The sequence below is a fragment of the Polynucleobacter sp. IMCC30063 genome (assembly GCF_021395235.1).
GTDB lineage: Bacteria > Pseudomonadota > Gammaproteobacteria > Burkholderiales > Burkholderiaceae > Polynucleobacter.
This window is the reverse complement of sequence record NZ_JAJVCQ010000003.1, coordinates 173,015-285,845: the sequence shown is the minus strand read 5'-3', so window position 1 is coordinate 285,845 and position 112,831 is coordinate 173,015. Positions and strand designations below refer to the sequence as shown.

At 44.6% G+C, this 112,831-nt stretch carries 129 protein-coding genes and 2 riboswitches (2 of these 131 cut by a window edge); of the genes, 17 read left to right on the top strand and 112 right to left on the bottom strand.

Going from position 1 to position 112,831, the window contains the following annotated elements; genetic code table 11:
* On the top strand, positions 1-491 hold the final stretch of the coding sequence (locus LZG75_RS07930; RefSeq protein ID WP_233937131.1) for an electron transfer flavoprotein-ubiquinone oxidoreductase. Its footprint begins 1,180 nt before the window's first position; 491 of the gene's 1,671 nt are visible here — the last part of the coding sequence; the start codon falls outside the window, past its left edge; its stop codon occupies positions 489-491.
* An 18-nt stretch (positions 492-509) separates the two neighbouring features.
* On the opposite strand, the gene LZG75_RS07925 is transcribed toward LZG75_RS07930, so the two are convergent.
* The 4 genes from LZG75_RS07925 to LZG75_RS07910 are packed head-to-tail and all read right to left on the bottom strand — an operon-like array spanning position 510 to position 4,238.
* Positions 510-1,676: an MFS transporter gene (locus tag LZG75_RS07925; RefSeq protein ID WP_233937129.1), complete on the bottom strand. Its 1,167-nt coding sequence runs from the start codon at positions 1,674-1,676 to the stop codon at positions 510-512.
* Between the two features lie 11 nt (positions 1,677-1,687).
* On the bottom strand, positions 1,688-2,806 hold the full coding sequence (aroC, locus tag LZG75_RS07920) for a chorismate synthase (protein WP_233937126.1): 1,119 nt from the start codon (positions 2,804-2,806) through the stop codon (positions 1,688-1,690).
* A gap of 17 nt (positions 2,807-2,823) precedes the next feature.
* Complete coding sequence (locus LZG75_RS07915; protein WP_233937117.1) at positions 2,824-3,291, bottom strand: CBS domain-containing protein; 468 nt, start codon at positions 3,289-3,291, stop codon at positions 2,824-2,826.
* Between the two features lie 56 nt (positions 3,292-3,347).
* Entirely contained in the window at positions 3,348-4,238 is an 891-nt protein-coding gene (locus LZG75_RS07910; RefSeq protein WP_233937109.1) for a YihY family inner membrane protein, read from the bottom strand.
* A gap of 43 nt (positions 4,239-4,281) precedes the next feature.
* Between LZG75_RS07910 and wrbA the strand changes: the two genes are divergently transcribed.
* Genes wrbA through LZG75_RS07895 form a run of 3 tightly spaced genes read left to right on the top strand, consistent with a single transcriptional unit; the run spans position 4,282 to position 6,768 of the window.
* Positions 4,282-4,884, top strand: a complete 603-nt coding sequence (wrbA, locus tag LZG75_RS07905; RefSeq protein WP_233923523.1) for an NAD(P)H:quinone oxidoreductase — start codon at positions 4,282-4,284, stop codon at positions 4,882-4,884.
* Between the two features lie 12 nt (positions 4,885-4,896).
* Positions 4,897-5,292 (top strand): DUF2069 domain-containing protein, encoded by a 396-nt coding sequence (locus LZG75_RS07900; RefSeq protein WP_233937099.1) that lies wholly within the window; start codon positions 4,897-4,899, stop codon positions 5,290-5,292.
* 45 nt (positions 5,293-5,337) lie between these two features.
* Complete coding sequence (locus LZG75_RS07895; protein ID WP_233937090.1) at positions 5,338-6,768, top strand: FAD-binding oxidoreductase; 1,431 nt, start codon at positions 5,338-5,340, stop codon at positions 6,766-6,768.
* Between the two features lie 41 nt (positions 6,769-6,809).
* Here the strand turns inward: LZG75_RS07895 and LZG75_RS07890 are convergent, their stop codons facing one another.
* Genes LZG75_RS07890 through LZG75_RS07875 form a run of 4 tightly spaced genes read right to left on the bottom strand, consistent with a single transcriptional unit; the run spans position 6,810 to position 9,339 of the window.
* Positions 6,810-7,346, bottom strand: a complete 537-nt coding sequence (locus LZG75_RS07890) for a chromate transporter (protein WP_233937081.1) — start codon at positions 7,344-7,346, stop codon at positions 6,810-6,812.
* Positions 7,347-7,943 (bottom strand): chromate transporter, encoded by a 597-nt coding sequence (locus LZG75_RS07885; protein ID WP_233923527.1) that lies wholly within the window; start codon positions 7,941-7,943, stop codon positions 7,347-7,349.
* Positions 7,940-8,992: a hypothetical protein gene (locus tag LZG75_RS07880; protein WP_233937079.1), complete on the bottom strand. Its 1,053-nt coding sequence runs from the start codon at positions 8,990-8,992 to the stop codon at positions 7,940-7,942. Before LZG75_RS07880 ends, LZG75_RS07885 begins: the two co-directional genes overlap by 4 nt.
* A gap of 32 nt (positions 8,993-9,024) precedes the next feature.
* Positions 9,025-9,339, bottom strand: a complete 315-nt coding sequence (locus LZG75_RS07875; RefSeq protein WP_233937077.1) for a hypothetical protein — start codon at positions 9,337-9,339, stop codon at positions 9,025-9,027.
* A 202-nt stretch (positions 9,340-9,541) separates the two neighbouring features.
* Between LZG75_RS07875 and LZG75_RS07870 the strand changes: the two genes are divergently transcribed.
* The gene (locus LZG75_RS07870) at positions 9,542-10,291 is read left to right on the top strand and encodes a TerC family protein (protein ID WP_233923530.1); all 750 of its coding nucleotides are present in this window, start codon (positions 9,542-9,544) and stop codon (positions 10,289-10,291) included.
* Here LZG75_RS07870 and LZG75_RS07865 read toward each other — a convergent pair.
* The 25 genes from LZG75_RS07865 to LZG75_RS07745 form a co-directional block, all read right to left on the bottom strand.
* Positions 10,288-11,907: a methyl-accepting chemotaxis protein gene (locus LZG75_RS07865; RefSeq protein ID WP_233937074.1), complete on the bottom strand. Its 1,620-nt coding sequence runs from the start codon at positions 11,905-11,907 to the stop codon at positions 10,288-10,290. The genes LZG75_RS07870 and LZG75_RS07865 overlap by 4 nt on opposite strands.
* Before the next feature lie 64 nt (positions 11,908-11,971).
* Complete coding sequence (locus LZG75_RS07860; RefSeq protein ID WP_233937205.1) at positions 11,972-12,760, bottom strand: class II aldolase/adducin family protein; 789 nt, start codon at positions 12,758-12,760, stop codon at positions 11,972-11,974.
* A 45-nt stretch (positions 12,761-12,805) separates the two neighbouring features.
* The gene (locus LZG75_RS07855) at positions 12,806-13,786 is read right to left on the bottom strand and encodes a D-2-hydroxyacid dehydrogenase (protein WP_233923532.1); all 981 of its coding nucleotides are present in this window, start codon (positions 13,784-13,786) and stop codon (positions 12,806-12,808) included.
* 2 nt (positions 13,787-13,788) lie between these two features.
* Positions 13,789-14,796, bottom strand: coding sequence for a Bug family tripartite tricarboxylate transporter substrate binding protein (locus LZG75_RS07850; protein ID WP_370635399.1), 1,008 nt, complete (start codon positions 14,794-14,796; stop codon positions 13,789-13,791).
* Between the two features lie 9 nt (positions 14,797-14,805).
* A complete protein-coding gene (locus tag LZG75_RS07845; RefSeq protein WP_233923533.1) occupies positions 14,806-15,777 on the bottom strand; it encodes a tripartite tricarboxylate transporter substrate binding protein in 972 nt (323 codons plus the stop codon).
* A 17-nt stretch (positions 15,778-15,794) separates the two neighbouring features.
* The gene (locus LZG75_RS07840; protein WP_233923534.1) at positions 15,795-16,628 is read right to left on the bottom strand and encodes a substrate-binding domain-containing protein; all 834 of its coding nucleotides are present in this window, start codon (positions 16,626-16,628) and stop codon (positions 15,795-15,797) included.
* On the bottom strand, positions 16,603-17,058 hold the full coding sequence (locus LZG75_RS07835) for a hypothetical protein (RefSeq protein ID WP_233937063.1): 456 nt from the start codon (positions 17,056-17,058) through the stop codon (positions 16,603-16,605). The genes LZG75_RS07840 and LZG75_RS07835 overlap by 26 nt, the downstream gene beginning before the upstream one ends.
* On the bottom strand, positions 17,055-18,395 hold the full coding sequence (locus LZG75_RS07830; RefSeq protein WP_233923536.1) for a TAXI family TRAP transporter solute-binding subunit: 1,341 nt from the start codon (positions 18,393-18,395) through the stop codon (positions 17,055-17,057). Before LZG75_RS07830 ends, LZG75_RS07835 begins: the two co-directional genes overlap by 4 nt.
* Positions 18,396-18,421: 26 nt before the next feature.
* Positions 18,422-19,192, bottom strand: coding sequence for a carbonic anhydrase (locus LZG75_RS07825; RefSeq protein ID WP_233923537.1), 771 nt, complete (start codon positions 19,190-19,192; stop codon positions 18,422-18,424).
* A gap of 122 nt (positions 19,193-19,314) precedes the next feature.
* Entirely contained in the window at positions 19,315-20,307 is a 993-nt protein-coding gene (locus tag LZG75_RS07820; RefSeq protein ID WP_233923538.1) for a tripartite tricarboxylate transporter substrate binding protein, read from the bottom strand.
* Between the two features lie 65 nt (positions 20,308-20,372).
* Positions 20,373-21,083: an RraA family protein gene (locus LZG75_RS07815; protein ID WP_233923539.1), complete on the bottom strand. Its 711-nt coding sequence runs from the start codon at positions 21,081-21,083 to the stop codon at positions 20,373-20,375.
* Between the two features lie 66 nt (positions 21,084-21,149).
* Positions 21,150-21,479, bottom strand: a complete 330-nt coding sequence (locus LZG75_RS07810) for a metalloregulator ArsR/SmtB family transcription factor (protein ID WP_233937061.1) — start codon at positions 21,477-21,479, stop codon at positions 21,150-21,152.
* 30 nt (positions 21,480-21,509) lie between these two features.
* A complete protein-coding gene (locus tag LZG75_RS07805) occupies positions 21,510-22,487 on the bottom strand; it encodes a sulfurtransferase (protein ID WP_233937052.1) in 978 nt (325 codons plus the stop codon).
* A 13-nt stretch (positions 22,488-22,500) separates the two neighbouring features.
* Positions 22,501-23,127 carry a hypothetical protein gene (locus LZG75_RS07800; protein WP_233923542.1) on the bottom strand — a complete coding sequence of 209 codons (627 nt, stop codon included), beginning with the start codon at positions 23,125-23,127 and terminating at the stop codon, positions 22,501-22,503.
* A gap of 52 nt (positions 23,128-23,179) precedes the next feature.
* Entirely contained in the window at positions 23,180-23,419 is a 240-nt protein-coding gene (locus LZG75_RS07795; RefSeq protein ID WP_233923543.1) for a hypothetical protein, read from the bottom strand.
* 36 nt (positions 23,420-23,455) lie between these two features.
* Positions 23,456-24,052 carry a YeeE/YedE thiosulfate transporter family protein gene (locus LZG75_RS07790; RefSeq protein WP_233937042.1) on the bottom strand — a complete coding sequence of 199 codons (597 nt, stop codon included), beginning with the start codon at positions 24,050-24,052 and terminating at the stop codon, positions 23,456-23,458.
* Positions 24,053-24,054: 2 nt separating this feature from the next.
* Positions 24,055-24,582 carry a YeeE/YedE thiosulfate transporter family protein gene (locus LZG75_RS07785; RefSeq protein ID WP_233923545.1) on the bottom strand — a complete coding sequence of 176 codons (528 nt, stop codon included), beginning with the start codon at positions 24,580-24,582 and terminating at the stop codon, positions 24,055-24,057.
* A 127-nt stretch (positions 24,583-24,709) separates the two neighbouring features.
* Positions 24,710-25,597 (bottom strand): 3-keto-5-aminohexanoate cleavage protein, encoded by an 888-nt coding sequence (locus LZG75_RS07780; RefSeq protein WP_233923735.1) that lies wholly within the window; start codon positions 25,595-25,597, stop codon positions 24,710-24,712.
* A gap of 51 nt (positions 25,598-25,648) precedes the next feature.
* Positions 25,649-26,653, bottom strand: a complete 1,005-nt coding sequence (locus LZG75_RS07775; protein WP_233923546.1) for an ABC transporter substrate-binding protein — start codon at positions 26,651-26,653, stop codon at positions 25,649-25,651.
* 56 nt (positions 26,654-26,709) lie between these two features.
* A complete protein-coding gene (locus tag LZG75_RS07770) occupies positions 26,710-27,453 on the bottom strand; it encodes an ABC transporter ATP-binding protein (RefSeq protein ID WP_233923547.1) in 744 nt (247 codons plus the stop codon).
* A gap of 19 nt (positions 27,454-27,472) precedes the next feature.
* Positions 27,473-28,249, bottom strand: a complete 777-nt coding sequence (locus LZG75_RS07765; RefSeq protein WP_233923548.1) for an ABC transporter permease — start codon at positions 28,247-28,249, stop codon at positions 27,473-27,475.
* A 37-nt stretch (positions 28,250-28,286) separates the two neighbouring features.
* Positions 28,287-29,654, bottom strand: coding sequence for an acetyl-CoA carboxylase biotin carboxylase subunit (accC, locus tag LZG75_RS07760; RefSeq protein WP_233937033.1), 1,368 nt, complete (start codon positions 29,652-29,654; stop codon positions 28,287-28,289).
* Positions 29,647-30,159: an acetyl-CoA carboxylase biotin carboxyl carrier protein gene (gene accB, locus LZG75_RS07755; RefSeq protein ID WP_233937031.1), complete on the bottom strand. Its 513-nt coding sequence runs from the start codon at positions 30,157-30,159 to the stop codon at positions 29,647-29,649. The genes accC and accB overlap by 8 nt, the downstream gene beginning before the upstream one ends.
* A 30-nt stretch (positions 30,160-30,189) precedes the next feature.
* Positions 30,190-31,647, bottom strand: a complete 1,458-nt coding sequence (locus tag LZG75_RS07750) for a pyruvate carboxylase subunit B (RefSeq protein WP_233937023.1) — start codon at positions 31,645-31,647, stop codon at positions 30,190-30,192.
* A gap of 30 nt (positions 31,648-31,677) precedes the next feature.
* On the bottom strand, positions 31,678-33,093 hold the full coding sequence (locus tag LZG75_RS07745; protein ID WP_233923552.1) for a gamma-glutamyltransferase: 1,416 nt from the start codon (positions 33,091-33,093) through the stop codon (positions 31,678-31,680).
* A gap of 232 nt (positions 33,094-33,325) precedes the next feature.
* Here LZG75_RS07745 and LZG75_RS07740 point away from each other — a divergent pair, with 232 nt between their 5' ends.
* Positions 33,326-34,042, top strand: a complete 717-nt coding sequence (locus tag LZG75_RS07740; RefSeq protein WP_233923553.1) for a GntR family transcriptional regulator — start codon at positions 33,326-33,328, stop codon at positions 34,040-34,042.
* 7 nt (positions 34,043-34,049) lie between these two features.
* On the opposite strand, the gene LZG75_RS07735 is transcribed toward LZG75_RS07740, so the two are convergent.
* The 12 genes from LZG75_RS07735 to LZG75_RS07680 all read right to left on the bottom strand — a co-directional run bounded on the left by LZG75_RS07735 (position 34,050) and on the right by LZG75_RS07680 (position 46,063).
* On the bottom strand, positions 34,050-34,943 hold the full coding sequence (locus LZG75_RS07735; protein ID WP_233937020.1) for a fumarylacetoacetate hydrolase family protein: 894 nt from the start codon (positions 34,941-34,943) through the stop codon (positions 34,050-34,052).
* Positions 34,944-34,964: 21 nt separating this feature from the next.
* A complete protein-coding gene (locus LZG75_RS07730) occupies positions 34,965-35,360 on the bottom strand; it encodes a RidA family protein (protein WP_233937017.1) in 396 nt (131 codons plus the stop codon).
* Positions 35,361-35,387: 27 nt separating this feature from the next.
* A complete protein-coding gene (locus LZG75_RS07725; RefSeq protein ID WP_233937016.1) occupies positions 35,388-36,314 on the bottom strand; it encodes a tripartite tricarboxylate transporter substrate binding protein in 927 nt (308 codons plus the stop codon).
* Positions 36,315-36,395: 81 nt separating this feature from the next.
* Positions 36,396-37,994: a GMC family oxidoreductase gene (locus LZG75_RS07720; protein ID WP_233937014.1), complete on the bottom strand. Its 1,599-nt coding sequence runs from the start codon at positions 37,992-37,994 to the stop codon at positions 36,396-36,398.
* A complete protein-coding gene (locus tag LZG75_RS07715) occupies positions 37,981-39,000 on the bottom strand; it encodes an ABC transporter substrate-binding protein (RefSeq protein ID WP_233923565.1) in 1,020 nt (339 codons plus the stop codon). Before LZG75_RS07715 ends, LZG75_RS07720 begins: the two co-directional genes overlap by 14 nt.
* A 30-nt stretch (positions 39,001-39,030) precedes the next feature.
* On the bottom strand, positions 39,031-39,828 hold the full coding sequence (locus tag LZG75_RS07710) for an ABC transporter ATP-binding protein (RefSeq protein ID WP_233923566.1): 798 nt from the start codon (positions 39,826-39,828) through the stop codon (positions 39,031-39,033).
* Positions 39,825-40,583 (bottom strand): ABC transporter permease, encoded by a 759-nt coding sequence (locus LZG75_RS07705; protein WP_233937011.1) that lies wholly within the window; start codon positions 40,581-40,583, stop codon positions 39,825-39,827. The genes LZG75_RS07710 and LZG75_RS07705 overlap by 4 nt, the downstream gene beginning before the upstream one ends.
* A 141-nt stretch (positions 40,584-40,724) precedes the next feature.
* A complete protein-coding gene (locus LZG75_RS07700) occupies positions 40,725-41,276 on the bottom strand; it encodes a superoxide dismutase family protein (RefSeq protein WP_233937009.1) in 552 nt (183 codons plus the stop codon).
* Positions 41,277-41,362: 86 nt separating this feature from the next.
* The gene (locus LZG75_RS07695; protein WP_233937007.1) at positions 41,363-42,961 is read right to left on the bottom strand and encodes a gamma-glutamyltransferase family protein; all 1,599 of its coding nucleotides are present in this window, start codon (positions 42,959-42,961) and stop codon (positions 41,363-41,365) included.
* Positions 42,962-42,980: 19 nt separating this feature from the next.
* Positions 42,981-44,426 carry a TRAP transporter large permease subunit gene (locus LZG75_RS07690; protein ID WP_233937005.1) on the bottom strand — a complete coding sequence of 482 codons (1,446 nt, stop codon included), beginning with the start codon at positions 44,424-44,426 and terminating at the stop codon, positions 42,981-42,983.
* Entirely contained in the window at positions 44,423-44,965 is a 543-nt protein-coding gene (locus LZG75_RS07685) for a TRAP transporter small permease subunit (protein ID WP_233937002.1), read from the bottom strand. The genes LZG75_RS07690 and LZG75_RS07685 overlap by 4 nt, the downstream gene beginning before the upstream one ends.
* Positions 44,966-44,977: 12 nt before the next feature.
* On the bottom strand, positions 44,978-46,063 hold the full coding sequence (locus LZG75_RS07680; protein ID WP_233936999.1) for a TRAP transporter substrate-binding protein: 1,086 nt from the start codon (positions 46,061-46,063) through the stop codon (positions 44,978-44,980).
* Positions 46,064-46,368: 305 nt separating this feature from the next.
* On the opposite strand from LZG75_RS07680, the gene LZG75_RS07675 reads away from it, so the two are divergent.
* Positions 46,369-46,620 (top strand): hypothetical protein, encoded by a 252-nt coding sequence (locus tag LZG75_RS07675; RefSeq protein WP_233936995.1) that lies wholly within the window; start codon positions 46,369-46,371, stop codon positions 46,618-46,620.
* Positions 46,621-46,638: 18 nt separating this feature from the next.
* Here LZG75_RS07675 and LZG75_RS07670 read toward each other — a convergent pair whose 3' ends face one another.
* From LZG75_RS07670 to LZG75_RS07620, 11 genes are all read right to left on the bottom strand, one after another.
* Positions 46,639-47,787, bottom strand: a complete 1,149-nt coding sequence (locus LZG75_RS07670; RefSeq protein ID WP_233936992.1) for a hypothetical protein — start codon at positions 47,785-47,787, stop codon at positions 46,639-46,641.
* 8 nt (positions 47,788-47,795) lie between these two features.
* Positions 47,796-47,902, bottom strand: a riboswitch (glycine riboswitch).
* A gap of 4 nt (positions 47,903-47,906) precedes the next feature.
* Positions 47,907-48,000: riboswitch (glycine riboswitch) on the bottom strand.
* Between the two features lie 79 nt (positions 48,001-48,079).
* Positions 48,080-49,024 carry a ketopantoate reductase family protein gene (locus LZG75_RS07665; RefSeq protein WP_233936988.1) on the bottom strand — a complete coding sequence of 315 codons (945 nt, stop codon included), beginning with the start codon at positions 49,022-49,024 and terminating at the stop codon, positions 48,080-48,082.
* Between the two features lie 24 nt (positions 49,025-49,048).
* Entirely contained in the window at positions 49,049-49,930 is an 882-nt protein-coding gene (gene panB / locus LZG75_RS07660) for a 3-methyl-2-oxobutanoate hydroxymethyltransferase (RefSeq protein ID WP_233923576.1), read from the bottom strand.
* Between the two features lie 20 nt (positions 49,931-49,950).
* Positions 49,951-50,652 carry an ABC transporter ATP-binding protein gene (locus tag LZG75_RS07655; protein ID WP_233923577.1) on the bottom strand — a complete coding sequence of 234 codons (702 nt, stop codon included), beginning with the start codon at positions 50,650-50,652 and terminating at the stop codon, positions 49,951-49,953.
* Entirely contained in the window at positions 50,645-51,406 is a 762-nt protein-coding gene (locus LZG75_RS07650) for an ABC transporter ATP-binding protein (RefSeq protein WP_233936984.1), read from the bottom strand. The genes LZG75_RS07655 and LZG75_RS07650 overlap by 8 nt, the downstream gene beginning before the upstream one ends.
* The gene (locus LZG75_RS07645) at positions 51,406-52,374 is read right to left on the bottom strand and encodes a branched-chain amino acid ABC transporter permease (protein ID WP_233923579.1); all 969 of its coding nucleotides are present in this window, start codon (positions 52,372-52,374) and stop codon (positions 51,406-51,408) included. Before LZG75_RS07645 ends, LZG75_RS07650 begins: the two co-directional genes overlap by 1 nt.
* The gene (locus LZG75_RS07640; protein WP_233923580.1) at positions 52,371-53,252 is read right to left on the bottom strand and encodes a branched-chain amino acid ABC transporter permease; all 882 of its coding nucleotides are present in this window, start codon (positions 53,250-53,252) and stop codon (positions 52,371-52,373) included. Before LZG75_RS07640 ends, LZG75_RS07645 begins: the two co-directional genes overlap by 4 nt.
* 54 nt (positions 53,253-53,306) lie before the next feature.
* On the bottom strand, positions 53,307-54,602 hold the full coding sequence (locus tag LZG75_RS07635; protein WP_233923581.1) for an ABC transporter substrate-binding protein: 1,296 nt from the start codon (positions 54,600-54,602) through the stop codon (positions 53,307-53,309).
* A 57-nt stretch (positions 54,603-54,659) separates the two neighbouring features.
* The gene (locus LZG75_RS07630; protein WP_233923582.1) at positions 54,660-55,343 is read right to left on the bottom strand and encodes a GntR family transcriptional regulator; all 684 of its coding nucleotides are present in this window, start codon (positions 55,341-55,343) and stop codon (positions 54,660-54,662) included.
* A gap of 17 nt (positions 55,344-55,360) precedes the next feature.
* The gene (locus LZG75_RS07625) at positions 55,361-55,930 is read right to left on the bottom strand and encodes an antibiotic biosynthesis monooxygenase (protein WP_233936974.1); all 570 of its coding nucleotides are present in this window, start codon (positions 55,928-55,930) and stop codon (positions 55,361-55,363) included.
* 4 nt (positions 55,931-55,934) lie between these two features.
* Positions 55,935-56,774, bottom strand: coding sequence for a sterol desaturase family protein (locus LZG75_RS07620; RefSeq protein WP_233923584.1), 840 nt, complete (start codon positions 56,772-56,774; stop codon positions 55,935-55,937).
* Positions 56,775-56,917: 143 nt separating this feature from the next.
* Here LZG75_RS07620 and LZG75_RS07615 point away from each other — a divergent pair, with 143 nt between their 5' ends.
* Positions 56,918-57,529: a cysteine dioxygenase gene (locus tag LZG75_RS07615; RefSeq protein ID WP_233923585.1), complete on the top strand. Its 612-nt coding sequence runs from the start codon at positions 56,918-56,920 to the stop codon at positions 57,527-57,529.
* A 71-nt stretch (positions 57,530-57,600) separates the two neighbouring features.
* Here LZG75_RS07615 and LZG75_RS07610 read toward each other — a convergent pair whose 3' ends face one another.
* The 5 genes from LZG75_RS07610 to LZG75_RS07590 all read right to left on the bottom strand — a co-directional run bounded on the left by LZG75_RS07610 (position 57,601) and on the right by LZG75_RS07590 (position 61,227).
* Positions 57,601-58,461 (bottom strand): phytanoyl-CoA dioxygenase family protein, encoded by an 861-nt coding sequence (locus LZG75_RS07610; protein WP_233923586.1) that lies wholly within the window; start codon positions 58,459-58,461, stop codon positions 57,601-57,603.
* 59 nt (positions 58,462-58,520) lie between these two features.
* Entirely contained in the window at positions 58,521-59,948 is a 1,428-nt protein-coding gene (locus LZG75_RS07605; protein WP_233923587.1) for a sodium:solute symporter family protein, read from the bottom strand.
* 68 nt (positions 59,949-60,016) lie between these two features.
* Entirely contained in the window at positions 60,017-60,475 is a 459-nt protein-coding gene (locus LZG75_RS07600) for an ion channel (protein WP_233923588.1), read from the bottom strand.
* A gap of 36 nt (positions 60,476-60,511) precedes the next feature.
* Positions 60,512-60,862: a DUF1622 domain-containing protein gene (locus LZG75_RS07595; protein ID WP_233923589.1), complete on the bottom strand. Its 351-nt coding sequence runs from the start codon at positions 60,860-60,862 to the stop codon at positions 60,512-60,514.
* 26 nt (positions 60,863-60,888) lie between these two features.
* Complete coding sequence (locus tag LZG75_RS07590) at positions 60,889-61,227, bottom strand: hypothetical protein (protein WP_233936972.1); 339 nt, start codon at positions 61,225-61,227, stop codon at positions 60,889-60,891.
* Between the two features lie 63 nt (positions 61,228-61,290).
* Here LZG75_RS07590 and LZG75_RS07585 point away from each other — a divergent pair, with 63 nt between their 5' ends.
* A complete protein-coding gene (locus tag LZG75_RS07585) occupies positions 61,291-62,175 on the top strand; it encodes a transporter (RefSeq protein ID WP_233936970.1) in 885 nt (294 codons plus the stop codon).
* 40 nt (positions 62,176-62,215) lie between these two features.
* Here the strand turns inward: LZG75_RS07585 and LZG75_RS07580 are convergent, their stop codons facing one another.
* From LZG75_RS07580 to LZG75_RS07570, 3 genes are read right to left on the bottom strand one after another with little or no spacing between them, the layout of a single operon-like run.
* Positions 62,216-62,698 carry a hypothetical protein gene (locus LZG75_RS07580; protein WP_233923592.1) on the bottom strand — a complete coding sequence of 161 codons (483 nt, stop codon included), beginning with the start codon at positions 62,696-62,698 and terminating at the stop codon, positions 62,216-62,218.
* 46 nt (positions 62,699-62,744) lie between these two features.
* Complete coding sequence (locus LZG75_RS07575) at positions 62,745-63,527, bottom strand: enoyl-CoA hydratase (RefSeq protein ID WP_233936964.1); 783 nt, start codon at positions 63,525-63,527, stop codon at positions 62,745-62,747.
* Between the two features lie 24 nt (positions 63,528-63,551).
* Positions 63,552-63,779 carry a DUF3820 family protein gene (locus tag LZG75_RS07570; protein ID WP_233923736.1) on the bottom strand — a complete coding sequence of 76 codons (228 nt, stop codon included), beginning with the start codon at positions 63,777-63,779 and terminating at the stop codon, positions 63,552-63,554.
* Between the two features lie 53 nt (positions 63,780-63,832).
* Between LZG75_RS07570 and LZG75_RS07565 the strand changes: the two genes are divergently transcribed.
* Positions 63,833-64,543: a DNA/RNA non-specific endonuclease gene (locus LZG75_RS07565; RefSeq protein ID WP_233923594.1), complete on the top strand. Its 711-nt coding sequence runs from the start codon at positions 63,833-63,835 to the stop codon at positions 64,541-64,543.
* Between the two features lie 2 nt (positions 64,544-64,545).
* Positions 64,546-65,082 carry a hypothetical protein gene (locus tag LZG75_RS07560; RefSeq protein WP_233936961.1) on the top strand — a complete coding sequence of 179 codons (537 nt, stop codon included), beginning with the start codon at positions 64,546-64,548 and terminating at the stop codon, positions 65,080-65,082.
* A 25-nt stretch (positions 65,083-65,107) separates the two neighbouring features.
* Here LZG75_RS07560 and LZG75_RS07555 read toward each other — a convergent pair whose 3' ends face one another.
* Positions 65,108-65,773 carry a DUF3313 family protein gene (locus tag LZG75_RS07555; RefSeq protein ID WP_233923596.1) on the bottom strand — a complete coding sequence of 222 codons (666 nt, stop codon included), beginning with the start codon at positions 65,771-65,773 and terminating at the stop codon, positions 65,108-65,110.
* 106 nt (positions 65,774-65,879) lie between these two features.
* Here LZG75_RS07555 and LZG75_RS07550 point away from each other — a divergent pair, with 106 nt between their 5' ends.
* From LZG75_RS07550 to LZG75_RS07540, 3 genes are read left to right on the top strand one after another with little or no spacing between them, the layout of a single operon-like run.
* A complete protein-coding gene (locus LZG75_RS07550) occupies positions 65,880-67,508 on the top strand; it encodes an FMN-binding glutamate synthase family protein (RefSeq protein ID WP_233923597.1) in 1,629 nt (542 codons plus the stop codon).
* 42 nt (positions 67,509-67,550) lie between these two features.
* A complete protein-coding gene (locus LZG75_RS07545; RefSeq protein WP_233923598.1) occupies positions 67,551-68,717 on the top strand; it encodes a GNAT family N-acetyltransferase in 1,167 nt (388 codons plus the stop codon).
* A gap of 9 nt (positions 68,718-68,726) precedes the next feature.
* A complete protein-coding gene (locus tag LZG75_RS07540; protein ID WP_233923599.1) occupies positions 68,727-68,945 on the top strand; it encodes a DUF1289 domain-containing protein in 219 nt (72 codons plus the stop codon).
* Positions 68,946-68,954: 9 nt separating this feature from the next.
* On the opposite strand, the gene LZG75_RS07535 is transcribed toward LZG75_RS07540, so the two are convergent.
* The 7 genes from LZG75_RS07535 to LZG75_RS07505 form a co-directional block, all read right to left on the bottom strand.
* Positions 68,955-69,944 (bottom strand): tripartite tricarboxylate transporter substrate-binding protein, encoded by a 990-nt coding sequence (locus tag LZG75_RS07535; RefSeq protein ID WP_233923600.1) that lies wholly within the window; start codon positions 69,942-69,944, stop codon positions 68,955-68,957.
* A gap of 30 nt (positions 69,945-69,974) precedes the next feature.
* Positions 69,975-71,582, bottom strand: a complete 1,608-nt coding sequence (locus LZG75_RS07530; RefSeq protein ID WP_233936959.1) for an ABC-F family ATPase — start codon at positions 71,580-71,582, stop codon at positions 69,975-69,977.
* 90 nt (positions 71,583-71,672) lie between these two features.
* Complete coding sequence (locus LZG75_RS07525; RefSeq protein WP_233936957.1) at positions 71,673-73,322, bottom strand: gamma-glutamyltransferase family protein; 1,650 nt, start codon at positions 73,320-73,322, stop codon at positions 71,673-71,675.
* Positions 73,323-73,340: 18 nt separating this feature from the next.
* On the bottom strand, positions 73,341-74,276 hold the full coding sequence (locus LZG75_RS07520) for a tripartite tricarboxylate transporter substrate binding protein (protein WP_233923603.1): 936 nt from the start codon (positions 74,274-74,276) through the stop codon (positions 73,341-73,343).
* An 88-nt stretch (positions 74,277-74,364) separates the two neighbouring features.
* Positions 74,365-75,024: a protein-methionine-sulfoxide reductase heme-binding subunit MsrQ gene (gene msrQ / locus LZG75_RS07515; protein ID WP_233923604.1), complete on the bottom strand. Its 660-nt coding sequence runs from the start codon at positions 75,022-75,024 to the stop codon at positions 74,365-74,367.
* Positions 74,993-75,979: a protein-methionine-sulfoxide reductase catalytic subunit MsrP gene (gene msrP / locus LZG75_RS07510; RefSeq protein WP_233923605.1), complete on the bottom strand. Its 987-nt coding sequence runs from the start codon at positions 75,977-75,979 to the stop codon at positions 74,993-74,995. Before msrP ends, msrQ begins: the two co-directional genes overlap by 32 nt.
* 8 nt (positions 75,980-75,987) lie before the next feature.
* On the bottom strand, positions 75,988-76,713 hold the full coding sequence (locus LZG75_RS07505) for a queuosine precursor transporter (RefSeq protein ID WP_233923606.1): 726 nt from the start codon (positions 76,711-76,713) through the stop codon (positions 75,988-75,990).
* A 105-nt stretch (positions 76,714-76,818) separates the two neighbouring features.
* Between LZG75_RS07505 and LZG75_RS07500 the strand changes: the two genes are divergently transcribed.
* Positions 76,819-77,997 carry an acyl-CoA dehydrogenase gene (locus tag LZG75_RS07500; RefSeq protein ID WP_233936954.1) on the top strand — a complete coding sequence of 393 codons (1,179 nt, stop codon included), beginning with the start codon at positions 76,819-76,821 and terminating at the stop codon, positions 77,995-77,997.
* Here LZG75_RS07500 and mnmH read toward each other — a convergent pair.
* From mnmH to LZG75_RS07400, 20 genes are all read right to left on the bottom strand, one after another.
* Positions 77,994-79,049 (bottom strand): tRNA 2-selenouridine(34) synthase MnmH, encoded by a 1,056-nt coding sequence (mnmH, locus tag LZG75_RS07495; protein ID WP_233923608.1) that lies wholly within the window; start codon positions 79,047-79,049, stop codon positions 77,994-77,996. The genes LZG75_RS07500 and mnmH overlap by 4 nt on opposite strands.
* Before the next feature lie 15 nt (positions 79,050-79,064).
* On the bottom strand, positions 79,065-79,484 hold the full coding sequence (locus tag LZG75_RS07490; RefSeq protein ID WP_233936952.1) for a thioesterase family protein: 420 nt from the start codon (positions 79,482-79,484) through the stop codon (positions 79,065-79,067).
* A gap of 23 nt (positions 79,485-79,507) precedes the next feature.
* A complete protein-coding gene (locus tag LZG75_RS07485) occupies positions 79,508-79,936 on the bottom strand; it encodes a DUF2244 domain-containing protein (RefSeq protein ID WP_233936950.1) in 429 nt (142 codons plus the stop codon).
* Position 79,937: 1 nt separating this feature from the next.
* Entirely contained in the window at positions 79,938-80,255 is a 318-nt protein-coding gene (locus LZG75_RS07480; RefSeq protein ID WP_233923611.1) for a 4a-hydroxytetrahydrobiopterin dehydratase, read from the bottom strand.
* Entirely contained in the window at positions 80,256-80,612 is a 357-nt protein-coding gene (locus LZG75_RS07475; protein WP_233923612.1) for a TIGR01244 family sulfur transferase, read from the bottom strand.
* 29 nt (positions 80,613-80,641) lie between these two features.
* On the bottom strand, positions 80,642-81,085 hold the full coding sequence (locus LZG75_RS07470) for a DUF6691 family protein (protein ID WP_370635398.1): 444 nt from the start codon (positions 81,083-81,085) through the stop codon (positions 80,642-80,644).
* A gap of 18 nt (positions 81,086-81,103) precedes the next feature.
* The gene (locus LZG75_RS07465) at positions 81,104-81,535 is read right to left on the bottom strand and encodes a YeeE/YedE family protein (protein WP_233936947.1); all 432 of its coding nucleotides are present in this window, start codon (positions 81,533-81,535) and stop codon (positions 81,104-81,106) included.
* Positions 81,536-81,548: 13 nt separating this feature from the next.
* Positions 81,549-82,670, bottom strand: coding sequence for a YeeE/YedE family protein (locus LZG75_RS07460; protein ID WP_233936945.1), 1,122 nt, complete (start codon positions 82,668-82,670; stop codon positions 81,549-81,551).
* 18 nt (positions 82,671-82,688) lie between these two features.
* Positions 82,689-83,036 (bottom strand): hypothetical protein, encoded by a 348-nt coding sequence (locus LZG75_RS07455; RefSeq protein ID WP_233923615.1) that lies wholly within the window; start codon positions 83,034-83,036, stop codon positions 82,689-82,691.
* 19 nt (positions 83,037-83,055) lie between these two features.
* Positions 83,056-84,024: an MBL fold metallo-hydrolase gene (locus LZG75_RS07450; RefSeq protein WP_233923616.1), complete on the bottom strand. Its 969-nt coding sequence runs from the start codon at positions 84,022-84,024 to the stop codon at positions 83,056-83,058.
* A complete protein-coding gene (locus LZG75_RS07445) occupies positions 84,005-84,457 on the bottom strand; it encodes a DsrE family protein (protein WP_233923617.1) in 453 nt (150 codons plus the stop codon). Before LZG75_RS07445 ends, LZG75_RS07450 begins: the two co-directional genes overlap by 20 nt.
* 50 nt (positions 84,458-84,507) lie before the next feature.
* Entirely contained in the window at positions 84,508-86,241 is a 1,734-nt protein-coding gene (gene soxB, locus LZG75_RS07440; protein WP_233936942.1) for a thiosulfohydrolase SoxB, read from the bottom strand.
* Between the two features lie 6 nt (positions 86,242-86,247).
* Positions 86,248-86,913: a sulfur oxidation c-type cytochrome SoxX gene (gene soxX / locus LZG75_RS07435; RefSeq protein WP_233923619.1), complete on the bottom strand. Its 666-nt coding sequence runs from the start codon at positions 86,911-86,913 to the stop codon at positions 86,248-86,250.
* 14 nt (positions 86,914-86,927) lie between these two features.
* On the bottom strand, positions 86,928-87,755 hold the full coding sequence (gene soxA, locus LZG75_RS07430) for a sulfur oxidation c-type cytochrome SoxA (RefSeq protein ID WP_233936932.1): 828 nt from the start codon (positions 87,753-87,755) through the stop codon (positions 86,928-86,930).
* Between the two features lie 40 nt (positions 87,756-87,795).
* A complete protein-coding gene (gene soxZ / locus LZG75_RS07425) occupies positions 87,796-88,104 on the bottom strand; it encodes a thiosulfate oxidation carrier complex protein SoxZ (protein WP_233923621.1) in 309 nt (102 codons plus the stop codon).
* 74 nt (positions 88,105-88,178) lie between these two features.
* Complete coding sequence (gene soxY / locus LZG75_RS07420; protein WP_233923622.1) at positions 88,179-88,628, bottom strand: thiosulfate oxidation carrier protein SoxY; 450 nt, start codon at positions 88,626-88,628, stop codon at positions 88,179-88,181.
* A 71-nt stretch (positions 88,629-88,699) separates the two neighbouring features.
* Entirely contained in the window at positions 88,700-89,743 is a 1,044-nt protein-coding gene (locus tag LZG75_RS07415) for a c-type cytochrome (protein ID WP_233936930.1), read from the bottom strand.
* 61 nt (positions 89,744-89,804) lie between these two features.
* Positions 89,805-91,169 (bottom strand): sulfite dehydrogenase, encoded by a 1,365-nt coding sequence (gene soxC / locus LZG75_RS07410; protein WP_233936928.1) that lies wholly within the window; start codon positions 91,167-91,169, stop codon positions 89,805-89,807.
* Positions 91,170-91,209: 40 nt separating this feature from the next.
* On the bottom strand, positions 91,210-91,401 hold the full coding sequence (locus LZG75_RS07405; protein WP_233923625.1) for a DUF2892 domain-containing protein: 192 nt from the start codon (positions 91,399-91,401) through the stop codon (positions 91,210-91,212).
* A 12-nt stretch (positions 91,402-91,413) separates the two neighbouring features.
* Positions 91,414-91,731, bottom strand: coding sequence for a helix-turn-helix transcriptional regulator (locus tag LZG75_RS07400; protein WP_233936922.1), 318 nt, complete (start codon positions 91,729-91,731; stop codon positions 91,414-91,416).
* Positions 91,732-91,958: 227 nt separating this feature from the next.
* On the opposite strand from LZG75_RS07400, the gene modB reads away from it, so the two are divergent.
* A complete protein-coding gene (gene modB / locus LZG75_RS07395; RefSeq protein ID WP_255696446.1) occupies positions 91,959-92,621 on the top strand; it encodes a molybdate ABC transporter permease subunit in 663 nt (220 codons plus the stop codon).
* Positions 92,615-93,748, top strand: a complete 1,134-nt coding sequence (locus LZG75_RS07390) for an ABC transporter ATP-binding protein (RefSeq protein WP_233936916.1) — start codon at positions 92,615-92,617, stop codon at positions 93,746-93,748. Before modB ends, LZG75_RS07390 begins: the two co-directional genes overlap by 7 nt.
* A gap of 15 nt (positions 93,749-93,763) precedes the next feature.
* Here the strand turns inward: LZG75_RS07390 and LZG75_RS07385 are convergent, their stop codons facing one another.
* The 20 genes in view from LZG75_RS07385 to sdhA are tightly spaced (at most 51 nt apart) and all read right to left on the bottom strand, a layout consistent with a single transcriptional unit that may run on beyond the window.
* Positions 93,764-94,981, bottom strand: a complete 1,218-nt coding sequence (locus tag LZG75_RS07385; protein WP_233936914.1) for an O-succinylhomoserine sulfhydrylase — start codon at positions 94,979-94,981, stop codon at positions 93,764-93,766.
* A 5-nt stretch (positions 94,982-94,986) separates the two neighbouring features.
* Entirely contained in the window at positions 94,987-96,522 is a 1,536-nt protein-coding gene (gene purF, locus LZG75_RS07380; RefSeq protein WP_233936912.1) for an amidophosphoribosyltransferase, read from the bottom strand.
* A gap of 4 nt (positions 96,523-96,526) precedes the next feature.
* A complete protein-coding gene (locus LZG75_RS07375) occupies positions 96,527-97,093 on the bottom strand; it encodes a CvpA family protein (protein WP_233936910.1) in 567 nt (188 codons plus the stop codon).
* The gene (locus LZG75_RS07370) at positions 97,093-97,914 is read right to left on the bottom strand and encodes an SPOR domain-containing protein (protein ID WP_233936908.1); all 822 of its coding nucleotides are present in this window, start codon (positions 97,912-97,914) and stop codon (positions 97,093-97,095) included. The genes LZG75_RS07375 and LZG75_RS07370 overlap by 1 nt, the downstream gene beginning before the upstream one ends.
* Before the next feature lie 3 nt (positions 97,915-97,917).
* Entirely contained in the window at positions 97,918-99,243 is a 1,326-nt protein-coding gene (gene folC / locus LZG75_RS07365; RefSeq protein ID WP_233936900.1) for a bifunctional tetrahydrofolate synthase/dihydrofolate synthase, read from the bottom strand.
* The gene (gene accD / locus LZG75_RS07360; protein WP_233923633.1) at positions 99,244-100,137 is read right to left on the bottom strand and encodes an acetyl-CoA carboxylase, carboxyltransferase subunit beta; all 894 of its coding nucleotides are present in this window, start codon (positions 100,135-100,137) and stop codon (positions 99,244-99,246) included.
* A 21-nt stretch (positions 100,138-100,158) separates the two neighbouring features.
* Positions 100,159-100,971, bottom strand: coding sequence for a tryptophan synthase subunit alpha (gene trpA, locus LZG75_RS07355; protein ID WP_233923634.1), 813 nt, complete (start codon positions 100,969-100,971; stop codon positions 100,159-100,161).
* 3 nt (positions 100,972-100,974) lie between these two features.
* Positions 100,975-102,168: a tryptophan synthase subunit beta gene (trpB, locus tag LZG75_RS07350; protein ID WP_233923635.1), complete on the bottom strand. Its 1,194-nt coding sequence runs from the start codon at positions 102,166-102,168 to the stop codon at positions 100,975-100,977.
* A gap of 39 nt (positions 102,169-102,207) precedes the next feature.
* A complete protein-coding gene (locus LZG75_RS07345) occupies positions 102,208-102,876 on the bottom strand; it encodes a phosphoribosylanthranilate isomerase (RefSeq protein WP_233923636.1) in 669 nt (222 codons plus the stop codon).
* Between the two features lie 3 nt (positions 102,877-102,879).
* Positions 102,880-103,761 carry a tRNA pseudouridine(38-40) synthase TruA gene (truA, locus tag LZG75_RS07340; RefSeq protein ID WP_233936898.1) on the bottom strand — a complete coding sequence of 294 codons (882 nt, stop codon included), beginning with the start codon at positions 103,759-103,761 and terminating at the stop codon, positions 102,880-102,882.
* Between the two features lie 23 nt (positions 103,762-103,784).
* Positions 103,785-105,299, bottom strand: coding sequence for a FimV family protein (locus LZG75_RS07335; protein WP_233936890.1), 1,515 nt, complete (start codon positions 105,297-105,299; stop codon positions 103,785-103,787).
* Positions 105,286-106,470, bottom strand: a complete 1,185-nt coding sequence (asd, locus tag LZG75_RS07330) for an aspartate-semialdehyde dehydrogenase (protein WP_233923639.1) — start codon at positions 106,468-106,470, stop codon at positions 105,286-105,288. Before asd ends, LZG75_RS07335 begins: the two co-directional genes overlap by 14 nt.
* 32 nt (positions 106,471-106,502) lie before the next feature.
* Complete coding sequence (gene leuB, locus LZG75_RS07325; RefSeq protein ID WP_233923640.1) at positions 106,503-107,573, bottom strand: 3-isopropylmalate dehydrogenase; 1,071 nt, start codon at positions 107,571-107,573, stop codon at positions 106,503-106,505.
* A gap of 18 nt (positions 107,574-107,591) precedes the next feature.
* Positions 107,592-108,239 carry a 3-isopropylmalate dehydratase small subunit gene (gene leuD / locus LZG75_RS07320; RefSeq protein ID WP_233923641.1) on the bottom strand — a complete coding sequence of 216 codons (648 nt, stop codon included), beginning with the start codon at positions 108,237-108,239 and terminating at the stop codon, positions 107,592-107,594.
* Positions 108,240-108,270: 31 nt separating this feature from the next.
* Positions 108,271-108,534: a hypothetical protein gene (locus LZG75_RS07315; RefSeq protein ID WP_233923642.1), complete on the bottom strand. Its 264-nt coding sequence runs from the start codon at positions 108,532-108,534 to the stop codon at positions 108,271-108,273.
* A gap of 39 nt (positions 108,535-108,573) precedes the next feature.
* A complete protein-coding gene (leuC, locus tag LZG75_RS07310; RefSeq protein ID WP_233923643.1) occupies positions 108,574-109,983 on the bottom strand; it encodes a 3-isopropylmalate dehydratase large subunit in 1,410 nt (469 codons plus the stop codon).
* A 19-nt stretch (positions 109,984-110,002) separates the two neighbouring features.
* A complete protein-coding gene (gltA, locus tag LZG75_RS07305) occupies positions 110,003-111,316 on the bottom strand; it encodes a citrate synthase (protein ID WP_233936888.1) in 1,314 nt (437 codons plus the stop codon).
* A 51-nt stretch (positions 111,317-111,367) separates the two neighbouring features.
* The gene (locus LZG75_RS07300) at positions 111,368-111,637 is read right to left on the bottom strand and encodes a succinate dehydrogenase assembly factor 2 (RefSeq protein WP_233936885.1); all 270 of its coding nucleotides are present in this window, start codon (positions 111,635-111,637) and stop codon (positions 111,368-111,370) included.
* A gap of 10 nt (positions 111,638-111,647) precedes the next feature.
* Complete coding sequence (locus LZG75_RS07295) at positions 111,648-112,352, bottom strand: succinate dehydrogenase iron-sulfur subunit (protein WP_233923646.1); 705 nt, start codon at positions 112,350-112,352, stop codon at positions 111,648-111,650.
* Between the two features lie 27 nt (positions 112,353-112,379).
* Positions 112,380-112,831, bottom strand: partial view of a succinate dehydrogenase flavoprotein subunit gene (gene sdhA, locus LZG75_RS07290; protein ID WP_233936876.1) — the end only. The gene runs 1,327 nt beyond the window's last position; the window shows 452 of its 1,779 coding nt (coding positions 1,328-1,779); its start codon lies beyond the right edge, outside the window; it ends in the stop codon at positions 112,380-112,382.

Here is a 112,831-nt window from a genome sequence, read left to right as displayed (position 1 = left end):
CGCGTAACTTTAAACCCTGGATGTCAAAAGGACTGTATTTAGGCACTGTGATGGTTGGCTTAGAGCAAAAAATCATGGGTGGGCATGTGCCTTGGACGATCCACAATCGATATGCTGACCATGAGTGTCTCGATCCGGCAGCACAGCATCACCCTATTAAATATCCCAAGCCTGATGGTAGCTTAACCTTTGATCGCCTATCGTCGGTATTTGTTTCCAACGCAAATCATACTGAAAATCAACCAAGCCATTTAACCTTGCTTGATCAGACTATTCCAGTGGCGCTTAATTACAAAACCTATGCTGGACCAGAACAATACTATTGCCCAGCTGGCGTTTATGAATATCTCGAAAGAGACGGCCAAGTGCAGCTACAAATAAATGCACAAAATTGTGTGCATTGCAAAACCTGTGACATCAAAGACCCAAGCCAAAATATTATCTGGCTAACGCCTGAAGGCGGTGGTGGTCCGAATTATGGCGCAATGTAACGCGTCTAGCAAAACGTCTTAGCTTTTCTGCTCTAATGTACGCGCGTCATTTGGCACAAAATAAATCGCTATAAAAGCTAAGAGGCAAGCCAGTGCTGCCATAGCAAATACTTGATTTGGTCCCAATGATTCCCAAATCCAACCAGCACACAACCCGCCTAAAGATCCGCCAAAGCCGTACGCAATCATAATAATTAAAGCCTGCCCGCGAGCCTGTAATGGGCCCCTAAACCAACGTTGAGATAATTTCGTAGTGGCGCTATGATGCGCACCGAAAGTGGCACCATGCAGCAACTGGGCAAAAATCAACACGGGTGTAACCACCACATAGGCGATCAATAAAAAACGCACGACGCCAAGCGCAAAACTCCATTGCAAAATGCGTTTTGACTCAAAGCGACTCATAAACTGACTTTGATAATAAAAAAATACAACTTCGGCAGCTACTCCTAGCGTCCAAAATAAACCGATCTGAAATTTGTTATAACCTAAATCAAATAGATATAAGGAGTAAAAAACATATAAGGCTGCATGGCCAAAAATCATCCAAAAAGCTGCTGCTAAAAACCACTGTACAGGACCTTGCTTTAAGACCTGTAAAAGCTCACCCTTTTGCATTTGATGGCGCTCTAATTTGGGCTCATATAAGAACCAGGTATTGCACGCTAAGGCAAACAACACGGTGGCACCTACCCATGGAAATAATTCAATGCCGCGTTGTTGAAATAATTCTCCCGCAAATAAGCCCATAGCAATAAAACCAATTGAGCCCCATAGGCGCAAACGACCATAGCGCTGATCAAACGAATTATCGCGATGCAATGCATGAATCGTCGCTGATTCACCTAAAGGCATGAGCGCACTCAGAATCGTATGCACCACAAACATCCATACTAAAAATGCGAAGTAATTAGGTAGAAAAAAAATAAATAAAAAGATCAGCGCGGCTAAAGCTGCACAGAAGCGCATGATGCCGATCCGTTCACCAAAAAAATCGGCCAGCCAACCCCAAGAAAATGGTCCTAAGATGCGGGTGATTTGCATCATCGACATTAAGCTAGCAATTTCCAGAGCACTAAACCCCAGCTTTGCAAAATATAAACTGGCAAACGGGGTAACTAAACCAATATACGCAAAATATAAAAAGAACAGGGCCCCGAAGGCCCTGCGTACAAAAGGTGTCATCGACAAACCATTTAGTTGGTTTTGCTTGAGCCTGGCCGTGCGGCAGCAATCGGCGCTACGTCAAGCACCACATCGCCGCATTGAGCGCGATGACGTAAAGCATGATCCATTAAAACTAAGGCCATCATGGCTTCAGCAATGGGAGTTGCGCGAATCCCTACGCAAGGATCATGGCGCCCCTTAGTTTGTAAGGTAATTGGCTTGCCTTCAATATCAATTGAATGCTTTGCGCTCAAAATACTTGAAGTGGGCTTAATGGCAATCGATACTCGAAGCTCTTGGCCGGACGCAATACCCCCTAAAACACCGCCAGCATGATTGCTAGCAAAACCATCGGGATACATTTCATCACCGTGTTCACTACCGTGTTGCGTAACTACCCCAAAACCATCGCCAATTTCCACGCCCTTAACTGCATTAATGCCCATCATGGCATAGGCAAGATCTGCATCTAATTTATCAAATACGGGCTCGCCTAAACCCACGGGAATATTTTTTGCCCGCACCTCAATTCGCGCACCACACGAGTCACCTGCTTTGCGTAATGCATCCATGCGCTCTTCAAGCTGCGAAATAATGGCTGCGTTCGGCGCAAAAAAAGGATTCAATTCAATTTGCGATCCATCAATATAGGGAATGGCAATATCGCCAAGCTGGCTCATGTAGCCCGTAATCTCCGTACCATATTGCTGGCGCAACCATTTTTTGGCAATGCCCGCGGCAGCCACAATGGGCGCAGTTAAACGCGCTGAAGAACGCCCGCCACCACGAGGGTCACGGAAACCATATTTATGGTGGTATACATAATCGGCATGTCCAGGTCGAAAGGTATGCAAAATTTCGCTGTAATCTTGGCTACGGTGGTCGGCATTACGAATGAGTAAACAAATCGGTGTGCCGGTGGTTTTGCCTTCAAAAACGCCGGCTATAATTTCAACCTGATCTTCTTCCTTACGCTGCGTTACATGCCTTGAAGTACCGGGCTTACGTCGATCTAAATCGATTTGTAAATCGGCAACTGATAAGGGCATACCTGGCGGACATCCATCAACCACTGCGCCAATGGCAGGGCCATGAGATTCGCCAAAGGTGGTTACGCAAAAGAGAAGGCCTAAGGTATTTCCTGACATACTTCTATTATGGCATTCTAAGCTGGCGAACTTGGCGCTACCCCAGAATCTTCTTGCGGCCAGTCGCGAATATATGCCTTCAGCATGGTATTTTCAAAATCTTGTGATTCGACAATGGCTTTAGCCACGTCATAAAAGGAAATGACCCCCATTAGTACCGCTTGATCGATAACGGGTAAGTAACGTGCATGTTGTCCCAACATCATCCGCCGCACCTCATCTAACTCGGTATCCATCGTGCACGTTAAGGGCTCGGCATTCATCACAGAACGGACGTGTAAGTCGGCAGTAGCGCCATGATTTTTTGCTAAAGCTTGAATGACTTCGCGAAAAGTGAGGATGCCAGCGAGTTCTTCATACTCCATCACCACTAAAGAGCCAATATCGTGCTCATCCATTACTAAGATCGCAGTCTGCAAAGGCAAATCAGGTGAAACGGTATAAAGTGCGCTGCCCTTAACCCGCAAAATATCGCGTACTTTCATCTTATCTCCTCTTGATGGTACCAATATAGCTCGAAGGCTGACTTCACGCAATACGGCTAATGCATAGTAGGTTGCCGAGGTTCATCTGGTTTGACTAATTTAATCCCTCTACCCACATCAAGACCAGCCCGAATGATGGGTAAATTAGCCACTAAAACAGCCCCCGCTAAAGTAACCCACCAAGTGACATAAATCCAAATTAAGGCAAGCGGCAGAATGGCAAAAGCGCCGTAAACGGTTTTATAAAAGGGAGTTTTCGTAATGAAGAAGCCAAAGCCAAATTTAGTTAGCTCAAAAACCAGCGCTGCACAAAATCCACCAATTAAGGCATCCCGCCAACTGACAGGGGCATATGGCAAGACCCGATATACCACGGTATAGACCGCTAGCGCCAAAAAAATCGGTAAAACCGTGGCCAATAGTTGCAAGCCTGTACTGAGGGTTTCAGTCCAACCCTCGGCAGCACTTAACAGCAAGGAGCTAAAGTAAATGCCAACGCCGAGCAAAATGGGCCCCAAAAAGGTTGCAGCCGAATAGATGGCCACCCTGCGCAGCATGGGCCGACGAGCCTTTACCCGCCAAATTTGATTGAAAGCCTGTTCAACAACCGCAATCGCCAAAATAGTGGTGATTAACAGCCCCAAAGAGCCGATAAAAGTGAGGCCCTTGGCCTTACTGGTGAATTGATCTAAATACAGTAATACCTGTTTATTCATCCCGCCAGGCATATAGGTCTGCAAGATGAAGTCCTGAGTAGCATGGCGCAAGCGCACCATCATCGGCAAATACCCCAACAATAATGATCCCACGGTAATAACGGGTACCAAAGCCAAGGTGGTGGTGAAAGCTAAACTGGCAGCAATTTGGGGTAAATGATGGTCGCGATTACGCAGCCATAATTCCCGACCTAAAGCGAGCCATAATTGGGGGTTACGAACTATCTGCATCGCCGTATCATAAGGCCAAGCCCGTTTACACTAGAAAATGATGATGACTGAAATAACCATATTGGTACTCTATTACTCGCGCTATGGCGCCACCCGCGATTTGGCGCGGCTGATAGCTGAGGGCATTGAATCTGTCCCAGGGGTAAAAGCTCGACTGCGAACAGTGCCGGCAATTTCAGCAGTTTGTGAAGCCACTGAACCCAGCATTCCAAGTGATGGTGCACCTTACGCTGAATATAGCGACCTGCAGGAATGCAGTGGTTTAGCGCTCGGTTCGCCTACGCGGTTTGGCCAAATGGCAGCCGCCTTAAAATACTTTTTAGATGGCACATCTACCCATTGGATCAATGGCAGTCTTACCAATAAACCCGCATGTGTTTTTACCAGTACTGGTAGCTTACATGGCGGTCAAGAGTCAACCCTGCTCACCATGATGATTCCCCTATTGCACCATGGCATGCTGGTCATGGGTCTGCCCTATAGCGAAACAGATTTAATGAGTACTACCAGTGGGGGTAGCCCCTACGGTGCTAGTCACGTAGCTCATGCCGATGGCAAAGCACCAATTAGCGCTGCCGAAAAACGCCTTGCCATTGCCCAAGGCAAGCGCCTTGCCCATACCGCTCTTCAATTGGTGCGGGCCTAATGAGTTTGAACAATGCACTTTAGCGTACTTGACCGCCTCGAAAAAAAAAATCTGTATCAGCTTATTGCTGCTGCCGCTGTAGCCGATTTAATTATTTTATGCATCGCTTGGGAATGGTTTCTTGCGCCCTTGCGCCCTGGTGGTTCGTGGCTGGTTCTCAAAGCTTTGCCCTTAATACTCGTCTTGCCTGGTATTTGGCAAGGTAAAAACTACATCATGCAGTGCGCTTCAATGTTAATTTTAATTTACCTAGCCGAGGCATTAGTGCGCATTGCAGAAACAGGTGCAAATCGCTACTTCGCAATTTTAGAATTGATTTTAGCCACCACAACTTTTATAGCGCTATTACTTTATCTGAAGCCGCTAAAAGATGCTGCGAAGAAAAAGCGCCGCGCTAACCCGTATTAATATCAAGTAATATAAATTAACAGTCCGCCAGAAGCCACTTAAAACATGAATCCCAGCGCCGCACTTAGTGCATTTCAAGCCCGCTTAAAATCTACCCAAATACTTTGTACAACTGACGATATGGCGCCTTTTTTATGCGATTGGCGTAAGCGCTACTTTGGCAATGCATTGGCCGTATTACTGCCTAGCAATACTCCTGAATTGGCTGAAATTGTGCAGATCTGCACTGAGTTTGGTATAGCCCTAGTGCCACAGGGTGGGAATACTGGCCTATGCGGCGGGGCTACACCAGACCAAAGTGGCACGCAAGTGGTAGTAAGCCTGAAACGGATGAATCAAATTCGCGGACTTGATATCGATAATCAAACTATTACGGTTGAGGCAGGATGTGTCTTGCAAACCATTCAGGAAGCTGCTGCCGCACAGGATTTACTTTTTCCACTCAGTCTGGGCGCCGAAGGCAGCTGCTGTATTGGCGGCAATTTAGCTACCAATGCAGGCGGTACTAATGTATTGCGCTATGGCAATGCCCGCGACTTATGCCTCGGGCTTGAAGTTGTAACTGCTCAAGGAAAAATATGGAATGGCCTACGAGGCTTACGTAAAGACAATACGGGCTATGACTTGCGTGACTTATTTATTGGCTCAGAAGGCACTCTTGGCATAATTACAGCCGCCGTTTTAAAGCTATACCCCATGCCAGTTTGCCAATGGACCTCACTGGTTGCAACACCCAGCATTCCCGCAACAATTCAATTGCTGAATTTATTTAAACAAAAGGCCACCACTCTCTTAACTGGCTTTGAAATGATGACGGCTGAGTCACTTGCTTTAACTGAAAAACAATTCCCCCAAATGCGTAACCCCTTAGGCGAGAATCCACCCTTCACGGTCTTAATTGAGTTTTCCGATCATGAAAGTGAAGCGCATGCCCGAAATTTAGTCGAGTCTATTTTGGCTGAGGCCTTAGAGCTCGGTATAGCTAGTAACGCAATTATTGCTAGCTCCATTGCGCAGGCCAATACTTTTTGGCAAATGCGTGAACACATTACCTTAGCCCAAGCTCAAGAAGGCGCCAATCTAAAACATGACATTACTATTCCACTTTCTGCCTTAGATAATTTTATTAGCGCTACCGATGCGGTACTACGAGCAAAATATCCGCAAGTTCGCATCATTAACTTTGGCCACCTTGGTGATGGAAATTTGCATTACAACGTAGCCGCCCCAGTGGGGACAGATAGTGCCATCTTTAATCAGGCAAATGAAACTAGCGTGCACGATATCATTTATGGCATGGTAGAAAAATTTGGTGGCTCTATTTCTGCAGAGCACGGCATCGGGCAACTGAAGTTGCACGATTTGCGCGCCCATAAGGGCGCCATTGCGCATGATCTCATGGCGACTATTAAAACTGCTCTAGATCCGCTAAATATTCTCAATCCCAATAAAGTCTTACCCACTAATGCCAATTAATTCAAGCTACTTAGTAAATACTAAGTATGCTTTTTCCCTGTTTAGGTAAACCTTGTAAAGTACATTAGGGCGCCCCCAACTAAGCCAGACCCTAAAATTAAATAGACTGGGTTAGTGCGAGAAAAAAGTAAAATTACAAGCACAGCTATCGCAAGCCCAATGCTCACTGGCCCATTAATCGCTGCCTTGGCAACTGCGAATACTCCCGCGCACATTAAACCAATTGATATCGGTTCTAACGCATTTTGTACAGCACGACGCCATGGGCTTTCACCGATGCGTACCCAAATTCGCCCTACCGTCAAACATAAAATACTCGAAGGCAAAAAGAATGACAGCAGCACCGTCAAGGCACCCGCTAAACCAGCTAGCTGAAAGCCAAATACAATGACCATCATCATGTTTGGGCCGGGGGCTAACTGACCAATGCTATATACCTCCACAAATTTCATATGATCAACTTGAAATTGTTCATTTAAAACAATCTGCATTTCGGGCAGCACCGCTGTACCACCACCCACTGCCAATAAAGATAGTAGACCAAAGGTCATGAACAGCTGAATTAAGATACTAATCATTTAACGAGGCCGATAAATAAACAACGCAATTGGGGCCATTATTAGCAAAACAATAATTAATGGCAACTTAAAAAAACTCATTAAAACAAAGGTAGTAATAATAATTAAACAGGAAATAATATGGCGTAAATGGCCTTGCCCAATCTTGTAGGTAATGGCCGCCAATAAACCCGTTGCGCCAGCAGCAATCCCAGCCAATATTAAGTTCGCAATGGGGTGATCCGGCTTTGCCATGTAGGCAATACCCACTATTAAAACAAATGCCGCGCCTGGTACGATTAAGCCCAAGCCCGCCGCTATTGCCCCCAATACGCCCCTGAGGCGATCACCCGTTAACACTGCCATGTTGACAGAATTTAAACCTGGCATTGTCTGGCTAATTGCTAGAGTGGCCATAAAATCATCCAAATTCAACCACTTCTTTTTTTCAACCAGTAATATTTGTTCGTAGGCAATAATGCCGCCGCCAAAGCTCACTGCGCCAATCACCATAAACTGCCAAAAAAGCTCAAACAGCGTGGGTCGCGGTGGCGACTCACCTACCCCAACTGCTGCCGCTTGCAGGCTTTGCGTCTGTTCTTCGGTTGAGCTACTCACTCAGGTTTACCATAAACCAATGCTGTTTTCGTTGAGCCCACTTCAATCCAATTGGCGAACTCAATTTGCAGCGCATTGAAGAACTTATCAGCCCGTTTATGTGCCTTGGCTTCTTTACGATTATGATCGTTTACATGGTAAGAGAAAGCCAGTTCACCAACAATAGGTTCGCCAACACTGCGCATCCAAATGGCAATTTCGCAATGCGCCTGAACCCCAGCGCCAAATACTAAGTTACCCAATGGTAAGCAAGCTTCTAAAATTTTATTTTTTAGTCCGCCCACCACATCAATCGGGGTACTTTTTGGCAAACCAAGCTTACCTAAGGTTGGAAACATCGCAATGGCGCTAGCCAAACTGTGCGCAAAAATTTCATCCACCGGTACTGCATCTAAAATTGCATTGTTTGAATAAATTTGCCGTTGGGTCCCAATCGCGTCGCCCTTTAAAATTTCTTCTTTGAAGCGTGCCCGCGATTTAGTTTTATCGGACGGCATTGGGTTAAATACTAAAGAGGCTCCGAGGTCACGGGCGCGGCATTTAAAGGTGACCTCGCACCAGTCATCGATCCATACATCCTCGCGTGATTCGCGTACCCGCAAAATTAAATTATGATTACGTAAATCTTCATTGGGTGTATCAAAGAAATACACTGTACGTAAGCCTGTTGTCGCATTATCCAGATGAGTAAAGTGAATGCCCTGTTTTTTACAGAAAATCATCAGCTTAGTACTTAACTCATCAATCCGATTACGTCGATCGAGGCCAGATGGTTTAATCAAAATCTTAAATTCACGATTCGTTACCGACTTATGTACTTTTCCAGCCCGCTTCTTTTTATCTTTTTTACTTAATTCTGGGGCCAGCGGTTGAACTACAAATTTTGGCGCCGGATTAGTGCTGCGCGTTGACTTTTTAATGCCCACCTTCTTCGCAGTGGATTTCCGCACTGGGGTTTTTTTTGTCGCTACTTTTTTTAAGGCGGACTTTCTCATTGGGGCTTTTTTCACTGCCGCCTTAGTCGATTTAGATATAGTTTTTTGAATCATGAGGTAATCCTTTGTAGTTGCATTCAATCAATTTAATTAAAAGGGATATTCAGAATATTAGTCTCTCCCGATGCATCTGAGGGTTGTAACCGAATTGGTTTTTCTGAACCTGGACCAGAAAGAGGTCGCCCTAATACGGTTATTGCATTTGGGTCTGTTGCCGACTCTCGGTTCATTTGACGCGAGCTCGGGCCATACGCATTGCCTGGCTCTGGTACTGGGTTCACCAAGGGCTGATTATTAATCTGGTTCAATTGCTGAGAGCTTAAGGCTGGCATCGCTTGATTTTGCGCCACACTTAAGCTGGACAAACCAAAAGAGAGCGTTACCCCGGTATATGTCGCCATTACTCGTCTGCCCCATTTATTTATACTCCGCCCCCCATGTGTCATTGCTACCCTTTACTTTGATCTGAAAATATACCTATTAACGCCTTTTTTTGTTACATGGGAAAACCCTACTAACTATATGCAATAAGCCAACTTCAGTCAATATAGTAAAAAGGGCTTAGTATCAGCTTTTGCCACAGTTAGCCCTGCACCTAAATTCATGCTCGAACTCTTTTTAGATCCCAATGCCTGGATCGCCTTTTTAACCCTTTCGGCCCTTGAAATAGTGCTTGGCATCGATAACATTATCTTTATTAGCGTCCTCGCCAATCGCCTACCGCTGGAAATGCAAAGCCGGGTGCGCCAATTTGGGCTTTTATTTGCCCTCCTCACGCGGGTTTTATTATTGCTCAGCCTATCTTGGGTGATGGGGCTGACTGAGCCTATTTTTACGGCTATGGGTCACGCTATAAGTGGACGTGATTTTATTTTGTTGGCTGGTGGCTTTTTCCTGCTCTGGAAAGCCTCAAAAGAAATCTATTTAGAGGTCGAAGACAAAGAAACGGCCGACGCAGACGCCCACAACAAAACTCAAGCGCCAATTACTGAAGAGCAAAAACAAAAGGTTTTTTGGGGTGCGGTTCTCCAAATTGGTATTCTTGATATCGTTTTTTCGCTTGATAGCGTTATTACCGCGGTTGGCCTAGTTGATGAAGTGGCCATCATGATTGCAGCGGTTTTAGTATCCATTGCCGTTATGCTCATCGCTGCCAAGCCAATTGGTGATTTTGTACAGCATCACCCCTCCATCAAAGTACTAGCCTTATCATTTCTCACCGTCGTTGGTGTCGTCCTTATCTCTGAAGGCATGGGCGTCCATATTCCCAAGGGTTATGTTTATGTAGCTATTAGCTTTTCTTTGGGAGTTGAACTTTTAAATATTCGCTCCCGCAAGAAAAAGCGGCGCTAAAAAACAAAACGGGCCAATAAATTCTTTAATTGTGCGGCAACTTGGGCTAGTTCAACTGACGATTTCTGCACATCAGCTGAACCAATTGTTGTATTTTTTGATGCTTCAGCTACAGATTTAATGGTTTCCGCAATAACCGAAACACCAGATGCTGAATTAGAGACATTGCGCACAATTTCATTGGTCACCGTAGCCTGTTCTTCTACCGCGCTTGCAATCGTATTTAAAATATCATCAATTTTTGCAATGATGTCTGAAATATCATTAATTGATGCTTGAGTTTCTTGGGTGTCACCCTGAATAGCATCAATATAAGTTGAAATTTCGTTGGTGGCCTTAGTTGTTTGTTTGGCTAACTCTTTCACTTCGTTGGCTACCACCGCAAAACCTTTACCCCATTCACCCGCCCTAGCAGCCTCAATTGTCGCATTCAAGGCTAATAAATTGGTTTGCTCTGCAATACCTGAAATAACTTTAAGCACTTGACCAATCTCAACGCTACTTTCGCTAAGCTTGTTCATTTTCACGCTGGTATTTTTAGCGGTATCAACCGCCTGATGCGCTACCTTAGAAGCCTCAGCAGTGTTAATCGAAATTTCGCGAATACTCGAACTAAATTCCTCCATTGCAGTGGCAACCGTTTGGGTATTTTCACTTACCTGGGCAGACGACTTCGAAACTTCAGACGCTTGCGCTGCCGTTTCCTCAGCAGCTGCACTCATTTGGGTGCTCACAGCTGCTAGCTCTTCAGCAGAACTGCTCACTACCAAGGTGTTTTCATTGATGTCTTGCAAAGCCTTTTTTAAATTCGCCTGCAAAGTTTGGGTCGATAAAGCAATCCGACCAATGACGCCAGAATGATCTAAGTTCCCAATAAGGTTATTGAACTTTGATTCTGCCAAATTACTAATCGCATTTTTTAATTCATTAAGGGGACTAATAATAGATCGACGCAATAAGTAACCAACAAAAATACTGATGCAAATGGTTAGTAAAATAATCGCAATCGTGGTGTAAATCACATTACTTTTAATCGCTTGGGCCTCTTCATATCTACCTTTGGCGCTTACTAACTTGAGATTAATAAATTCATCTAAGGCCCCTAATGCTTTATTTTCTAGCGCCATATATTCAGGACCAAAAATAATTTTCGTCGCACTAGCGGGTGACTGAGTGTAAGCAGCTAAAATGCTATCTACTTGCTTTAAATACAAATCCATATATAAATTAACTTCGTCAAACTTTTTTTGCACTATAGGGCGTGAAATAGTTTTACTGGCCTCTGTAAGCGTTTTTTTAATTAGATCTTTTTGCTTAGCAAGCTTCGCTGTGATTTCACTTTGATGCTTAGCAAGGTCTTCTTTATTGAGCACAGTAGGCGCTAATAAATATTGGCTCACATCTTGACCAATAATAAGCACTTCTACCTTAACCTCTTTAGCGGAACTAACGCCTAAGGTACTTTGTAAATACAGCCACTCAGTATCTTGGCCCAAAATGCCATAGTTATAAATCGATAAGCCGCCTAATATCGCGGTCATAATAATAATGAGCGAAAAGCTAATAGTAAGCTTCGCCTTGAGGGTCAGTTTTTCAAATTTGGTATAGATCGACATGGTTAATTTTGCGCCACAATTCTGTAAATTAGCTAAAGGATAGCGTACTTTGCCCCAAGCCCCCCTATTCCCTAAAGCTGGGGTCCTGCCGCTCGAGCATTCGTAATAAGGCAGGCCACTCCATTAATCCATAGGGCCGGCGGGTGGTTGGCTGATAATTTTGATAAGTCTCCTCGATGATCGTTTCAGGCACAGGGCTGAAAGGCGTATTACAGGCCATGGCAGCCAATTGGGAGCGGCAGGATAACTCGAGACGATGCATCCAATTGAAAGCTTCGCCAATCGTTTTGCCTGCTGTTAATAAGCCATGATTGCGCAAAATCATCGCTTCGGCCGAGCCTAAATCAGCTACCAAGCTAGCCTGTTCGGCTAGATCTAATACCACTCCCCAATAGTCATGGTAAGCAATATGATGAAACCGCATCGCTGTTTGTGTCAGGGGTAATAAACCGCATTGCAATGCAGCGACCGCCATACCAGCAGGCGTATGAGTATGAATCACGCAATCAATTTCAGGTCGTGCGACATGAACTGCGCTATGCAAAATATATCCCGGCTTATTAAAGCCATAATTAAGCTCGCCAAAATCGGGGGTATACAAAACTGTACCGGCATGATTAATTTTTAACATACATGAGGCCGTCATTTCTTCATACATCATGCCATAAGGGTTTGTTAAAAAGGCATCGGCTTCGCCCGGTACGCGTAAGGTTACATGATTAGCCATCATGTCAGACATACCGTAATGCGCCAATAAACGGTAACAGGCTGCAATATCAATGCGTGCTTGCCACTCTTCGCTAGAAACTTGATCTCGAATAGAGACCAGCGGCAAACGCCCAGAATTTGTCAGCTGTTTCACCAACTGCCACGCTTAAGGTCTATTAGTAAACACATTTCATTGCACTAAATTGATAAGGGGTTGTCGCTGAATAAAATGGCTTAAATTAGTCAAAAAAAGGTCCTCGACCCGTTGCGCATTCCCCTGTGAATGACCAGCTGAATGGGGGGTGATTATCACATTATCACTATTCCATAAAGGCGAATCAAGTCCTAATGGCTCATACTCAAAAACATCCAAGTAAGCGCCGCCCAAGCGGCCGGTCTGCAGTGCAGTCAGCAAATCTGCCTCAACAATTATTTCGCCCCGCGCTATATTAATAATATACGCACCATGGGGCAAACAGCTTAAAGCTGCCGCATCAATTAAGCGCTCGGTTTCAACGCTTAATGGGCAAGCCAAAATAAGCCAGTTGGCTCGAGGTAATACAGTCTTGAGGGCTGCAAGCGGATGCGCCTGAAGCCCCGCAGACTCAACAACCGGTAGATTAAAACGCACTACCTCGCAATGCACACCAAAAGCGTGCAGTAATCTAGCAATTCGCTGCCCGATTGCTCCCCAGCCCACGATGACAGCAGTCTGCCCTTCAAGATCAGCAGGAAGAGTACCCGCCATCAAAGATCGCCACTGGCGCTGAGCCTGATTTTTAGCCATTTTTGGAAAGTGCCGCGCGAGCGCTAAGATACCAGCTAAGGCCGACTGTGCCACAATCGCGGCATTTACACCCGCCGAAGTCGTAATCATGCGCTTGTTATTGAGTAAAGCTGTAAAAATGGGTCGATCACTACCAGCAGAATGCGTATGCACCCACTGCAATGACACTGCATTAAGTAATAAATCATAAAAGTGCTGGGTATTGGGCTCAAGCTCTAATTTAGTAGATAAGCCCGTAACATCACGAGATATAAAGGCACAGTCAAAATCAGTCCCTAAGCGACACTCATCTGCTATGACTATTTCATGGGGTGTCCCAGCTAAATTTAGGGCAAACCGAGGTTGAAGTCGCGCGGCGGCCTGAGCAGAAAGTAGAATTCTCACCCTTACTCAGCGACCGCGCCTGAATCTCGCACAATCACTTTCCATTTTTCATATTCTTTTTGAATAAATTGACTAAATTTGGTGGCACTACCGCCAACCGGATCAGCACCTTCGCGAATAAATTGCGTTTCAAGGCTAGGCAAAATTGCATTCACATTCTTATTGATAAAAGTGATCACTTCCGCAGGCGTGTCCTTCGGCGCAAAAAGGCCAAACCAAGACCCCGCCTCAAAACCGGGGAAACCGCTTTCCGCAACAGTTGGAATATTAGGCAAAGACCGCGACCGCTTCAAACTCGTTACGGCGATGGCGCGTAACTTGCCTGCATGAATGTGCTGAATCACCGAAGGTATTGTCGCAAACATAAACTGCACTCGCCCTGCCATTAAATCATTCAGCGCGTCAGCACCCTTATAAGGAACATGAGTGGCCTCGATGCCCAAGCGTTTACTTAACATGTAGCCCGATAAATGCGAGGAAGTACCAATGCCGGTAGAGCTGTAATTTAATTTATCGGGATTCAGCTTCGCATAATTAATAAATTCTTCAAAGTTTCTTATGGGTAGAGAGTCATTAATCACTAAAACATTCGGTACATCTGCAATTTGTATAAGCGGCATTAAATCAGTCAAAGGGTTAATGTTTAATTTTTTATATAAGGTTGGATTTACCGCGATTGGACCTACAGAATCCATAATCAAGGTGTATCCGTCGGGAGCAGACTTAGCCACAAATTCGGTGCCGATATTACCGCCGCCGCCAGGTTTATTTTCAACCACAAAAGATTGCTTAACGCGCTCAGTTAATTTTTGACTCACCATGCGGGTCAAAATATCCGTAGTACCGCCTGCAGTAAACGCCACAATTACTTTAACAGGCCTATTTGGATAAGCCTGAACCGGGGCTTGGGTATAAGCAGTTAGTGGCATACACAAACTACCTAGTATCAACACAAAACCAATGCGCTGTGCATTCACCAGTGAAAACCTGTGCTTCGCCTCAATCATCATTAGCGGTCATTAATCAATTGAAATTTTTGCTTTTTCAACCACATTCGCCCAACGCTTTTGTTCAGCACGAATAAAAGCCTCAAACTGTTCTGGGGTATCGCCCACTAAAATTGCGCCATCCTCAAGCATTTTTTTGGAATCGTCTTTCGATTTCAAGGCTTTAGAAATCTCCTTTTGCAGCTTATCAACAATGGCCTTAGGCGTACCAGCTGGCGCCATAATGCCATACCACTGCGAGGTTTCAACCCCCTTGTAACCCAATTCAATTAAAGTTGGCACTTGGGGCAAGGTACTCGAGCGAGCCAGAGAACCTACGGCTAGAGGCACCAAAGCGCCGCCCTTAATTTGTCCAATGAGCGATGGCAAACCATTGAACGTTGCTTGTATCTGCCCGCCAATTAAATCTGTGAGCATGGCACCTGAACCCTTGTAGGGCACATGTACTAAATCAATACCTGCTACTGAGGTGAAATATTCCATCGCCAAATGTCCTGCACTACCATTACCAGCAGAGCCATAATTAATTTTGCCAGGATTTTTTTTCGCATCTGCAACCAAATCGGCTAAGGTTTTATAGGGGCTTGCTTTACTTACTGCAATCACATTGGGCACTTTAGCAATCAGGGTGATTGGCACAAAATCTTTATTTGGATCGTATGGTAATTTTTTACCAAAAAGCGCCGGATTTACTGCCAGGGTGCCAACGTGTCCTAATATCAGGGTATAACCATCGGGAGCCGCCCGCTTGACCTCTTCCATGGCAATATTGCCTGCTCCACCAGGCTTATTTTCAACGAATACCGATTGCCCCAATTGTGTAGTTAACGCATTTGCCACCGATCGGGCAATAATTTCTGAAGTGCCCCCGGTTGCAAACGGCACGACCAGACGGATGGATTTATCGGGATAGGCGCCCTGACTCGCTAGCGCATAAAAGACAAAGCAAAATACTAAGGGCCATTTTTTATTAATTTTGAGCATTTTATTAAATGAATTTTTTACCATGGTAGGGGAGATAATATGGGTTTTAATCCCGCCTGAATAATCATCGGGGCTGCTTGCTGCGACGCAAGAAATGCAATTAAATCACGTGCTGCATTCAGGTTGTTTCGATTGCTGGTGATGCCTGCTGAGAATAATACAGTTTGCTGCACTTCTGCTGGCAGCTCGCCAAGGAAATCTATTCCCGCAATGGGAATCAATTCGCTTACCTGTTGAAACCCTAAATCTGCATCTCCCCTAGCTACGACAGTACCTACCCTCTCACTATAGATCTTTTTAGCAGTAAGCTGCATTTGGTCGGCTATACCGAGTTGCGCAAATAGCACAGTAGATAAATAGGTGCCACTCGCGCTCGCCGAATACGCAACAGATTTAGCAGCTAAAAGTGTTTTTTTCAAAGCCTCAACCGTGCTGATATCGGGTTTAGAGGCGCCTTTACGGACTGCTGCACCAATTACTGAGGCCACTAAATCCACCTTCGTACCTACTTGCACCTGGCCGCTTTTAATAAAAGTGTCTAGAGCGGGCGCAGCTAAGATAAGGATATCAAAACGCTCACCACGGGCAAGTCTCGACGGAATTGAATCAGGAGCAGACCCCATCGAAGACCCATTTGAAATGATTACTTTGTGTTGTGATTGCTTTTCATAAATCGGCGCCAATGCAACTAATGCTTCAGCAAAAGCGCCAGATGTAATGACTTGAATCTCATCTGCAAAAGCGCCACCACTTAAAAACAGCGTGGCAAAGAAAAGGATTACAAGTTGTTTTAAGTCTTGGTATGGTTTGATGTTAAAAGACCTCTTATGGCAGCGCAGTAAACTCTTCACACCAGGTGGAATAACTATTTAGCCAGTCTTTAAAAGTGCCTTTCCCGCCCCGACCAGATCCACAGCCCGATAATTTATTACCTTCTAAAGTATAGCTTCCAGAGCCCTGTTGATAAGCAATTTGTATTTGTTTGCCATCCATTGATAAAGTGCCGACGTAACGTGACTCATAATTAGCTGAGCGATATAAAAATTCAAGATGGCGACCCTCTTGTTTGAGAATCGTAATCGTCGCTGGAATATCAAACGAATTAAACGACATTTCGCCAACTTTAGATGTGCTATTTACTTTTGTTTGGTAAGTATTGCCCATCGCGGTGACAGAAACAATTCCGCTCCAATTTTTAGGCAATTGTGGAAGCGCAGCATTTTGCGCCAAAATACCCGAAGAAAATCCTAAGGCAGTAATGACAATAATTAATTTAATCATAGCCGCTCGATCTTATTGCGTAATAACTGGGTAGCATTGACAAATAAATAATAATCAGTCTCCTCGCCAATTGGCACGTCTCGACGAATAAGAAGCAGATTAATTTCATCTAAACGCTTTAAGAATAAAACTCTTTGCTCAGCGCTAATAGGGTCGGAGCTTACCTGCCGATCAATCGCCAAGATTTCCTCATAATGACCCCGCTCCTTAACGGCATACAGGAATTTTCTTAAATGAAAATTTAATTTAGATAAGGGATAAATGACCGCAAAAAGGGTTAAAAGTATTAGCCAGAAGCGGTCTACGAATACCCCAAGCCAATAGGGTAAATAGATAATCGCTTGGGGAGGGCCATTATTATAAAATTTTCGTGCCACTGGACTCAGCGGTATAGAGGGATCGACATAGGCAGGAAATTGATTTCTTTTAGCAAAAAATAGTAATTGCGAGTCTTGAATGGTATTTTTCATTGCTATTAGTAAAGCAAGCTGCAGATCCGGATGCATATCTCGACGCACGGCTAAAGTCGAAGTTGTGGCAATTAAAGAAATATTTTCTGGCGGAAAATTATTCAAAATATTGATTGACCCTGCTGGTATCTCAACTGCATCTAAAAAATAAAACTTTTTTTCATAAGCTGCTGAGTTTTTAAAATTAAAGAGTTTTATGCCTGGGGACCGAATTAATTTTTGAACAGGTAAATCAATAATGGTTGAGACAAAAATAAACACATCTAATTTATCATCTAAAAACTGATTTAAATTACCTTCAATTGAAGCGGCTTGAAAATTTTTATTTTCTTTAATTTGAATCCCATTAATAGCAAATAATTTTTCGGCAAAAGCATACGACCCGCTTTTAGGCGGCCCCACCCCAACCTTAAAGCGCGCAAAATCCTTAATATCTGTAATTTTGCCTATACGTTTTTCATGATAGAAAATCCAAATAGGCTCATAAGTAATGCTTCCTAGTGAGTAAATTCCACCAATTTGTTCGGCGGATAAAGCCGCTCCATAAGTGAGACCAGCAGTGACCTTGCTATTCTGATTATCTAATTTTTCAACATTTTCAATTGAGCCATCGCTAGCAAGCACGGTAAGACTAATATCATGGTCTTGTAAGGCTGGGGCAATAGTTTCGGCAAATTGATACCAATCTGACCCCTTAAATGCGGTTGAGATGGTGATACTTTTTTCTGGAAATGGCTTAAGGTAGTAAATCAGTCCGGCAAAAATAAGCACCAGAAGAAGCACTATGAGTTTTAACTCAATCAGTGCCTCCTTGATAGCAATTAATTCATGCTTGACTACAACCTTTAAATATTCAAGGGTTTTCATAGCCAAGTTGTAATTTACAAAAGGTCTTAACTACCTTGAGTAATCTTACGCCCATTAAGCGGTTGAATGGGTCGGGCATTCATCTTAAATATCTTTTTGAAGGCGTTTAATTGATCTTTTGAAAGCTCAACTGGCGTTTTAAGAATATAGAAACTCACGCCCTCACTACATGGGGGGGTTGTTAAAGAGCCCGCATAACTGTAATAAGCTAATGAGCTAGGTAGCATGCTAGCTGCATCAAAATTGGTTTTCAAAGCCACTTTACCTTCTTTTGCGGGCAAGTTTGCAAAAATATCTTTGATGCTTTTATTTTCACTACCCTCATTAAATAAAATTCCAATGACTGCTAACTTTCCATCGGCACTTTTATGAACTAAATGCGCATTAAATGGGAAGCCTTTGCCATCAATTTTTTCTTCTGCTGGAGTATGAAAATGAAACTGCAAAATCTTATAATCGACCCCGCCTAAAAGAGCAGAGCCGCCATCGGCTAGGGCAACTTGAATGGTGTGACCATTGTTAATAATCTCGCCAGCTGATGCTTTATATTTGGTGGTAATTGGTGCGGTAGCTGGCGTAGCAGCTTTGCTTGGAATATCAATTGGGGCTTGCATCTGCCCCACTTTGCAGGCGGCAAACTCCTTCTCAAGAGCGCCCCAATTACTTGGCCCTACTTTTCCCTCATAACCCCAGTGCGCTGCGCCATCAGCGAAGCAGCCACCGGAAAGCATGGCTACTGCAAGACCAGCAAAAAAGCTGTATTTTGGGTTTCTGGGCTTAATTGACTTGCTGTTCATTGTTATCTCCCTGAGAAAGGTTTTAATTAATAGAAAAATCCTCAGGAACGTTAACATAATTTAGAGGCAAACAGGAACCCGCAACATATTAATAAAATCCAATTCAGCCTCACCTAGTCGCTTTAATCCACCTGAATATTGGCTTTTTTCGCAATTGTTAAATATTTTTTTGCTTCTTTTTCAATAAATTGGGCAAATTCTTGAGGATTTTTCGAGGCTGGCTCATCACCTACCGACGCTAATTTCTTAATTAAAACAGGATCAGTTAATGTCTCATTTACCGCTTGATAGATCGTATTGGTTAAATTGGCAGGTAAATTTTTAGGGCCAAATAAACCTACCCACACGGTCACTTCGAAATTCGGAAAACCGCTCTCTTGCATAGTGGGAATATCAGCTAATTCAGCGGGCCTTTTACTGCCAGTAGTTGCAATAGCTTTAAGCTTGCCCGCCTTAATTAAAGGTAATGGGTTGGAAATATTAGTAGCGGTATAAAGCACGTCATTTCCTACAATAGCCGCGACCGATGGAGGGCCCCCTTGAAATGGGACATGCGTTGCACCACTATTGCCTTCAATGCTGATCATTTCACCAGATAAATGCACTAAGGTGCCAATTCCGGTGGAAGAGTAATTGGCTTTTCCCGAATTATTCTTAATATACGCCACCAAGTCACGGGCATTTTTCCCAGGGAAATCGGCATTCACTGCTACTAAAAATGGGGCTGAGGTTAACTGAATGATCGGCGTTAAATCAGTTAAGGGGTTGTACTGCAGATTTTTAAATACTGCGGGATGAATAGCCAATTGACCAGTTGAAGCCACCAACAATGTATAGCCATCTGGCTTAGCTTTAGCAACGTTCCGCGAACCAATTAAACCGCCTGCGCCTGGCTGGTTCTCAACCACAAAAGACTGTTTATATTTGTTAGTTAAGCGCAAAGCAATTTCCCGAGCAGTAATATCAAGCGCACCACCTGGCGGAAATGGCACCACAATGGAAACTTGTTTATTTGGCCAATCATTCGCTTGCGCAAAGACAAGCTGTGGCAGCGAGAGTAATAAAAGGGTAGCGCAAAAATGGCGCAGGTAATTAGCTATTTGATCGGTTTTCATTTTGCTCCTTTAAGATCTACCTTGGATAGAATCTGCTTGTATTAGCGCTGTATATTCCCTAGCGCTTAATGAATATCAGCTGATTCTTTAATTGCGTCGCGTAAAATTTCCCAAGAAAAATTGCTCGCTTTTGCGGCGCCAATAATCACGGCTTCCTTTTTTGCAATAAGTTCTATAGCATCATTAATTTTTTCAGCTGCAGCAAAGGGAATGACCACTGCGCCATGTTGATCGGCATGAATTAAATCATTAGGCTGCACCGCCATACCGGCAACAGTAACTGGTATCCCAATGCTAACAATGTGTACATGCGCGTGACTAGGCATCACACTCCCAGCTAATAACTGAAAATTGCTCGCATTCATGGGAATATCCCGAATTGAGCCATTGGTAACCACCCCTTTAGCGCCTAGACCGCGGTGTACATGGGTATTTACCTCACCCCAAAATGCACCGATTCCGGCTCGTGCACCATCCAAGTCTTGTAAAACAATAATGCTGGGCTTGGGCCCCTCATCAACATACTTATACCAATCAATCCGTATTTCTTTTTGCGCTTCAGGGCTAATACGGGGCCCTTGAACTGCACGCATCGTTCCAGTGCGCGCATACCCTACCATCGGCGCTAAATTAGGATAGATGCACTCTAATGGTTCTGTAGTAAAACCGTGATTTCGATAATTGGGATCTATTAACTCTAGCGCATTGCAAATGGTGGGGGTATCAAACTGCGCCAAAGAATCTAATATAGCCTGAGGATGTAAAGGCTGAGACATAACACTCCTTTTTCTGACTCCTCACTTTATAGGACAAAGATCAGCTGAAACCATCCTCGTTTTCCCTTAAATAAGCATATTTTTAAGGCAGTAATGCCTATATAACTGATCAATAATCGACATTGCAAAATCATTAGCAACGGCATAGTAAATATTCTTGCCAACGCGCCGCGTTTTAACCAATTTAGCCCGCTTTAAAGCGCCTAAGTGTTGGGACAACATCGGCTGATGAATATCAAGCAGATTCTCTAACTCACCAACACATCGCTCACCTTTACTTATTTGGCAGAGCAGCAGCATGCGATCTGGATGAGTTAAGGCCTTCAGTAATTTAACCGCCTCACCAGCCGAATGCTGCATTTTTTTTAAATCAATTAAATTTCGAGCCATCAACATATAGCACTGTTCTTAAAACAATCAGCGGTTTTAATTTAGCGGTACACCCTGCAGTGGGCGCCCCTCTAAAGTCCATAAATAAGCCGAGCCATCATAAAGTTGAATCGACTTATTGCCCACTAATTCAGAAACAATAAACCAGGTTCCAGAAGCTAAGTGACCAGTATTGCAATAACTAATTGCTGGGCCCGTGGGCTTAATTCCATTTGCTATCAATAGAGCGGAATATGTCTCAGGTTTGAAAAAATATAGGGCTCCATTCACAGATTTAGTTAGCAAATCTGGCGAAAATTCCTTAGCGCCTGCAATATGTCCATAAGCACCAATATCGGGTTTTTTAGACGTGCCAAAATATTGCATAGGTAAGCGTGAATCAATTAACTGCGCTGTACCTGTTTTTGAAGCATTAGCCACTTCTTCCGAGCCTGCAATTAACTCTTTACGGGCTGACTTTGCCACCCAATTTCCTACTTGCTTTGTGGCGGCACTAGTAACAAATGTACGCCCATCTGCCAACCAGCCAGCCATACCACCGTCTAATACAGCTACTTGATTTTCACCATAAACTTTAAATTGCCAATACATTCTTAAGGCCTCATCCACATCAGAAATATCTTGGCCTACAGGTACTAAAATAATCGGCTTATTTGCGTTAATTCCAGCCGCTTGAATATATTTTTCAAAATCAGCTTGTTCGGGAATTAAAAACTTGACCTTACGACCATCGACTAAGCGCTCTACTCGAGCATTTTTAAAATTGAGCAAAGTCGAGTTTTCAATATGTCCCCCAACTTCACTTAGGCTTTTTTTGCCACTCGCCTTATCAGTAACAAACTCTGGATTTCGACCAAAGCTAGTTATATCTGAACGTACATCAACAATTTGCACTGCTGACAAATTGTTTGCCAACCACTCAGCATTAACAACTGGGCCAGGTAAGGTGATAGCGTAGGCTACGCTCGTCACCATTGCGCAAGCAAATAAGATTAATCCTTGAATTTTTTTCATTTTTATACCTTTTTTATACAAATAAATGATCCGCAAGTCGATCCATATAATGAATTTTTTGCTCTGTTAAAACATGATATTTACGATTCTCTAAAGCTAAATTTTTATTACCGTCCTTGATAGCTAATGCCGTTATTTTTCTGTCCCGCTTCACTATTAACTCACGCATCTCAACATAAAATAATGTAGTTAAGGCGCTAACCCATCTGCCTAATGGCCCTAATGGCCCTTTTACTGATACATCAAAATCTTGAAGGGCTGCAATGACCGTTGGCGCCTTGGCCCATTGCTCTCCTGTTACCCATTGATTAGTGGTGAACAACCGCACTGGCAAGCCCTTTTGATCTAGTGCAATACCAATCAGGTGAAAGAAATGATTGGGCTGTTTAGCACTACGTTTAAATAAATGAAAATGGCCGTGCTCACCTTTCTGCATCTCATCAGCAGCATGCGCGTGGTAATAGAACTCATACCCTCCCTCACCATCAACCAAGTCCTTGCTAGGATAGTGCCGCCATTCGACAAATTGCTTTGCCCCACATAATGCTGCTTGGCTTAATGTCAGCCCCTTTTTAGCATATTTGGTTTGCACACTAAGCAACTCTTGTGCAGCTAAACAAAGAATAGATTGAGTGAGCATTTATTTCACTGGTGAAGTTAAATAGTTAAGAATTTTTATCAAGGCTATAAAATTAATCGGCTGATTTACGCTTTTTTGGACCACAAGGGTTAGCTGGTCCACATGGATTGGCAGCCTTCTTTTTGGCGGGCCCACAGGGATTTGCATCTGCTTTTTTTGCTGGTCCACAAGGATTTTTTTGCTCAGCATTTGCGGGTTTTTTATCTGGCGCATCTGCTGACAAAGCAACAGGTGCAGCAGCCAAGCCCGCTAAAGCCAAAGCTAATGCAGCGATAGTATTTTTCTTAGACATAATTTTCCTTATTAAACAATTAAATGGTTGAAATGATTAAGACTGCTTTACTGTGCAGGCATTCATAGCTTCTACAGCAGAAATCGAACCCCCGACTTGTTTTTCCATCCATGTACCAAGTACAAAAATAGCCAACGCAGCAGCAATCATAAAAAGATTAATTACTCCAGCGGACACTTGCAACGCCTCTGGTAATGTTGATGCTTTTACGTATTCACCAGCTGAAGTCAAAAACTCAATACTAGAAAATATATCGGCAAAAATCCAAGTACCAATGATTAACCCAATTAAAAATAAACCGGCATCTATGCGGCCAGAAACAAAGCCAACCACGGAAGTTCCAGGGCAATATCCGCCAATGGCAAAACCTGCTCCTACTAGAGCCCCACCAAGAGCGGCTGCCCCTAAAAATGCAGGCGGTACAAATAAATCAGCGGCATTGATATACCCCATTTTTTCTAATAACATAATGCCTACTGAAGCAAAAACGATCGCAGTAAACATCACTTTAAATACTGACCAATCAGTTAAACGGAATTGAGCCGTTAATTTACAGGGGCTACCAAACCCAGCGCGCTCTAAAACAAAACCGAAGGCGGCACCTAAAAGTAGCCCAGAGATGATGGAATTCATATTTATGCCTTTTCTTTCATTAAACGGCTAATGACTAAGCCGGTAGCAAAAAATGTACCTAAAAAAACAAACCCGGCAAGCCCCAATACTGCTGTGCCCGATAAACCCAGACCGCTAGTACATCCCGCTGCAATGCGTGCCCCAAAACCAGCTAAGACCCCACCCAGTAGCGCTGTTAAGGGACGCTTACTACCCCCTAAAAAACGTTTACCATCAGTTTGCAGCTTAAATCGATTAGCCAGCCAGGCAGAGGCGAAAGCGCCAATAGCCAAGCCAATAACCTGCCAAGTTATCCAGCCATTTAACGGGTTTCCATCCTCCACCATGCCGCCAAGGTATTCATTAGCTGCAGTCATGGTCGGCATTGTTGTCATGCCAATCCATGCTGTAAGACGGGTTGTAAACCCAGTTGCGCCTAGGCCATGCCCAGTGACGACAAAACTAGCTAATAAGACTAGGCCCAAAGCCAGCCCAGCATAAAGGGGGTGCCAATATGGCTCTGGTTTAGTACTCTGCTTTACTTGACTCATTTTATTTCCTAATAAAATGTAAAATTACATTATGTTTTAAAGTATATTATAAAAAAGATATAAACGCAAACTATTTATAAAAAACTAAAATTAGGTGAAAATTACAAAAATTTAGCTATTTATAGCCTTAAGAAGCTATTTTGAGGCCCAACATAGAACGCGCCTCAGCAGCTGAGGCCAAATCTCCACCTAGGTCTTCAATAATACGTTTTGCTTTAGTAACTAATTCAGCATTACTTTGACAAAGCACACCCTTCTTGAGAAAAATATTGTCCTCTAAGCCAACCCGTGTATGGCCCCCATATAACCAAGATTGCGCCACAATTGGGAACTCAAAGCGACTAATGCCAAAAGCTGACCATCTAGCCCCAACAGGCAATTGATCGCGTAAATAGAGCAAAGTAGCGGGATCAGCGTTTAAGCCATACTTCACCCCCAACACAAAGCTAAATAAACCAGGGCCATCAAGTGTGCCATCAGCAATTAAATCCAAAGCTAAATTGAGGTCACCCGTATCAAAAATTTCTAATTCAGGAAGAACTCCAGCATCGCGAATCACTTTGGCCATTTTGCGCACGTTTAATGGCGTATTAATCACAATATCTGTCGCGCCATTCATCGTATTAAAATCTAAAGAACAAATATCAGGCTTTAACTTGGTAATATGCTCTACGCGCTTTAAGGGATGGCATAAAGTAGTTCCTGGAGCAAAGACCTTAGGATCATCTTCACTAGGAATAAAGCGACCACCTGGCCCGGTTGTTAGATTAATAATAAGCTCTTTGTTTTGCGCGCGAATTAACTCAACTACTTTGGCGTATAAATCAAATTCCATTGACTGTTTACCCGAAACTGGGTCGCGCACATGAATATGCACGGCAGCAGCTCCAGCAGCGCCAGCCCCCAAACAAGAATCGGCTATTTGTTGTGGAGTAATAGGCAAATAAGGGGTCATCTCTGGCTTTGTTAAGCCGCCAGTTACTGCGCAAGTTAGGATGGTTTTTGCCATTGAGATAAAGCCCCTGTATTTAAAGATCAATTAAAAGAGATGGTACAAAAACATTCCCTAACCCTTCAGCGATTTTTCCGCTTTATCTAAAAAGGAATAATCTAAGTATTTTCCAACCCAAGCATCCGTATTTGCGACTAGCGCAGGATCAATCTTGCCTTGCTCAGAAATAGTTTTCAGAATTAAGCGGGTTGAAGGCATATCTAAGCGGGGTTCAGTAAGTAACACTGAGTTCAAGGCCATTAGCGCCACGGGTTTAGCGGTCGGATCATTCATTTTTTTAGCAATAATTTCTGCAACCTCATCCCTAGGTTTAGTTTTAATAAAATTCATCCCTTTTAAGGTGGCCTTTAAAAAACGCACTACTGCATCAGGATTATCTTTAATAAAGGTGGGATGAAAAACCAAGTCCAAACTCTCCGCATTGGGTATGGGTGGTAACTGCACTATGTAATGGGTATCTTTGGCTTTAGAAACTGCTAATGCTGAAGCTGGCTCCCAAGCAATAAATGCGTCTACCTCTCCGCGATCAAGCATGGCAGCAATATCACCAACGCGACCAGGCACCTTTTGGAATTTAAGATTTTGGGTTTTTTCAACATAAAATAAAATGGCATCGTGAATTGTGCCAAGCCCAGGTGTTCCTACCTTTTTGCCATTTAAATCAGCATAAGATTTAAATTGTTTATGGCCAACCAGTGGCGCATTGTATTTAGTGACCGAACAAAGCATCGAAAATTGTCCGCCGCCTGCAGCATATTGCATGATCGGTGCCAAGCCACACATTACAGCGTCTAAGTTTTTATTTAAATCGAGTAACGATGCTGGGCCATTGGGATAGGTGCGCCGATCAATTTGAATGCCCTCTTGATCGTAATAGCCTTGATTTTCAGCCACCCAAATAGCTGCATAGTCAACCTCAGCGCCAGCTTGATCTGCTAGCCTAATAACTGTTTTTTTGCTTTGTGCAAATAACGGCGTGCCCATCGGCAGCATGGTCCCCAGCGATGCTGCTGCACCCATACCTAAAATATTTCTGCGATTTTTATTAGTATTAATCATCTCTCATCTCCTGTTTAAAAAGTGATTTTTAACTGCTTAAACTACTTTATCTACCCCTACTTTTGATGCAAAAAAGAAAAGCACTTGGCTCTTAATTCCGTAAATTCAAGGCTCATTAAATTCCGTGGTCGTGGCAAGTCGATTGGTAAATCAGCCTTAATAGAAGTGGGCTTTTCAGAAAGAATAATGACGCGATCGCCTAAAAAAACTGCCTCTTCTAAATTATGTGTAACAAAAACAATCGTCCGTTTCAAATTTTTCCAGATATCCAAAACCTCTTGCTGCATTCTTTCTCGTGTCGGTTGATCTAGACTTACAAATGGTTCATCCATTAAGATTAAATCTGCATCCGTTGCAAAAGCTCTGGCAATTGAAACTCGCTGCTTCATGCCGCCAGAAATCTGATGCGGATAAAAACCCTCGAACCCACCAAGCCCAACAATGCGAATCACCTCTTCTACTTTTTGTTTTATTTCGGCTTTCTTTAATTTCTTAATTTTTAAGCCTGTGGCAATATTTTCCCAAACGGTTAGCCACGGCAAGGTAGAGGGTTCTTGAAAAACAAAAGAAATACTATGTTTTTTTGGATTGACGATTTCACCGTCTAACAATACGTCGCCTTTTGACGGTTTTAATAAGCCGCTAAGAATATCAAGTAAGGTTGTTTTACCGCAGCCACTGGGACCACAGATACACAAAAATTCATTTTCTTTAACCGAAAATTGAATATCGCCATGTACGACCAAATTACCATACTGGTGAGAGATAGCAACTTGAAGTTTGGAGTTTAAATTTGTCATCATTTAGCTTGATAAGCCCTTAAAGGGTAACCTGCCATCTCCACTTAAATAAATAACGCTCAGCCATTAGTAGCAATTCATTCAAAACAAAGCCAATTGCACCAATCACAATCATGCCAACAATAATTTCTGGAATCTTTAATAATTCAGCATAGTTCAGCATCATGCGTCCCAAGCCCTCATTAATCCCACCAGCTAATTCAGCTGCAACAATGGTCAGCCAAGCGGCACCCATCGCCACTCGCATGCCCCCTAAAATATCTGGAAGTACGGTTGGCACCACCACATGCATTAAGGTATAAAACTTCGAGGCGCCATAAACGGCTACTACCTTCTTATGCAAAGGTTCAACCCGCTGAACTCCCACTAAGGTTGACGTATAAACCGGAAAAAAAGCGCCAAGAAAAATTAAAAATGCAAAGCGCGTATCGCCTGCAAATAAAATAATGGCCAAGGGAATCCAGGCAATGGGTGGAATAAAGCGAAAAGGCTCCATGACCGAGCGGGTTGAGTTGTATAGGCTTTTATTTAGGCCCATCAACAAGCCAAGTGGTACTCCCAAAAAAACACCCAGATTAAAGCCCAATAAAACCCGATATAAACTCGCCCATGCATGGGCTCCGAGTGAGATACCTTGGGTATCACCTTTTACAAGTAAATTTTTAAATGCCTTGAACACAGCATCTACTGGAGGGAAAAATGGTGAAGCAACCCAACCCGCTAGTAATTGCCATAACAATAAAAATGCTGCTAAAGCAAGGACATTAAGCCCGGCAGCCTTAATGCCTGGATTCATTTTTTTACTAGTGGAACTAAAAAAAGAGCTGAACAATTTATTCCATCCGGTTTAAAAAATTGGTTTCAACAAAACGAGTATGCACATCACCTGTCATAAATTCAGAAGAGCTAATCAGTTTTCTTTGAAATTCACGCGTAGTCTCCACGCCCTCAACTTGCATTTCTAATAAAGCCCGTTGCATACGTGCAATTGCCTCAGCTCGATCACGGCCCCAGCAAATTACCTTACCTAGCAGGGAATCATAAAATGGGGGAATCACATATCCCGAAAATAAATGACTATCCATTCTGATACCAAAACCACCGGGTGCAAAATACTCGTTAACCCTGCCCGGATTAGGTCGAAAATCATTGGATGCACTTTCGGCATTAATGCGGCATTCAATTGCATGCCCTGTTAAACGGATATCTTTTTGCTGCAAACTCAGACCCTCCCCTGCAGCTATTAGTATCTGAGCCTTGACCAAATCAATACCAGTAACCATTTCAGTTACTGGATGTTCAACCTGAATCCGGGTATTCATTTCCATAAAATAAAATTGCTTTGAAATAGGGTCAAGCATGCACTCAATCGTGCCCGCGCTGCGGTAATTAACATGTTTGCAAAGTTGAATGGCTGCATTACCAATATCGGTGCGCAATTTCTCGCTTAACACTGGAGAGGGGCTTTCTTCTACCAATTTTTGATTGCGGCGCTGCAAAGAACAATCTCGTTCACCGAGATGCAAAACATTTTCACCGTCACCCAGCACCTGTACCTCTATATGCCGTATGCCCGTCAGAAACTTTTCCATATAAAGCGAGCCGTCACCAAAAGCAGACTTTGCCTCCTGGGAGGCCTCAATATAGGCCGATTCGACTTGCTCGGCATGATTAACAATGCGCATGCCTCTTCCCCCACCTCCTGCACTTGCCTTTAATAAAACCGGGTAGCCAATTTTGTCTGCGATACTGGCCGCCTCTTTTGCATCTTGTAAAATTCCATTTGAACCTGGCGTGGTCGGAATACCGGCCTCTTTTGCCAGGCGAATAGCCGTAGCCTTATCGCCCATTAAGCGAATGGAAGTTGAACTTGGGCCAATAAAAATATAGCCCTCGCGCTCGCAACGCTCTGCAAAATCGGCATTTTCAGATAAAAACCCATAGCCAGGATGAATTGCATCGACCCGAAAGAGATAGGCAGCCGTGAGAATTTTTTCAACGTTTAAGTAACTCTCACTAGCCCGAGCAGGGCCTATGCACATCGATTTATCTGCCATAAAAACCGGCAGTGATTGGCTATCTGCCTCTGAATACACCTGCACAGTTTCAATACCAAGCTCTTGGCAAGCCCGAATAATACGCACTGCAATTTCACCGCGATTAGCGATTAGCAGTTTTTTAATGGGTTTTGCTTTACGCATTGGGCTTTATTAAAATCAATATTTGGCCATATTCAACTGGCTCACCATCACCAACCAAAATTTCACTTACCACCCCATCAACACCAGCCGGTAATGAATTCATCAACTTCATTACCTCAATAATGCACACTACTGAATCGATTCCGACCTTAGCGCCAATCTCAATAAATGGGGGAGCACCTGGTTCCGGAGAGCGATAAAAGCTGCCAACCATTGGCGCCTTAATACCAACCAAACCAGAAGGCGCCACCATCATTTTTTTACTGACGACCGTTTGTGGTGCAGCACTTACTTCGGCGCTTACTACAGCACTTTGCGCGGGCGCAGAGGCCTGCCCTACGATGCCAGAGCGTTGAAAAGACCGGGTCTGTGAATTGGCAGAATTTTTTCGTAAATCAATTTTAATATCGCCATACTGTAGACTAAACTCCGAAAATTGTGGTGAATCCTCTACTAAGCGAATGATCTCCATCAAATCCTGATAATTTAAATTGCGCTCAGACACCACTATCTCCTTGTTTTAAATTTGGAATCATTAGTACCCAGCAATTTCAATATTCAGGCCAGGTTTAGATACATGTATCCGACTTGTCTTAGGTCGCCGACTCAATTCTTTAATTAACGAAACAACCGAGTGCTCAAAAACATATTCAGTTTTCATTGCGCCTGCTGCTAACATATCATCAACTTGCGATCCAGCAAACATATAGCGCAATAAGCGCTCATCATCACTGGCGTGCGGATATTTCATTCTTAATGCCTTCACGCCTGGTTCGCGCGGCGTGGGGTTTAAACCGATTTGTTTAGAGCCATTCTCTATGATCCGATCCAAAACGCTTGGCTCGACTGGCGCTAATAATTTACCGTAATACCCTAAAGCATATTTTTTAATTTCATTAGGCACAACGCGATAACGCTCGCCATGCAAGACATTTAATACCGCCTGGGTACCCACAAATTGCGCAAACGGTGTAATCATAATTGGGTAGCCGAGCTCTTGTCTGACCCTAGCACACTCATCTAGAAGCGCATCAAATTTATCTGCAATGCCAGCCTGGTCTAATTGAGAGCGAAAATTACTCAGCATGCCGCCAGGTATTTGATGCTGATAGTGAAAAGCGTTATATTCCAAAATCTGCCCAACAGGCTTATCTTCAAGTTCAGCAATGCGCTGAAAATGGGCGCCAATTTCATCAATTACCTCATCATTAATTGATAGGCGATAGCCGTCTAGCCTTAAATTTTTAGCAACACTTTGTGTAGCAGGCTGTGCAGCGCCATTTGCTAGCGGCGCGATCGAAGTATGCAACTGATCGGCGCCAAGCTTGACGGCCTCTAAATACATTAATGGGGCAATACCTGTTAAGCAATGTCCATGAATTTCGAGGGGTACTGTACCCATTACTTTTTTAAGCGCAGGAACTAAAGTGCGAATACGATCAACCGTTAATAAACCGCCAGCATCCTTGAGCATAATGGCATCAACCGTACCACTGGCAATTAATTGCTTAGCAGTTTCAACGTATAACTCATCAGTATGAACTGGGCTTAAGCTGTACGAAAGCGCGCCAAATGTATAAACCCCCAAGGCTTTTGATACCCGCGTGGTGGCTAACATATTAGCAACGTCATTGAGGCCATCAAAAGCACCAACCACCCTAAAGCCGTTGGCAACTAAGCGCTCTACCCAGAGCTCAATAATATCGTCGGGTACAAAGTCAAATGAGGCAATATTTTTACTGCGTACCAATGTCCGCAGTGGCGTTTTTTTAATTAGCTTACGCATCAGTCGAACGCGTTCCCACGGGTCTTCTTTTAAGTAGCGCACACAAACATCAAACTGGATGGTTCCTGCCAAATCAATTTGATCAAAGCCAGCCTGATCAATTTGTTCTGCGATTGGCAGCATATGGGCGGTCGTCATGCGTGTTGCCCATAAGCATTGGTGAGCATCGCGTAAAGTTGTATCAATAATGCCTACGGATTTATCCACAACCATTCCTTTATTCAAGATTATGTTGGCTTATACCCACGCTACGCCCTTCTCAAAGCGATCATCAGTACCAATATGTAAATCGCCATTTGGCGCTCTCAACAAAGCTGAGGTTGGCCCAAAATATTCTGCAGCATGAATTTTCAACCCCTGATAACGCTTAGCTAGCACTTCATCCTCTAGCTCTAATTCGCCATTTGGCGTAACCGAGACACGCAGACGGTTAATTGCTTGTTGTAGATTGCCAGTTTTAGAGCTCATTTCTAAAATAATTTGTAAGATAATTGCTGGTATGCGAGGTCCGCCCGGAGAACCCGAAGCAATTTGATCGCCATTTTTCTTTAGCATTACATTAGGTGAGAGATTGGTCACACAAAGCCATTTCCCAGAAGCGCGCGACTGGCGGAATAAATTGCCAGCGCAATTTAAAACTACCCCCGTTCCTGGAGTTATTAGGCCAGATCCAAACCATAATGGTCCCTGTGTAAAAGTACAAGAAACTGTCATACCCTTGGTATCGCTGATACAAAAATGAGTTGTATGCTGCTCTGCTGCCTTAGTAACTGCAAAAGCCTCTCTTTTATTTCTCCAGCCTATCCGCAAAGCATCTGCAACTAGAGCAATATAATTTTTTTCTGCCTGCAGTTCTTCTAGTCCTATATTCGACAATTGTTGCAGCGCATCTTGGACGATTCCAAAACCAGAAGTTAAGGGGTTTGGGCCATAAATAGTTGACCCGTGAAATGCTACTGGATTACCAACATCAAGCTTGGCCTGCTGCTGATTAAAGTTTTCTTTACTTAACCAGCCGCCATGTTCTAATAAAAATTGGCTAGTAGCAGCGGCAAACTCACCTTGATAAAAAAATCCAACGGGATCCGCTTGAATGTGAGTGAGTGTATTTGCTAGCTCTGCCTGAATAAGGCGATCACCAGCCTGCAACCATTTGCCATCAGGGGCAAAAATGGCCTTAAAGTTGTCTGGAAACTGGTCCGCACGTGCTGCAGCCCAGCTTAAGGCCATTTGTAAATTCTGACCGACAATGAAGCCCTCCTGCGCCGCAGCAATAGCCGTGTTTAGTAATGGCGCAAAGTCTTGTGACCCAAATTCTTGGTGAGCCTTAAGCAAGCCACTTAACACTAAGGGGGTAGAGACTGAAGCAGCGCTACCAAAATAATTTACGCCGATTTTATTAGACGTCAGTAATGCTGGATTGAATTCATTGGCTACCGTAGCATTGAAATCAATGGTTATAGGGATTTCATGGGGCGTTTTTTGAATCACCATAAAGCCGCCATACCCACCTATTCCGCAATTTGCAGGATCAAGCACAGCTAAAGCCATAGCAACTGCAACAGTTGCATCGATTGCATTGCCGCCATGCTCCATCGTTTTAGCACCCGCATCTGCAGCAATTTGATGAGAGCAAACTACCGCCCCACGCATTTTTATCTCCTAAGTGCGATTTAATCGACTATATTTTTTAATTTTTAACAATAAAGCTTAGTTAGATTATTGAGAGTTGGGAAATTTGTCAAGACTTACTATATATTAACTTGTGCAGCGCAAAATTCTAAGGCGCAGCGTAAGATAGTAAGCACTACGGTCCTATAACCACAATAAACAAATGAGCGAAGCCCTTTTTTATAAAAAATATAAGCCTCAACATAGGGTTAACGTGAGGAAATATGAAGTTTTACGTGAATCCATCTTGGCAGCCATTCAAGATGGGTATTGGAAATGTGGGGTCAAGCTACCTACCGAGTTAGAGCTTTCAAAATCTACTCCATTTAGTCTTGGAACAATTCAAAAAGCTATTGGCAGCCTCACTCGCGAGGGATTTTTACAGCGCAAGCGTGGATTGGGCACCTTTGTTATTCCAATTGAAAAACGTATCGGTGGGCCCTGGATCTTTCGCTTTCTTGAAAAAGACAGTGCAGAATTTGTGCCCATGTCGACCCAAGTAGTGAAGAGGAAATTAATCCGCTCTACAGAATCATGGGCCCATTGGTTAACGGCAGGGAAAATAAACGTTCAATTACTCCAAATCAATCGCGTTATTCAGGCCGGGGAATATACTTTTTATAGCAAATACTTTCTTGATCCAGAACAATTTCCAATTATTGCTAAAACTCCATTGAAAGAATTAAATAGCGCTAATTTTGCCGGATTAATTCAAGATCATTATCAAATTTACCTTGAAAAAATTGACCGGACGATTCAATGCATTGCCTTGCCAAGCACGATCAATCAACTCTTGGGCCAAGCAAAAAATACCAAAGGGGTGCTAGTTGAGATTATGGCGAGTGGCCAGCGATCGAAACCGATTTTTTATCAGCAACTCTTTTTGCCACCCAATGGGCCAAGGCTCTTTTTTGGGCAAAGTGGAACATAGCAGTTACTTAATTGCCCACCGTATTTTCCAACTTACCAAGCCCCTCAATTTCGATAGTAATAACATCTCCAGTTTTCAAAGGACGAGGCGGCTTCATCGCATAACCCACTCCAGAAGGCGTACCGGTCGCAATAATGTCTCCGGGCTCAAGAGTAAGGCCAGCTGATAATTCAGCAATAATTCGCGGAATGGTAAAAATCATTGTTGAAGTATTCCCATTTTGTCTCTGCTCGCCATTTACTTTTAAGGAAATTGCCAATTGATGCGGGTCGGCAATGGCAGACTTATGAGCAACCCAGGGGCCAATTGGACAACTACCATCTAGACTCTTGCCCTTAAACCATTGCCCGTGCCGCCGCTGAATTTCACGGCCAGTAACATCGTTCAAAATAGTATATCCAAATATAGCGTCGTTGGCCCTATCTTCAGCAATATTTACCCCGCCCCGCCCAATCACAATGGCTAACTCAGCCTCATAATCCAGCATGGCAGTTAAGCCAGCATGTAGCGGTATTGTTGCGCCATGCCCAATTACAGCCGTTGGCGCCTTAGTAAACAATTCAATAAATTCAGGAAATAAATTAGGTTCGCGACCCTGCGCGATATTGCCTTCAATGATGTGCTCGCGGTAGTTCCGGCCAACGCAAAAAATATTTTTATGGGGGGTTGGTATAGGGGCTAACCATTGCAAATCTTGCACATCAAGCCATTTCGTCGCAGACTGATGTAATTTCGCAGCAATTGCAAGACCCGCATCACCGCTAGCAATTAATTCACCAACATTGCTTGGCGCTAAAGTTTCAGGCCAAATTTCTGTTAAATTTACCAGCGCCTGTAACTGTGAATTTTGAGCCATTCCTAATTGCGGAACACCTTTTGCTTTAAAGGTACAAAAATACATAGAAGCCTTTCAAAAAAATCTTTATTGAATTACTGCAATTGCATTCATTTCGATTAAGTAATCGGGGGAAACAAAGCGCGATATTTCAACCATCGTAGATGCAGGTAATGGCGCTTTAAAGTACTCGCGACGTACTTTATGAATCACATCAAAATGATGCATCCCAATCACATAAACATCAACCCGACATATATCTGCCATCGTCCCGCCGGCTGCCTCAACCGCATTCTTTACATTCTCACAAACCTGGCGGGTTTGCGCCTCCATATCGCCAATTCCCGCAATAGTGCCATCGGGTTTATGCGCGGTCATGCCAGAGATAAAGACTAATTTACCCTTAGCCTCTACTACTGTTGCCTGAGAGAAATGTCCACCTGGTTTTTTAATATTAGTTGTTGAAATTTCTTGCTTTGTCATCAATTTTCCTCAAAGAATAAAATGGCGCTAATCGGGTTGTATATTCAATCGCTCAATAATTGTTGCCCAACGGGGAATCTCTTTATTCATTTGATTAGTCAGGTCTTGAGGGGTACCGCCAACTAGTTCGCCCCCACCAGCGTTCACCTTTTGAATAAGTTCGGAGTTTTTCATCGCTTCGTTTAGCGCTTGATTTAATTTATTAATAATCTCAGGGGAAGTTCCTTTAGGCGCTAATAGCGCCATCCACGACCCCATGTCTAAGCCACTATAGCCAAGTTCTGCCAAAGTAGGAATATCAGGTAAAACATTTAAACGTTTGCTTGAAGTAATCGCCAATGCCCGTAACTGCCCCGATTTGACAAAGGGTGCTGCTGAAGGAACAAGCTCTAAGGCTACATCGGTTCTGCCGGCAACCATATCAGTTAATGCTGGGCCGCTGCCTTTATATGGAACGTGTACCCATTTGACTCCCATGCGTTCTTGAAAGTATTCCCCCATTAAATGTAATACGCTACCAGTACCAGCAGAAGCCATATTCAATTCTTTAGTTTTAGATAACTTAACTAACTCGGCAATATTATTGACTGGTAAATCTTTACGAATTACTACAATGCCTGGATTATTAACAAACCAAATAATAGGCGCCAAGGATTGGCGAGGATCAAAATTCGCTTTTTTAAAGATGGAGGGACTTACTGTTAACGGGCCTGCTGAACCCACTGCAAGCGTATAGCCATCTGGCGCTGCCCTTGCAACCTCTTGCATTGCCAGCATCCCGCCTACACCAGGGCGATTTTCAATGATAAAAGTTTGATTAAACGCCTTTTGTAAAATTTGGGCCATCATTCTTCCCGCTCCATCAACAGCACCACCTGCGGGAAATCCAACAATCATCTTGACTGGACGATTAGGATAATCTGACTGGGCATAAAGATTGCTAGTAGCAAGCAAAAAAATTATATAAAGTAATAAATAAGAGTACTTTTTTATTTTTATATTCATTGATGTCTCCCCAAGATTAATCTATAAAACTTAGCGTCTAGCCAACATTAATGCTGCACCCTTTTCGGCAATCATAATCGTGGCGGCATTCGTATTAGCAGAAATAACAGTCGGCATAGCGGATGCATCAATAACCCTTAAATTATTAACGCCATTGACACGTAACTGAGGGTCAAGAACTGCAGAAAAATCAGATCCCATTCGGCATGTACTAGTAGGATGAAAAACGGTTCCGCCATTATTTCGAGCAAAACTTTCTAAGGGCAATTGTCCAGGTAACTTCTCCTCTTGCCAGAGATTACAAAAACTTTTCTGTCGATAAATTTCACGGCTCATTTCTAGGCCAGCCACTAAAGTTTTTATATCAACGTCAGCAGTTAAGTAGTTTGAGGTAATTTTTGCTTGTTCAAAAGGATTGGTCGATTGAATCTGTAATTCTCCCCTTGATTGTGGTCTACATTGACAGACCGAAACAGTAAAACCCGCGTACTGATGCAAAGGATCGCCAGGCTTATCTACCGATAATGGCATCACATTAAATTGAATATCAGCACGATCATCTTTAGCGTGGACTGTTTTTGCAAAACCGCCAACTTGCCCTGCACCTACTGTTAAAGGCCCCTTCTGCATCAATAACCACTCAAAACCCATTTTTGCTAAACCAAAAGGATTACGTACTTGATTGTTAAGGGAAATTTTATTTTTTAACTGAACAATTGTCCGTGCTTGGTAATGGTCTTGTAAATTTTTACCCACCTCAGGAGAGTCATAAATAATCGGAATTTTATGTTGACGCAACAAATTTGCTGGGCCGATTCCCGAAAGCTGCAAAATTTGCGGGCTTTGTAAAGCACCGCCGCTTAAAATTACTTCAGCATTACAATAATAGCGGTGAATCAATCCATTACTAATGCATTCGATACCAATGGCTTGATTATTGTCAATAATGACTTTTGATACCATGGTATTAATTAGCACAGTTAATCTATTGTCGCCTTCAACTGGTCGTAAAAAAGCTTCTGCGGCGCTTGAACGCCAGCGCCCCCGAATACTAAGTTGATATTTGCCTACCCCATAATCGGTCTCGCCATTAAAGTCTGTGTTCAATGGCAATCCATACTCATGTGCCGCCTCTAGCCAAGCATGGCAAGAGGGGTCATCATTTTTTAAATTAGAAACTCCAAGCTCACCACTCTGACCATGAAAATAACTCTCTTCTCCCGAATAACGCTCAGAGCGCTTGAAAAATGGCAATACACTCTCATACCCCCAGCCAGTTGCCCCCGCACGCTCCCAGTCGTCATAATCAGCGTGCTGGCCACGAATATAAATCAACCCATTTATAGAACTTGATCCACCCAATACCCTACCGCGAGGCCAAATTAATTTTCGGTTACCAGTTTCTAATTGTGGTTCAACCGTAAATAATCGTGAGTAACGTTCATCAAAAATAGTCTTAAAATACCCTACCGGTAAATGCAGCCAAAAGCCTTTATCTTGCTTACCCGCCTCGGTTAAAAGAACAGAAAAACCAGCACGAATTAAACGATTTGCCAGCAAACATCCTGCAGACCCGGCACCAACAATAATATAGTCCCAGGTCTGGGAGGGCGCGTTAGCCTTTGACATTATCCGTAAAAAGTTTTGATTCAAAATAGGTTTTAGCAGGAATAGGATTTTGAATATTCCCAGCTCTGGCATAAAAGTCAGTTACTTGTTGTAACCAGCCTATAGCAGTACCATTTTCAATCAGTTTCTTCCACTCGGCAGCAGTATTGTATTTAGAGGCCTTAAACTGCGCTTGTAGATCGGCAAGAGGCACCTGGCTATAGTTTGCTTTTTGAATAATGGGCAGAATTTCTTCAGAGTTTTTAATCAAATCATCATTTGCAGCCGCCCAGCCTTTAATTACACTAGCACAAATTGCACGATTTTTTTCCAAATAATCTGCCCGCACTGCCCATCCACCAAGAATCGCTGATTTCGGATAATAGGCTGAGGCATCAACTAACATTTTGGCTGAAGGTACTTTATCTCGTACCAAGACATTGAATGGCACCCACAAAGCAACAGCTGGAACAGCGCCAGAAATAAATGAGGTTACAGCTACTGGCATCCCTTGATTAACAATCTCTACATCTTTAGCAGGATCAAGGCCATTAGCGCGCAAAGCGGCATCTAAAAATACATGGGCCGTAGTTCCAATGGTGGTCGCTATTTTTTTACCTTTTAGGTCAGCCCAATCTTTAATGCCTTGATCTTGCCGAACCCAAAGCTGAGCAGTAGCAAATTCAATATTGTTAATAATAAACGCCTTACCTTGTCCACGAGCTGGGAAATTAGAAATAACCGCCCCCGTACTCAGCATATCTAGACTTCCGCCAATCATGGCATTAAATAAATCTAAACCAGTATTAAATTTATAGGGATCAAATTCAATTCCCTCCTTCGCCCACTGACCACGATGCACACCAGTCCATAGTTGACCTGTGACTGCAAGGGTATCAACATAGCCAACTTTTAATTTCACCTTTGATTGGGCAATAGCTGGAAAACCAGTAATTGCCAATGCAGATGCAGATGCAGCGCCAACTATAAATTGACGACGATTAAATTCAGAATTATTTTTTTTCACCATAATCTCCTATTAATAAAGGCTTCTAGTCTAATTGCTAGAAAGTTTTTGTTGCGCCTCATATTCTTTCATAACCAAATCTCTCAGGCGCGACTTAAGAGAAATGAATTGGGGGTCATCATGAATTGACTCATGACGGGGATAAGGAAATGGAATTTCTATCACTTCTTTAATTTTAGCGGGACGAGCAGTTACTACAATAATTTTAGATGATAAATAAATTGCCTCATCTACAGAGTGCGTAATTAATAAAACCGTTTTACGCTCATGCTGCAAAACCTCAAGTAGTAAGTCTTGCATTTTGGCTCGGGTTTGAGCATCTAAGGCGCCAAAGGGTTCGTCCATTAACAGAAATTCTGGATTCGTAGCATAGGCACGGGCAATCGCCAAACGCTGTCGCATGCCTCCTGAAAGAGTGCGGGGATAAGCTAAAGCAAAATCGGTTAAGCCCATCAACTGCAGGTAGCGACTGCATATTTCTTGATGTCGATCTTTGGGCACTTTACTATTTCGTAGAGTTAAGCCAAAGAGGATATTTTTTTCAACAGTAAGCCATGGGAAAATTCCGTACTCTTGGAAAATAACTCCACGGTTCTGAGAAGGACCATTAATTTCAACGCCATCAAGTTTTACCGTTCCTGATGTCGGCTTCACAAACCCAGCAATAATATTCATTAAAGTGGTCTTACCGCAACCCGATGGACCTACTATAGAAATAAATTCACCATCCGAGATTGAGAAAGAGATGTCATCAATAACCCGTAGCAAACCCTTGTCAACTTTAAAATCAACTGTCGCTTTTTCAAAGCGAATGCGATCCTGACTCATTGCGCTTCCACCCTATCTTGCCATTGAATTAATCGCTTAGTCAACGACCTTAAGATTAGGTCCATAGTTAAAGCCACACACCCAATTGCAATAATGCCAACATAAATAACGTCAAGCTGAAAAAATGATCCGGCACTTTGAATGAGTGCCCCTAACCCCTTTTGTGCAGCGACCAATTCGGATGCAACTAAAGTAGCCCAGGCGACTCCTAATGCCACTCGCAGTGCAGTCAAAATATGCGGCATTGTCAGCGGCACAATTACACGCGTAAATATCTCCCAGTCGGTTGCTCCAAGTGTATGGGCTACCTTAATATAAATTGGGCTAATCTGTGCAACGCCCTCATACATCACAATAACGCCTGCAAAAAATGATGCATAAAATAAGATAATAATTTTGGCAGGCTCGTCAATGCCAAAGTAAACAACCACTAAAGGAATTAGGGCGATTGGGGGCAACGCGCGAAAAAAATTAATAACCGGATCTAGAAAAGTGCGGACGTCTTTATACCAGCCAATTAAAAATCCTACCGGCACCGCTAAAGCAATGCCGCTTACTACCCCCAAAAAAACCCGCTGGGTCGACATAATAATATCACCAAGTAAGCGACCATTCTTTAATAAGTCGTAAAATTTAGCAGCCACTTCAGGCGGGCTGGGCATGAGTGAGCGATCTACCAAGCTAGCCGAGATAACGATCTGCCATAGGGCCAATAGGATAAGCCAAGGGCTCAATAAAAGAGCAAGTTGCTTCACTTTGCTATAAATTTTTGCCTCCAATTTATAATCTTATAAATCAGAATAGCATAAGAGCGCAATTCTAAACACGGCTCACATTTAAAATCTAGTTGCCCATAGCTGTCATCCCTTAATGACAGCTATGTAATTGATAAAAATTTACTTGATTAATCCACAAGCAATCCGCGGACCAGAATTTCCAGCTGGCTGAGATTTATAGTCATCAGGATCGCGATGCACTACTACAGAACGACCTAAAATTCCGGTTGCGCTGTTATCAACTGAAAACCCGGTTAACTTAGCAGAATAAGTGGCATTTCCATTGGCATCTGATTTGATATTTGGCATATCACCTGCATGGCTCATATTGCTATTAGGCATACCGTGGTCTTTGGTATCAGGATTGAAATGGCCGCCAGCACTAGTCGCATCAGGCGCAGAGCAATCTCCTTTCTCATGCACATGAAAACCTTGCTCAGCATTGGGTTTAAGTCCAGCAAATTTACCCGTAACCAAAACATCATGACCCTGCCAAATAAATAGGACTTCGCCAGTTGTAGTTGAGCCTGAACGTGGCTCTAATTTGGCAGAAGCCTGTTGTCCATTGCCATGCTTCATAGACTGACATGCACTAAGCGAGATAAGACCAACAGTCCCCAAGGCTAAGGCAAGCGTTCTAAAAGAAAACTGATTTTGATCTAATTTTTGCATGAAAGGTCTCCTGTGTATTTTTAATAACCAAATTGTTGATAATTTAATCGCTAATAAACACTTTAATACAAAATCTAAATGCTTGCTTAATAGGCTGCGACCCCGCCATCACTGCGAGGATCCCAGCCCCCTCGTAATACACCTGAGGGTTCGCGCATAATGCAGCCAGCATGTCCTACAGTTTCATCAAAATCATTGAGTAGCTCAATTTCATGACCAAGAGCAGCAAGGTCGCTAATGACTTGTGAATCAAAGCGTGACTCCAGCTTCAGGCTATCGCTAGTTTGACCCCATGTTCTTCCCAATAACCAACGTGGCCGACTAATCGCAGCTTGTGGATCTAGACCATAAACTGCTGTTCGAGTAAAGACTGCACATTGGGTTTGTGGCTGTCCATCTCCCCCCATCGTGCCATAAACCATGGTACGACCATCCTTAAAAAGTGCTAAAGCAGGATTTAAAGTATGGAAGGGTTTACGTAAAGGCTCTAAGGCATTTAGTGAAGCAGGATTTAACGAAAAACTACAACCACGGTTTTGCCAATTAATTCCTGAGGTTGGTAATACAATGCCAGCACCAAACTCGTGATAAATACTCTGAATAAAAGAAACAGCACAACCTTGTTTATCCACAACGCCCATCCAAATCGTATCAGCCGGACCTTTGCCCTGCCCCCAGGGCAATGCTTTATTGAGATCAATTGCATCCGCGAGTTTTTGCAAAAATGCAGGTTTTAAAAAATCTTGGGAATCACAATGCATATAAGCAGGATCAGTAATAAATTGATCACGAATTTTAAAAGCTTGCTTGGTTGCTTCAACGCAAAGATGCACATACTCAGCGCTATCTAGTTTGAAACGCTGTAAATCTAAACGATCAAGAATTCCCAAAATCATCAGTGAAACAACGCCTTGAGTGGGTGGTGTCATGTTGTACACACTGCCCAAGCTATGCGTCAATCGCAATGGATCTATTAACTTGGCTTCGTGCCGATGCAAATCTGAAAGCCGAATTGGGCTACCCAGAGTTTGTAACTCTTGAGCGATGACGTTAGCAAGAGCGCCGCGGTAATACTCTTCAGTGCCATATTGTGCAATTCTGTGCAGCGTCTTTGCTAGACGGGCCTGTTTAAAAATGCTGCCAGTCTTTGGGCTTTGGCCAGCCACCAAAAAGGTTTCTGCAAAACCTGGCTGAGGTTCTAACTCTTTAAGCTTCTTGGCCGTTAGACTCGATTGACTATGCGTTACAGGAATTCCGTTTTCAGCATAATAAATACCGTCAGCTAAAAGGCGAGTTAACGGTAATTTTCCCCCCAGGCACTTTTGTGATAATCGCTGCGCAGCACCCCATCCAGAAATCGTACCAGCCACTGTGTTCGCTGCTAATGGGCCGCGAAATGGAATCGCCTCTGTAATGCCTTGATCGAAATACCATTGCCTTGAAGCTAGGCTCGCGGCAGCGCCACAAGCATCGATACCACCGATGGCTTTACCAGGAGCATGAATAAGCCAAAAAGAGTCGCCCCCAATCGAATTCATATGCGGATAAACCACGGCAATGGTTGCTGCAGCTGCAACCATTGCTTCAAGCGCATTGCCACCTTCCTTTAATACCGCTAAAGCCGATTCTGCTGCCAAGGAATGCGGTGCAACAGCCATTCCTTGCATACCCCATTTAGCTTGCATAAGTTAACTCTTTATCTGTTTACTTCAAACCCCGGAGCTGCCGTTCAATATCTGCGCTGGAATCTACGACGGGTGCCGCTGGCACAGTATTTGCAAAGGGATCAATCAATGCATCACCGCTCTCAACTGCCACTGTAGGCTTATCAACAAAATAGGTAACTACTTCTGGGAAAAAAATCAGAATGGCAACCAAAATTAATTGCAATCCTACCCAAGGTAAAGCGCCCCAATAAATATCTGAACTTTTTACCTCTTTTGAAGCTACCCCTCGTAAATAAAATAAAGCGAAACCGAAAGGCGGATGCATGAAGGAGGTTTGCATATTTGCCCCCAACAAGACGCCAAACCAGATTAAATCAATGCCTAATTTGTCTGCTACTGGCGCCAATAAGGGAATGATAATAAAAGCGATCTCAAAATAGTCGAGAAAGAAAGCGAGGAAAAATACGAAGAGGTTAACTGCAATTAAGAAGCCAATCTGACCCCCAGGTAAATTTGACAAAAGCTGTTCGATCCATAAATCACCATCGACTCCACGAAAAACAAGACCGAAAACAGTTGAACCAATTAAGATAAACATCACCATCGCATTAATGCGCATAGTCGATGTCATAGCTTGCCACACTAAATCTTTTTGTAAACGCTTATTCATGGCAGCCAATACCAAGGCGCCAACCGCACCCATTGCCCCACCCTCTGTCGGCGTCGCCAAACCCATCAAAATCGTACCTAAAACCAAGAAAATTAAGGCTAAGGAGGGAATAACCCCCCACATGATTCGCTTAATCAGTTTCCAGTCAATTGGCGGGCGGGCATCTATGGGAAGTGCAGGTACATCTTGGGGGCGAAAGACAGAAAGGAAAAATATAAATAAACAAAATAAGATAATTTGAATAATCGATGGACCAATTGCTCCCGCATACATATCGCCCACAGATTTGCCCAATTGATCGGCAAGAATAATTAATACTAAGGAAGGCGGGATTAATTGAGTAATGGTGCCAGAAGCAGCGATCACTCCAGTAGCGACGCGAGGGTTATACCCATACCGTAGCATGATGGGCAAGGAAATTAATCCCATGGCAATAACTGAGGCCGCAACTGTGCCAGTAATTGCCCCCAACACTGCGCCAACAATAATCACTGCATAAGCCAGACCACCACGAATTGGGCCAAATAATTGACCTAATCCTTCTAATAAATCTTCAGCCAAGCGACAGCGTTCTAGTATCGCCCCCATGAAAGTAAAAAATGGAATCGATAGCAGTAAGTCATTAGAAAGAATGCCGAAAACACGATCAGGTAAGGCTTGTAAAAAAGTTGGCTGAAAAAAGTCTAACTGAATGCCAATGAAAGCAAAAAATAAGCCTACTGCGCCCAAAGAAAAAGCTGCGGGATAGCCAATCAGTAAAAAAACAATTAGGCCGCCAAACATCAATGGCGCCATTACCTCATGAGCAATCATTGCAGTGGCCTCTCATAGCGAGGATCGATTTTAATTAGGCCTTGCAAAGCGGCATACCGCTTAATAATTTCTGATAAACCTTGTAACGTTAGCAAGAAAAAGCCCAAGGTAATCATTGCCCGCGCCGGCCAACGTAACAAGCCGCCCGAATTATTAGACATTTCAGTTACTAAAATCGAGTTATAGAGCAAATCCCACGAATACCACCCAATAATCGTCGTCATGGGCAAGAGGAAAAAAATACCGCCAAAGAAATCCAACCAAAGCCGCGCTCGGTTTGGATACAGGGCATATAAAACGTCGACCCTGACGTGCTCGTTAAGCCTTAAGGTGGTAGCGGCACCGAACATCACCATGCCAATGAACATATACCACTGGACTTCTAACCAACCATTAGAGCTAACATTAAAGCCATAGCGCACTAAAGCATTGCCGGCGCTGACCAGCACTGATATCAGCACTAGCCAGCTTGCCAAAACGCCAAAGCGATCATTTAACCGATCAACAAATCCAGCGAAGCGCAACAACTGCTTAAGCATTCAATCTAGCGCTTAATTAACTGGATTAGCAAAATTAAATGATGCTAAGGTATTTTCTGCGACCCGATTCCAAAGCAATTGTTCGGCACGGAATTTTTTCCAAGGTTCATATATTTTCTTGAAGGAGGGATTTTTTGCAGATTCTTCTTCAAACATTTCAAATGAGGCTTTTTGCGCCGCTTTCATAATGTCATTTGAATAAGCAAATAATTTAACGCCATTTTTTAGTAGACGTTGTAAGGCTGGGGGATTTTTAAAGTCATACTCAGCCATCATGTCTGCATTCGCCTCATAACAGGCGGCCTCGAGCGCAGCCTGATACATTTTGGGCAATTTTTCCCATTCTTTGATGTTGACATAAAGCGAGTACATTGAACAAGCTTCCCACCAGCCAGGATAGTAATAATTCGGCGCAATTTTATAAAAACCTAGCTTTTCATCATCGTAAGGCCCAACCCATTCGGCCGCATCAATCACGCCCTTTTCTAGCGCAGGATAAATATCTCCACCAGCGATTTGCTGGGGAATTGCCCCAAGTCGTGCCATCACTTCGCCACCAAGACCTGCAATTCGAATCTTCAGCCCCTTTAAGTCGGCTACGGTATTAACGGGTTTACGAAACCAACCACCCATTTGGGTTCCAGTATTGCCCGCTGGAAATGAAATAATGTTGTAACTGCTAAGAAATTCACGTTGTAATTTTAAGCCACCGCCCCAATACATCCAGGCATTTTGCTGCCGTTGGTTCATGCCAAATGGCACAGTAGTATCAAACGCAAAAGTCTTATTCTTACCAACAAAATAATAGCCTGCGGTATGGGTACATTCAACCGTGCCCTGCTGCACTGCGTCAACCGTACCAAACGCAGGCACAATTTCACCAGCCCCAAAAGGACGAATTTGAAATTTACCCTCTGTTAGCGCAGCTACCCGCTTTGCAATCACGTCAATACCACCATAAATCGTATCTAAACTTTTTGGAAAGCTAGATGCGCAGCGCCACTTTACCTCTGGCATGGATTGGGCAATGGCTGGAGCAGCCAAAATACCTGCAGCAGCCCCTACTGAGGCTTTTCCTAAAAAGTCGCGTCGTTTCATTTTTTAATCCTTATAAGAAAAAGAATGGAGAAGTGGAATAAAGCAGCAATACCAGCAAAAGCCCAACAAAATTAACCTTTTTATTAGAACAGATCTGGATAGAAAAATGCAGAAAAAAGCACCTTTTTGGTGAATTTCTAATTATTGGATCCACTTTACCCCAAATCCATTAAGTGCTCTCGGTCTTGATCTGCATCAAAATAAAAAATGACATTGACCCTATCCTAGTCCTAGTCCGAACTAAAAAAACGAGGTTGACGGACTAAACACTAAATTCAGGTGAATTTATTACAAAGGATTAGCGAATGAAAAAAGATTCTTGTCCATTAGATGGTGTTTGGTATCAAAAATTATGCTCAGAATTTACAACCCATAAAGCTAACGATAGTTTTGCCTCCTGTAGCCATCGTAGCGATTGTGCTCATTTAAAAGAAATTATTGAAACCGATAAAAATCAATCGGCTTGGGTCACTAAAGCAATCTTAGTTAACGGCATTCCAAATAAATTAAATACGCAAAAGAAACCGTCGCCAGACGACGATCTGGCAGACGATTAGTCTTGGTAATACTAGTTGCTAAGCGACCACCGGCAAAGCCCGATTTTTTTCTAATTGCTGATTCACTAAGTTCACAATCTGATTAACTGCCTCTGATTGCATGCCCTGTTTGGCGGCGACCGTTTGCATTAGCAAATCAACCCGTTCAATATTTTTTGCTCCCGCAAATAAAGCCCGTGCCGCCGATGAAGGGCTACCTAAACTGAGCGCTGCATTCGCATATTTTTCAAAGGGCACTAAATCTGTCTCGCTTGCCCCCAATAATAGGCAAAGTTGCCGAGCCCAGTTATAAATATTTTTTGATAGCCCAAGATCATCATGAATTGCCTCTTTAATTGGCCGCATGCCATTAGCGCCAACGCAGCGATAATTACCTGCTAATAACATGCTCCATTTTGCTAGTGGCACAAAGACTGAGTCAAATACTTTTAATTTCACTGGCAACTCAATTACTTCGGAACCTGTATCAAAGCGCACTGCCTCGATATCAGCGGCGATTTGACGTAACATTTGGGTATGAACCTCTGACTCGAAGCGCGCAGCCTTGAAGTTAGTGGGTAAGCGAACTTGTAATACATTAATAGGCTGATCTGGCGGCCTGAATGCTTGCGCATCAGGGCTACATAAAGTCATCATCGTGGGATCAAAGCCATCCCAAACACTAGGATCGGTATAACAATTACGGTAATCTGCTAGCGATAAACCAGGAATACGAGCTAAGTAAGTAAGGGGTGGCATATTCATAATAGACATCGTTGGCAACCTTGCTTCTGCCACGGCATGCAGTAATTCCCGTACGCCAGTTGCGCCATACTGTGGCTCTTGCATTGCAAGCACCACTAAATCGTAATTTGCTAAGTTGACATTATTTGGTGTAGTGGCAGAAATTTTTCCCAGCAAGCCCCGAGAATCTACCTCAACTAAGCCCTCTCTGCCTTTAATGGGAAAGCGTACTCTTGTGCCCTCACGATTTATCAGTTCCACTTCATTAGGTAGACAAACAAGAGTGGCATCATGGCCCGCTAGTGCCAATTTAGTTGCTAACAAAGAGCCATAAGAGGCGCCAAAAATGAGGACTTTATATTGATGTGCTGGTTTAACTTGCATAGCATGAAACTCCCAAGTACTTTCCGCCAAATGAATCGAGGCAAAAATGCAGCCATTCATTTACGGCTGCCGCTCCCTCTGTCCTTGGTACCTGAGAGATTCATACCTAAACATAGTTAGGTATTTGCTCCTTCGGTGCGCCCCATTTCAGTGGCGACTCTCCAGACGGCTATTTAAGTTAAGCAGTACCAGTCTTTTGGGATACCTGAGCGTTCATGGGAGTTTGCGCCTTCGGTGGAGATAAATAACCTCTCGCTCTCCTGCTTCCAAAGAAGTATATCTGATTCTAATAAATAGAAGCTTTAATTTAGCTGAGATATTGCAGTGCAAAATAAATTGAGGTTAATGCGTGTTACTTGAATTTGGCCTCAATCATTTTGACCAAGGCATACAGAGCCTGATTAGCTGGGGTTAGCAAGTTATATTGAGCGCCTTTACGCACAATATAACCATTTAAAAAGTCGATCTCCGTTCTTTTTCCCCGCGCTACATCTGCCGCAGTGGATGATTTTTGCCCCGCCATAGTGCGGGCAATAATTTCATTTGCCTGAATTGCCTCAGACTTACTGATCTTGACTTTTTCACACTGCGCCACCGATAAAAACTCGTCCGTGAGGCGTTCGATTAATGCCTGAATTTCAGGTAATTGAGCCATTTGCCCATAACTGATTTGTCCAATTGCAGAAATGGCGTTATAACTACAGTTCACCAACAGCTTTAACCAAAGCTCTCTTTTAATATCAATAGAATGGGCACAGGGTACGCCGGAATTTGAAAATTGTTTAATTAATTGTGTTAAAGACTGAGCTTGCTGCTGAGTAATAGTTAAATCTGGAATAAATGAGCCAATTTGTAATTCACCACGACCATAATGTTTTACCGTATTTAAATCAGTCATTACTACTGCCACATAAACAGCGGCTGCATAAACAGGATTGGCAACTAGCGATGAAATTAATTCGGTATTACTCACTCCATTTTGCAAGCTGACAATCACTGCATTAGCAGATAAGAATGGTTTTAGAGCCTGCATCGTAGCAACGGTATCGTAAGACTTTACACAAAGTAAAATCATGTCTGCAGCAGCGATGCTCGCAAAATCAGCACTTGCTTGTAAAGCTACATTAGCTTGAAAACTTTGGCAATCCATTTGCAAACCAAAACGATTGATAGCATCCACTCGCTCGCTGCGACCAATCAGGATTAACTCATGATTACTGCGTGCCAGCATGCCGCCAAAATAACAGCCGACGGCGCCTGCTCCCACTACCGCTATTTTCTGACGATTAGCGCTCATTTAGCAGTGAAAGTGAAATCTTGGTTAATGATGCTTTCGCTTCTCTACTAGATTAAGAAACTTGTCAAATTCTTTTTCGTCCACAGAATAACTATGCTCATCATCTGGAAAGGTACCTCCCTTAACATCGGCAATGTACTCCTTAATGCCGGCAACCGCTACTTCAGTCAAATTCGCATAACGTTTAGTAAATTTCGGCTTGAAATCAGAAAATACGCCCAATAAATCATGGCATAACAAAATTTGACCGTCAGTACCAACGCCAGCACCAATTCCAATTGTTGGGATTTCTAATTGCTGTGAAATAACGCTGGCAATCTTTGCTGGCACAGCTTCAAACTCCAGCATAAAACAGCCGGCATCTTGAATTGCAAAGGCATCTTCTAAAATTTTCATGGCGGTGTCAGCTGTACGTCCCTGTACCTTAAAGCCCCCAAATACAGCTACGGTATGGGGGGTCATGCCGATATGAGAGGCGGTTGGAATACCTGCATCGACCATAGCTCGCAAAATATGTGCTTGCGATTTTCCACCTTGAGGCTTCACCGCATCTGAGCCTGCTTCCTGCATAAACCGCGTCGCATTGGTGAGCGCCCGATCAATTGTGTTGTAGCTTTGATAAGGCATACAACCCAGCAGAAAGGTATTTGGGGCGCCACGTCGAATGCCAGCAGCGTGCATCACCATCATATCCATCGACGCTGGAATCGTATTAGAGTGCCCATGCGCAATCATCGCCAAACTATCCCCAATCACAGCAACATCAACCCCCGCAGTTTCTGCCCATTTTGCTGAGGTGTAATCGGGTACAGACATATAAACCATTTTCTCACCTGTTTTTTTTGAGGCATAAATATCTTGCATGGTTCGTTTTTTTTGCTCAGGCACTGCCGTTGCTTTGTTCAACTTAATCTCCTTAATAATTACTATGCTTCGCCCTTAAGACTTAAATTAGTATGCCGTTTAGCATCATTCACGCTGCCAGAAAAAATAATTTCGCCACGCTCAATCACGTAAACACGGTCGGCATAGTCGGGAATATGAAAAGCATTGGACTCGGCCATTAAAATTGCTCGGCCTGCCTCACGAATGCTCGATAGGCCGTCACTAATAATCGGAATAATCGCAGGCGAAAGCCCCTCGAAAGGTTCGTCCAGAATTAATAACTTCGGATCAAGCGTCAGCGCTCGAGCAATTGAAAGCATCTTCCGCTCACCACCCGATAAATGATTGCCACCACGTTCGCGATACCCGTCTAGCTTAGGAAAAATACGATAGGCCATCGCAATGCGTTCAGCATTGGGCATTTTAGTTTTAATTGTCCAGGTTGACATTTCAATATTTTCAGCCACAGTTAGATCACCAAAAACTTCACTTTCTTCTGGAGAAAATCCAATCCCTAATCGGGCAATATCAAACGTCCGTTTTCCTAGAATCGATTTTTCCTCAAGCAGAATATCGCCCTCTTTTGGTTTGCGATAACCCATGATGCTATTTAGGGTAGTAGTTTTGCCTGCGCCATTTCTACCAACCAAACATACCAATTCACCGGCCTTAACTTCAAGGCTAACTTTACGCAGAATGGGGCTATTTTGAATTTCAACCGAAATCGCCTTCACCTTAAGCATGATTCACCCGTTTACCAATAATAGTTGCCTGCAGTTCAGGATCATTAAAAAACTCGTTGGGGGGTAAATCAGCTAATAATTTGCCTTCTGCCAAAGCAACGATTCGCGTTGAATACTCGGCAACTAATTCCATATCATGCTCAACCAACAGCATCGTTTTTATGCCAGCTAATTTCGCTGCAGCCATCAAGGTATCCATAATGCCGCGCTTCTCGCCTGTAGAAATACCACTCGTTGGCTCATCTAATAAAATCACCTCTGGGCTTAAAGCAAATGCGCTGGCAATATCTAGGAGCTTTTTCTCACCTTGAGACAAATAGGAAGCTTGCCAAGCCATTTTTTTGTCTAAGTTAAAAATAGCTGCCACCTCAAGCGCGCGCTCAATTAACTCCGACTTGGAGCCAACGTTTGACCAAAAGTTGTATTGCATATTACGTTGAGAAATAACGGCAGCAATAATAGTTTCTTGCACACTTAATTGCGGGAATATTTGTACTAGCTGAAAAGCACGCGCCATGCCTAATTTCGCTAAGGTGACGGGACCAACTCCAGCAATCGATTTGCCATGAAAGGCAACTTCACCATGAGTTGGCTTTAATAAACCAGTAAGCACATTAACAAAGGTAGTTTTTCCTGCCCCATTCGGGCCCACAATCGCGACAATTTCGTTTTCAAAAAATTGCAGGCTAACGTCTTGCAGTGCCTTATAAACTCCATAATGTTTTGAAACCGCCTTTGATTCTAAAATCGGCATCAGCGCCCCTCCTGCGAACGAGCCACAGACTTCTTGCCAGTCAATAAGCCCATGATTCCGCCAGGTAAAAAAACCACTAGCAGAATTAACACGATTCCCAATACCAACCGCCAATATTGAGTTTGGCTGACAATTTGATCTTTTAGCCCAATAAACGCAAATGCACCAATGATCGGGCCAAAGAAATTATTAAAGCCCCCGAAGATAGTCATAAAAACAATATTGCCCGATTGAGTCCAATAAGCCAACTCAGGATCGGCTAAGCCTACGGGCACGACTAATAAGGCGCCGCCGATTCCGCCATACACCGCCGAAATAACAAAGGAAATTAAACGAAAACGATGTACCTTTATGCCTAAATATTCGGCCTTACGGGGGTTATCACGTATGGACTGCAAATGCAGGCCGAGTGGCGAATGCACAATCCGCCACATCACCAATGCGAGGATAAGCATGACCCCAATTGAATAGTAAAAAAATGGGCCAATTAAAAAACTAGTTTTATCCATTTCACTTAAGTCAACGCCAAATAAGTTGGGGCGAATAACTTTAATGCCAGAATCCCCACCCGATAAATCATAGAACTTAAAGAGAATGGAATGGAATAACATGCCAAAAGCTAAGGTCAGCATGCCGAAAAAAATTCGTACATAGCGCACACAAAGTAGCCCAATGGGAATCGAAATAAGAAAACAAACAAGCGCCGCCCCAAGGATATTGACTTCCATGCTTTTAATGCCAAGGCGGCTCGTCAAGATGGCAACTGTATAAGCTCCTAAAGCAACATACATTGCATGACCAAAAGATAAAAGGCCGGTATAACCAAAGAGTAAATTGAAGCCCAACAAAATAATACTGTATGCCACTGCTGGCAATAACAAGGTCATGTAATAAGGGCTTAAAATCCAAGGCGAGCTACAAAGCACGGCCAAACAAATTAAGATCACCAACTTAAACTTAAGCGTCATTCAGCTGCCTTTCCATAAAGACCAGAAGGCTTAATAATTAAAACTAAAATAACTATTAAATAAATGAGGAGTAGCTCAAGCTCTGCGTAGGCATATACCGCAAACGCGCGCATTAAACCAACAATTAAAGCGCCTACCAAAGCGCCCCGCATGCTGCCTAGCCCACCAATGACTACTACTGCAAAGGCTTCGACAACAACTTCGGAGATCATATCGAGCGAAGCTGCGGAAGTCGGCACCACTAAGGCGCCACCAAGGGTGCCCAACATGGTACCCAGGGTAAAGATAGCGACATTAATCCAGACGCCGTTGACCCCAAGGGCTTCACTCATGCGGCGATTTTCTGCAGTTGCTCGCACAATACGCCCAAAATTAGTTCTTTGCAGCATCCAACCAAGTGCTAAAGCTAAGCAGATGCTTGAACCAATTACGAGAGCCTTATAAACGGGTAAGGTAGTCGAAGCAAAATTTAATTTGCCATATACCATCGAAATATTGCCCAAGGTCATAGGAGTAGCGCCCCAAAGCATCCGAATTAAGTCTTCCAAGACCAACATAATGGCAAAGGTAAGCAGCAATTGAAAGCCTTCCTCACGCTGATAAACTAAGCGCAATAGTCGCTCTATTAAAGGCCCAACCAGGCCGATGATCATGCCGGCCAATAAAATAAGTGCCAGCAAATAAGATGATGAAATGCCCTGCTGGATTGCTAGGTTAACAAAAGTAATGCCAAAATAGGCGCCTAGTGCATAAAAAGCGCCACAAGATAAGTTCACAATTTTTTGTACGCCAAAAACCAACTGCAAACCACCAGCTAATAAAAATAGTACTGCAGCATGAAAAATGCCACTTAATACGATATCGATAAATGCTGTCATAAGAGATGCTCAAAAAAAACCGAGCCGTACTGCTACGGCCCGGTTTAGCGCGATCTAAAGAGTAATTTTTGCAGTTTCAAGCCATTGCCAAAAATCCATGCCTGGCGGCTTTTGTAATTCGCTGCTGAATTTCTTATCCACAGGATTTGTGGTTACAAAATCATACTTATTTTTATGTGTAGTTAAGCCTTGATAGAAAGTTTGTTCAGCAATATGGTCGCCCCGCATTCTGCCAGGACCGCCTAATGACTGAACCTCGATTCCTTCAATACCAGCGATAATTTCTTCAGTCTTAGGCCATGCCCCACCCTTTGTTTTAATCGCCTTTTCAGTGCCTGCTTTATATATCTGCATGGCAAAATACGCACGATCAGCTTCCCAATTTGGATAATCTTTATATTTGCTGTAATAAAACTGCACAAACTCTTTCTGCAGGGGGCTAGCATTGGGATAGTTAAAGTCTAACGTATTTAAACCAAAGACTATGCCCTCGGGAGTAAATTCTTTTTTCATCAAGGTTTGCTGAAAGCCAGCAGCAGGCATCACATATTTAATATCCCCATTGGCCAAACCTGCAGCATGCGCATTTTGCATAAATACTGGTAAGTCAGCAAATAATAAAGAAGAGAAAATTAAATCGGGCTTAGCAGCTTTTAAGGCAGCGATATTACTAGAAAGGTCCATCGTGCCCACCTTTGGCCACTGCTCTGCCACAACCTTATGGGGAATGCCAAAGCGCTTTAAAAGTGCCTGAAAGGCAGCCCAATTGTTTCGGCCATAAGAATAGTCGGGATTAATCCCTGCAATGGTGGCAAATTTACCTTTGTAATATTTAATCGCCAGTAATGAAGCCATTACCGCCTCGCACTCATTATCCGTAGAGCGGAATAAATATTTTGGTGTCGGAATAGTTTCTTTCACGCCATCTTGGGATGTGCCATCCCAATAGATGGTTAAGGCTTTCATTTCTTCAACTGTAGGGCTCATCGCCAATGAAACGCCAGACGAAACAATCCCTTGTACGCAATCTACTTTATCTTGTAAAACTAATTTGCGAAAACGTTCGGTAGTATCTTTGGCATTTGTTTCTTCTTCGACAATGAGTTCAACTTTGCGGCCGCCAATACCACCACTTTTATTAATCTTATCTACTGCAAACATTGCGCCCCGTAAGCCGCATTCGCCAATAGTGCCAGCTATACCAGCGCGTGGCGCCAAAATACCAACTTTAATTGGAGTATTTTGAGCAATTGCAGGAAAACCCCACCCCCCTGCAGCAAGCAAAGAAGTGGCGCCAATACCTTTAATGACAGACCGGCGGCTTTCATTTTGAACTAATTTCTTTTTCATTTTGTCTCCTCTTTTTATAAATTACTAAAATACCCAACTGCAACTACTTAAAATAAATTAATGATCGGGTAATACTGTTCTACGGGTGAAATCTTCAATGTAGTCAAGCAACTTATCTAATGCTTGGCCGGCAGCCTCTTCTTGCCCGGCAGCAATCTCATCTGCTAGCGTAGCGTGCAAAGCAGCAATACTAGAAATACTCACCTCCTGATGAAAATTACCAAACCAAAATCGTCGCGACATGCCGTGCAAAGTAGTCATAGCTGCTGCCGCATATTCATTTTTAGCCGCCTTAATTGTTAAGTCGTTTAATTCTTTATCAATTTTTAGAAATAAGGTATTATTTTTTTCTTTTGCAGATCTCCGAAAATCTTTTGCCAGCCTAATAAATTCAGTACGCTCATCATTGGTCGAGCGTTTAGCAGCCTTCTTGCAAATCAGTCTTTCTAATTCACGCCTGGTTTCTAGTACGCGCAATTGCTTCTGCGGGTTTAGGTCAGAAATAAAAATACCGCGTTTCGGTAAGATGGTGACCAGATGTTCACGACTTAATCTTTGCAGTGCTTCGCGAATGGGTGTTCTGCCAATTCCCAATAAAGTAGATAACTGACTTTCAGAAATGGGGGCACCGGGAGCAAGCGCCATAGTGGCAATCATCTCTTCCAGACGCCGATAAGCTTGATCAGAAAGCGATAAATCTTCCTTTGCAGCTACTGATTTTATTTTGACCAAAGTATCCATAGCATTTGAATTATTTTTTAGGCAAATTGTTGCGGGGCTTGGGCACGATCAAACATACCATAGTCACGACAAACCTCAAAATATCTGAGTTCATATTGAGTAGAGGCAGCAAATTCAACGGGTCCTGAAATGTGGTTAACCAGCCCGATACCGCGCTGTGCATCGATAACCCCTCGGAACAGTTGTAAATCATTGCCGGCGTCTAGCCTCGCTTTAAACGCGTGCTCAATTGCCGCAAAATTCCCAATCAACATCGCTACCAGTTCACGTTCTTTTATCTCGCTTTGTATAGGTGCGCCAACTTGCTGTGCGGCCACTCTTAAACGATAGTCTGCAAGTATGAGGCTACGCCCACAAACCTGAGCTCCATAGTGGTCTGGCTGGCACCGCCACTGCGCCAGAGCCAATTCATCACGCCATTGCGAAAATGAAAAAAACCACCCCGATTCCTGTAAATTTTCAAAACGCTCTACCGCCACGAAGCCGGGATTTTTTTCAACGATTGGGCGTAAGCTAGCAGCCATACTAAAGTAGGTTTCAACAGAACCCTCTTTAGGTAAGACGTCGAAAAAAACGGCCTGTACCATCTGGTTATGCGCGCAAAATTTGCTGCTCAGCAGGGGATAGAATCGGCCCTTCAAGCGTCACTTTTTCCTCCTGTACTTGGCTGTCTTGAAACTTGTTAATAATCGGTTTTAGTTTAGGGTCGAGATATGTTTCATCAAAACCATTAAAGAGAGTGCCGAGAAGACTTCTTTTAATATCAGACGTGCCTAAAAACCAATCTGCTACAGGAAAAGTGAGGTTCATATTTTTATGCATCATGATGCCTAAATTATGATGAGCGGCATGGTGGCGACGGATGGTATTTACGCATGGCATATTACGTACAAACCAATTGTCTTTTACATGGCAGCAAAAATGAAAGGTTTCGTAAAGCAAATAATGGCCAACCATGGTGATATATAAAATATATCCCACATTAGGATTAAAAATCTGCGCTGCAATATAGCCGAAAAGAGTGCCGAAAACACCCAAGACAATTAAGACTCGCCAAGGGAAAAATACAATGCGAAACTCTTGTGCGGTATCGATGGTGTAATCGTTATCAGTAAAGTACTGGTGATGCTGGCGGGTGTGACGATCATAAATGGCGCGTAAGGCAAACTTATCAATTAAACGGTGCATGACAAAAAAATGCATACCCCACTCCACAAAGTTACCTGCAATGGCAACTGGAATTACTGTTAACCAAGCCCAGCCAGGGTTAACTAATTGAGAGGCGCAATAATAAATTGCCACTAAACCTGCTAAATACATCACGCCAATATGCACGATGCCGTTATAAAACGGGCTAATAGCGCCAATATAAGCCGCGCGAAACTTCCGTTGGCGCTCATTCATGAACATGGGTTTTGCTGCTGAGCTCATTGCTTACCCTCCTAAGCTAAAGAAAAAACAATAACCATTCGAATCATCAAATATGTTTCTGATATATTACTTGAATATTAATTATATTACTGGAATAATGGTGGGGGGATACCCTAATATTTATTCCTTTCCGGAGAAAACCCATGTCAGCAACCACCCATCCGATTAGCCCACTGCGGGAGTTTGTCATTGCAATGACTCATTTAGTCAATGAAACCCAGGATGAGCCTACCCTAGTTAATAAAGGTGGGGCCTTACTAAAACAACTTATTGCAAATGACACTTGGCTGCCGACCTTTTGCACCATTCATCATCATGAATACTATCAACAATTTTTGTTACATACCGATCCCTTAGAGCGCTTCTCCGTGGTTAGCTTTGTTTGGGGGCCAGACCATAAGACACCAATTCATGATCACTGTGTATGGGGCCTAATTGGTATGCTTCGCGGCTCTGAAATTAGTCAGCGTTTTAAGCACGATCAAGCTGGCAAATTAGTGCAAGATGGTCCTGAAGTCATCCTTAATCCAGGAGAAGTTGAAGCGGTTAGTCCAGATATTGGCGATATTCATATTGTGCGCAATGCCTCCTCCACCCAAAACGCTATTAGCATTCATGTCTATGGGGCTAATATTGGCGCAGTCAATCGCCATACCTATCATCATGAAACTGGAGCAAAGAAACAATTTGTTTCCGGCTATTCTTCGGCTCAAGTGCCTAACTTATGGGATCGCTCCGCCAATCCTAAAATTTAAACCATTCGCAGCGCTGGTCACTAAGCTTAAGAGGAACTGAGCGCATCCCTTATCACTAGCTCCTGAATTTGTCAGGCCCGCTCCTTCGGGTTGGCCATCGAGGCATCATAACTATCGATCTTCGTATCTTTATATAAAATCTTCGCGCTTTTATCGGTAATACTTTGGTGTAAAGCAACAAAATCAAGATCCATATCCTTGCTTGGGGTGGGCTCATGAGTGAAGGTTTGGTACTCGTCCATGCCGCGCACTAGCGTAGCTGAATCATCACCTTCAATTTGTCTAACGAAAGTAGGAATATAGCGAATCGCAAAGCCAATTCGCCGCTCGGCAGAATGATTCGGCGGGGAGCCATGAATAATACGCACATGATGTAAAGACATTTCACCCGGCTCTAGCTCTAAGGTTACCGCCTCGGCCTCGTTTACTGCCATTGCAATTTCTTGGCCACGGGTAAGTAAATTATTTTTTGCAAAAGAATCTCGGTGGGGCAACTGATCGAGCAAGTGTGTGCCGGGAATAATTGCCATCGCACCATTAGTTTGATTGCTTGGGGATAAAGCAATCCATGCAGTTATTACATCAGGTGAAGATAGACCCCAATAAGTCGAGTCTTGATGCCATGAAACAAAACCGGGATCATTAGCCTCTTTAATAAAAAAATTTGTCGTCCAACACAGGATATTTTCGCCATATAAATCCTCTATTGCATCAAGAATTTTGCTATTGCGGACTAACTCATTAAGCCAAGTAAAGAGTAAATGGGTTTTGTGCCGTTGGGAGCCATTTAAGGGTTTGCCTTGTTCAGCCTCGAAAGCTTCAAGTTTTTGGCGGATCTCTAGGGTCTGCTCGGCACTCAATACCCTTATTTTACTAAGGTACCCCTGTTCTTGATATTGCCTCACCTGCTGTTCTGAAAGAGTTTTTAGCATGTAATCCGCCTGTGAATGAAAGACTCGGTCGCAATGCTATCTAATATACTACCAATATACTACTCCCGCAAATAGGCCTCTGGCACGCCAGCCGAGCGCGGAAATACACCGCCAATTAACATTCCGGCAATGCTAGCCAGTAGACCGGCCAATTGCGGCGGCAAAATTGCTAGTGGCGCAAAAATCTCGCAGCCAATCCAAACAGTTAAACCACTGATGATCGCCAATAACCCGCCCAACGAGTTAGCGCGTGACCAATACACTCCAAACGCCAAAGGCACAAATGCCGACACCAAGGTTATCTTATAGGCACTTTCAACCATCTTAAAAATAGAAAGTTCAGAATTAACTGCAAAGGTAGTTACGATGACAGTAAAGCAAAGTACGGTAATACGCATAATTTTCAACAGCTGAAGATCTGTTAAATGACGATAAAAACCCCGCACAATATTTTCAGCAAACGTAACTGACGGCGCTAATAGCGTAGCACTAGCACAACTTTTAATGGCCGATAGTAAGGCGCCAAAAAACATAATTTGGGCAAACAATGGCGCATGGTTCAAAATGAGCTTAGGTAAAATTAATTGGGGATCAGTGTCTAAATATTTTGCAATTAGAGCGGGGTCTAATAGGCTCGCTGAATAGGCTAAGAAAAGCGGGATAAAAGCGAAAATAAAATAGAGTACTCCTCCTAAAATGGCTGCTTGGACTGCAATAGTTGAATTTTTAGATGAGGTAATTCGTTGGAAGACATCTTGCTGAGGAATCGAACCTAACATCATCGTAAATAATGCCGCCATAAAACCTAAAATAGCAGCTAAATTCATGTCAGGCCAAAAATTGAGCTTCCCAGCTGCAGCTGCATGCTGAATAACTACACTAATCCCCCCAGTTTCGCTAGCCATTTCACCGCCAATGTAAAGCATCCCAACCACAATCACAATCATCTGGATAAAATCAGTAATAGCAACCGACCACATACCGCCAAACAGGGTATAAATTAAAACGCTGCTAGCGCCAATTAACATGCCGGTAGTTTGGCTGACCCCACCTTCAGAAACGACATTAAATACTAAACCAAGGGCTTTAATTTGCGCAGCAACCCAACCTAAATAAGAGGCCACAATACATAAGGTAACGAGTATTTCAACTGTACGCCCATACTTTTCACGAAAGAAATCGCCAATCGTTAGCATCTTACGGTTATACAAATGCTTGGCAAAAAATAAGCCGACCAAGATCAAACAGAGCGAAGACCCAAAGGGATCGGAAACGATTCCGCCCAGACCATCCTTCAGAAACGTAGCAGGAATACCCAATACCGTTTCAGACCCAAACCAAGTAGCAAAAACAGTTGCCGTCACAATTGGCAAAGGCAGGCTATGACCAGCGGCCGCAAAGTCAGCCGTATTCTTTACGCGCATGGCTGCCCATAAGCCGATGCCAATTGAAATAATCCAATAAATAATGACAAACCAAAGCAGCATAGTAAAAAGTCTTTTTAGGCCCAGCAAATTCAATAATTTGAAATTTACCTTACTTTGTTCAGTTACGTTTATTCATTGGCCGAAGCCCGAGGCAAGTTCCAAAATTTTTGCATTTCAAGATAAATAAAAGAAGCTGACCAAGTAATTAAAATTAGGCCTGTTAAAGCTTCTACCCCAGTTAAATACCGTACATAACCCTCCCCCACAACATCACCATAGCCAACCGTAGTGAAGGTTAAAAAGGAAAGATAAACACAGTCGAGCAGTGATCCACCGCCAGCAATACTGCCAACTAACTTACCAAGGCCATCTATTTTTAAAGTAAAAAAGTAGCCGAGCCCAAAAAGCCAAATTTCAATAACATGGGCAAGGAAAATAACAATCACTCCAAATAAAACCCGGATTCTTGGCGCAAAGTGATGAATGGCAGCCAAGCGTTTCGCTAAATGAAAAAGAACCTCGTAATGAAACAAGATTGCGGCCATCACCAAAAAACTATTTACTACTAAAACCAGTAGGAAGGGCATATATTGAACTGCATGCTTAAATAAGGATGAAGAAAATTATTTTGTTTCTCTTGGCGACTGCCATGGCCACCGGCCATTCATTTCTAAAGCCAAAGACCAACTTAAGAAACAACGAATAACCACAATTGCCCCTAACACCGCTACACTCATTAATGTTGGGCTAACTGCGACCGTACGAATGATGTCACCTGCAACCAATATTTCCAAACCCAAGAGCAAGGCACGAATAATTTGATTACGAAATAATTTATAAGCATCATCGATGGGCATCTTTGGTAGGTCTTTAATAAAAACATACAAGCCCCATAAGACGCCCAAGGCGACTACTGCCACGCCCAATCCATCCATCACATCGCTGACGCCCTGAATAACTTCAATTAATGTCATTTTTTAGCTCCCCCAAAATAGGGCTGTTAATTTGGACAAGGCATCAGTATGCCAGTTACCTTGTGTGGTTGAGGCTTGCAAGGCGGCGCTGCTTGCAGTTTAGGGCTTGTGCTGGGTTGAGTGCTCTCAGGGTGACTGCCAGCGGGAATACTCACAGGACCCTTGCTCACTGGCATATCAGAACTCTTATCCGGGCACGGCATGAGGATGCCAGTTACTTTATGTGGCTGAGGCTTGCAAGGTGTTTCGACTGCTAAAACTCCAGCAGAATAAGTCCCGGCAAAAAATACTAAAAAAAGATAAGGTTTGATAATGAATGAGTCTGGGCTCGCTCCAAACTTCCCTATTAAGATGCTTGCAGGCATTGTATGCGCTACAGCAGCAATTGCCAACAACTCCGAGGAATATTTAGACCGCTAAAATGGGGAATGAAAAGGTTTCTAAGGGCGCTAAAAATAGGCAGTTTATCGCTGATCTTTATCTTATCTAGCAACCTAGGGGCCCAAGAAATTGATCCGCGGGCATACAACAATTCGCCAGTTAACATTAATTTTCTTGGGCTGGCCTATACCCAAGTAAGCAGCCCCAACTATCAACTTTCTTCTGAAATCGTTGCCCTAACGCGAATTTTAGATATCAATGGTCAATCTGCAAAGCTTACCCTCGCTCTACCCTATGGTCAGCTTTATGGCTCGTATAACGCTCGTGGCCAGTCGATTAGCGGTGTATCTGATGGCTTAATTGACCCACTCTTAACGCTCTCAGTTAATTTGTATGGGGCCCCGGCCCTTTCTATTGCTGACTTTAAAAACTATCAACAAGATCTGATTATTGGTGCAAGTATTGCCACCTCCATCCCTTGGGGGAGCTATGACAGTAGCAAATTATTAAACATTGGTGCGAACCGCTGGTATGTTAAGCCTGGCGTTGGAGCTTCACAGGCTTTTGGTCCATGGCAAATAGAGCTCACGGGTTCAATTACATATTTCTCTGAAAATAAAAACTTTTATGGTGGCAACACCTTAAGCCAAAGCCCAATTTACTCGAGTGAAGGCCATGTCGTTTATACCTTCAAAACTGGAGCCTGGATTGCTGCTGATGCCAATTACTATACTGGCGGACAGACCACGATTGATGGCAGGTCAAATAATAATTATCTGCAAAATTGGCGTATTGGCACTACTCTAGCGCTGCCCGTTAATCAAAATAACTCGATTCGTATTGCCGCTAGTCAAGGGGTATATGCGAAGGTGGGCAATAACTTCAACATCATTAATGTGCTTTGGCAATACCGCTGGGGGCCTGGCATTTAAATGCCCTGCAATTAGCAGTGCATATTATTTTAAGTTTAGTTTAGGTCTTTAAGTAATAACCATAAACGCAGCGCGTACCTCGCCGCGATGGATCATGAGTATCATGAATTACGCCATTGATGACAGCAGTTAAGTGTTTGGAGACCTTAACAATAACCCGCCCTGATGGAATTTCGTGAAGTCGTAGATGTGCCTGACAGCCGCCGCCAATTTTCATGGTTGGCACCCATTGAAAACCTTGCGCCAAAATATAATCGTGAAATACTTTACGGTGATTACCGTTGCGTGGTGATGCGCCGCGCTGATTTAATTGTTTAGCCAGACGATCGCGTTTGCTATCAGCATAAGCAAAATTTGCCGCTCGTAAAGCTTCATAAACTTGGGCATAGGGCAATTCAGCAGCAATGGCAATCGATCTAATAACACAGTCGCCTGCATAGCCCTTATATCCCGAAGCTAATCGACCACCATCATTGAGCTGAAAACCGAGCCTTGATTGGCCCCCACGCAAGAAATGAATCAAACTCCTGAACAAGGTATCTACTTTCTATATCAATAATAGTTTTTTCTTACTTATCTTTAAATACGGGGGGACGTTTTTCAGTAAATGCCGCCATCCCTTCTTTTTGGTCTTCCGTAGCAAAGGTTGAATGAAATAAGCGCCGCTCAAAATGAATGCCTTCAGCCAAAGGGACCTCATAAGCCATGTTCACCGCTTCTTTTGCCATCATTAAGATTGGCAAAGACATACTGGCAATTTTTGCAGCGGTCGCCAAGGCATCACTAATTAACTGATCAGCAGGTACGACTCGACTCACTAAGCCGCTACGCTCTGCTTCAGCGGCATCCATCATCCGGCCTGTGAGGACCATTTCCATTGCCTTCGATTTCCCCACAAACCGGGTTAAGCGCTGCGAGCCACCCGCCCCTGGAATAGTACCGATCGTAATTTCAGGCTGACCAAATTTTGCAGTATCGGCGGCAATAATAAAATCACACATCATCGCTAACTCACAACCACCGCCTAAGGCATATCCTGCGACAGCAGCAATAGTGGGCTTACGAAAACGCGCTAAGCGTTCCCAAGTTGCCGAAACAAAATTGGCCTTATAGACATCCATATAGGACCAATCTTTCATTACCTTAATATCTGCTCCAGCGGCAAAGGCCTTATCACTGCCAGTAATCACTACTGCAGCAATCGTTTCATCACCCTCAAAATCATCCAAAGCTAAGCCCAGCTCGCGAGTTAATTCAGGACTTAAGGCATTGAGCGCCTGAGGCCGATTGAGGGTTATTAAACCTACCTTGCCATGGGTGCTAACTAAAATTGTTTCGTATTTCTCCGGCATCACTTTTCCCTTCAATAACTAGAATTAAGCTAGATTACCATTACCTTTCTTTAGGGGGCGCAATAGGCTGCGTAAGTTATTGTGATCGAGCGTATACATCAATTCTAGTAATTGCCCCAATTCGCCCTTAGGAAAGCCTTGCCGGGCAAACCAAGCCAAATAATTGCCGGGTAACTCAGCAAGAATGCGGCCTTGATGCTTCCCGTAAGGCATTCTAAATGTAAGCACCTTTTCTAAGGCTTCTGCGTTCATATCACTCGTATTCCAATCAATGATGCGCATTGTGTCCTAAACTAATGCGCAATATGTCAATACTGTACCGCCTTCTTGTCCTTGTCATCATCGCCCTGCCAAATAGCGCATTTGCGCTATTCGATGCATGCCTCGACTATTTCCCGACGCAACAGTTACCCTCCACTGCACAAATCGGTCGCGACCTCTGTTTTGAAGGTTTTGCAGTCTATTATTCGCCTGAGCATAAAAAACCCATTTATGTGGTCGAAAAACTGAATCGTAATCGCTTAATGGGTGAACGCCAAAAAAGAAGTAATCGATTTTATGAGGAGGCGCGCTTGCCGCGCCAAGAACGCGCCTTAATTACTGACTATCGCGATAGTGGTTACGATCGTGGTCATAACGCCCCTGCTGCCGATATGCATAATGAGCAAGCCATGGCGCAATCTTTTTCTCTCGCCAACATGATGCCCCAAGCGCGCGAAAATAATCGGGGTATTTGGGCTAAACAAGTTGAGCAGGCGACACGGCATTACGCGCTGCGGGCTGGCGGAGATATTTATGTGTTCACAGGGTCAACTGGCGACTTAGGTCGAATTGGCGCTAGCCAAGTCACTATTCCCAGCCATCTTTATAAATTAGTTTATGACCCTAGTCGTAAGAAAGCGTGGGCTTACTGGATAGAAAATACCAATACGGCAGCCATGACTCCACCCATTTCTTATCAAGAATTAAAAGACCGTACGGGGATTGATTTTCATCTGCCCGATATCACGCCATAAGTATGAAACTCAAAACCGATGGCATGAATAAGCGTAAATGGCTACTGGCTCTCTGCCTATTTCCTTTAATCAATAACGCAATCGCTCAAACTGATTTTTTTATCACTAAACAATGGATTGAGCTATTTTTGTGGGGTGCTTTTCCACTCAGCAAAAATGCCCTCATTGCCCAAATAATCTTCAAAGATCCAGAGATAACTTTACTAGCAAACGAACAGCGAGTTGTATTAAATGCAAACTATGTGGTCAACGGGCTAGCCTTAGGGAAGAAAACCTATGCGGGAAATATTGCCTTAAATTCTGGATTGCAATATAAAGCCAGCGATCGCTTAGTGCGACTTGCACAGCCTCAGCTCGAGTTATTTACAGTGGATAGCGATAACAACGCTTCGGAACAAATAGCCGCCTTACTTAAAAAAATAGTGCCAGCCCTACTGGAGCAACAAGTCATTTATCGCTTTGAAAATAGTTCGCCCCTACTTGGCAATGCTCCCAAACAAATCCAAATTGAACACGATGGAATACGTCTGCAGTATTAACTCAAGCCGAATTAAAAAATGAGGCTTATTTACCTGGGGCTTCCAAAGCTAAAGTCACAATGCGTTTAGCCATATCTTGAAACGCTTTTACTGAGCTCGATTCCAAGCGGAATGATTCGCCTTGAACGGTAACAACACCACCGCCAATAAATTCTTTTGATTGGCTATCGGTAATTTTATTTTCAACTACTAAAGCTGGTGTTTTTGAATTCATTCCGCCAGCATAAGCAGCTGCGTTTGTCGCCAAGCCAATCGGCGTAAAATTCCACACTTTTAAATTATCATTGGTAAGCTCTGCCCCAGTAATAGCCAGGGAAACCCGCGCCACTTTAGGGCCCGGCTGGGTCACTATTTTTAAGCCTTTATTCACAATCGCAGCGCGAATAGTTTGATCTAAAATTACTTTAGTTTCTGCCACAAGTTGCGGCGTAATTGCCCCTGAATATTCGGTTTGATTCAGATAAATTGGGTCGACGATTATTTCGGTATATTGACTTGGGGATAGGCCCACCTTGCGATAACGCCACATTTGTACATCTTGTGGCATATCCTGCACTGGCTGTAAGAGCTTGTAATTCGGTAAAAAACCCGACTCGGGCATTTTGTCTGTGCTGCCAATCCGACTGCCTCCACAGGCTGATAAAACAGCAGCAACGATGCAGGTAAAGCAGGATAAAAGAAAGTATTTCATTTTTATGACAATCTTATAGAGTGGAGGAACTGTACTTCATATCATACTAGTATTGTTTAACAGGGTCTAATAAAACATGTCGCTCAATATTCACTAGAATGGGGCTATGAACTTATCCACCTTCTTTCATCGTCATTTGGTTTGGCACCTGTGTATTGTGCTATCCATCTTCCTTGCATACCTTATTTTATCGGAGCCTAAACCGATTATTGCTTGGTTTGGCTTTATTCTTTTTGCTAGCCTCTCGCTAATTGGCCTCTTTAATCTATTGCAGACCAAGCATGCGGTTTTAAAAAATTATCCAGTGGCAGGCTTATTTCGTTTTTGGCTGGAAGCAATTCGCCCTGAAATTCGACAATATTTAATCGAATCCGATACCGATAAGGTGCCGTTTTCACGGAATCAACGTGCCATTGTTTATCAACGCGCGAAAAATTTATCCGATCAACGCGCGTTTGGTACGCTTGAAAATGTCTATGCTGCCGGTTACGAATGGCTTGCTTATGCGAATGCACCCTCACCACAGGTGCCGCTTAAAAGCCTGCATGTTCAGGTTGGTGGCGCCGCTTGTACGCAACCTTATGCTATTTCAATCTTCAATATTTCTGCAATGAGTTTTGGTGCACTCTCGGCCAATGCGATCTTAGCCCTGAACAAGGGAGCAAAGTTAGGCGGCTTTGCCCAAGATACGGGAGAAGGATCTGTTTCGCCTTATCACCGTAAATATGGTGGCGACCTTATTTGGGAAATTGGCTCTGGGTATTTTGGTTGCCGCACCTCAAGCGGACATTTTGATTTAGCGAAGTTTACCGAGGTAGCTAACGATCCTCAAATTAAAATGATTGAAATTAAATTATCGCAAGGTGCAAAACCAGGGCATGGTGGCGTGCTACCAGCAGCAAAAATTACCCCTGAAATTGCTAAAACGCGTGATATTCCTCTAGGCAAAGACTGTATTTCGCCCCATCGCCATACTGCCTTTCATACGCCCATTGAATTGATGCATTTCATTCAGCAATTACGGGTCAGCGCGAATGGTAAACCCGTGGGCTTCAAACTATGTATTGGTCAGCCTGAAAATTGGTTTGCCCTCGTTAAAGCGATGTTGGAAACCGGCATTACCCCTGACTTTATTGTAGTAGATGGTAGCGAAGGTGGCACGGGCGCAGCCCCCGTTGAATTTATCGATCATGTCGGCATGCCGATGCGCGATGCTCTGCGCTTAATTCATAGCACGCTAGTGGGCGTGAATTTACGTTCTCAAATTCGGCTGGGTGCTGCAGGAAAAATTATCACTGCATTTGATGTCCTGCGTACCTGCGCCATCGGGGCTGATTGGTGTAATTCTGCGCGTGGCTTTATGTTTGCTATTGGCTGTATTCAATCACGCATTTGCAATACCGACCGTTGCCCAACTGGAGTTGCAACCCAAGATGCACAACGGCAAAAAGCCCTCGACCCCTTAGATAAAGGGCAGCGAGTCTACGCATTTCATCACAATACCTTAAAAGCCGTTGCCGATCTCCTCGCAGCGGCAAGCTTAAAACATCCTTCTGAAGTAACACCCAATCTCATCATGCGTAGAAATGACAACGGCAAAGTCGAGTCTTTTGCTACTAGTTTATTAGCGATTGAAGCTGGCTCCTTGTTAACTGAAAATACTACCTTGATTTTTGCCAAACAAGCCCCCTATTTGACCGATGCGTGGCTTAGTGCAAATGCCCATATTTGGTAAGCTCGAAATCCGAATTTGTGGCTATTTAATTAATCCATCCTGATGTCTTACTCGCTTGAAGTAGTGCATAGCCTAGCCCCGATTAAAGCGGCTGTATGGAATGCTTTATTAGATTCAGAATCGGGGCCCTTCTTGCGCTACGAATTTCTAGCTACACTTGAAGAGAGTGGCTGCGTTGGTAACGAAACAGGCTGGCAACCAGCCCACCTGATTTTGCGTGAGACCGGCAGTACTGATATTTGTGGCGCAATGCCTTTATATCTTAAGCGTCATTCATACGGGGAATACGTCTTCGACTGGGCTTGGGCTGAAGCGTATACCCAAAATGGTTTGCAATATTATCCCAAAGCATTATGTGCTATACCTTTTACGCCAGTACAAGGTGGGCGAATATTAACTCACTCAGCAGCCGCTCGCGTTGCACTGGTTGAGGGTCTGAAGCAATTGGTCATTCAACACCAATTATCCTCTGCGCATGTTTTATTTCCTCTCAAGGAAAGTTTAGCTGCCTTAGTCACGCAGGGGTTTTTGCTGCGCAATGCCGTGCAATTTCATTGGCATAACCAAGCATTTATCAATTTTGATGCCTTTCTAAGTAGCCTCAATATGAAGAAACGCAAAAACATTCGCCGCGAACGTCGTCTCGTTGCTGAAGCTGGTATTTCGTTTACTCACCTCTCGGGAACAGCAGCAACAATTGATGATTGGCAATTCTTTTATCGTTGTTATGCTAATACCTATTTTGAACATCACTCTACACCCTATCTCAATGAAGATTTTTTTATGCAATGGGCAGAGCGCATGCCTGAAAATCTTCATTTAATTCTGGCTAAACGTAATTCGCAAGCTATTGCAGCCTCTTTACTAGTGGTCGATCGCCATGCTCCGCTCTCAACTGCCTATGGTCGCTATTGGGGCTGCCTTGAGCATATTCCCTGTTTACATTTTGAAACTGCTTATTACCAGGCCATTGAATTTTGTATCGCGGAGAAAATTCAATTATTCGAAGGTGGCGCTCAAGGCCAACACAAAATGGCCCGTGGGTTTCTACCTACTACCTTGCAGTCAGCCCATTGGTTAGCCGACGAACGCTTTTTAAATGCAGTAGATCGATTTTTAGAGCGTGAGCGCGAAGGCATTGCCGAATATATTGATGAACTTCAAGAGCATTCGCCCTTGCGTCAAAACGGTAATTGGAATTTCAGCTAAAGTATGTCTATGAGTGATGGCGCAAATTCTTTAGCTATTGGCGATGCTGAATCCGATTCCCCCTGTATTGGCGTCTGCTCTACCCTATTTGATGAAGTGTGTAAGGGTTGTGGCAGAACCGCGCAGGAAGTGAGTAACTGGGTTTTTTTATCACCTGTAGAAAAAAAAATAGTCTGGGAACGCATTCAGTTAGAAGGTACTGCGATGCGCTTCCAGACTAAGACTTAAGAACTTTAATTAGTCTGCGTAGACTCCGGCTGCTTTAATAATTGGCGACCATAAATCAATTTGTGCTTTCAAGTGATTTTTCAATCCCTCTGGGCTAGCATTGGCTTGACTCGGAATTTCAACACCCATTTCAGCCATCTTACTTTTGTAGCTGGGATCTTGAATCGCAGCTTTTAGGGCGGCGGCTAATTTTTCAGTATCAGCCTTAGGGGTGCCCTTGGGCGCATATACACCGTGCCATACTTTAACTTCAAAGTTTTTCAAACCCTCTTCATTCAAAGTGGGCACCTTGTCATACGCTTTAATGCGTTGCAAAGTAGTTGTACCGTATGCCTTTACTGAGCCTGCGGTAACTTGCGTACCGATGTTCGTAGTTTGATCGCACATGAGTTGTACCTGATTACCCATTAGATCAGTTAATGCGGGTGCAGTTCCCTTGTAAGGTACAGTAGTTAAATCGATCTGAATGCGACTCATCAGTAGTAAACCGCATAAATGACTCGCCGAGCCAATGCCTGCGTTAGCGTAGGCAATCTTGCTCGTGTTAGCCTTCATATAAGGCACTAAGTCTTTGAAGTTTTTCGGCGGCAAATCTTTATTCGCAATGAGCATCATCGGTACATCAGCAACCTGACCAATATATTCATAATCATTCATCGGGTCGAAACCAAGATTTTTATATAGCGCTGGAGCGGTTGACATACCAATATGATGGATTAGTAAAGTATGGCCATCTTTTGGTGCGTTTACCACTTTTTTAGCCGCAATAGTACCGCCTGCGCCTGGGGTATTTTCAACAATAATTTGCCCCTTTAATTGCTTGCCCATGACTAGCGCAAGCTCACGGGCCACTTTATCGGTAGGACCGCCGGCAGCGAAAGGCACAATTAAGGTAATCGGTCGATCGCCAGGAAACTCGGCGGCCTGCACAACTAGAGTGCTCAAACCAATGCTTGAGGCCAATGAGACAGCAAAAACTAGTTTCTTGGTAATTTGCATAAACTTCCTTATTTTTAGCTAATTAAATTACTAACCTGTAATGGCTTGACTACGTAAATATTCTTCATACGTGCCTGAATAGTCAACCACCGATCCATCCATTTTAACCTCTAAAATGCGATTGGCTAAAGCCGAGACAAATTCACGATCGTGCGAAACAAAGAGTAAGGTACCCTCATATTTTTCGAGCGCTATTTGTAGGCTTTCGATCGATTCCATATCCATATGGTTGGTTGGCTCATCCATCGCCAGCACATTATGCTTTTGCAGCATTAATTGCCCCCAAATCATCCGCCCCTTTTCGCCGCCCGACAAGACCTTTACCGACTTTCCAATATCGTCTCCGGAAAATAATAAGCGACCCAAAGTACCTCGTACGACCTGATCATCATCTCCGGTATTGCGAAAACCACTCATCCATTCCATCAGGGTTGTTTCAGTAGGAAATAATTCGCTGGTATCTTGCGGCATCACCCCAACATTCGCATTTTCAGCCCATTTAACATCACCTTTATCGGCCTGCAAACCGTTAAAACGTTTACTTAAAATTGTTTTTAGTAAGGTTGTTTTGCCAGCGCCATTTTGACCAATAATGGCAATTTTTTCGCCCGCACGAACGCCTAATTTAAAATTCTTAAAAATAGTGCGATCAAAATCTTTAGTTAGGCCATTGCACTCCACTGCCATATTGTGTAATTTCTTTTCGGAGTCAAAGCGAATGAATGGGTTTTGGCGCGAAGAAGGTTTAATTTCTGTAATCTCGATTTTTTCTAACTGCCGCTGCCGTGAAGTTGCTTGGCGAGCCTTAGAGGCATTCGCTGAGAAGCGACTGACAAAGGCTTGTAGTTCTGCAATCTTTTCTTTAGCCTTTACATTCGAGGCCATTTGCTGCGCCCGCGCTTGCACCGAAGCCAACATATAAGAATCATAATTACCGGGATACACTTTCAGCGTCCCAAAATCCATATCAGCCATGTGCGTACATACTTCATTAAGAAAATGGCGATCATGGGAAATAATGATGATGGTGCTATTAAAATTATTTAACACTTCTTCAAGCCAATGAATCGAGTGAATATCCAAGTTATTCGTCGGCTCATCTAAGAGCAAAACATCGGGGTCGGAAAAAAGCGCTTGCGCTAACAGTACGCGTAATTTCCAGCCGGGGGCAATATTACTCATCGGGCCATCGTGTTGCTCAATGGGAATACCAATGCCAAGTAACAACTCGCCGGCTTTAGCTTCTGCCGTGTATCCGCCATATTCAGCATACTTCGCTTCAAGCTCAGCAGCATGCATATAATCTTCGTCAGTTGCATCGGGGTTAGCATAGATGGCATCACGTTCAGCTGCCGCCTGCCACATTTCTTCATGCCCCATCATCACTACATCAAGCACTCGTACATCTTCAAAAGCAAATTGATCTTGACGTAATTTACCTAAACGAATATTGGGGTCTAAGCTGACATTGCCACTAGTGGGCTCGAGATCGCCACCCAAAATTTTCATGAAGGTAGACTTGCCACAACCGTTAGCGCCAATTAGGCCATAGCGGTTACCACCACCGAATTTAACCGAAATATTTTCAAACAAGGGCTTGGCCCCAAACTGCATAGTAATGTTAGAAGCTGACAGCACGATAACCTTCTCAATCGAAATGATTTATAGCAAACCGCCTATTTTAACGGTGTTCGTGCTCAATGCAGCTATTTCAAGCAATTCGCCAAATTAATACGCTGCCGCCAAGCCATCGCGCCGACTATCGCTAGCGGCAATATAGCCATCCTCAAGATCATCGCTTAAGCGCCAAATAAACTGCCCCGAGCCAAAATCCATATAGGGATCATCAATTTTCTTTAAAGTATGACCCATGGCAATTAAGCCCGCCACCGTTGCGGGGTTCATGTTCGACTCAACATCTAAGGTGAAATCGCGATTCACCTTCCAGCGTGGTGCATCACAAGCAGCCTGGGGCTGTTGCTGATAATTCATCATGCGCACCAAGGTTTGTAAATGGCCTTGCGGCTGCATATCGCCACCCATCACTCCAAAACTCATTTGGGGGAAAATTTGACCGCCATCATTGCGGGTAAGGAAAGCGGGGATGATGGTATGAAACGGCCGCTTGCCGCCAGCAACTACATTGGCCGATTGAGGGTCGAGTGAAAAACCATAACCGCGGTTCTGCAAACTGACGCCCCACTCTGGCACCACTACCCCAGAGCCAAAGCCCATGTAATTGCTTTGAATAAAAGAAACCATCCGCCCCTGTGCATCAGCGGTAGTTAAATACACGGTGCCACCTGAAGCGGGTAAGCCATGTTTGAAATGGGTCGATTTTTTAGGATTAATCTGTTTGGCGCGCTCAGCCAAATAACTCGGACTAAGCATTTGTTCTGGTGTTACCGCCATTGAACGAGGGTCAGCAAGATATTGATACACATCTGCAAAAGCTAACTTCATCGCTTCAATTTGTAAATGCTGACTTTCAATGCCATCGACAGGCAAACTCGCTAAATCAAAATGTTGCAAGATACCCAAGGCAATTAAGGCGCCAATACCCTGACCATTCGGTGGAATTTCATGTAAGTCATATTGCTGGCCATCTGCCGCCCGCAAACTCTGTTGAATCGTACCTACCCAATCGGGGCGGTATGCGCTTAAGTCAGCTAAAGTCATGGCGCCATCTGTCGCCTTCGCAAACGCCACAATCGCTTCGGCAATTTCACCTTCATAAAAGGCTCGAATACCATTTTTTGCTAATGCTCTTAAGGTGCGAGCAGCGCTTGGAAAGGTAAAGCGCTCACCAGCAAGCGGCGCTCTACCATGCGGCATAAAAGCCGCGGCAAAACCCGGCTGGGTCTGTAAATCCGGAATCGCCGCTGCCCACTTATGCGCCACAATCAGCGGCATTGCATAGCCTCGTTCGGCAATTTCAATAGCCGGCTGCAATAAATCAGCTAAAGGCAAGGAACCGAAGCGGTTCTGCAAAGTCTCCCACCCTGCTAAAGCACCAGGCACGGTGACGGTATCCCACCCGCGCATCGGTCGTTTAGCAATGCCATTAGCATCGACGCCATATTTCTTCGCATAGTAGGCTGGGTTCCACGCCTGTGGGGCAACCCCAGAAGCATTTAAGCCATGCAATTCCTGTCCATCCCAAACTATGGCAAAACAATCGCTACCTAAACCATTAGAAACAGGCTCAACAATCATTAGGGCGGCGGCGGCGGCAATCGCCGCATCAATGGCGTTACCACCTTGATGCAAAATCTTCAGACCCGCTTGCGCCGCGTAAGGATGTGATGTCGCCACAACATTGCGCCCCATTACTGGCATGCGAATGGTGGGATAAGGGTTTTGCCAATGAAATTGCATGTTGAGCCAGTGTATAGATTAGTCGATCGAAATTTGATTTTGTTTAATAATTTTGGTCCACCGGACCCGATCAAGCGCGACCATGGTGGCAAATTTTTCAGGGGTCCCAGGAATTGGTTCAGCCCCCAAAAGCGCTAAGCGCTCTTTGGTGTCTTTTTCAAGCAAAATGGCATTGAGGTTCGCGTTTAGTTTATTGACAATTTCAATAGGTACATTTTTAGGGCCATACAGCCCAAACCAATTCGACGTCTCGAATTGCTCTAGACCATAATTTTTACCTGCCTCGCCAATGGTTGGCACATTCGGCAGCAAGGGTGAGCGCTTTGGGCTAGCAACTCCTAAGGCCATTAACTTCCCTTCAGTGACTAAAGGCAAACTGGCAATGGTGGTATCAAATAATAAATGCACTTTTCCGGAAATTAAATCAGGCGTAGCTAAAGCAGAGCCCTTGTAGGGAATGTGTGTCATATTAAAACGGCCAGCGGCTTTTAGCGACTCAGCATTCAAATGCATGACCGTGCCATTACCGCTCGTCGCATAATTAATCTCATTCGGATGAGCCCGCGCGTATTCAATAAATTCAGCTAGATTTTTAACCGGTAAAGTCTTCGTAATCGTTAGTAAGCCAGGCGCAATGGCAACCCCCCCAATAGGGGTGAAATCGGCTTGGGTGTCATAAGGTAATTTTTTAGTAAAACTCGGCGCAACTGCATGAGTGCTACCAGTAGACAAAAGTAAGGTATAGCCATCGGGAGCAGCGCGGGCAACGATATTTGAGCCAATTGAGCCGCCTGCGCCGGGATGGTTATCGATAATAACTGTCTGGCCTAAACGCTGTGATAATTTCTGCGCCAGCAGTCGGCCTAGTGCATCGGTAGCGCCTGCAGGTGGAAAAGGAATAATTAAAGTAATTTGGCGATTGGGATAAGCAAGGTCTTTGGTCTGTGCAGCCACGTTAGAAACGCTCAGAATCAGGCTGAAAACTAGCGCAGTCGATGGTATTAATCTGCACAGGATGATCTTCAATGGCATTTAATGATTCCTAAACAGGTGGCTTTGGTTTCGTAAGGTGGATTCGATTGAGTTGATTTTTTATCAGCGGTATTCGTAAGACTAGTAATAAGATAATAACTCCGAGGTAAATCGAAACGACTGAAAAGTTATTTTTACCCGCCTTATCCCACCAATAATGCAAAATTGCCGTGCCTGCAATGACATAAACTAAACGGTGTAACAAGGCCCAGCGGCGCCCTAATTGACGCTGCGACCACTGGTTTGATGTGAGTGCCAATGGAATGAGCAACACAAAGCTAATAAAACCCATGGTTATAAAGGGGCGCTTAATTACATCTTTCGCCATCGAGGCTATAGCAAAATCTTGATCTAACCAAAGCCAAATTAAAAAGTGCAAACAAGCATAAAAAAATACGAATAGTCCGAGCATACGACGCACCCGTATCCAGCCGCCCCACCCTGTAATTAAGCGCAGCGGTGTCATACCTAAAGTAAGACAAAATAAAACCAGGGTCCAAGTGCCCGTTGAGCGGGTAATCAATTCAATTGGGTTGGCGCCCAATTGATCGCTGTAAGCAAAATAGAAAAGTCGCTCTAGCGGAATCAGGGCCAGCAAAAAAACCAGAAACTTAAAACCCTTTAAAAAACCTGTTTGATTAATAGTATTTTTTAAGGTCCATGCCTGCATATAAACTCGCCACCTGATTGCCATACCCATTAAACATTTCAGTTTTCACTTTAGGCGCAAAAAAACCGCGGCCATCACCGATCCGTCGTTCAGTAGCTTGGCTCCAACGGGGATGATCAACATTAGGGTTCACGTTGGAATAAAAGCCATATTCACTTGGGGCTGAGGTATTCCAGCTTGTCGGTGGCTGTTGCTCAGTTAAACGAATTTTAATAATTGACTTGGCGCTTTTAAAACCATACTTCCACGGAATCACCATGCGTACGGGGGCGCCATTTTGTTTTGGTAAAGCCTCACCGTATAAACCAAAAGTAAGTAAGGCCAATGGATTCATCGCTTCGTCTAAGCGCAAACCCTCGCGATAAGGCCAATTTAATACGGATGAGTTGACGCCCGGCATTTGCTTACGATCTGCAAGTGAAATAAATTCGACGTATTTAGCGGCACTAGTGGGCTCAACTACGTTGAGTAATTTAGATAAAGAATAGCCATCCCATGGAATGACCATTGACCAGCCTTCAACACAACGCATGCGATAAATACGCTCCTCCATAGGCGCTAATTTTAGTAAGGCCTCAATATCAAAAGTCTGTGGCTTTTTAACTAAGCCCTCAACGGTAACAGTCCACGGTCGGGTTTCTAAGCTTTTAGCTGCTTCATGAGGCTGGGCTTTATCAGTACCAAACTCATAAAAATTATTATAGGTAGTGACGTCTTTATAAGCCGATAGCGTTTCGGTAGTGGAATAGTTGGAAGGAATAGTTTTTAATTTAACCCCACCTGCCGGCGGCCCAGCAGGTTGAGTCTGAGCAAATGCTTCACGCGTAAACCAGGGAATCAAGCCCGCGCCGAAGCTGCCCGCTGCTGCCGCCTTAATTAAGTTTCGACGTTGTGCAAAGATGGCTTGCGGGGTAATTTCACTTGGTAATATGGTGGGATCAATAAATGGCTTCATAGCTTCTCCTAGCGGTCAACGCGCATGCGAAAGGGGGTGAAATTAGTATGAATATCATAATAATCTTCATGTTCTTTACGTTTTAAAAAATTAACTACCCAATACGTCAGCGGGGTTGCTAGCACTTCCCAACTGGTTTTTAGCACATACTGCGCTAAGGCAATTTGCAGCAATTCAGCGAGCGGCCAAATACCATAAAACGCTAGCAGATAAAATAGCGATGAATCGATTAACTCGCCAACTGCGGTTGAGCCAATTGCCCGCAACCATAAAAAACGTCCGGCGGTGGCAATTTTCAACTTTGCCATAATAAAGGCATTAGCAAAACTACCACACCAAAAGGCACTAATCGATGCTAAGGCAATGCGCCATGAATTACCAAAGACGGTCTCTAAGCCCTGTTGATAATTCGCCATATAAGAGCCTGGGGCAATCGGTAAAGCAATTACCACTTGCGCCATAATTGCTGCAAAAATTAAGGCGGCAAAGCCAGCCCAGACGGCACGCCGATCATAGGCATAGCCATACACCTCCGTCAGAATGTCGCCAAAAAAGTAGGCAATAGGAAAAAAAAGCACCCCGGCACCAAAGATAACGGGACCAAAGAACGGTAAATCAAGGGTTCCTGCTTTGCCAGCGCCAATAAAATTTGAGCACAGCAAGACCACCACAAAAGCCACTAAGATTAAATCGTAGTAGCGATAATGGCGGCGCGGTGGCGGGTTTTTTTCCAAGGTGAAGAGCCCAGCAAAATACTTTAGTCAGTAATTGACTAGAATAGTGCTAATTGGTTGGTTTTGCCCAGCCCTATTTCAAAGCCTAAAAAGTGAGTCAAAGATATGAGTAAAACCCCATTTAATTGGGCCGACCCCCTGCTGTTAGACCAGCAACTCACGACCGAAGAGCGCATGGTACGCGAAGCTGCCTTTGAGTATGCACAAGGACGTCTCGCACCCCGTATCCAAGCCGATTTTCGCGGGGAAGGGGCTGACACCAGCATCTTCCGCGAAATGGGTGAATTAGGCTTACTCGGCATTACCATCCCCGAAGAATTTGGCGGCGCTAATTTAAATTATGTTTCCTATGGGCTAATTGCTCGCGAAATCGAGCGAGTTGATTCAGGCTACCGGTCGATGATGAGCGTGCAGTCTTCATTAGTCATGGTGCCCATTAATGAATTCGGTAGCTTAGAACAAAAACAAAAATACTTACCCAAGTTAGCCACTGGCGAATTGATTGGTTGCTTTGGTCTTACTGAACCCAATTTTGGCTCAGATGCGGGCGGCATGATTACCCGGGCCCATAGCGTTCCAGGTGGCTTTGAGCTGTCGGGGGCCAAAATGTGGATTTCGAATTCACCTATTGCTGATGTCTTTGTCGTCTGGGCTAAAAATGATGCCGATGAGATTCGGGGTTTTATTCTGGAAAAAGGCATGCCTGGTTTAAGCACGCCAAAAATTACGGGCAAGATGGGTTTACGCGCATCCATTACGGGTGAAATCGTCATGGAAAAAGTGTTTGTTCCTAGCGAAAATGAATTACCCCACGTTACCGGCTTAAAAGGTCCATTCACCTGCTTAAACTCAGCACGTTACGGTATTGCTTGGGGTGCCTTAGGCGCAGCAGAATTTTGTTGGCATGCGGCGCGCCAATACACCCTTGATCGCATTCAATTTGGTCGTCCTTTAGCCGCCAATCAACTCATTCAAAAGAAGCTAGCTGATATGCAAACTGAAATTTGCCTCGGTTTACAAGGCTGTTTAAGATTGGGTCGAATGAAAGACGAACATCTAGCTTCACCTGAAATTACGTCAATTATGAAACGGAATTCTTGCGGGAAAGCACTCGAAATTGCACGGATGGCCCGCGATATGCATGGTGGCAATGGAATCTCAGATGAATATGGTGTGATTCGGCATTTACTTAATTTAGAGGTCGTGAACACTTATGAAGGTACGCATGATATTCATGCCCTCATTTTAGGTCGCGCCCAAACAGGCATTCAAGCCTTTAATTAAGCGCGCTTTAAAGTTAGCACCTGATCAGCCAAGGCACTAAAAGCGGCTGGGCTCAGTGCAGCTAAATCTAAGCTGCGCTTAGTGGGGTAATGGGTAAAATTGCGCTCAATTGAATGTTGATACGCAGTATCGTAATGTTGCACCAGTAAGGCATGCACTAACTCAGCAAACTCTCCTGCCTGAGCAGCTGCACACCATTCCTCAATCTGCATGCGGCCATAGCGAGCCGTCAAGCTAATGAGCTGCGCCTCTAAAGCAGGAACATCGACTAAAAAATGCGGATATTGTTCCATTAACCATTGCACCCGCAACGTAATCTCAGCCTGAATCTCAATACACTCGCCAGCCCGAATTCGCGCCATTAAGGGGTCGGGAATATGCAAGCCCCCTACTTTTTTACTTTCCGATTCAACATAAACTGGCTTGCTTGGGTCGAATAAACGCAAGGTATTCCATAGGGCAGTTTCAAAACTTTTTTGACTCGGTTGCGGGGCTTCTGGATGATGACCCAAGACCGAGCCCCGATGTACCGCTAAGCCCTCTAGATCAAGTACTTGCAACTGACGCCCTTGTAATTCAGCCAATAGACGGGTTTTTCCGGTTCCTGTCATGCCGCAGATAACGATAAAAGAAAACTGGCTAGCAAAATCATTGAGCTCACTAATAACGTGGCGCCTGAAAGCTTGGTAACCGCCCACCAATTGATCGGCCTTCCAGCCAATGCGCTGCAGAATCAAGGTAAATGCACCGCTTCGTTCGCCTCCCCGCCAACAGTAAATCAGGGGGCGCCAACTATAAGGAAAGGCTAAAAAATGATTTTCTAAGTGGGCTGAAATATTCCGTGCTACCAAAGCCGCGCCAATTTTTTTAGCGGCAAACGCTGAATCGTTTTTATAAATCGTGCCAATTCGGGCCCGTTCCTCGTTATTTAAGACCGGGTAATTAATCGCGCCAGGAATATGATCGAGGGCAAATTCAGCCGGAGATCGTGTGTCAATAATGGCATCGTATTGCGAAAAATCAACCATCGGTTCCAGCAACAATTTAGACACGCTCTGGGAATATTGTTATTGCAATATTTTTAAAATATGCTCGGGCCAAGGACGGGATTTATTGGTCGCTAAATCGACCCATACCATCGTGGCTCCGCCGGCTGCACAAATCGCTTCTGGCGCATTCGCCAAGGCAATGGTGTTATACAAATCAATACTCGATTTTCCAATATTGCCAATAAAGGTTTGCACAATCAAGGTTCCAGGAAAGGATAATTGCGCATAAAAATTACAGAAGCCATTTACCATCAATAAGGCCTCCTTATCCACCATATTCGTAAATCCTAAAGAAACAATCCAGTCGATGCGGGATTGCTCCATATAACGAAAATAAAGGGTGTTATTGACATGCTGAAATGCATCCATATCGCCCCAGCGAATGTCCATCGTCGATTCATGAACAAAGCGCTTGTTCTCGGGTATTTCAATTCTCATAAAAGCCTTTAATTACGATCGAGTTAAGTAAGATGCAGGCGTAAATCATGCTCAAAACGGGGCCGATCGATAGCACGTAAAAAGACACCAATGGGCTTTTTTTCATTGCCGTAACGCAAAGCCAATTGATTGGGATCATTATGCAGATGAATTAATTGTACCCAGCGGGCATTCCATTGGTGACAGCTAACTTGGCCACCCCAGCTCTTTTCATAAATGAGCAGATCGCCATCTACTGAAATTTTTTCATAATCAAGCGCATGACGCGAATAAACCAGTAAAGCAATTGCAACCAGGGTCAATTCAAGCAAAGTAAAGCAAATAATGACCCATATCCCTTGCCATAAAAAATAGCTGCCCACTATTAATGAAAAGGCAGCCAAAGAAAAGTAGAAATAGCTGAGTTGCCGTGGCGTAAATGAACAATTACGCTTCATGAACCAAGTACGCATTTTATGATTTCGGCGGCTGCAAGCCAATTGCACTAGCAGTTTGATCCATCCATTGAGCTAGTTGCAGATCAAGTTGAGTTAAGCCGCCTGCACTATGCGTAGTTAAGACCACCTCAACACGATTCCAAACATTCAACCACTCGGGATGATGGTCGATTTGCTCAGCATAAACAGCACAACCTTGCATAAAGCGAAATGCAGCTTCAAAATTAGCAAACAAAAAGGTGCGGCTCATTGCGTCGCGCTCTGTGAGTAGCTGCCAGGCAGGATAACTCGTTGCTAAGGCGCGCCGCTCTGTGGCATTTAACAAATCGGGCATTTAACTGCGCTCTTGATTGAGATGCACCGCCATTTGATATAGATTAGTTGAACGGGCGCCCGAGCGACAAAAAGCCAGAATAGGTTCTGGCAGGGTTTTCAGTAAGCCAGCCATTTCCTCAACCTGTGCAAGCGTAATCGCACCACTAACAACGGGTAAAAAGGCATAATTTAAGCCGAGTTTTAAGGCCTCAGCTTGAATCGCTTCATGAGGGGGTTGCTCGGGGCCCTCCTCGTAGTCAGGTCGGTTATTAATTACGCTCTTGTAGCCCTGAGCGGCAATTTCTGCTAAATCAGCTGGCGCAATTTGTCCAACCGTACCAAATAATGCATTATGACAAGCAATTCCAAGACTCATTTCAACCTCTTAAAAAGCATTTAATGTAATTAATGTAGACGTTTTTTGATTTGGCTGCCTAGGTACTGATAAATCAGCATGCCGATGAACATCATGACGGTAAAAACCAAGGCCTTGGCATGCCCAGACCCTAAGGCAACGATAGCAGGTCCTGGGCAAAATCCCGCAATTCCCCAACCGATGCCAAATAACCCGCTGCCAATGACTAAATGGCGGTCGATTGGGCTAGTTTTGGGCCACTGAATCAGCCCACCAAACCATGCTTCAGTGCGTTTACGGGCGAGATAAAAAGCGGCTAAACCCACCAAAATACCACCCAACATCACGAAAATTAAGCTCGGATCCCAGTTGCCAGTGAGATCAAGAAATTGCAGAATTTTCTGCGGGTTAGTCATGCCAGAAATAATCAGGCCTAAACCAAAAATAACGCCGATGGCAACTTGACTAAGTAGTCCAAAATGACGTTTCATCATTGCGCTCCCCAAGACCACCTAAAAAACATGGCGCAGGAGAAAAACGGTTAGAAAGCCGGTGCACATAAAAGTGATCGTCGCCACTAAAGAGCTTAAGGATAGTCGTGAAATCCCACAAATACCATGCCCACTGGTGCACCCCGCACCATAACTAGCACCAAAGCCCACCAAGAGGCCGGCCACAATTAATGCGCCCCAACCTGCATCAATGACCACGATGGCTCGCACATCAAAAATTAAACTGGCCCACAGCGGGCTTGACAATAAACCAAACACAAAACTAAGACGCCAAAGCCAATCGCCCGCCTCGGGTTTAGTCAAACCACCCACAATGCCGCTAACCCCTAAAATTCGCCCATGCAAATGAATATACAGTGCGGCAGCAAGACCCAAAATGATGCCGCCTAATAACGCGGGAAAGGGTGTAAATACGGTCCAATCAATGTGCATAGCGCCTCACCTTTTAGTTGGCCTGGCGCTCAAGACGCCACTGCAAATACCACAGACCTAGACACGCCCCACCAATAAAACCAGGCAAGGCTAAAAAAGCGCTAAGCGCGAGTGTTGATATCCCAGTTAAACCTTGACCAATCGTGCAGCCAAGGGCAGTAACCCCGCCAAAACCCATTAAAGCGCCGCCCAGCAAATGATTGCCCGTATCTTCGACCCCATGAAAGGTTTCCCAACGAAATGTTTTGGTGAGTACAGCACTAAGAAAAGCGCCAATGATCATGCCACCAACCGCCACAATTCCAAGTGTTAAGACCTTCGAGGTATCGCTAAATAAAATCAACCAGTCGAGAGTGTAAGCATATGGCGCAACAAAAGAAAGGCTTTCCATGCGCCCAGAATTCGTCGCTAAAAATACTTCCTCTAGGGTCTTGGGATCTTCAGCAATATAGCCGAGATAGCCAGAAACCCACCAAATAGCAACAATCGCCAATCCAACCCCAGCCCCAGCCAACAGATTATCGATTTGCCAAAACGATTTTTTTAGCAAAGCGAACAGAATAAATCCACCGCCGATCAGCAATCCTAAAATCAGTTGCAAATGGGTTTTAGCCATACTGGTTTGGGCAGCAAAAATACTGGGTAGATCTTGTGCAGTGCTTAGGGAAATAAACCAGGTGTCGATAGTATTTACGCGCAATACTGCCAAGAGCCCCTTTAAAGTCATGTAGGAAACCAAGCCCAGCACAAAAAAAACCACGACGGACTTTAAATTACCGCCGCCAATGCGAATCAGGGTTTTACTACCGCAACCAGATGCAAGGACCATGCCAAAACCAAAGCAAAGGCTGCCAATAATAGTCGATAAATAAAGCAAGCGATTGCTGGTATAAACAGATTTACTCGGATCGATATAGCCTTGCGCAGCTAAAACCGCCACCCCCACAATAGCCACGCCAATTGCCAAAGACCACTGCCGCATACGCGTGTAATCCGCCATGACCAAGATATCGGATACCGCGCCCATGGTACAAAAGCTCGACCATTGCATTAATGCGCCCAGTAAAATTGTGACTGCCAAAGTTAGCCATAAAATATGTTGGCTAAGGTGAAGTAGATCGCTGGAATTTGGCACTAGTTTAGTTATTCTTACTTAATTATTCTTAAAACGATAAAACTGATGATTTAAATATTGTGCAACATCAGCCTCGTCTTCAGGAAATAAATCGAGTCGTAGTTCGCTATTACAAATTGCGACCATTGCTTTGAGGCGTGAATAACTCTCCACCTTGCGATCATTACGGGTATAAATCATATCGCCATTACCAAAGCCCGATTTTTTTGCATGGCAGGCATAGCATTTTGTTTCTTCAATGAGCTTGCCATTTTTGAGGGCGGTATCTGCAGCAAAACAAAAAGCATTAGCAGAAAAAATGCCAATAAAAAAACACATTGTTTTAAAAAAAAGCTGAAAAGGAGATTTAGCGCGAAAACCGATCATGGCGCTATTTTAAAGGAATTTACTCCTCTTGGATGGAGAGATAAACGTTATACGCATTCATGCGATTAGCAGCACGAAACAATGGCATACCCTCATACTCCCCCCAATTGGTGGCTTGATAGGCCTCATCAAAGGAGTCTAAATTTCGCGCTGCAGGCGCCATGGAGTGACGTAAATAACGCAAATACTCGCTTGTAAAGGCGATATCACGCGGCGGGTTATTAGAATATGCTCCATGGCCAGGCACAATAATTGCGGCTTGTAGTTTTTCAATTTGTTGCAAAGACGCGATCCACCGCTGGCTATCTGCATTACCTACAAATGGAATACGCCCATTAAAAACCAGATCGCCAACAAAAAGCACTTTTTTGCTTGGTACGTAGACCAGAAGATCTTCAGCTGTGTGTGCCGGCCCGGCTCTTATTAATAAAAACTCTACTCCTCCCACTACCAACGTAAAGCGATCTTTGACCCAATGATCGGCCGCAATCAATTGCGTATTTTGATTTACCCATGGGGCAAAATCTTGACGCGAACTAATTAAACGCTGCTGCGCTGCATCTGCAGTTAAATACAACTTGCCATTTTCATTGGCATAAATAACTGCGCCAGCATTACGAAAAACCTGTAAACCATAAATATGATCGGCATGATAGTGCGTTACGATAACAGCGACTACTTTCTGCGGAGTAAGCAGCTTAATTTTTTGCAGTAATTGCTCAGCTAAGATAGGCGAGCCTAAGGCGTCAATGACCACCACTCCCTTGGGCGTAATCACAAAACCGGCATTAGAAATAAAGTTTTGATTTTTGGCGCTGCCCATTTCAGGCAAGCCCTGTACAAAATAAACTTGTTTAGCGACTTCAATAGGTTGAATTTGATTCGGCACCGTATCGCTTACATCAATGAGTCTGTGACCCTGCGCCAGTGCTAACTGGCAAAATAAACCCAGGAATAAAACGCCGTAATTACGGCTTAATGTAAGCAAAATGATCTTTTGCCTGAAGATCGGCTATTCGCACCACACCCGAAGGGGTGAAGTCAGCATCGAGAATGAATTGATCTTTTTTTAAATTGCGATTTTTTAAAGTAATTTCACAAACCTCAAACCGCACTCCCCGCGACTTTAATGCTCCAATTAAGGGCGCATATTCAACATTATTTTTCTTATCCTTAGCGCCTTCCATCAAGATATCAACTCCGTTAGCGTGCGTTACCATGATAATTTTAGTGCTTGGTGCAGTATCCAAATGGTTGCGAATATTACGCAGGGCTTTTAGTCCTTGGGTTTCAGCATCATCAACGTGATATACCACTTGAGTTGGGGTATTGGCGCTTTGTGCAAAACTGAGCTGAGAACCCAGCGCAGCAAAAGTTAAAACGAGCGTGAGCAATACGGCAGTAGTAAATTTATATTTCATCATTATCCTTTAGGCCTACGCTAATAAATTTGCTCGCTTGATTGTGACTACTAATTTAAAATCACCATCCCAGGGTTATTGCTTACACCCTTAACTTCGGGCTCATTCAATTTAACCGCTTTAATTGTTTTCATTTCGCGTAAATGCCGCGCAATCACATCCCAAATTGGCTCGCCGCCGAGATTTTTAGAGTCTTCGCTAACTGGCGCCCATCCCGCTACGCGGTAAGATTTATCAGCGTCAAGTGGCTTGCCATTCAAGCGCATATTTGAAATACGGCCACCCATGGATGCAGCTGGATCGATGGTGTACTGTAACCCACCAACTCGCACCATATCTCCGCCCTGCTGGTAATAAGGGTCCGGGTTGAATAAATTATCCGCCACATCTTCTAAAACATTTTTAATCGTTTCTCCCGTCATATTGGAAACGGTAGTGTAGGGATAAGTAATCGCTGTTTGATCGAGTAAATTTTCCATCGTAATCGTTTGCCCTGGTAGCAATGAAGTGCCCCAACGGAACCCGGGTGAAAAGGCAATTTCTGCATTCTTTTGGCTCATTAGACCATTTAAAATCACTTGATCAAAACTGCCGTTGAAGTTACCTCGGCGGTAGAGTAAAGCGTCAGTTACGGCTAATTTTTCAGCTAATTTAACTTCAAATGGAGCACGAATTTTTTGAATTAATTGACTCATGCCGGCATCGGCAGGTAATAAATTTGAGAAGATTGGTAATAATTTATAACGAAAATCAACTGGCTTCCCGCCCTTCACATCGAAATCTAAAACACCGAGGTATTTTCCATTCGATCCGGCATTAGTCACCAATGTTACGCCCGAGCTATTTTTCACCTTCACCGGAATTGGCACACCATCATGGGTATGGCCACCTAAAATGGCATGTAAACCAGTAACCCGCGAGGCTAATTTTAAATCGACATCCATCCCATTGTGTGAAAGCAAGACGACTACTTTTGCCCCTTTACCAACCGCCTCATTAATATTTTTCTGTAAATTTTCCTCTTGAATACCAAAGGTCCAGTTAGGTACAAAATAACGTGGGTTTGCAATTGGTGTGTAGGGAAACGCTTGACCAATAATGGCAACTGAAACGCCATTCATTTGTCGAATGACATAGGGGCTAAAAACGTCATCCCCAAAATCTGCTGTTTTAATGTTTTGGGCCAAGAAAGAAACTTTATTTCGAAAATCTTTTTCAACAATTTCTAAGACGCGTTTTTCGCCTAAGGTCATTTCCCAATGCGCCGTCATGACATCAACCCCAAGCGCCAAGGAGGCATCAACCATATCTTGGCCGTTGGTCCACAAGGCTGTTCCCGAACCCTGCCAAGTGTCACCGCCGTCCAATAGCAGCGCATTGGGACGAGAGGCTTTCATTTGCTGAATTAAGGAAGAAAGATAAGCAAAGCCACCCATCTTCCCGTAGTTTTGTGCAGCGGCACTAAAGTCTAGGTAAGTAAAGGCATGGGCATCGGGTGTTCCCGCTGCAATGCCATTGGCCTTTAGAAAATAATCGCCCACTAAATGGGGCATCTGCCCAGCCTGCGGACCAATACCTAAATTCACATTGGGTTCGCGAAAATAAATTGGCAAAAGCTGCGCATGACAATCGGTAAAGTGTAATAAATGGACGTTACCAAAGGCTGGTAAATCATAGAATTTTTTTGCAGCAGTTTGTGCGCTAGCTAAATTAGCACTTAAACCCATTCCACCTGCAGCAGCTATAGCTAGCGCCTGCAAAAACTCGCGACGATGAATTGACATAAAACCTTATTGATTAACTGGCGATTCTGGATCTAATAACAAAGCCATTAAATCTTGCATTTGTTTTTCATTCAGTAATTTAAAATGCGCAAAGCGCGGCATATTGCTGCAAGCGTTATAAGCCTTCGAATTATTAATCCGATTCCAGGTGTACACCATCATTTCTTTCGAATAGCCCCGCGACTTACCGTAGTTCCATAGACTAGGTCCAAGATTGCCATAAGAAATTTCTTTTTTATTAATTTCATGGCAGTTATAACAACCTCCGCCCACAGGGGTTGTCGCAGTATCGGTCCAAGTAGCACCACGACCACTTTGCGCAATCGCTTCACCCTTTTTCCAATCGCCCACATATTTACCGTCTGTAGGTTGTTGAATTTCAGCCATATTCAATTTTTGAATCGCTTCACGTTTAGCGGTAGCTGCCTTACTATTGCCGTTAGCAAAGACTGGATCAGAGCAAAAAGCCTGCGTTTCGTCTTGCTGTATTCGGTCTAAGCCTGCTATACCATCAGCCTTAAAGCCGCTTTGCATCATTTTCTGAAATGCTGGGTCAGCCTTTTGTTGCGCTAAGGCGATGCCTGAAAAACTCAGGAAACCCAATACGGTAGCACTCAATAGCAGGGCTGAGCTAACTAATGTGCGCATATTTTTATGTTTTACATAGTTCATTTTGAGTTCCATTCTTATCGTTTTAAGCCTGGGGTTTGCACAATTCCCCCATTAGCTGTAGCTGCCATATACATGGATAAAGCAATCGTCACATCCGAGCCATAAATTGGGAAGGGAAAACGTTGCTGCCGATAACAATCATTTAAACGTTGTTGCATTGTCCAAAATTGACCACTAGAAACACGATACGCAGGCCAAGATCCCCAACCCAAGGCCGCCCCAGCTTGAGTAGTCAAATTAGGCAAGTCTTGTAAGCGAATTCGTTTACCATTTTCTCCATGACAAGAGGCACAAGAAAAATCCATCGGTCCACCCTCAAAGAAAAAAGCGCGCTTGCCTAAAGCCATCATTTCTTTTTCTTTCGGATGGGTGGTGCTGACATTAATTTTTTTACCTTTTGAGAGGGTGACTACATAAGCGACCAAAGCTTCCATTTCTTTTTTGGGGCCCACCTGAAATGGGGCATCAATAGTGGCTTGTGGATCGATGCCCTGCAATTTCTCTCGACAAGTCATCAGTCGCGACTCGAGATCTTGTACGCGATTACTATCTTTAAAATATCGCGGTAACTGTGCCGCAGCACCCGCAACCACGCCAGGGCCAAGACCCAAATCACACTGCTCTAAAGTGGCATTTTTTGGGCCCATAGGCTTTTTCCATAATTCTTCCCCTGCCGCTTCATAGAGCTCAGAAGGATTGCCATCGGCAATCATTTCGCGGTATTTAGCAATGCCCTCGCTTGCGGTTTGCGCTTGCACCGTCTTTACCAGTGCAAGGGTGGCTAAGGCACTAAACAATATTGCATACCCGAATTTACAACTCAGCGAAAAATGCTGTCTCATGGCTTTTATCCCTTGTTATTATTGGAAAGCAATACAAAACCTAAGCGACGGTTGCCTCATCAGTACGTTTATCACCCTTACTATCAACCCAACTAACTACAAGCTTGTCACCCTTAGCGCCTTTATATTTAAAATTCAAAAAGGGGTCTTTGGATACTGCAGGCCCAAACTGAGCATTAAATACGTCGTTACCTTGCGCCTTTACGTTTAGAGTACTAATAAACCACGCTGGAATGATTTTGCCGGCAGCATCTTTCCGCTGACCTGATTCCATATCATGCTTCATTAAAATTTTTACATCAACTACGCCACCGCTTTCGGTTGCTCTTACGCGCATTGGATCAGCCATTATTGCTCCTTAATCTTTTAAGGGAAAATCCCCATTAGTAATAATCTGTATTGCTTTATTCATCGACATTGGGTTTAACCGCCGCAGCCACCCAAAGTCACTTTTACTTCTTTAGAAGACATCAACCACTTACCGTCTGCCTTTGCTAGTGCATAGACATTAGAAGTTTGACCCATTTTGATGCGGGTTGTCACAAACGGCTCTGTACCAGCAGGAATAAAAAATAAGGCTGCCAAAGCACTAGGATTTTTTTCTACCAAAATAGCCAATTGATCTGCCTTCAAGGTAGTAGAAATGCCCACGGGTACAACCGCGCCATTTTCAGCAATATCAGGGGCATTTAACGTTACGGCGCCCGATTTTTCTGGAGCACTGCCGAGTACCTTAAAAACATCGTCAAGGCTTTTGCCCTCAAAAGCAGCTTTATTCCAAGCTTGAGCTTGCGCCTCGCTAATTAAACCTGCTGCAGCCATCAATCCAAATATGGCCGAGTACTTTATTACATCTCGTCGCTGCTTATTCATAAAAACTCCTTCAGTCAAACTCAAACACCTTTTGTCGATCAATCGCAAGGAAAGCTAACAACCACTGGTATTTATTCCCCAGTTAGCATCCAATGCACCAAAACCTGTAAATCCTTACTCGAAATATCGGGGTGAGGAGGCATTGGGATGGGCCCCCATACTCCCGATCCGCCTTGTTTTACTTTTGCCACTAGTTTAGCCTCAGCGCCAGACTGACCCCGATATTTGGTGGCCACATCGCTAATCGATGGCCCTACCAACTTACTATGATCGGCATGGCAAGCAGAGCAATTGTTATCTTTAAAAAGTAGTTTTGGACCGCTCATTTTAGCCGTCGCAACCTGAGCTGTACTCGGTGCAGCAACTATTTGAAGTGGTAATTGGGCTAAAGGGGGTTGACTGGTATTCACCCCACGATATGGCCCATATTCTCGATTTTGTTCAGCCAAATTGCCGTGCGCATTGCGCGCATGATCAGGTAAGCTTGAGCCAATTTGCACAAACGCAACACAATTATTCATGCACGCTTTGGCTTGAACATCTGGCTTTCCACCCACATCCCATAAACCATGTTTCAAAGTCATGCCATTGCGGTTAGGCATTTTCTTTTGCACGTCCGCAATATTGAGGTTATTTAAGACAAAATTATCAGGGACGATTTCTGCCAAAGAAAGAATATACGCTAGCAAAGCAAAAGTATCGTCGCTGGAAAGCGAGCGCGGTGCGTTCCATGGCATAGCCCGATAAATATAATCCCACAGCGAAGATAGAGTTGCAACCTTCATTAAGGTCGTTCGTTGAGGTTGTTTATTGTCGTTTAACGACGCTACTCGACCTGACTTCACATCATCTTGTGTTGTACCACCCACAATCGGGGTAAAAATTTCATTCGACTCACCAAAGGTACCGTGGCAACTCGCACATTTTCCATCCCATAATGCTTGACCCTGCGCAACCGAGCCTGATCCTTTGGGAAGACCAGCAAAGTCTGGGCGTACATCAATGTCCCAAGCATTCACTTCTGCTGCGGTGGCTATTCTGCCGATACCTTGATAATGAGGCAAACTCGATGCCGCACTAGCGGGAGCATTTTGAGCAAAGCTCGGTAGGGTCACCAGCGTGGCTAATACGAAGCATAGGTTTAGTGTATGACGCAAGAACCGAGCGCAATTCTGCTTAGCCAACTTGAACATTACTCACCTCGCCATTGCTATCAACCTTCCACGCCTGAATTGCATTATTGTGATAAATCGAACGCGTACCCCTTACATCGCGTAGCAATTTGATCGTGGGCTGCACATAACCAGTTTCATCCATGGCTCGCGACAGAATAATGGCTGGAGCGCCATCCCATGTCCAATCGATATTGAAGCGCGTGAGTGCTTTCGTTAAGATTGGCGTTTCTAAGCGGGCAGTACGCCAGTTATTACCACCATCTACTGAAACGTCGACCCGCTTAATTTTGCCGCGACCAGACCAAGCCAAGCCCGTAATGTTATAAAAACCTTTTTCAAGGAGTTGCTGGCCACCCGAAGGCGTGGTAATGACGGATTTGCATTCTTGAATTGAGGTGTATTGCCGCGCTAAACCATCAGGCATCAAATCGTTGTAATGGACTGCCTCATCTTTAGAAGCGTATCGCATATCACCAACCTCGAGTCGGCGTAACCACTTAACCCAACTAACCCCTTGCACTCCGGGCACTACTAAGCGCAATGGAAAACCATTCTCTGGGCGTAGCATTTCACCATTCATGCCCCAAGCCACAATACTATCCTTGAGTGCGCTATCTAAGTTAATTGTGCGCGTCATTCCCGAACCATCGCCACCCTCAGCCAAGAGGTATTTACCTTTTTTTAAATCAGCGCCGCACTCGTCCAATAAAAGACTGAGTGGCACCCCTGTAAATTCGCAACAAGATAACATGCCATGGGTGTATTGCACCGTAGGTACGGCGACATTACCCCACTCCAAGCCCGTATTTGCCCCACACTCAATAAAGTGAATGCGCGACACCGATGGTAAGCGCATTAAATCGCTCATCGTAAATACGCGGCTATTTTTTACTAGGCCGTTCACCATTAAGCGGTGCAAATTAGGGTCGATGTTGTACCAGCCCTGATGTTGTCGCTCGAAATGCAAACCATTAGGAGTAATAATGCCAAATAACCCTTGCAACGGAGTAAAGGCCACCGAAGCAGCCGATACACGCGTAAGCCCTGGTGATTCACGTCGAATTAAGTTTGCCTCATATACCGATGGCGTACCATAAGGCATAGTGGCGACGTTTTTTCCTAGGGTGGTTTGCCACACCTGTTTTTCTAAAATGGCTGGGTCGCCCTCAACCGCTCCTAAAACAGGTAACGCTAAGCCTGTACCGACCGTACCAATGGCCCCACTTGCTGCAGCCGCCAAACCCTGCCGCAAGAAACTGCGGCGCTTTTGATCTAAGCCAAATTGATTAACCTCTGCAATCAAGTCCGGGCCTAGAAAACCTTCTGGGGCCTGACGGATTTTTGCGCGAACTCTATTTTCTTTCATGGCCATAAATTAAACGCTGAATTATTACAACTTGGTAAACTTATTTCGCTGTTTTATTACCGCCAATACCGAGTAAGGTATAAGCTGGACAGTAGCGAAAAAAACCTGTTGCAAGCGGCACAATGCCAATCCAACCCCACACGCCAATTACGCCAAGCAGCGCCAAGAGAATTAAAACAGCGCCGACTACCATGCGCAAATATCGATCTGTATTACCTACGTTGCATTGCATATAAACTCCTAGTTATTTTTTACAGTAGTGTTGATACAACAATTCCATTACTGAAATAGCAATGGGGCTAGTCAATGAATAGTAAATTTGCTTACCTTCGCGGCGCGTCTTAACGAGTTTTTGCGTCCGCAAAATTGTTAGCTGCTGCGACAAGGTGGGCTGAACAATTCCAAGTCCCACCTCTAAATCGCTGACGCATTTTTCACCCTGGCTAATTTCACACAAAAGCATTAATCGATTGCGATTCGAGAGCACTTTCATTAATTTACATGCGCCATCAGCAGATTGACGCATTTTTTTTAAATCAATTTTATTGGTAATTTGTACCATTTTTTTATTAGTGATGATCTGCGGTTATCAATTGAATCTACATTGTTCAATAAGCTTGGTAATGAATGCCGACAATTATAAGATAAATAATAAATATTTGCTAATTAAATATAATATATTTTTATAAAGTAAGTAGAAACCCTAGTTTTGCTAACAAACCGCTGCGCAGTGATTGAGCTAGCCAGCCCCCAGTAACTCTTTCAGCTAATATAGGCGGTGATTCCACCATGATTGATACCCAAGCCATCTTCTTATCGCTCCAGCTGGCTTTTTGTACGCTGCTGATTATTTTGCCTTTGGGTATTTGGCTGGCGCATCATTTGGTCACGGCTGGTAGATGGAAGCCCTGGCTCGAGGCCTTACTAGCACTACCCTTGGTGCTGCCCCCCACGGTTTTAGGTTATTACCTATTGGTGGGCTTTAGCGGCAAAACACTGTTTGGTGAGCCTTTGGTATTTTCCTTTCTCGGCATTCTAATTGCCTCTTTAATAGTGAATTTGCCCTTTGCCGTACAACCGATTCAGCGAGCCTTTGAAGCTATCCCCAACGCCCTTAAAGAGGCAGCTGAGGTCTGCGGTTTAAACGCTTGGCAAATCTTTTACCGCATTAATCTACCTTTAGCTTGGCGTGGTGTGCTTAGCGCTGCGGTACTAACCTTTGCCCATACGCTAGGCGAATTTGGCGTCATTCTCATGATTGGCGGAGCAATACCTGGTAAAACAAAAACGGCATCGATTGCTATTTATGATCAAGTGCAAAGTTTTAATGCCTCAGGCGCAGGGCTGCTTTCGCTCTTGTTATTGGGTATTTCGCTTTGCGCAATCGTGATCTCATATGGTTTTTTTGGCGCCAATAGTCAGCGGCGCGCCCAACGGATCGGCTCATGCTGAAAGTCCGCATCCAGAGCCAGTCACACGGCAACCCCTATCACTCTCGCATTCCTTTGGAACTGAATCTCAACTGTGCGGCTGGTGAGTTGCATGCTTTAGTTGGCCCATCGGGTAGCGGTAAAACCACCATCCTCAGAACAATTGCCGGCTTGCATCAGCCCGAGTTAGGGCTCATTGAATGTGCTGGTGAAACATGGTATGAAGGGCGAATCGCCAATCAAGCCATCACGAACTACTCGCCAGCACAGCGTTCTTGCGGTTTTTTATTTCAACAATACGCCCTCTTCCCCCATCTATCGGCATTACATAATGTCGCCATTGCCCTAGAAAATAGTGGACTATCTAAGGCAGCACGGCTTGCGCAATCGCGAACCTGGCTGGAGCGAATGGCTCTGAGTGAATTCGCTGAGCGCTTTCCAGGCCAGCTCTCAGGCGGGCAGCAACAGCGGGTTGCCCTCGCTCGCGCTTTAGCCAGAAATCCCAAGGTACTGCTATTGGATGAACCATTTTCAGCCATTGACAATCCTACCCGCCAAAATCTCTATCGAATTTTGGCAGAATTACGCCAAGACCTCGCCATTCCGATGATTTTAGTTACGCACGATTTACGTGAGGCCAATTTACTGGCTGATACCATTACCGTCATTGATCAGGGCATTGGCCTACAAACTGCCGCCCCCAATGAATTATTTCAAAAACCACGCAATTCAAGGGTCGCTGCCTTGGTCGGCATTCCCAATGTATTTAATGGCATCTTTAACTCAGGACGCCTCGATTGGCTGGCGAATGATTGGCATTTTGACGTCTTAGATAAAGGTAAAATTCCCCCTGCTAGCCCAGTAGCCTGGGTTATTCCGCCAGAGGGTTTAACTGTCTATTCGCAAGCTGCTCCGCACTATTTGCCGGCACAAGTTGAGGCCCTTAGCTCTATTGGTCAAATCGCAGTTGTCCGTTTTAGCGTCGGTGCCAGCAAAGAATCGCTGGTTTGGGAAGCCTCATCAGCCGAAATCAAACGACTGGGAATTCAGCTTGGCAGTACAGTCTTCTTAGAGCTTGATGCCAGTAAAATTCATATCATGCCCCTGCGCCCTATTAATGATCCACGCAGACTATTACCAGCCGCTTAAATGGGTCGCCTAAAACTAGGCGCTCTTACTGAGGGCTAGTTTGAAATCAGCAATCAGGTCGGCGACATTTTCAAGCCCAACTGCCACCCGCACCAAGCCATCACTAATCCCCGCTGCTTTGCGCGCCGCAGGCGAGATTCGACCATGGGTCGTAGTGGCAGGATGCGTAATGGTTGTGCGGGTATCACCTAAATTGGCGGTAATTGAACATAAGCGGGTTTGATCGATTAAACGAAAAGCTGCTTTTTTACCGCCTTTTAAAACAAATGACACAATTGCGCCACCCGCCGTTTGTTGGCGACGTGCTAAAGCATATTGGGAGTGCGATTGCAGGCCCGGATGAAAGACTTGGGCAATCGCCGGTTGTTTTTCTAACCACTTCGCCAAAGCTAAAGCGTTACTGCTTTGCTGTTTCATGCGCAAGTCGAGGGTCTCTAAACCCTTCAGAAAAATCCAGGCATTAAACGCTGAAAGGGTTGGCCCCGCCGTGCGCACATAGGGAAATACTTTACCCATAATGAAAGTCTTGTTACCCACAATTGCGCCGCCCAAGACCCTCCCCTGACCATCTAAATACTTGGTGGCGGAATGAATCACGACGTCTGCACCCCACTTTAAAGGCTGCTGCAATGCAGGAGTACAAAAGCAGTTATCCACTACGAATAAGGCATTCTTTTGTTTGGCAATTTTAGCGATCGCAGCAATATCAGCTAACTCAGTTAATGGGTTGGAAGGCGTCTCTAAGTAAAACATGCGGGTATTAGGTAGGGCTGCTGCTTTCCAGGCTTTGCTATCACAAACATCGACATAAGTTGTAGTAATGCCGAAGCGCCCTAAGATGGTCGTAAATAATTGAATGGTTGCTCCAAACACTGAGCGCGAGCACACCACATGATCGCCAGCTTGTAAATGCGCCATCGCTACACTCAAAATGGCTGCCATTCCAGATGCGGTGGCAATACACGCCTCACCACCCTCAAGAGCGGCTAAGCGATCTTGAAACATACTCACTGTAGGGTTTGTAAAGCGAGAATAAATAAAGCCAGCTTCCGCATTCGCAAAACCTGCTTCCGCCTCGGCAGCACTATTAAAGCAATAGCTAGACGTTAGAAATAAGGCTTCTGAATGCTCATTAAATTCAGTGGTGCGCCGTGTGCCAGCGCGTACCGCAACCGTCTCTTGGGCAAGCTGAGTAAAATCAAGCGGTGATCGCTTAGGGGGTTTACGCGTCATGGTATTTAATCTTCGGTAGCTAAATGCAGATGCAATTGCGAGCGGGCAAAATCGCTGGGGTCTTTTTGCCGATCGGCTTGCGCCGACTCGGAGTTGCGCGCGGCTTCTAGTGCATCGAGATAAGACTCGGTAATATCACCCGTAATATAGTGGCCATCAAAGCAGGAGGCTTCAAATTCCTTTAAATCAGGATTAATATCCCGCACAGCTTGCTTCATATCTTCAACGTCTTGATAAATTAATTGGTCAGCGCCAATGAGGCGGTTAATTTCTTCATCGGTACGGCCATAAGCAACCAATTCACTTCGGGTAGGCATATCAATCCCGTAGACATTAGGAAAACGGACGGGTGGCGCAGCCGAGGCAAAAATGACTTTTTTAGCGCCCGCTTCACGAGCCATTTGTACAATTTCATAGGAAGTAGTTCCCCGCACAATTGAATCGTCAACAATTAAAACCGTTTTATCTTTAAATTCAACGCGCATAGCATTCAATTTTTGGCGTACTGATTTTTTTCTCACCTCTTGACCAGGCATGATGAAGGTACGACCAATATAGCGATTCTTAAAGAAGCCTTCGCGATAAGCGATGCCCAAGCGTTTAGCCACTTGCATAGCAGCGGGTCGACTTGAATCTGGAATGGGCATAACGACATCAATTTGACTAACATCGGTTTCAGCACGAATTTTTTCTGCTAAGTAATCACCCATGCGCATGCGCACGTTATAAACAGTAACACCGTCAATGGTTGAATCGGGACGCGCCATATACACATATTCGAAAATGCACGGCACTAGGCTTGATTCAGCATATTGACGGCAAGAAAAATTGCCCTCAAGGTCAATATAAATGGCTTCACCCGGATTGACATCACGCACAAACGTAAAGCCAAGACCTTCTAAGGCGACAGATTCAGAAGCAATTAACCATTCTGGTCCATCTGCGGTATCAAGTCGACCAATACACAAAGGACGAATGCCAAAGGGGTCACGAAAAGCCAGTAAACCATAGCCCGCAATCATCGAGATTACTGCATAAGAGCCCTTCACCCGCCGCGATAAACTACTTACTGCTTTAAACATAGCGTCTTCATCTAGAGGCGCGTCATTAGTTTCGCGTTGTAATTCATCGGCCAATACATTAAGTAGTACTTCGGTATCAGAATTAGTGTTAATGTGGCGTCGATCGAGATAGGCTATTTCTACCCGTAGGCTGAGTGCATTGGTTAAGTTACCGTTATGTACCAAAATAATGCCGTACGGTGCGCTAACATAAAATGGTTGCGCTTCTTCTTCATTGCTTACCGAACCTGCAGTTGGGTAACGCACTTGCCCAATGCCTGCATTACCAATTAAGCTCCGCATATCCCGCGTTCTGAAAACATCTCGCACTAAGCCATTAGCTTTATGCATCGCAAAAGAATTGCCATTCATGGTGGCAATTCCAGCGGCGTCTTGGCCACGATGCTGTAACAGCAACAACGCGTCATACAGCAATTGATTTACGGGATAGTGTGAAACACTGCCAACAACTCCGCACATAGCCTTAGCTTCCTAATTTGAGTGGTAAAGCAAGGTTTGGGATAGCACCCTTTGGTAAAGCGCCTAATTGACTAGCCCAATCAGCTGGTAACCACGTTTTAATTAAGCTAGTGGCAATTTCTAGAGTAGTGCGCGTTTTTGCTAAGCGCCAATCGGTAGATTGAGTAAGTGGCGTTAAAGCCGCCAAGCTTGCCAGGATAACTACTACTACTACGCCCCGTAACAAGCCAAAAATTAAGCCTAAAAAACGATCAGTCAAACTGAGGCCAGCCGACAAAATTAATTTTTGAATGATGCCGCCCAACAAGCCACAGGCAATTAAAGCGGCGACAAATAAAATCAGAAAACTTAAACCAAGACGAAAGAGCTCATCCATTTTGAACGTCGACAGCCACTCAGTAGATAAGTATTCACTGTAGTGATAAGCAATCCAGGCAGCGATGATCCATGAAAATAGTGCGAGTACTTCTTTAAATAAACCGCGCGACACGCCCACCAAGGCCGAGATTAAAAGCACTGTAAAGACAACATAATCTACTGGGGTTAACTTCAACGAAGCTAGGAGTTCCATTAGGCTTTCCCTACCTCTACTAAACGCGGGCTTAAGCCCATTGCCTTGATCTTTTTCTCCGCCGCTTCTGCCGCGTCTTTGTCGGTAAATGGCCCCGCACGTAAAACAAATAACTTAGTGCCATCAGCACTGGTTCTATTCAACACATAATTGGGGATTTTTTGTTCTTTTAATTTAGCAATCCAACCTTTTGCACGTTCTTCTGAGGCAAATGCGCCAATTTGAATCACAAACTTTGTGCCGCTGGTCTTCACCTCTGGGATAGCATTGTCAGCCAAAGCGCTGGAACTAGGCTTAACAACTTCTTCACCTGCAGCTAAGCCCAAGTTTTTTGCTGGTGCAACCGTAATCGGGGCATAAACAGGTGGTGGCTTAGTTTCAGTTGCAGACTCTGTCGCCGCTTGCTTTGGTGGCGTCTCAGCCAGTGCGCTAGGTGCTGGTGGTGTCATGACTGGGGTTGTAACAGGAGGTGTATTGGCTGGCGAGCTGCTAACCACAGCACCAACCAAGGGCAAGCTGGTGACTATATTGACAGCAATATCATTGCTCACCGTTTTCGGGTTTCCATCTAAGAGGCGGGGCAAACCTACGACTGCAATTAGCACTAAAACTGCTGCGCCAATTAAACGATGACGGGCGCGTTGCCGATCAGGATCTTCTGTTAAAGCAGGATCATCGGCCGATTGGGTTTGTGAGGAACGCTGGTAGGCACTTGAAGCGCCGCCTGATTTACTGCTGGCTCGCGATCGGCTGCCGACAGGAACCCGACCGACCGGCTCGGGTTTGGTATTGCGATTAAACAGCTTCGGTAAACGAATCATGGATCAATTAACCAGGTTGTTTCGATAAGCCATTACGCCAGCAACAGTATAGAAGGATCCGAAGACCACTATTCTATCACCCTCGCCGGCTTTTGCGACAGCCTCTTGATAAGCCTTAGCTGGATCGGCAAAACAGCGGATCCCGCCATCTTTATGGCGCTCTTCCGCTACGCCCAAAGCGAGCAATTGCGCTTTGATTGCCAACGCGCTAGCTGCTCGAGCTGTGGGTAAATCGGTACAAAACCAATAATCAACCAAAGATATAAAGGGTTGCAAAACAGCTCCAATATCTTTATCGGCCATCGCTCCAAAAACAGCAAAGGTATAAGGAAAGTAACCCATGGAATCCAAACTGCGATAAAGGGTTGCAGCAGCATGGGGATTATGAGCCACATCGAAGATACGAGTTGGTCTACCAGGCAAAACTTGAAAGCGGCCGGGCAATTCCACTGTTGCAAAGCCGAGTCGAATATCTTGCGCCGATACGGGTAGGCGGTGGTGCAAAGCAGATAAAGCAGCAAGCGCAGCCGCCGCATTTAAGAGTTGATTGGCGCCACGTAAAGCGGGATAACCTAAGCCACTAAAGCGCTTATCCCTTCCTGACCATGCCCATTGCTGTTGATCACCTTGAAAATGAAAATCGCGACCGGAAAGATGTAAATCGCAACCTAGGCTTGTTGCATAGTCGATTAAGGATTGTGGTGGCAATGGATCACCACATACAGCTATCTTACCGGCCCGAAAAATACCAGCTTTTTCTCTCGCAATCGCTTCGCGGGTTGTCCCTAAAAAACTGGCGTGATCAATATCAATACTGGTAACAATTGCGCAATCGGCATCAATAATATTTACCGCATCTAAACGGCCACCCATACCAACTTCTAAGATCACTACGTCTAAATTCGCTTGGGCAAATAAATGCAAGATTGCTAAAGTAGTGAATTCAAAATACGTTAGGGTTGGGGTGTTAGGAACCCGCAAACGGGCTTCTTCTACAGCAGCAAAGTGGACGAGTAATTGTGCATCGCTTGCAGCCACGCCCTGCAAGCGAGCGCGTTCATTGAAGTGCAATAAATGGGGCGAAGTATGGCAAGCGACGCGATAGCCCGCCGCAATCAAAATGGCTTCTAAAAAAGCGCAAGTTGAACCTTTGCCATTGGTACCAGCAACGGTTATTACAGGGCAAGTTATTTGCAGGCCTAAGGCATTTTTTACTAAAGTAATCCGCTCTAGGCTCATATCGATGCCAAGCGGATGCGCTACCTCTAAGTGGCTAAGCCATGCTTCTAGGGTTGCAAAAAAGTAAGGGTTCGCTGGTGCTGAAGTCAACTAAGCAAGATCTTCAGAAACTGTAACAACGTTTGGCGCTGGGCGACTTTGTAAAAGCGCTAATAAATTCGCAATTTCACTGCGCATTTGGCGCCGATCAACAATCATATCAATGCCACCATGTTGCAACAAAAATTCAGCACGCTGAAAACCATCGGGTAATTTTTCACGCACAGTTTGTTCAATCACTCGGGGACCAGCAAAACCAATTAAAGCTTGCGGCTCAGCCATCACAATATCGCCCATGAAAGCAAAGCTAGCTGAAATTCCACCCATAGTTGGGTCGGTTAAAACACTAATAAACGGTAAACCTTGGTGCGCTAACTTCGTTAACATCGAATTGGTTTTGGCCATTTGTAAAAGCGATAACAAACTTTCTTGCATGCGGGCACCACCTGTAGCTGTAATGCAGATGAATGCACATTTTTGTTGAATCGCCGCATCAACGCCGCGCACAAAACGCTCACCCACTACCGAACCCATTGAGCCGCCCATAAATTGAAATTCAAAACTCGCGACCACTACAGGAATACCTGCAATTTTTCCACCCATCACAATTAATGCTTCGCTCTCACCTGAGACATCTTTAGCTTCTTTTAAGCGATCGGGATATTTTTTTGAATCATAAAACTTTAATGGATCCAACGGAAAAATCGTCGCACCAATTTCTTCCTGTGGTTTAGGGTCTAACAATGCCTTGAGGCGTTGCCGTGCGCCAATGCGCATATGGTGCGCACATTTAGGACAAACTGACAAGTTGGCTTCAATATCGGTGCTATACAAAACGGTTTCGCACGCGGGGCACTTGACCCATAAACCCTCTGGAATCGATTTGCGATTAGCCGGGTCGGTTTGTTGAATTTGCGGGGGAAGTAGTTTATCGATCCAACTCATTAATGATGATCTCTAATAGTTTTATTGCGCATCGAGGGCGGCACGAATTTCACGCATAAAATTTTCTAGTGATTGTACTGCTGCAGTCATCTCACCTTGCTTAACCGACTCTTCCAACAATTGAATAATCCGACTACCAATGACGACCGCATCGGCCAAATGAGCCACTGCACGCGCACTAGCGGCGTCACGAATTCCAAAGCCAACAGCAATGGGAAGCGCTGTGGTTGCCCGAATCGCAGGAATAATGCTGGCAATATCTTGGGTGCTTAAATGTGCCGCACCCGTAACACCGCGCAAGGAAACATAGTAAATATAACCAGAAGCTGCTTTCGCGGCTGCCTCAATCCGTGCCTGCGAAGAAGTGGGGGCTAACAAGAAAATAGGATCAATTCCAGCTACCCGCATCAACGCAGCAAAATCAATGCACTCTTCAGGCGGATAATCCACAATCAGTACGCCATCTACCCCAGCGGCCTTAGCTTGCTGCGCAAAAGACTCTGCACCCATTTGCTCAACGGGGTTGGCATAACCCATTAAGACCACTGGTGTCGCGTTATCGCTGGAGCGGAACTGTTGCACCATCGCTAAACATTGCCGCAACGTCACCCCTTTGGCTAAAGCCCGTTCCGAAGAGCGCTGAATGACTGGACCATCGGCCATTGGGTCAGAAAAAGGGATTCCCAGCTCAATTAAATTCGCACCACCCCGCACTAAAGCATGCATCAACTCGACTGTCGAGGCCGGGTCGGGGTCACCCGCAGTAATAAAAGGGATCAGTCCTTTTTTACCAGTACGGTGTAAATCGGCAAACAGAGCCTGAATTTTTGACATGAACTAGCCCTCTGAACCCGTTGCCAATGCAACAGTGTGCATATCTTTATCACCGCGCCCGGAGAGATTAATTAAGATCGTTTTATCTTTAGCTAAAGTGGGCGCCATTTTGCATGCATAGGCAATTGCATGGGCCGACTCAAGCGCAGGAATGATGCCCTCAATTTGACAGCAGTCATGAAATGCCTTGAGTGCTTCCGCATCGGTAATGGCCACATAATCAGCGCGACCAGAATCTTTTAACCAGGCATGTTCAGGCCCTACCCCTGGATAATCCATCCCCGCAGAAACCGAATGGGTTTCTGCAATTTGGCCATTATCGTCTTGCAACAAGTAAGTGCGATTACCATGCAAGATACCGGGTTTGCCAGCGCATAAAGCTGCTGAATGCGCACCACTAGCAATGCCACGACCAGCAGCCTCGACGCCAATCAGTTGTACTTCAGGATATTCAATATAGGGATAAAAAATACCCATGGCATTTGAACCGCCGCCAACGCAAGCTAAAACATAATCGGGCTGACGGCCAATCATTTCTGGCATTTGCACTTTGCATTCTTCACCAATCACGCTTTGAAAATCACGCACCATCATTGGGTAAGGATGGGGCCCTGCCACAGTACCAATAATGTAAAAGGTATCTTCAACATTCGTCACCCAGTCACGCATGGCTTCGTTTAAGGCGTCTTTAAGCGTTTTCGTACCCGACTCAACAGGCACGACTTTAGCGCCTAGTAACTTCATGCGGTAGACATTTTGGGCTTGCCGCTCAACGTCGACCGAGCCTTGGTAAACGGTGCAATCCAGACCGTAGCGGGCGCAAATGGTAGCTGTAGCAACCCCATGCTGGCCCGCGCCAGTTTCCGCAATAATGCGCGGCTTGCCCATGCGCTTGGCAAGCATCGCTTGACCAATAACGTTATTAATTTTATGGGCGCCGGTGTGATTTAAATCTTCGCGCTTTAAATAAATTTGCGCGCCGCCAAGCATTTCACTCCACCGTTTTGCGTGATAAACCGGTGAAGGCCGGCCAACAAAATGCTTAAGCTCGCGGTGAAATTCAGCTAAAAATTCAGGGTCGTGTTGATAGCGGGCATAGGCCTGCTTGAGCTCCTCTAAAGCAAACATCAGGGTTTCAGAAACAAACACTCCACCATAAGGGCCAAAGTGACCGCGGGAATCGGGTTTATCGTACATAAGTACCTCTTCTAATTAATCAGTAACCGCTTTTAAGGGTTAATTGGGTGTATCGGTAGCGCGCACCGCTTCAATAAATTCACGGATTAGCGTTGGATCTTTTACGCCTTTGGCAATTTCAACGCCACTCGAAATATCCACTGCGCAAGGTCGCAAGCGAGCAATGGCCTCGCCGACGTTGTGCGCGTTCAACCCACCACTCAAAACGACCCGATGCGCGTTTGCGCTTACCCATGACTGTGGAATCCCTTGCCAATTAAAAGGTAGCCCGCCCCCCCCATATCCTGCAACCAAAGCATCTAAGAGAAAAGCACTAGCTAAGTCATATTGTAGGGAAAAATTGGCAAAGGCGAATTTCTCCCCAATTCTGGCTGCTTTAAGCCAAGGTTGGCCCGCTGCGAGCCCGATACAGTTGGCGGGAGATTCATCCCCATGAAACTGCCACAAAGTAATGGGCAAATTGGTGCGCAGGCGCTCAACTTCAGCCTCGCTGGGATTCACTAACAAGGCAACGACATCGACCCCAGCGGGTATGTGCTGCATTAAGGGGCGCGCTGCCTCGATCGAAATAGCTCGTGGGCTAGGCGGATAAAAAACCAAGCCGATCGCATCTGCGCCAGCCTGAACGGCTGCATTCACTGCTACCGCATCCCTTAAGCCGCAAATTTTAATTCTGGTTTTCCCAGGAGAGTATTGAAGTAAACCCATATGCTAAGGATAAGCCTCTTGGACTTCTGAAGGTGGAAACCCTAAAGCCTCCAGCGCCCCATAAGGCAACCAAGAATGCCTGAGCCAAGGCTCGGGAATAGCAAATTCACTGGGGTACTTTACTGCGGTCAAATATAAACCATCGGCTGCAAACGTCGGCGCCGCAATCTGCCGATTTTGAGAAGCTAGCACGGTCGCCATCCAAGCACTTGATTGCTTACCCAAGCCAACCGCAATTAAACTGCCCACAAGGTTACGAACCATATGATGCAAAAAAGCATTGGCGCGAATTTTAAAAAATAGCCAAGGCTCCTTGTCGAGTAAAGTAATTTCGTAGAGGTGTTTAACGGGAGTGTTGCTTTGGCACTCTGCCGCCCGAAAAGCAGAAAAATCATGCTGGCCAATTAAACAAGCAGTTGCGGCTCGCATGGCGGCGATATCAAACCATTGTTGTGCTGGCAGCATTAAATAGCCTGCCCGCTCTGCTACGGTCGGCGCCCGACATGGTCCTGCGTGTAAGGCGTAAATATACGTACGCTCGTAGGCCGAAAAACGCGCATCAAATTCAATCGGAACTGGCTGTGCCCAATTCACCACAATGGTTTGCGGTAAGTAGCGATTTAAACCGCGCACCCATGACCAAGCGTCGCGCTCAACTACGGTATCAAAATGCACTACCTGCCCTAAGGCGTGTACACCTGCATCAGTCCGGCCCGCAGCGGTCACCCGCAGTGGCAAAGCGGTTGAATCGGCGGCAATGAAACGCTCAAGCGCTTGCTCTAATTGATCTTGAATGGTATTACCATTTGGTTGTGATTGCCAACCAGAAAATGAACTGCCGTCATATTGCAAGCCTAGGGCGATACGTTTGCTGGGCGCAACCATTAGCTTATCCTCACCACTTCACCTTAAACGCTACGCTCATTTAAGGTTTGCAAGAGATGTTGTGCAGCAACAATAAGAGTCGCATGAGCTGGAATATCAGTAGCCAATTCAGCGCAGATAATCTCATTCAAGCAAGTACGTGCGGCTACAAAATCTTCAATAGTGACGTAAGCTCGCGCTAAATTGAATTTCACCTGTAAGGTCTCAAACGCAAGGGGTAAGGAGCTAGCGCTCAGTTGCGGATCAACCCGTTCAAATTGCGGGGGGGTATCCAAATCAAGATTGAGACCAGCAAACAGGGCCTTAGCACGTGCGGGCATTTCTGGTAAGCCCACGCTTTCTGGGTATGCGCGCTGAGCGGCATGCTGAGGTGAATCTGGCTGAAAAGGACCGCCTGAAGTTTCGTTAACTCGAAACGCTTGACGCGTTTCCGCTTGACGGGTGTAACGCGCTAAAAGCCAAAACAAACCCCCCGTTAAAAGCAATAAACTGACGACCAATAGCACCGGCCCCCAAGTAAAGGATGGGGGGGGTTTAGCCCCCTGCTGCTCTGCCTTCTGCTGATTTAATAAGATCTGTAAATCGGCAATATTTTTTTCTAGCTCAGCTGCGCGAACCCGCGCTTGGGATAAAGCCTGCTCTTGCATCACCAGCTCTTCTTGAAAACGCCGTTGCTCGGCGCCAACCCCAATACCAGGGCCAATTTTTAAACGGTCAAGGGCTTCTTGATTCGGTTCATTTTTATTAATTTCCTTTTCTTTCAAGGATTTAGAAGCTACATTTAGTTTAGAATCTGGATTTTTAGTTGGGCTACTATCGCCCGATTTTTTTAACTCTACCCAGGTTTCATTGCTTTTAGACACAAAGCTTTTGGCTGCAGCCGGAGTGATCGATTGCAGCAATGCTTGGCTGGGCTTATACAGTTCAGCGCCAGCATTGAGGCGATGAATACTGCCGCCCGCAAAGGCATCGGGATTCGCTTTATATAAAGCCAACAATGTCTCATCTAAACTGGCCCCGCCCAGCTGAGGCGCCATTTGCAGTGCAATTTCACTTAAGGTTTGCCCTGGCTGCACCACAACTTTTTGCGCATCAACCACTAATAAGGAATAGACTTTGCTGATGTTTCCTGAGGGCCAAGTTAACTGCACGAGCAAATCTAAAAAAGGGTCCTGTTGGTCGCTTAGCGCGCGGTCAGACTGAATCAGTAGTTGGTATTGATTTTGCCCGGCTGCCGATTTCCCCAGCCGAATTTGGGCTTGGGGTTTTAATTCTAAAACTCGCTTAGAAATACTAAATCGATCAAAAGTCGCTGAGCTTGGCACCTCTACTGTCATTTGCTCAACTAGCGACATCTCATCTGGCGACAGTAATAATGGAATTTCTGCGCGAAAAGGTTCGCCCGGCTGCGAAGTAACTAAAGGCGAGCCTAAGGAAACTGCCATCGCCGAATGCCCCCATGCTAAGGCAACCAGCCAAATCAATACAGCGAAAAAACTGAACCGCTGTGGTGTGCAGCCCAAATTAAGTATCGGCATGGAGCAGAATGCGCAACATACGCCGTAAGGGCTCTGCTGCACCCCAAGTTAGTTGGTCGCCCACGGTAAAAGCCCCAAGAAACTCTGGTCCCATTGCTAGCTTATGTAAACGCCCAATGGCAACGGTTAAAGTGCCGCTAATTGCGGCTGGCGATAACTCGCGCTCGGTCGCCACGCGTTCATTAGGAATAACTTTTACCCAGCTACTATCGGCAGCCAAGAGCGCTTCAATTTCTGTCAGCGGAATATCGCGCTTTAGTTTCACGGTTAAGCCCTGCGAGTGACAACGCATCGCCCCAACTCGCACACAGATACCGTCTACCGCAATACTGCCGGGCGCCCGAAATGGCGGCTTACCTAATATCTTATTCAGCTCAGCGCCACCCTTCCATTCTTCTCGGGTCTGCCCAAACTCAACTGGCTCATCAATCCATGGAATCACACTACCAGCTAAAGCTGTGTTGCGAAAATTCGTGGTGGGGAAATCTGCCGAGCGTAACTGCGCGCTGACCTTTCGGTCAATCTCTAAAATTCCAGTGGCTGGATTGGCTAAATCGCTTTGTACTGCAGCGTGCACAGCACCCATTTGTAGCAAAAGTTCACGCATATTTTGTGCGCCTGCACCCGAGGCAGCCTGATAAGTCATGGCGCTCACCCACTCAACTAAATTTGCCTTTAATAAACCCCCAATGGCCATCATCATTAAACTAACCGTACAGTTCGCGCCAATCCAATTCCGATTTCCGGCAGCCAAGGCAGCATCAATTACCGAGCGATTCACCGGATCTAACACCAAAACTACATCATCCTGCATCCGTAAAGCACTGGCAGCGTCAATCCAATGGCCATTCCAGCCACTAGCGCGCAGTTGCGGAAAAATGGCCTTGGTGTAATCGCCGCCCTGACAAGTCAAAATAATGTCGCAACGCCCAAGGGCTTGCAAATCATTCGCGTCTTGTAACGTGCTCATTTTTTTAGCGACTTTTTGTCCGCCGAATAAAGGGACTTCAGCCCCAGCATTACTAGTGCTAAAAAAAATGGGTTCAATTAAATCGAAATCATGCTCAGCCAACATGCGCTCTAGGAGCACGCTACCAACCATGCCGCGCCAACCCACCAAGCCTACTAAAGGTGGATTACTGGATTGCCGTTCAACTGAAGAATTAACCATGTATTACTTAATAAAAAATTGAAATAGTACCTCTAGGATAAAGCCTTCACCACTGCCTCGCCCATTTCACGCGTTCCCAGCTGCTGAGTACCGGGTGTATAAATATCGACGGTGCGATAACCTTGACTCAATACCTTTTGTACTGCCCGCTCAATCCGCTCGGCCTCAGCGGGCAGACCCAATGAATAGCGCAACATCATCGCTGCTGAAAGTATGGTGGCCAAGGGGTTGGCAATATTCTGCCCCGCAATATCGGGTGCTGAGCCATGGCTGGGCTCGTATAAACCTTTATTATTTTTATCCAATGATGCCGATGGCAACATCCCAATTGAGCCCGTTAACATGGCCGCTTCATCAGATAATATATCGCCAAATAAATTTCCCGTTACCACTACATCAAATGCCTTGGGGGCTTTAACTAATTGCATCGCCGCATTATCGACATACATATGGCTTAATTCCACGTCGCTATAGTCTTGGCTCAGGCGGGTCATTACATCGCGCCAGAGTTGGGAGGTTTCTAAAACATTCGCTTTATCTACGCTACATACTTTTTTATGCCGCTTACGAGCAGCCTCAAATGCAACCCGACCAATACGTTCAACTTCTGGCTCGCTATAGTGCATAGTGTCAAAACCTTCGCGGGCACCTAAAAACAGCGGGTTGCTTGATTCCCGAATTCCCCGTGGCGCGCCAAAGTAAATATCGCCATTGAGTTCACGCACAATTAAGATGTCGAGCCCACCAATAATTTCGGCCTTCAAACTCGAGGCCGCGGTTAATTCGGGATAACAAATCGCTGGCCGAAAATTAGCAAATAAACCAAGGTGTTTACGTAAACCTAGAATGGCTTGTTCAGGGCGTAATTCTCGGGCCAATGTATCGTATTTCCAGTCGCCTACAGCGCCAAATAAAATCGCCGCGGCAGACTGAGCTAAAGCTAAGGTTGCGGGCGGCAAAGGATGTCCCGCCAGATCATAAGCCGCTCCCCCAACAGGTGCAAACTCTAAATCGAATGATGGCCCTAAGGCCTCCAGCACCGAGACCGCTGCGGCAATAATTTCTGGCCCAATACCATCACCAGGGAGAACCGCAATTTTCATAAAAACCTTTGTGTGCCCTTAGGGCAATTGAGTATTTAACCAAGGCATCCGCAACAAGCGCTCAGCTTCGTAGGTCTTGATTTTATCGGCACTCTGCAAAGTTAAGCCAATATCATCAAACCCATTCGTTAAACAATATTTTCGAAATGGCGTAATGTCGAATGCATAGACGTGATTATCGCCCGCATTCACTTCTTGTTGTTCTAAATTGACAGTTAACTCGTAACCCGGAAAGGCTAAAGTTTCGTGAAAAAGATGGTCAATTTGCGACTCACTTAAAACAACGGGCAATAGGCCATTTTTATAACAATTATTAAAGAAAATATCTGCAAAACTGGGGGCTATCACTACCCTAAAGCCATATTGCGCTAAGGCCCAGGGCGCATGCTCCCGCGAGCTACCGCAACCAAAATTTTTACGCGCCAACAAAATACCGGCGCCTTTGTAGCGCGCTTGATTTAAAACAAAATCGGGATTGAGCGGGCGAATGCTGCAATCTTGGCCTGGCTCACCATGATCTTTATAGCGCCATTCATCAAATAGGTTTTGTCCAAAGCCAGTTTTTTTAATCGACTTTAAAAATTGCTTCGGAATAATCGCATCAGTATCGACATTCTCGCGATCCAGCGGCGCAACCAAACCTGTAAAAACCGTAAATTTCTCCATTACGCTATTTCCATTACGCTAGTGTTTTGCTTTATTTTGTTGGTGTAACTACTACGGGGGTTACCACAACATCTTTGCCCTGACTTAACGAGTCGCTCGGGTTGGCTTTAGCCGCCGTTCCAGAGGTACTGCTTTGACTATTCATCGATTGGCCCATTTTTTGAATATCTTTACCCATGCCGGTAACCGTATTTGTGCAGCCTACGCTCATCAGCACCATGAGCGTAGCGGGAACAATGCCTTGCGCTAAGACTATAAGGCGCGCTGTTTGAGCACGGTGATTAATTAATTTCATCTCTTCACCCCTTTATGATGTTTTTTCGAATGAATTTGCTTACGCAATTTTACAAACGTCGACAAAATGACCTTCAATTGCAGCAGCAGCCGCCATCGCTGGGCTAACTAAATGGGTTCTCCCACCAGCACCTTGACGACCTTCAAAATTGCGGTTGGAAGTGGAGGCGCACCGCTCGCCCGGTTCTAAACGATCGGCGTTCATCGCTAGACACATTGAACATCCAGGCTCGCGCCATTCAAAGCCAGCAGCTTTAAAAACCCGATCTAAACCTTCGCGTTCGGCTTGCGCTTTGACTAAGCCCGATCCAGGCACAACCATGGCGACCTTAATATTTGCGGCAACTTTCTTGCCTAAACGATCGACCACTTTGGCTGCTGCACGTAAATCTTCAATGCGGCTATTAGTGCATGAACCAATAAATACCTTATCGAGCTGAATACTCGTCAGCGGCATGCTGGGAATGAGCCCCATGTACTCTAAAGCACGCTCCATCGCTAAGCGCTTATTCGGGTCACGTTCTTTTTCTGGATCGGGAATACGCTCACCAATGGCCAAGACCATCTCTGGCGAGGTGCCCCAAGTTACTTGCGGTTGAATTTCTTCTGCGCGTAATTCAATCACTTGATCAAATACCGCATCTGCATCCGAATGCAAACTTCTCCAATATTGCAAAGCATGGCGCAACACTTCGCCCTTAGGGCTATAAGGGCGCCCCTGAATGTAATCAATCGTCGTTTCATCAACTGCAATTAAACCTGCACGAGCACCAGCTTCAATGGCCATATTACAAACAGTCATGCGCCCTTCCATCGATAAATTACGAATTGCTTCACCAGCAAATTCAAGCGTATAACCTGTGCCGCCAGCGGTGCCAATACGCCCTATCACAGCCAAGACAATATCTTTAGCAGTACTACCGGGAGGCAAACGACCCTCTACGCGCACCAACATATTCTTACTTTTTTTCATCAGCAAGGTTTGGGTAGCTAAAACATGCTCAACTTCTGAAGTACCAATACCAAATGCGAGGGCCCCAAACGCGCCGTGGGTACTAGTGTGTGAATCACCACAGACCACCGTCATACCCGGCAGCGTTGCACCCTGCTCAGGGCCGATGACATGCACAATGCCTTGACGCAAATCATTCATCTTAAATTGGGTAATACCTAAACGATCACAATTTTGATCGAGCGTGTCGACTTGCAATTTAGAAATCGGGTCGGCAATACCTAAAGCCCGATCGGTAGTTGGCACATTGTGATCGGAAACCGCTAAGTTGGCTGAAATACGCCAAACTGGGCGCTGCGCTAAAGCCAGCCCTTCAAAGGCCTGAGGGCTAGTCACTTCATGCAATAACTGTCGATCAATATAAAGCGTGGCTGTGCCATCATCTTCAGAATAGACGACATGGTCATCCCATAATTTGTCATACAAGGTGCGGGCCATGCAAATTCCTTAAAGAGACTTATTTTCGCTCAGCAACTGCTGGCACTATTCTTTCGGTTTCACCAATAAATAATTGCCGTGGTCGACCAATTTTATATTCTGCATCAGTAATCATCTCTTCCCATTGGGCAATCCAGCCTACCGTACGCGCTAAGGCAAATACACAAGTGAACATATCAGTAGGAATGCCTAAGGCGCGCTGCACAATACCCGAATAAAAATCGACGTTAGGATAGAGTTTACGGCCAACAAAATACTCGTCCTCCAGAGCGATCTTCTCAAGGGTCATAGCTAATTTAAAGAGGGGATCATTCTCTAAACCAAGTTCATTCAAGACTTCATAACAAGTTTCACGCATCAATTTTGCGCGCGGATCAAAGTTCTTATAGACCCGATGACCAAAGCCCATTAAACGTACGCCTGAATTTTTATCTTTGACTTGGGCAATAAACTCACCAATTTTTTCCACACCACCATTATTTTGAATATTAGTGAGCATATCTAAGCAAGCTTCATTTGCCCCGCCATGCGCTGGACCCCATAAGCAAGCAATACCGGCGGAAATAGCCGCAAATGGATTGGTACCAGAAGATCCGCATAAACGCACAGTTGAAGTCGAAGCGTTTTGCTCGTGATCGGCATGCAGAATAAAAATTCGATCTAAGGCCTTAACTAAGACCGGGTTAATTTTATAAGGCTCGCACGGTGTAGCAAACATCATGCGCATAAAATTAGCGGTGTATGAAAGAGAATTATCGGGATAAATAAAAGGCTGCCCAATTGAATACTTATAAGACATTGCTACCAAGGTAGGCATTTTAGCAATTAAGCGAATTTGAGCAATATGACGCGCCATGGGTTCGGCGTAGTCGATTTGATCATGATAGAAAGCGGCCATTGCCCCAACTAGCCCAGTTAAGACCGCCATGGGATGAGCATCACGACGAAAACCGCGCAAGAAAAATTGCATTTGCTCATGCACCATAGTGTGATGCATAACCAATTCTTCAAAGCCGCTCTTTTCAGTTTGATTGGGTAATTTACCCTTGAGCAGTAAATAACAAATTTCTAAGAAATCGCATTTACCAGCCAAATCTTGAATTGGATACCCACGATAGAGCAATTCGCCTTTGTCGCCATCAATAAACGTAATTTTCGAACTGCACGAAGCGGTTGAAAGAAAACCAGGATCATAAGTAAATTTACCCGTCTGCCCATAGAGTTTGCGGATGTCAATCACCTCAGGCCCTACCGTACCTTTATAAATAGGTAAGTCGATATCGGGTGTGCCATCAGAAAAAGAAAGCTTCGCTTTAATGTCGGATTCAATCATGATTCATCCTCAAGGGTTCCAAATTAACAATCGGTAGTGCAATTGTGCTACTTATTTTTCCCGCAACATCAACAATAATTTCTGCAAGACCGGCGATTCCAGCGCATTTCCCAGGGCTGCGACGGTATTGCTACGACTTAATAACAGCTCAAGTAAATCATTGTCGTCTAAAGCCAATAATTGACTCAAAGCCACAGCTTGCTCTTGATCCAAAACTGCCCCGTAGCGCTTAAAAAAACGCTCCAAAATTAAATCGTTTTCCAATAATCCCCGTCGCGCTCCCGCATGCAAACGATAGCGTTCGGCCGAAGTTAAGCTCATTTTGCTAGCTTCATACCGCCCTACGAACCATCAACTCCTTAATTTTGCCAATGGCCTTTGTCGGGTTCAGGTGCTTAGGACAAACATCTACACAATTCATAATCGTATGACAACGGAATAAACGATAAGGATCTTCGAGATTATCAAGTCGAAGTGCGGTAGCCTCATCACGACTATCGGCAATAAAGCGGTAGGCCTGTAACAAGCCCGCAGGTCCAACAAATTTATCGGGATTCCACCAAAATGACGGGCAAGCAGTAGAACAAGAAGCGCACAAAATGCACTCGTATAAGCCATCTAGCTCTTCACGTTCAGCGGGGCTTTGTAAGCGCTCTTTTTCGGGCGGTGGGGTCTCGTTAATTAAGTACGGTTTAATCGATAAGTACTGCTTAAAGAACAAGGTCATATCAACAATTAAATCACGTACGACCGGTAACCCAGGCAGCGGACGCAACACAATGGTTTTGGGCAAGCTACGCATATTCGTCAAGCAGGCCAAACCATTTTTACCATTGATATTCATGGCATCTGAACCGCAAACACCTTCGCGACACGAGCGCCGAAAAGAAATGGTTTCGTCCATCTTCTTTAAAGTAATTAAAGCATCTAACAACATGCGCTCATCGCTTAATTCAATTTCATAACGCTGCATGCGAGGCGCGTCATGGGTCTCGGGATCGTAACGATAGATTTCAAAAATACGGGTATCACTCATTTCAATTCTTTCGTCTACAAATAGGCATTAAAAGGTGCGTTCTTTTGGGGGTACAGATTCAATGGTTAGCGGCTGTAGTTGCACTGGTTTGTAATCCATACGATTACCCGCACTAAACCACAATGAATGCTTTAGCCAATGCACATCATCTCGTTTTGGATGGTCATCATGTGAGTGGGCGCCGCGACTTTCTGTGCGTGCCGCTGCAGAAATCATGGTGGCATTGGCCGTTTCAATGAGATTGGCGATTTCTAAAGCCTCAATTCGCGCAGTATTAAAAATTTGTGACTTATCTTTAACCCATAAATGATTCGCCCGCTCGGTCAACAGCGCCATTTGGCGTACGCCCTCATCCATTAATGTTTGATTGCGAAATACCCCCGCATAGGTTTGCATAGTTTTGCGAATCTCGTTGGCTACATCTTGCGCATACTCACCGCTAGTAGAAGCATCTAACTTAGCTATGCGCGCCACACTCT

Bases quoted from the DNA above. Each gene is read 5' to 3' on its own strand.
- LZG75_RS07925 (WP_233937129.1), bottom strand. From the start codon at position 1,676: ATGACACCTTTTGTACGCAGGGCCTTCGGGGCCCTGTTCTTTTTATAT.
- aroC (WP_233937126.1), bottom strand. From the start codon at position 2,806: ATGTCAGGAAATACCTTAGGCCTTCTCTTTTGCGTAACCACCTTTGGC.
- LZG75_RS07915 (WP_233937117.1), bottom strand. From the start codon at position 3,291: ATGAAAGTACGCGATATTTTGCGGGTTAAGGGCAGCGCACTTTATACC.
- LZG75_RS07910 (WP_233937109.1), bottom strand. From the start codon at position 4,238: ATGCAGATAGTTCGTAACCCCCAATTATGGCTCGCTTTAGGTCGGGAA.
- wrbA (WP_233923523.1), top strand. From the start codon at position 4,282: ATGACTGAAATAACCATATTGGTACTCTATTACTCGCGCTATGGCGCC.
- LZG75_RS07900 (WP_233937099.1), top strand. From the start codon at position 4,897: ATGCACTTTAGCGTACTTGACCGCCTCGAAAAAAAAAATCTGTATCAG.
- LZG75_RS07895 (WP_233937090.1), top strand. From the start codon at position 5,338: ATGAATCCCAGCGCCGCACTTAGTGCATTTCAAGCCCGCTTAAAATCT.
- LZG75_RS07890 (WP_233937081.1), bottom strand. From the start codon at position 7,346: ATGATTAGTATCTTAATTCAGCTGTTCATGACCTTTGGTCTACTATCT.
- LZG75_RS07880 (WP_233937079.1), bottom strand. From the start codon at position 8,992: ATGATTCAAAAAACTATATCTAAATCGACTAAGGCGGCAGTGAAAAAA.
- LZG75_RS07875 (WP_233937077.1), bottom strand. From the start codon at position 9,339: ATGGCGACATATACCGGGGTAACGCTCTCTTTTGGTTTGTCCAGCTTA.
- LZG75_RS07870 (WP_233923530.1), top strand. From the start codon at position 9,542: ATGCTCGAACTCTTTTTAGATCCCAATGCCTGGATCGCCTTTTTAACC.
- LZG75_RS07865 (WP_233937074.1), bottom strand. From the start codon at position 11,907: ATGTCGATCTATACCAAATTTGAAAAACTGACCCTCAAGGCGAAGCTT.
- LZG75_RS07850 (WP_370635399.1), bottom strand. From the start codon at position 14,796: ATGATGATTGAGGCGAAGCACAGGTTTTCACTGGTGAATGCACAGCGC.
- LZG75_RS07845 (WP_233923533.1), bottom strand. From the start codon at position 15,777: ATGCTCAAAATTAATAAAAAATGGCCCTTAGTATTTTGCTTTGTCTTT.
- LZG75_RS07835 (WP_233937063.1), bottom strand. From the start codon at position 17,058: ATGATTAAATTAATTATTGTCATTACTGCCTTAGGATTTTCTTCGGGT.
- LZG75_RS07830 (WP_233923536.1), bottom strand. From the start codon at position 18,395: ATGAAAACCCTTGAATATTTAAAGGTTGTAGTCAAGCATGAATTAATT.
- LZG75_RS07825 (WP_233923537.1), bottom strand. From the start codon at position 19,192: ATGAACAGCAAGTCAATTAAGCCCAGAAACCCAAAATACAGCTTTTTT.
- LZG75_RS07820 (WP_233923538.1), bottom strand. From the start codon at position 20,307: ATGAAAACCGATCAAATAGCTAATTACCTGCGCCATTTTTGCGCTACC.
- LZG75_RS07815 (WP_233923539.1), bottom strand. From the start codon at position 21,083: ATGTCTCAGCCTTTACATCCTCAGGCTATATTAGATTCTTTGGCGCAG.
- LZG75_RS07810 (WP_233937061.1), bottom strand. From the start codon at position 21,479: ATGTTGATGGCTCGAAATTTAATTGATTTAAAAAAAATGCAGCATTCG.
- LZG75_RS07805 (WP_233937052.1), bottom strand. From the start codon at position 22,487: ATGAAAAAAATTCAAGGATTAATCTTATTTGCTTGCGCAATGGTGACG.
- LZG75_RS07800 (WP_233923542.1), bottom strand. From the start codon at position 23,127: ATGCTCACTCAATCTATTCTTTGTTTAGCTGCACAAGAGTTGCTTAGT.
- LZG75_RS07795 (WP_233923543.1), bottom strand. From the start codon at position 23,419: ATGTCTAAGAAAAATACTATCGCTGCATTAGCTTTGGCTTTAGCGGGC.
- LZG75_RS07790 (WP_233937042.1), bottom strand. From the start codon at position 24,052: ATGAATTCCATCATCTCTGGGCTACTTTTAGGTGCCGCCTTCGGTTTT.
- LZG75_RS07785 (WP_233923545.1), bottom strand. From the start codon at position 24,582: ATGAGTCAAGTAAAGCAGAGTACTAAACCAGAGCCATATTGGCACCCC.
- LZG75_RS07775 (WP_233923546.1), bottom strand. From the start codon at position 26,653: ATGATTAATACTAATAAAAATCGCAGAAATATTTTAGGTATGGGTGCA.
- LZG75_RS07770 (WP_233923547.1), bottom strand. From the start codon at position 27,453: ATGACAAATTTAAACTCCAAACTTCAAGTTGCTATCTCTCACCAGTAT.
- LZG75_RS07765 (WP_233923548.1), bottom strand. From the start codon at position 28,249: ATGAATCCAGGCATTAAGGCTGCCGGGCTTAATGTCCTTGCTTTAGCA.
- accC (WP_233937033.1), bottom strand. From the start codon at position 29,654: ATGCGTAAAGCAAAACCCATTAAAAAACTGCTAATCGCTAATCGCGGT.
- LZG75_RS07745 (WP_233923552.1), bottom strand. From the start codon at position 33,093: ATGCGTGGGGCGGTAGTTTGCTCTCATCAAATTGCTGCAGATGCGGGT.
- LZG75_RS07735 (WP_233937020.1), bottom strand. From the start codon at position 34,943: ATGTATTTTTGTACCTTTAAAGCAAAAGGTGTTCCGCAATTAGGAATG.
- LZG75_RS07730 (WP_233937017.1), bottom strand. From the start codon at position 35,360: ATGACAAAGCAAGAAATTTCAACAACTAATATTAAAAAACCAGGTGGA.
- LZG75_RS07720 (WP_233937014.1), bottom strand. From the start codon at position 37,994: ATGTCAAAGGCTAACGCGCCCTCCCAGACCTGGGACTATATTATTGTT.
- LZG75_RS07710 (WP_233923566.1), bottom strand. From the start codon at position 39,828: ATGAGTCAGGATCGCATTCGCTTTGAAAAAGCGACAGTTGATTTTAAA.
- LZG75_RS07700 (WP_233937009.1), bottom strand. From the start codon at position 41,276: ATGCAAAAATTAGATCAAAATCAGTTTTCTTTTAGAACGCTTGCCTTA.
- LZG75_RS07695 (WP_233937007.1), bottom strand. From the start codon at position 42,961: ATGCAAGCTAAATGGGGTATGCAAGGAATGGCTGTTGCACCGCATTCC.
- LZG75_RS07690 (WP_233937005.1), bottom strand. From the start codon at position 44,426: ATGATTGCTCATGAGGTAATGGCGCCATTGATGTTTGGCGGCCTAATT.
- LZG75_RS07685 (WP_233937002.1), bottom strand. From the start codon at position 44,965: ATGCTTAAGCAGTTGTTGCGCTTCGCTGGATTTGTTGATCGGTTAAAT.
- LZG75_RS07680 (WP_233936999.1), bottom strand. From the start codon at position 46,063: ATGAAACGACGCGACTTTTTAGGAAAAGCCTCAGTAGGGGCTGCTGCA.
- LZG75_RS07675 (WP_233936995.1), top strand. From the start codon at position 46,369: ATGAAAAAAGATTCTTGTCCATTAGATGGTGTTTGGTATCAAAAATTA.
- LZG75_RS07670 (WP_233936992.1), bottom strand. From the start codon at position 47,787: ATGAATGGCTGCATTTTTGCCTCGATTCATTTGGCGGAAAGTACTTGG.
- LZG75_RS07665 (WP_233936988.1), bottom strand. From the start codon at position 49,024: ATGAGCGCTAATCGTCAGAAAATAGCGGTAGTGGGAGCAGGCGCCGTC.
- LZG75_RS07655 (WP_233923577.1), bottom strand. From the start codon at position 50,652: ATGCTTAAGGTGAAGGCGATTTCGGTTGAAATTCAAAATAGCCCCATT.
- LZG75_RS07650 (WP_233936984.1), bottom strand. From the start codon at position 51,406: ATGCCGATTTTAGAATCAAAGGCGGTTTCAAAACATTATGGAGTTTAT.
- LZG75_RS07645 (WP_233923579.1), bottom strand. From the start codon at position 52,374: ATGACGCTTAAGTTTAAGTTGGTGATCTTAATTTGTTTGGCCGTGCTT.
- LZG75_RS07640 (WP_233923580.1), bottom strand. From the start codon at position 53,252: ATGACAGCATTTATCGATATCGTATTAAGTGGCATTTTTCATGCTGCA.
- LZG75_RS07635 (WP_233923581.1), bottom strand. From the start codon at position 54,602: ATGAAAAAGAAATTAGTTCAAAATGAAAGCCGCCGGTCTGTCATTAAA.
- LZG75_RS07630 (WP_233923582.1), bottom strand. From the start codon at position 55,343: ATGGATACTTTGGTCAAAATAAAATCAGTAGCTGCAAAGGAAGATTTA.
- LZG75_RS07625 (WP_233936974.1), bottom strand. From the start codon at position 55,930: ATGGTACAGGCCGTTTTTTTCGACGTCTTACCTAAAGAGGGTTCTGTT.
- LZG75_RS07620 (WP_233923584.1), bottom strand. From the start codon at position 56,774: ATGAGCTCAGCAGCAAAACCCATGTTCATGAATGAGCGCCAACGGAAG.
- LZG75_RS07615 (WP_233923585.1), top strand. From the start codon at position 56,918: ATGTCAGCAACCACCCATCCGATTAGCCCACTGCGGGAGTTTGTCATT.
- LZG75_RS07610 (WP_233923586.1), bottom strand. From the start codon at position 58,461: ATGCTAAAAACTCTTTCAGAACAGCAGGTGAGGCAATATCAAGAACAG.
- LZG75_RS07605 (WP_233923587.1), bottom strand. From the start codon at position 59,948: ATGCTGCTTTGGTTTGTCATTATTTATTGGATTATTTCAATTGGCATC.
- LZG75_RS07600 (WP_233923588.1), bottom strand. From the start codon at position 60,475: ATGCCCTTCCTACTGGTTTTAGTAGTAAATAGTTTTTTGGTGATGGCC.
- LZG75_RS07595 (WP_233923589.1), bottom strand. From the start codon at position 60,862: ATGACATTAATTGAAGTTATTCAGGGCGTCAGCGATGTGATGGATGGA.
- LZG75_RS07590 (WP_233936972.1), bottom strand. From the start codon at position 61,227: ATGCCTGCAAGCATCTTAATAGGGAAGTTTGGAGCGAGCCCAGACTCA.
- LZG75_RS07585 (WP_233936970.1), top strand. From the start codon at position 61,291: ATGAAAAGGTTTCTAAGGGCGCTAAAAATAGGCAGTTTATCGCTGATC.
- LZG75_RS07575 (WP_233936964.1), bottom strand. From the start codon at position 63,527: ATGCCGGAGAAATACGAAACAATTTTAGTTAGCACCCATGGCAAGGTA.
- LZG75_RS07570 (WP_233923736.1), bottom strand. From the start codon at position 63,779: ATGAACGCAGAAGCCTTAGAAAAGGTGCTTACATTTAGAATGCCTTAC.
- LZG75_RS07565 (WP_233923594.1), top strand. From the start codon at position 63,833: ATGTCAATACTGTACCGCCTTCTTGTCCTTGTCATCATCGCCCTGCCA.
- LZG75_RS07560 (WP_233936961.1), top strand. From the start codon at position 64,546: ATGAAACTCAAAACCGATGGCATGAATAAGCGTAAATGGCTACTGGCT.
- LZG75_RS07555 (WP_233923596.1), bottom strand. From the start codon at position 65,773: ATGAAATACTTTCTTTTATCCTGCTTTACCTGCATCGTTGCTGCTGTT.
- LZG75_RS07550 (WP_233923597.1), top strand. From the start codon at position 65,880: ATGAACTTATCCACCTTCTTTCATCGTCATTTGGTTTGGCACCTGTGT.
- LZG75_RS07545 (WP_233923598.1), top strand. From the start codon at position 67,551: ATGTCTTACTCGCTTGAAGTAGTGCATAGCCTAGCCCCGATTAAAGCG.
- LZG75_RS07540 (WP_233923599.1), top strand. From the start codon at position 68,727: ATGAGTGATGGCGCAAATTCTTTAGCTATTGGCGATGCTGAATCCGAT.
- LZG75_RS07535 (WP_233923600.1), bottom strand. From the start codon at position 69,944: ATGCAAATTACCAAGAAACTAGTTTTTGCTGTCTCATTGGCCTCAAGC.
- LZG75_RS07525 (WP_233936957.1), bottom strand. From the start codon at position 73,322: ATGCAATTTCATTGGCAAAACCCTTATCCCACCATTCGCATGCCAGTA.
- msrQ (WP_233923604.1), bottom strand. From the start codon at position 75,024: ATGCAGGCATGGACCTTAAAAAATACTATTAATCAAACAGGTTTTTTA.
- msrP (WP_233923605.1), bottom strand. From the start codon at position 75,979: ATGAAGCCATTTATTGATCCCACCATATTACCAAGTGAAATTACCCCG.
- LZG75_RS07500 (WP_233936954.1), top strand. From the start codon at position 76,819: ATGAGTAAAACCCCATTTAATTGGGCCGACCCCCTGCTGTTAGACCAG.
- LZG75_RS07490 (WP_233936952.1), bottom strand. From the start codon at position 79,484: ATGAGAATTGAAATACCCGAGAACAAGCGCTTTGTTCATGAATCGACG.
- LZG75_RS07485 (WP_233936950.1), bottom strand. From the start codon at position 79,936: ATGCGTACTTGGTTCATGAAGCGTAATTGTTCATTTACGCCACGGCAA.
- LZG75_RS07480 (WP_233923611.1), bottom strand. From the start codon at position 80,255: ATGCCCGATTTGTTAAATGCCACAGAGCGGCGCGCCTTAGCAACGAGT.
- LZG75_RS07475 (WP_233923612.1), bottom strand. From the start codon at position 80,612: ATGAGTCTTGGAATTGCTTGTCATAATGCATTATTTGGTACGGTTGGA.
- LZG75_RS07470 (WP_370635398.1), bottom strand. From the start codon at position 81,085: ATGATGAAACGTCATTTTGGACTACTTAGTCAAGTTGCCATCGGCGTT.
- LZG75_RS07465 (WP_233936947.1), bottom strand. From the start codon at position 81,535: ATGCACATTGATTGGACCGTATTTACACCCTTTCCCGCGTTATTAGGC.
- LZG75_RS07455 (WP_233923615.1), bottom strand. From the start codon at position 83,036: ATGATCGGTTTTCGCGCTAAATCTCCTTTTCAGCTTTTTTTTAAAACA.
- LZG75_RS07445 (WP_233923617.1), bottom strand. From the start codon at position 84,457: ATGAAATATAAATTTACTACTGCCGTATTGCTCACGCTCGTTTTAACT.
- soxB (WP_233936942.1), bottom strand. From the start codon at position 86,241: ATGTCAATTCATCGTCGCGAGTTTTTGCAGGCGCTAGCTATAGCTGCT.
- soxX (WP_233923619.1), bottom strand. From the start codon at position 86,913: ATGAACTATGTAAAACATAAAAATATGCGCACATTAGTTAGCTCAGCC.
- soxA (WP_233936932.1), bottom strand. From the start codon at position 87,755: ATGAGACAGCATTTTTCGCTGAGTTGTAAATTCGGGTATGCAATATTG.
- soxZ (WP_233923621.1), bottom strand. From the start codon at position 88,104: ATGGCTGATCCAATGCGCGTAAGAGCAACCGAAAGCGGTGGCGTAGTT.
- soxY (WP_233923622.1), bottom strand. From the start codon at position 88,628: ATGAATAAGCAGCGACGAGATGTAATAAAGTACTCGGCCATATTTGGA.
- soxC (WP_233936928.1), bottom strand. From the start codon at position 91,169: ATGAAAGAAAATAGAGTTCGCGCAAAAATCCGTCAGGCCCCAGAAGGT.
- LZG75_RS07405 (WP_233923625.1), bottom strand. From the start codon at position 91,401: ATGCAATGCAACGTAGGTAATACAGATCGATATTTGCGCATGGTAGTC.
- LZG75_RS07400 (WP_233936922.1), bottom strand. From the start codon at position 91,731: ATGGTACAAATTACCAATAAAATTGATTTAAAAAAAATGCGTCAATCT.
- modB (WP_255696446.1), top strand. From the start codon at position 91,959: ATGATTGATACCCAAGCCATCTTCTTATCGCTCCAGCTGGCTTTTTGT.
- LZG75_RS07390 (WP_233936916.1), top strand. From the start codon at position 92,615: ATGCTGAAAGTCCGCATCCAGAGCCAGTCACACGGCAACCCCTATCAC.
- LZG75_RS07385 (WP_233936914.1), bottom strand. From the start codon at position 94,981: ATGACGCGTAAACCCCCTAAGCGATCACCGCTTGATTTTACTCAGCTT.
- purF (WP_233936912.1), bottom strand. From the start codon at position 96,522: ATGTGCGGAGTTGTTGGCAGTGTTTCACACTATCCCGTAAATCAATTG.
- LZG75_RS07375 (WP_233936910.1), bottom strand. From the start codon at position 97,093: ATGGAACTCCTAGCTTCGTTGAAGTTAACCCCAGTAGATTATGTTGTC.
- LZG75_RS07370 (WP_233936908.1), bottom strand. From the start codon at position 97,914: ATGATTCGTTTACCGAAGCTGTTTAATCGCAATACCAAACCCGAGCCG.
- accD (WP_233923633.1), bottom strand. From the start codon at position 100,137: ATGAGTTGGATCGATAAACTACTTCCCCCGCAAATTCAACAAACCGAC.
- trpA (WP_233923634.1), bottom strand. From the start codon at position 100,971: ATGTCAAAAATTCAGGCTCTGTTTGCCGATTTACACCGTACTGGTAAA.
- trpB (WP_233923635.1), bottom strand. From the start codon at position 102,168: ATGTACGATAAACCCGATTCCCGCGGTCACTTTGGCCCTTATGGTGGA.
- LZG75_RS07345 (WP_233923636.1), bottom strand. From the start codon at position 102,876: ATGGGTTTACTTCAATACTCTCCTGGGAAAACCAGAATTAAAATTTGC.
- truA (WP_233936898.1), bottom strand. From the start codon at position 103,761: ATGGTTGCGCCCAGCAAACGTATCGCCCTAGGCTTGCAATATGACGGC.
- LZG75_RS07335 (WP_233936890.1), bottom strand. From the start codon at position 105,299: ATGCCGATACTTAATTTGGGCTGCACACCACAGCGGTTCAGTTTTTTC.
- asd (WP_233923639.1), bottom strand. From the start codon at position 106,470: ATGGTTAATTCTTCAGTTGAACGGCAATCCAGTAATCCACCTTTAGTA.
- leuB (WP_233923640.1), bottom strand. From the start codon at position 107,573: ATGAAAATTGCGGTTCTCCCTGGTGATGGTATTGGGCCAGAAATTATT.
- leuD (WP_233923641.1), bottom strand. From the start codon at position 108,239: ATGGAGAAATTTACGGTTTTTACAGGTTTGGTTGCGCCGCTGGATCGC.
- LZG75_RS07315 (WP_233923642.1), bottom strand. From the start codon at position 108,534: ATGAAATTAATTAATCACCGTGCTCAAACAGCGCGCCTTATAGTCTTA.
- leuC (WP_233923643.1), bottom strand. From the start codon at position 109,983: ATGGCCCGCACCTTGTATGACAAATTATGGGATGACCATGTCGTCTAT.
- gltA (WP_233936888.1), bottom strand. From the start codon at position 111,316: ATGATTGAATCCGACATTAAAGCGAAGCTTTCTTTTTCTGATGGCACA.
- LZG75_RS07300 (WP_233936885.1), bottom strand. From the start codon at position 111,637: ATGAGCTTAACTTCGGCCGAACGCTATCGTTTGCATGCGGGAGCGCGA.
- LZG75_RS07295 (WP_233923646.1), bottom strand. From the start codon at position 112,352: ATGAGTGATACCCGTATTTTTGAAATCTATCGTTACGATCCCGAGACC.